The organism is Kribbella sp. NPDC043289, assembly GCF_056436705.1.
This window is the reverse complement of record NZ_JBWKCB010000003.1, coordinates 285,964-398,078: the sequence shown is the minus strand read 5'-3', so window position 1 is coordinate 398,078 and position 112,115 is coordinate 285,964. Positions and strand designations below refer to the sequence as shown.

The window sequence follows — 112,115 nt, the reverse complement described above, 5'->3', positions numbered from 1 at the left end:
GCCAGCGGATGGTCGCGCAGTACGTCGTGGCCGGTGCCCGCGGCGGTCTGGTCGTCGGCACGGACCACGCGGCGGAGGCGGTGATGGGCTTCTTCACGAAGTACGGCGACGGCGCCTGCGACCTCACGCCGCTGTCCGGGCTGTCCAAGCGCCGCGTCCGCGCGGTGGGCGAGCGGCTCGGTGCGTCGCCGGACATCACCGGCAAGGTCCCGACCGCCGACCTGGAGTCGAACAACCCGGGCGTCCCGGACGAGGACGTGCTGGGCGTGACGTACGACGAGATCGACGACTTCCTCGAGGGCAACGACGTGGACGAGAAGGCGGCGAGCCGGATCATCGCGACGCACCGCCGTACCGCTCACAAGCGGGCCGTCCCGCTCGCGTTCAGCTGAGGTAGTCGGTCACCAGCCGGGTGAAGAGGTCCGGCTGCTCGGCGTGCACGAAGTGACCGGCGCCGGTCGCGTAGTAATAGGTGCCGTTCGGTACGTCGGAGCGGAACAGCGCGATCTCCTCCGGGCTGGTGACCGGGTCGTACTCGCCTTTGATCAGTAGGGCGGGGTGGGACAGCTTGGCGAGCGACGGCAGCAGCGGCTCGCCGAAGCTGGCCGATGTGGTGATCTGCTCGGAGAAGTGACCGGACCGCTCGTGGTACTCGTCGGAGATCTCGGTGTCCGCGGGCATCTGGAGGTCGCGGGAGTCCGGGCCGAGGTAGATCTCCATGCGCCGGTCGCCGAGCTGGGCGAGCAGATCGGTGCGTTCGTCCCAAATGGCCTTCGTCGCTGGGCCGGTGTGCGGTGGGACCTCAGCGCCGGGGAGCAGTGGCAGCGCGGCCCGGACGAGGGTGTCGGTAGCGAGCACCATGTCCCAGCCGGGGTTCTCGAAGACGACTTTGGTGATCGAGTCCGGGTGCGCGACGGTGTACCGGAGTGCGATGCGGCCGCCGTACGAGTGGCCGAGGACCGCCCAGCGTTCGATGCCGAGCTGCTCGCGCAGGGCCTCGTAGTCGGCGACCAGGTCCTGTTCCGTGACCGGTCCGGTGAGTGGGTCGGACTGCTGCACTCCGCGCTGGTCCACGGCGATCAGCCGGAAGCTCTCGCCGAGGTGGTCGCCCTGGAAGGCCAGGAAGTCGTATGAGCCCGCGCCGGGGCCGCCGTGGACGAACAGCAGCGGCGGCGCGTCCTCGGGCCCGCGCTGGTCGACGTACAGCCTGGTGTCACGGACCTTCGTCAGCATGGCGTGAGCGTAGTTCGCGCACGTGTCAGGCGGTATGGGCCAGTTGCACTTGCCGGACGCGGTTGGCGAGGCGGGCCAGCCGGATGGTCGCGATGTTCCGGTACGCCGGGCGCAGGACGGTCGCGAGCGGGCCGGACTGCTCGAACGTGTGGGTGACCCGGCTGTCCGCTCCGATGGTCCACGTCCCGACCTCACGGAAGCCCGGGACGTGCCACACGATCTCGACACGGTCCGCCTCGACGACCGTGTACTGCAGCTCGCCGGAGAAGCCCGGCCGGACCCGGAGTGAGTAGCGGGTCCCCGGGTTGGTCTCGCGGGGGCCGTCGATGGCGAGGAACGCCTCGTTCCACTCCGGCAGTCCCAGGGCGTCGAGCAGGACCTGACGGATCGCTGCCTGGCCGGCGTGGATGGTCTCGGTGGCCTGTTCCATGACTAGTTCTCCTGGTGGGCGAGGGCGGGACCCCGTCGGCGGGCCAGCGCGGCCCCGGCGGGAAAGGCGTCGGCGAGGGTGCGGAGCGTGGTGATGGTCTCGTCGAGCGCCTGGCCGGCGACAAGGTCGTGCATCGTGCGGTGCAGCCGGTTCTCCGCGGTGATGATGCGGCGGTGCAGGGCGCGGCCCTGCGGGGTCAGGCTGAGCGTGAGATAGCGCTTGTCGACCTGGTCGATCCCGCGTTTCACCAGGCCCTGCGCGACCAGCCGGTCCACAAGCCGGCTCGGACTGTTGCCGGTCTCGCAGACGAGTAGTGCCCCCAGTGCGTTGAGCGTCATCGGACCGTGGTCGCGAAGGACGCGCAGAACCTCAGCCTGGGAAGGCGTGATGCCCAGCGGGCGCAACTCGGCCGCGAGCAGCCGGTTGCCCTCGCGCTGAATCGCCAGCACGAGATAGCGAAGCTCCTCGACAACCTTCATGCCAGACATATTACACGACACGTATGTCGTGTCATATACCAACCGAACGTGTTCTTCGGTGATCGGTCGATTGCTGTTGCCGCAGGCGCCGGTTCCGGAAGAGTGCCGGAGAAAGTCCGGTTGAGGTCATGGTCAAGGTGACATCGCGACTGGCACAGTGTGTGCATGAAGGGTCTGATGCAGAACTACCAGCTGTCACTGGACACGATCTTCCGTCGTGCGGAGCAGTTCTACCCGGACAAGACGGTGCACACCGGCGGGCCGGCGCCGGTCACCCTGACGTACGGCGAGTGGGCCGACCGCACCAGACGTCTGGGTGGCGTCCTGGACGCGCTCGGGATCAGCCCCGACGGCCGCGTCGCCACCTTCGCGTGGAACTCGGGCCGCCACCTGGAGCTGTACTTCGCCGCGCCCTGCACCGGTCGGGTGCTGCACACGCTCAACATCAGACTCTTCCCGGACCAGGTCGTCTACATCGCGAATCACGCCGAGGACGAGGTCGTCTTCGTCGACCGGTCGCTGCTTGGGCTGTTCCTGCCCCTGCTCGACCGGCTGACCCAGCTGCGGCACATCGTCGTGATGGACGACCTGCCACCGGGTGCGCCGGGCGCCGAGATCCCGGACGATCCGCGATTCCACGACTACGAGGAGCTGCTCGCCGCTGCGGACCCGGTCGAGTTCCACGTCGACGACGAGAACCAGGCCGCCGCGATGTGCTACACGAGCGGTACGACGGGGAATCCGAAGGGTGTCGTCTACTCGCATCGGTCCACCTGGCTGCACTCGATCGGTGTCCTCACCAACTCCGGCATCGGGCTGACCGAGACCGACAAGGTGATGCCGGTCGTGCCGATGTTCCACGCGAACGCCTGGGGTCTCGCGCACGCGGCGCCGATGGCGGGTGCGTCGCTGGTGTTCCCAGGGCCGGACATGAGCCCGAAGGGGATTCTCAAGCTGCTGCAGGAGCAGGAGGTGACGCTGTCCGCGGGCGTGCCGACGATCTGGCAGGGGCTGTTACCGCTGCTCGACGGGGTCGAACTCCCCAAGTTGCGGCGGATCCCGTGCGGCGGGTCCGCCGTACCCGAGGCGTTGTCGGAGGCGTTCCGGGAGAAGCTCGGCCGGCCGATCCTGCAGGCGTGGGGGATGACGGAGACGAGCCCGGTGGCGACCGCTTCCCATGTCCCGGCGCGGAACACGGATCTCCCGCAGGAGGAGCAGGCGCATCTGCGGGCTCGGGCCGGTCTCCCGCTGCCTGGCATCGAGGTGCGAATCGTCGAACCCGGCTCGATCACGCCGCTGCCCTGGGACGACGAGGTGACCGGTGAGCTGCAGGTCCGCGGCCCGTGGATCGCCGCGGAGTACTACCGGCCCGACGACGGTGCGCAGTTGAACACCGAGGACGGCTGGATGAAGACGGGCGACGTCGCCGCGATCGACCAGTACGGCTCGGTGCGGATCGTCGACCGGACCAAGGACCTGGTGAAGTCCGGTGGCGAGTGGATCAGCTCGGTCGAGCTGGAGAACCTTTTGATGGCCCATCCCGCGGTCAAGGAGGCCGCGGTGATCGGCGTACCGCACCCGAAGTGGGACGAGCGGCCGCTCGCGTGCGTCGTCCGTGTCGAGGGTTCGAATGTGACTGGCGAGGAGATCCTCGAGTACCTGCAGCCGCTGGTGGCTAAGTGGTGGCTGCCGGATGCGGTCGAGTTCATCGACGAGGTGCCGAAGACGTCGGTGGGCAAGTTCTCCAAGAAGGATCTGCGGACCCGGTTCGCGAACTATCACATGAAGTGAGTCCCCGGCAGACGTAGGTTGGTTGCTGTGGGCATCTGTGCCTGCGGCAACCAATCCGAGGAGGCCCCGTGGATTCCAGCTCGAGCGGCGCGATCGGCGACCCGGACGACACCAACGACAACCCCGTCGGCGACGCGGTCGTGGACGGCGTCCGCAAGGCCCTCAACAAACTCGGCCCCGCCGGCCAGAAAGCCGCCAGCCACCTCCCGGAGAAGCCGGCCCCGGAGGAACCTCAAGGGGAGTGATGCGGGGAGCGTACGGCGGTGGGTTAGGTGAAGTTGAGGTGGAAGTGGTTGTGGAGGTGTTGGAGGGTTGCGTCGACGAACTCGGTGGGCCACGGGTTGTCGGTGAGTTTGGCCAGGGCGGTGCCGCGGGTGATGAACTGGCGGCAGATGTACTGGTTCGCGGCGATCACGTCGGCCGGGTCGGTGCCGACCGCTGGGATGGCTTCGAGGGCGTCGCGTTGTTCGTCGGAGAGTAGGGCGTTGAGGCGCTTGGCTCCGCTGGTCCGGCGTACGCCGCGTTCGGCGAGCATCAGGGCGACGAGCTGGTCGCGGACGACGCCGACGCCCTGGTTCGCGACGATCCGTTCGTCACGACCGAGGACTGTGACCAGGTTGCCCAGGAAGTAGAAGAAGAGGTTGACGGTGCCGGCCGGCCAGTACGGTTCACCAGGCCGGCCACCCTGCGGTGCGATGTCGCCGTCCGGGAACAGCGTCCCGTCCCGGTCGAACAGCACCTTGACGCCGTCGTACTGAAACCGGTCGAAGGACGCCAGCGGGTGGATGATCAGGTCCACGTGCAGCCAGTCCGGCGTGATCCCCAACCCGCCGATCAGCCCGGGAATCCGGTCCGCGTGGACGGTCGGCCCGGTGAGTTCCCGCAGTACGTCGTCCCAGTGCTCCTCGAACCACGCCGTACTGTCGTCAGCCACCACCAGATGGACATCGACATCGCTGAACCGGTCGGCCGCCCCCGTCGCGAAGCTCCCGATCAGGTACACCGCGAGAACCCGCGAGTCCGCGACAAACGCCTCCCGCGCCCGCTGAATCACGCCCTGCTGCCGCTCGTCCCCAGTCCACATCCCGCCCACCCTAGGCGGCCGCCGTATCACCGACCCGATCCGTGCCACGCGCCGGTGCTACGTGGAGTGGGCGGGGAAATGTCCGGGGGCGGCGCTAGGGTTGCCGCGTGGAAGCGCCTCTTGCTCTGTATCGCCGGTACCGCCCGGAGACGTTTGCGGAGGTGATCGGGCAGGACCATGTCACCGCGCCGCTGCGGAACGCGTTGAGTAACAACCGGGTGAATCACGCCTACTTGTTCTCCGGTCCGCGTGGGTGTGGGAAGACCACCAGCGCGCGGATCCTCGCCCGGGCGATCAACTGCGAGAAAGGCCCGATCGCCGAGCCGTGCGGGGTGTGCAAGTCGTGCACCGACCTGGCGCGCGGCGGGCCTGGCAGCATCGACGTGATCGAGATCGACGCGGCGTCGCACGGTGGTGTGGACGACGCCCGCGACCTGCGCGAGCGGGCGTTCTTCGCGCCGGTCGAGAGTCGCTACAAGATCTACGTCATCGACGAGGCGCACATGGTGACCACGCAGGGCTTCAACGCCCTGCTGAAGCTGGTCGAGGAACCGCCGCCGCACCTCAAGTTCATCTTCGCGACCACCGAGCCCGACAAGGTGATCGGGACGATCCGCTCCCGGACCCACCACTACCCGTTCCGGCTGGTGCCGCCGAAGGTCCTCGCCGAGTACATGGCTCGCCTGTGCGAGGCGGAGGGCGTCGCGATCGAGTCCCAGGCACTGCCGCTGGTCGTGCGGGCCGGCGCCGGTTCGGTGCGTGACTCGCTGAGTGTGCTCGACCAGTTGATCGGTGGCGCGGGGCCCGAAGGGGTGACGTACGAGCTGGCGGTCGCGCTGCTCGGGTTCACGCCGGATTCGCTGCTCGACGCGTGCGTTGACGGGTTCGCGGCGCACGACAGCGCGGCGGTGTTCGAGACGATCGACAAGGTCATTGAGACCGGTCAGGACCCGAAGCGGTTCGCCGAGGACCTCTTGCGTCGGCTGCGGGATCTCGTGGTGCTGTCCGCCGTACCGTCTGCCATTACCTCCGGCTTGATCGAGGCCGCCGAGGACCAGGGCGAGCGGCTGCAGACCCAGGCCGCCGGCATCGGCCCGGCTGAGCTGACGCGGGCGGCTGACATCGTCGCGGCGGGTCTGCTGGAGATGCGTGGGGCGACTGCGCCCCGGCTCCAGCTGGAACTGATCTGCGCCAAGGTGCTCCTGCCCGGCGCCGACGACTCCACCAACGGCATTCAGGCCCGCCTCGACCGCATGGAACGCCGCCTGGCGATCGGAGTCCCCGGAGGTACGCCGGACTTCGCGCCGGGTGCCGCCGGCTCGGTCGGTGGTGGCGCCTCGGGAGCTCCCGGTGCCGCCGGGATGGGCGCGGCCGGTGGAGCGGGCTCCCATGGTGACGCGGGTTCTGGCGCACCGGCGGACGCGTCCGCGAGCCGAGCCGCCGCCCGAGCAGCTGCAGCCGGCAGCCGCGCTGACACCACACACACCCCCTCCGCGGGCGATGCAAGTGGCCCGGGCGGTGCCGGAGGTACCGGTGCTCCAGGCAGCGCCGATCGCGCAGGTAGTGCGGCTGACGCGAGCGGCCCAGGCGGCGCGAGCGGGCCCGGCGGTGGGTCCGGTGATGGTGCGGTTAGTGGTGGTCAGTCCGGCAACGCTGGCGCTGCGGTGGCTCACGGTGTGGGCGGGGCGGCGGCTGGTGCTGCCGCTGGAGCCGCGTCGGATGACGCGGGGGCGGGTGGCACAGCGTCTGTTGGCGCGGCGCCGCGTGGAGCTGGGTCCGGTGGCACTGGGTCTGGTGCTGCGGCGTCTGGGGGTGGAGCGCGTACGGGGTCTTGGGGGGACGAGCCGTCGGTGTCGGCTGCTCCGGGCGCGCAGTCCGCGCCCGCACAGTCCGCAGCGCCCGCGCAGTCGGCGCCCGCACAGTCCGCGCCTGCGCAGGCTGCGGCGGGTGGGGCTGTTGGGTTGGTGGACATTCGGCGGTTGTGGCCTGAGGTGCTGGATGCGGTGAAGGCGAAGCGTCGGTTCGCGTGGATCATGTTGAGCCAGAACGCTCAGGTGATTGCGATCGACGATCAGACCCTGACGCTCGGTTTGGTGAACGCCGGTGCGCGAGAGAGCTTCGCGCGTTCTGGCAGCGATGAGATTCTTCGGCAGGCGATGATCGACACCATCGGTGTCAACCGCCGGATCGAAGCGGTTGTTGACCCGTCGACGGATCCGGGTGCTGGCGGTGCGAGCCGGTCGGGTCCGCAACCCGGCGGTGCTGGGCCGCAGTCCGGTGCCTCCGGTCCGCAGTCCGGTGGCGGCGGTTCGCAGACCGGCGGCCCCGGAGCACAATCCGGTGGTCCCGGCACGGGTGGCGCTGCAGTTGGTGCGGGTGCTGCAGGCGGAGCCGGCGAGCCAGGAGCCGGGTTCGGTGCGAGCGGGTCTGGCGCAGGTGGGTCGGGTGCGAGCGCGGGTGGACCGGGTGCTGGTGGACCAGGCGTCGGCGGGCCCGGTGCCGGTGGAGTTGGGAACGTGGCTGCGGGAGCTGGCTCGGCAGGCTCAGGTAGTTCGGATGGTGCTCGTGGCACGACCGGGGCCGGAAGTCTCGGCGGAGGTGCGGCAGCTTCCGATGGTGCCGGCGTCGCGGGTGGCGCAGCGGTCGTCGAAGGTCTGAGCGGGGCTGCAGGCGCCGAGGCTGCAGGTGGCGGAGCTGGTGGTGCAGGAAGTGCCGGGTCTGCTGCAGGCGGTGCTGCTGGTGGTGCCGCAAGTGGCGCGGTCGTAGGTCGCGGCGGCGCTGCTGGTGGTGCGCCAGGTGCTGGGGCTGCTGGTGGCGCGGGCGCGGGGGCTAGGCGGGGTAATAGCGCTGGTGGTCGGAGTGGGGCTTGGGGTGAGGAGGCTGGGACGGCGGTTGCGTTGCGGGAGCCGCCGGATGAGTACGACGTACCTCCGGAGTCTGATCCGTGGGAGGACGGGCCTGGGGCGCGTCCGGCGCGGCAACAGCAGGCGGCGCAGACTCAGAAGGCCCCGCAGGCTCAGCAGCCGGTGGGGGATCGGCGGGAGCAGGCGGCTAGTAAGCGGCGGGCTGCGGAGGCGGCGGTTGCTGCTGAGCAGGCGCGGAAGGCTGCAGCTCCGGTTGCACCTGAGGTGAAGCTGACGCCGGAGGAGGAAGCGGACTCGATCGGCGAGGACGACCTGGTGCTCGAGGAGGACTCGCGGTCGCACACGGACCTGCTGCGGGACACGCTCGGCGCCGAGATCATCACCGAAGAGCCCAACTGAGTTCACGCCGGCGCCACCCGCTGGTAACAGGCCCGTCCACAGGCTGCGGGCCCGAGTCACGCTCGGTATCCACATAATCCACAGGGCTGTGGATAAAGATGTCCACAAGATTGTGGATAACCATGGGGAGACTGGTCGGTTTCTGGGTCGCGCTGGGCTTGTCCGAGGGACCGGCTAGTGTTGAGGCTCCGGTGGGAGACAGGCCCGGAAACGGTGTGTCGAGGCCGGGACGGTAAGTACGGGGCTCGGGAGAGCGGTTCGGACGAGGAGATCGCAGTGTTCGACGGTGGCGGTGCTGGGGGCTTCGACATGTCCAACCTGCTCGCGCAGGCGCAGGCGATGCAGAACCAGTTGATGGAAGCGCAGGCCGACCTGGAAGGTCAGGAGATCGAGGGTTCGGCCGGTGGCGGTCTGGTGACCGCCCTGGTGTCCGGCACGGGCGAGCTGCTCAGCCTGAACATCAAGAAAGAAGCCGTCGACCCCGACGACACCGAGACGCTGGCCGACCTGATCGTCGCCGCGGTCCGGGACGCCTCGGAGAACGCGAAGCAGGCCGCGGCCGCCGCGATGGGTCCGCTGGCCGGTGGGCTCGGCGGTGCGTTCGGTGGCGAGGGCGGCATCCCCGGCTTCGGCGGCAGCCCGTCGGGGCAGTCCGGCCAGCCCGGGCCGGCAGGTTTCACCCTGCCCGGTGCGGCGCAGCCCGCGGTCGAGTCCGGCGACGACGAGCCGAAGCCGGGCAACGCGCCGAAGCCCGGCAGCGAGAGCGACCAGAACGGCGGTGTCGGGTTCACGAACCCGGGGAGCGCGACCGGCGAGCCCGGTCAGAACCCGGGCTGACGTGTACGAGGGGGCCGTTCAGGATCTCATCGACGAGCTGGGGCGCCTGCCCGGAGTGGGTCCGAAGTCCGCGCAGCGGATCGCGTTCCACCTGCTCGCCGCGGACGAGACCGACGTACGGCGGCTTGCGCACGTGCTCGTGCAGGTCAAGGAGAAGGTCAAGTTCTGCGAGATCTGCGGCAACGTCGCGGAGGACCCGCAGTGCCGGATCTGCCGTGACCCGCGCCGGGACCTGAGTCTGATCTGTGTGGTCGAAGAGGCCAAGGACGTGGTGGCGATCGAGCGCACCCGCGAGTTCCGTGGCCGGTACCACGTGCTCGGCGGTGCGATCTCGCCGATCGAAGGCATCGGGCCGGACGAGCTGCGGATCAAGGAGCTCATGCAGCGGCTGGCCAGCGGAGAGGTGACCGAGATCATTCTGGCCACCGATCCGAACCTGGAGGGCGAGGCGACGGCGACGTACCTGAGCCGCTTGCTGCGACCCATGGGGTTGCGCGTGACCCGATTGGCTAGTGGACTTCCAGTAGGCGGTGACCTCGAGTATGCGGATGAGGTCACCCTCGGACGGGCGTTTGAAGGGCGACGATCGATCGATGACTGAACCAACCGATATTGCGGAACGCGCTTTGGGGACGGACAGCGAGGACCTGACCGAGTTCGCGGAACAGATCGCCGACCAGGTCCGGAGCTTCCTGATCTCGGTGCGTGACATCGCCGCGCAGCCGGACGAGGACGGGGTCGACGAGGGCCTCGCCTCCCTGCCGTACCTGCTGCTCGAGGTCAGCCAGCTGCTGCTCGCCGGCGGCCGGCTCGGCGCCTTCGAGGACTTCGTCCCGGAGGAGCGCTTCGAGAGCGACGCCGGACCGGATCCGGACCTGGACGCGATGCGCGACCGGCTCGCGGTGCTGTTCGAGGGCCTCGACGAGTACGCCGAGGTTTTCGACCCGTACGCCGCTCCGCCGGAGATCACCGTGAACCGGCTCTCCGACGACCTGACCGCGATCGCGACCGACCTGGTGCACGGCCTCGCGCACTACGAGGACGGCCGGGTCGTCGAGGCGCTGTGGTGGTGGCAGTTCTCCTACGTTTCCACGTGGGGTGCCGCGGCGAGCGCCGTACTGCGGGCCATCCAGTCGCTGATCGCGCATGACCGGCTGGAGCCGGCGCACGACGCGGAGACCGAGGCGACCGACCGTGAACTGGTCGAGGTCGCCGAGGAAGCCGTCCAGCGCCGGTAGTTATCCACAGGTTGCTCCTGACCGGCCCACGCGGGGGTCCTCAGCCCATACGGTGAGGACTCGATCCCGGTCAGGAGGCCCGTGTGGAGCAGCAGGTGAAGGAACTCAGCGCGACGTTCCGTACGTCGCGCGTGCGGGCGATGATCTGGGCGCCGATCGCGACCTTCTTCGTCGTCGGCTTCTTTCCCCGCAATCTGGACTACGAGAATCCAGTCTCGGACGTGTTCTTCAATCTCGTCTGCCTGCTGTTTGTCGTCCTCGCGGTCCGCGCGTGGATCGCCGTACTGCGTCCGCGGGCCGAGCTCCGGCTCGCCTCGGAAGCGCTCACGATCAAACGCGGTCGTCGCGAACTGATCGCGCCGTGGCAAGCCGTCGGGCAGATTCGCGTCGTCTGGCACTCGAAGCGCCCATGGGTGGTCGTCTGGCTCGACGCGACCCTCACTCCCGACGAGGTGCCGGTGTCACGCCGTGAGGATGGAAGCTACTGGGTGCTCCCGGTCGGGCTCGGCCGGTCGACGCGCAAGCGCACGCAGCAACTCGAGAAATTCCGCACCGACATCATGGGGTACGGCGGCCGTTACCTCGACCCGTTCTGAGCCGTGCACCGCGGACTCGGTTGAATGGCGCTGTGTCAGTTCTCGAAGTGGTGCGGCAGATGCCGGAAATCAGCGTCGTACGGCGGGTCAGCCGGGCGTTGGCGGTGCTCGATCTCGTGTTGAACGAGGACGACAGCACGCGGTACTACGAGTTCGACGCGCGCTGGTCCGGGACCGAGGAAGCGGCGTTGATGCGCGACGGGTCGGGAAACGAGTACTCGATCGTGTTCTCACCCGACGGTGCGTTCGCGTACGGGTTCGATCACGAGTCGCCGATGTCGCCGTACGGGAACGACATGGAGTGGTGGCCGGGGCTGCTGGACGGCGTACCGGAGGTGTTCCGCGAGGCGCGGGACGACAAGGCGTTCTGGGACCCGGCCGGTGCGCCGCGGGCGACGGTGTGTTTCTGGCGGACGACCGACGACTCGTCCTGGCGATGCGGTCCGGTCGAGAACGTCGACGCCGACGGGGCGGACCGGCTCTTCGATCTGGTGGCCGACGGGCGGCCGGAGGCGTACCTGACGTTCGCCGAGGAGTACTACGAGGTGGCGCTCGACCTGGAAGCGATCCGGCACGTGTACGCGCTGATGCCGTTGACGGAGTACGTCGTGACGTCGCTCAACCGGCAGCGGCGGTTGGACGACCTCGCGGAGGGGATCGCCGAGATCGGGTACCCGCGATCCTGAAGCGCGTTAGCGTGACGCCCGATGACTACGCATCCACAGGATCCGGCCGTGGTCGGGTCGTTCGCGATCCAGGGCCGGCTCGGCCGTGGAGCGATGGGTGCGGTCTATCTCGCGCGGTCGCCGGGCGGCCAGCTGGTCGCGGTGAAGGTGGTGCGCGACGAGCTCGCCGGTGACTCGGGGTTCCGGGCGCGGTTCGCGCGCGAGGTCGCCGCGGTACGGAAGGTCAGCGGAGCGTTCACGGCGGCGGTGATCGACGCCGATCCGGACGCGGACCGGCCGTGGCTGGCGACCGAGTACCTGCCAGGATCCACGCTGCAGAAGGCGATCGAGACCTCCGGGCCGTTGTCGCCGGACAGTGTCTGGTCGCTCGCGGCCGGGCTGGCCGAGGCGTTGATGGCGATCCACGCGAGCGGCCTGGTGCACCGCGATCTCAAGCCGTCGAACATCGTGCTCACCGACAACGGCCCGCGGGTGATCGACTTCGGGATCGCGCGGGCGCTGGAGGAGACGAGCCTGACGGCGACGGGCGTCGTGATCGGTACGCCGGGATACCTGTCGCCGGAGCAGATCACGGGGAACGCGATCGGGCCTGCGAGTGATGTGTTCGCGTTGGGTGCGGTGCTCGTGTTCGCGGCGTCCGGGCGGGGACCGTTCGCGACCGGGAACCCGGCGTCGTTGCTGCACCGAATCGTCAACGAGCAGCCGCACATCCCGCCGCTACCGGGCCCGCTGTACGACGTCGTACGCCGGTGCCTCGCCCGCGACCCCGCCACCCGCCCGACGCCGGCCGAGATCCTGCAAACCCTCGGCCCGCCGGCCCCAACCGCCCTCCTCCATCCCCCCACGCTCATCCTCCCAACCCCAACCAAGCACCTCCCACCACCACAGAGCCGACCGCAGCCGAGCGCACCGCAACTGAACCCACCGCATCTGAGTCCACCGCAGCCTCCCCAGCTACCGCGACCGCACCAGCCCCAACTGCAGCTTCCGCAGTTGCCCCAACCGCAGGTCGTCGGCGCGACCTTCACCACGAGCCGCGCGCGACCAGCCGTCTTCGCCGCCATCACCACCTTCCTGGGCCTGGCGTTCATCCCCAGCAACCCGCAGCTCCAAGCGCAGCACCCGGTCCTCTCCACCCTCTCCGCCCTGGTCTCCCTCACCTTCGGGTACTTCGCCGTCCGCCACTGGATCCTCGTCCTCAGACCCAAGGTCGTCCTGCGCCTGTCCCCCGAGGGATTGACCGTCACCCGCGCCTACCGCGAGGCCACCGTCCCTTGGAACGGCGTACCGCGGATCCGCGTCGGTGGTGACGTCAAACGTCCGTGGCTGATCGCCTGGCTCGAACCGCCGTACCAGAACCAACTCCCCGTCTCGCACCGCCGCCACCACGGCGCCCTGCGCCTCTACCCGATCGCCCACGGCGCCACCCACCCGCGCCGCGTCACCCAGGTCAACGAACTCCGAGCCGCCCTCAACTGGTACGCCGGCCCCCGCCACGACAACACGTACTAGCACCGTTTGAGGGGCCGGCCCCTCAAACGAGGGGGTGCGCACCCAGAAATCGAGGGGCCCGGCCGCACTTTCAGGGGCCGGCCCCTCAAACGCGCGGCGGGTGCCGGGGGCGGACGTGCGGTGGGTGCCGGGCTGTCGGTTGGGCGGCGGGTGCTCCGGCGTCGGGCGCGCAGCGGGTGGTTTTGGGCGGGCGTGAACGCGAGCCGCGCCGCTAGTCCGGGAGCATGGGCATTTCGAGGGCTGGTCGCTTGCCCAGGAGGATGCCTCGGGTGATGGCGTTGGTGCCGAATTTGTCCTTGACCTGGTCCAGGGCCGAGTCGAGTTCGTTGTTGGCGGCCTTGTCGAAGGGGAGGGCGAGTTGGAGGGCGGCCTCGTTCTCGAGGTTGCCGACCGAGATGCCGATCATGGTCAGACCCTGCGTCGTGATCAGCGGCTGCGCCGCGCGGAGCAGGGCGCGGGCGGTGAGCAGGATCGCGCGCGTCTGATCCGTTGCTTGGGGCAACGTATGAGAGCGCGTCGCGCGGGTGAAGTCGTCGAAGCGCAGGCGGAGGGTGACAGTGCGCCCGGAGCGACCGGCCGAACGCATCCGCCGGGTGACCCGGTCGACCAGCCCGGCCAGCACCGCATCGAGGGTCGCCGGTGATTTGGGTGAGCGGCCGAGAGCGCGTTGCGAGCCGATCGAGCGTCGCCGGCGCCCGACCTCGATCGGGCGCGGGTCGCGGTTGTGGGCGAGGGCGTGCAGATGGCGGCCGGACGCCCGCCCGAGCATCGCGACCAGCGCCGCCTCCGGCAGCATCGCGACGTCGCCGACCTTCGTCAGCCCGCGAGTGCGCAGCTTCTCCGCGGTCACCTCGCCGACGCCCCACAACCGCGAAACGTCCAACGGGTGCAGGAATTCGAACTCCCGATCCGGCGCGACCTCCAGCAGCCCGTTCGGCTTCGCGACCCCGCTCGCGACTTTCGCGAGGAACTTCGTCCGCGCCACCCCGACGGTGATCGGCAGCCCGACCTTCGACAGCACCTCGGCCCGCAGGCGTTGCGCGATCTCCAACGGAGTACCGCGGATCTTCCGGAGGCCGCCGACGTCCAGGAACGCTTCGTCGATCGACAGGCCCTCGACGAGTGGCGTGGTGTCCTCGAAGACCTGGAACACCGCCTTGCTGGCCTCGGAGTACGCCGACATGCGCGGCTCGACGATGATCGCGCCGGGGCACCGCCGCAACGCCTGCCCACCGTTCATCGCCGTCCGGACGCCGAACGCCTTGGCCTCGTAGCTGCAGGCCAGCACCACCCCGGCGCCGACGATGACCGGCCGGCCGCGCAGGCGTGGGTCGTCGCGCTGCTCGACCGACGCGTAGAACGCGTCCAGATCGGCATGCAGGATGGTTGCCCCGCCGGAGACCGACACGAACACATGTTCGCATAAGCTCCCGACAAATCAGAGGCCAGCAACTGAGATAGGGAGAATTCCGGAGGCGGTGTCTGTCGTTGTCAGGAGAGAATGCAGCCCATGGACCTGACGGCGTACCGCGACCTGTGGAAGACCCACGGCGTGATCTCCCTGCTCGCCTCGGCCTTGGTGGCGCGGATGCCGGTGCTGGCGACGATGGTCCCGTTGTCCTTCCTTGCCAAGGACGCCGGCGGCAGCTTCGGCTGGGCCGGCGTGGTCGCCGGCGCCTACTCGGTCGGTACGGCGGTCGCCAGCGTGGTCTGGTCACGGATGGCCGATCGCAGAGGCGCGCGCAAGGTTGTCATCGCGACGGGCATGGCCTGGGGCCTGTGGATGGCGGTCCTCGCCGTCCTGCCGTACAGCTGGTTTCGTGTGCTGCCGATCGCGGCCGCACTGGCCGGTGTCTTCGTAGCGCCCGTCACCTCGGCACTCCGCGCCAACTGGCCCCGCATCGTGCACGGCTCCCGACTGCGGGCCGTCTACTCACTGGACGCCACCGCGCAGGAGCTCCTGTTCGTCTTCGGTCCCATGCTCGGCGCCCTGATGGTCAGCTTCGCCAGCCCGCGGGCAGGCCTGCTGGCGTGTGCGGTGACAGCGGCCGCGGCGATCTGGTGGTTCGGTCTGAACCAGCAGGCCGGCGTACCGCACGACGACAGCTCAGGCCCGCGCCCGACCGCCTGGCAGCTCGTCTTCCATCCGCACCGTACGGCGATCCTCGTCGCGTGGGCCTGCCTGGTGATGGGCTTCGCGTCGATGTCGCTCGGCATGGTCGCCGTCGCCGACGAGCACGGGAACCGTCTGATCGCCGGCGTACTGGAAACCGTGGCCGCGGTCGGCAGTGTGACCGGCGGTGTGATCGGTGGTGCGTTGCCGGGCAATCACACCTCGGCCGTGTGGCGTCGGATGCTGGTGTTCGCCGGACTGGTCACGGCCTGCATCTTCGCCGCGTCCTCGGTGGTCGCGCTGGCGATCGGGATGTTCGCTGCCGGATGCATGATCGCCCCGACCGTCGCCGCGCTCTACGAACGCATCGGCGCACTCACCCCGACCTCCGCCCACACCGAGATCTTCGGCTGGACGCAGAGCGGCGGGATGGTCGGTTCAGCGGTGGGCTCGGCAGTCGCCGGTGCGGCGGTGGAGGCCGGTGGCGTGCGTTACGCGTGGGTCCTGACCGCAGGCCTCGCCGTACTCGCGACCCTGTCCCTGCTGCGGGTCCCGCCCCACCGGCCGCTCGAGACAAGTGCCGTCGAGGGTACGGCGGTCGCGGCGTAGCGGACGCTGTAGTTCGCCTCCAGGACGCCGCCGTCGCGGGCGCACATCGAGATCAGTCGCAGCGGCCGGCGATCGAGCAGCATGCCGCGCCCGGCGGCGATCGGGTGGATGAGCAGCGAGAACTCGTCGATCAGGCGCCAGCGCAGCAGCGAGCGAACGAGCGTCAGGCTGCCGAAGACGTGCAGGTCCTCACCGGGCACCGACTTCCACGCGGTGAGCACCCGGCGGGTGTCGCCCTGCAGGAGTTCGGTGCCGGGTCGGGCAACCACGGGACGGGAGCTGATCACGATGTTCCGGGTGTGCTCGAGTCCGGCGAGCGAACCGGCGTACCGCTCGAAGGTCCGGCGGCCGAAGAGCACGGTCCGGGTTCCGGCTGTCAGCAGGCCGAGCGCCGGGCGCGCGTCGGTCAGCCACTGCTCGGGCCGCTCGACGATCCCGTCCTCGGACATGCACAGCTTGGCGACGATGTTCCGCATACCAAGCCAGATGCAGTGTGCGGGCGGAAGGTTTCAGGACTTTCGGCGGCCGCGGTGCAGCTCGGTCTCGAGCGCGTCGAGGCGGTTGATCCAGAACTTCCGGTACCGGTCCAGCCAGGTGTCGATCTCGCGCAGCGGGCCCGGGTCGACGGCGTACAGCCGCCGGGTGCCGTCGATGGTCACGGTCGCGAACCCGTTGTCGCGCAGGACCCGCAGATGCTGGGACACCGCCGGCTGGCTGATGCCGAACTCGGCGCCGATCGTGCCGGCGATGCTGCCGGCCGGCAGCTCGCCGTCGGCGAGCAGCTCCAGGATCCGGCGCCGGACCGGATCGCCGAGAATGTCGAACGCGTGCACCTGGCGATTGTTTCAGTGATGACTTATATGAACAAGTGGCCGAACGGTTTCCGGTCGCCCGGCGCTCCGGCCCAGGACCTTCCGGCGGTGGTGACGATCCACAGGACGGTCGGCCCGGGTGCTGGTCAGCCGGTAGGCAACGGTCAGGTCACGGCTAGAATGCTCGATGAGACTACGCCTGGTGCAACGCCGCACGGCGTACCGCAACCAGTGGTTTGAGGAGAAACACTGTGGGACGCGTCGTACACAAGTACGGCGGTTCTTCGGTCGCCGACGCCGATTGCATCAAGCGCGTGGCCCAACGGATCGTCGCGACGAAGAAGGCCGGGAACGACGTGGTGGTGGTCATCTCCGCCATGGGTGACACCACCGACGAACTGATGGACCTGGCCCAGCAGGTCTCACCGCTGCCCCCACCGCGGGAGCTCGACATGCTGCTCACCTCGGGTGAGCGGATCTCGGCCGCGCTGCTGGCGATGGCGATCGCGAACCTGGGTTACGAGGCACGCAGCTTCACCGGCTCGCAGGCCGGCGTGATCACCACGTCCGCGCACGGCAACGCGCGGATCATCGACATCACGCCGGGCCGGATCGAGGAAGCGCTCGGTGAGGGCCACGTCGCGATCGTGGCCGGTTTCCAGGGCGTCGCCCAGGACACCAAGGACGTCACCACGATGGGCCGGGGCGCCTCGGACACCACCGCGGTGGCGCTGGCCGCCGCGCTCGAGGCGGACTACTGCGAGATCTACACCGACGTGGACGGCATCTTCACCGCGGACCCGCGGATCGTGCCGGCCGCGAAGCACATCCCGAAGATCTCCTACGAGGAGATGCTCGAGATGGCCGCCTGCGGCGCCAAGGTGCTGCACCTGCGCTGCGTGGAGTACGCGCGGCGCTACAACGTCCCCGTCCATGTGCGCTCGTCCTTCTCGCAGAAGGAAGGCACCTGGGTCGTCGATGCGGAGGAACTGAATCAGATGGAACAGGCGATCATCTCCGGAGTGGTCCAGGACCGCAACGAGGCCAAGATCACCGTCGTCGGTGTGCCGGACAAGCCGGGTGAGGCGGCCCGGATCTTCGAGACCGTCGCCGGCGCGGAGACCAACATCGACATGATCGTGCAGAACGTCTCGGCGGTCGCCACCAACCGCACCGACATCTCGTTCACGCTGCCCCGCGTCGACGGCGCCCGGGCGATGTCCGCCCTGGCCCGGATGAAGGACGAGGTCGGCTACGAGCAGTTGCTGTACGACGACCAGATCGGCAAGGTCTCGGTGGTCGGAGTCGGAATGCGCTCGCACCCGGGCGTTTCCGCGAAGTTCTTCTCGGCGCTGGCCGACGCCGGCGTGAACATCGAGATGATCTCCACGTCGGAGATCCGGATCTCGGTGGTCGTGGACGAGAACCTGGTGGATGCTGCCGTGACCGCGGCGCACACCGCATTCGATCTGGACGACGAGCACACCCAGGCTGTCGTGTACGGAGGAACTGGACGGTGACCCTTGTGAGCGCTGTGGAGAACACGATCGACGATCGGGCGGGTCTGCCCTCGCTGGCGGTGGTCGGGGCAACCGGCGCCGTCGGCTCGGTGATGCTGACCCTGCTCTCGACCAGGCAGAACGTCTGGGGAGAGATCCGGTTGATCGCCTCCGAGCGCTCCGCGGGTAAACAGTTGTCGGTCCGCGGCGAGGACGTCGAGGTCGTCGCGATCAGCGAGGACGCCTTCGACGGCATCGACGTGGCGATGTTCGACGTACCGGACGAGGTGTCCGCGCACTGGGCGCCGATCGCGGCCGCCAAGGGTGCCGTCGTGGTGGACAACTCCGGCGCGTTCCGGATGGACCCGGACGTCCCGCTGGTGGTCCCGGAGGTGAACGCCGAGGCGGCCCGGAACCGGCCGAAGGGCATCATCTCCAACCCGAACTGCACGACGCTGTCGATGATCGTCGCGATGGGTGCGCTGCACCACCGCTACGAGCTCGAGCAGCTGGTGGTGGCGTCGTACCAGGCCGCGTCGGGTGCCGGTCAGTCCGGGATCGACGCGCTGTACGACCAGCTCACCAAGGTGGCCGGCAATCGCGAGCTGGGCAGCTCGCCGGGTGATGTCCGCCGGGTGGTGGGTAACGACCTCGGCCCGTTCCCGGCTCCGCTGGCGCTGAACGTCGTACCGTGGGCCGGCTCGTTGAAGGACGACGGTTGGTCGTCCGAGGAGCTGAAGGTCCGCAACGAGTCCCGCAAGATCCTCGGGCTGCCGGATCTCAAGGTGTCCGCGACCTGCGTGCGAGTTCCGGTCGTGACCACTCACTCTCTGTCGGTGCACGCGCGGTTCGTCCAGGAGGTCGACGCCGACGGTGCCCGTGAGGTACTGCGGGATGCGCCCGGCGTACTGCTGTTCGACAACCCCGCCGAGGGGGAGTTCCCGACGCCGGCCGACGTGGTCGGCACCGACCCGACCTGGGTCGGCCGGATCCGGAAGTCGCTCGACGACCCGAACTCGCTGGAGCTGTTCGTGTGCGGCGACAACCTGCGCAAGGGCGCGGCGCTGAACACGGCGCAGATCGCGGAGGTCGTCGCCAAGGAGTTCACACCGGCCGTTTCCTGATAAGAACGTCGAGGGGCCCGCACATCAACGTGTGCGGGCCCATCAGTGCGTTCTAGAGCCAGTTCTCCCGTGCCGCGTGCAGGGCCAGTTGGAAGCGGGTGCTGGCGCCTGTGCGGTTCATCAGGCGCTCCAGGTAGCGGAAGAACGTCCGGCGGCTGATGCCGAGCGTACGGGCGATGGTGTCGTCCGCGGCGCCGGTCGCCAGCAGGGCCAGCAGGCGGCGCTCGATCGGCTCCAGCCGGTCGTCCTCGGTCCCCACCGAGGCGTGCAGCGGCAGCGCGTTGCGCCAGCAGAGCTCGAACATCCCGATCAGCGCGGACAGCAGGCTGCTCGGCCGGATGATCAGCAGCGACCGGTTCACGTCGGTGTCGCGCGCCGACATCGAGACGAACGCGATCGAGCCGTCGATGATCGTCAGCTTCGCCGGTACGTCGGGCAGCACCCGCGCCTGCTCACCCGCCTCCACGCAGGGCAGGATGTTCTCGGTCAGGTACCCCGGCACCTCGACCGACTCCGGTGAGTACACGATCCGGTAGGAGACGCCACGCTTCAGGTGGTCGATCTCCTCCTGGTTCGGGCCCCCGATGTAGTACGGCGGGGAGTCGATCGCCAGGATCTCGCGCTGCACGCCGCCCTTGATCTGGTGGATCCGCTCGACGATCGCGCTGCCGGTGACCACCTCGATCAGGTGCGCGGTCGACTCGTTGTGCACGGTCCGGCGGAACTCGTCGTACGCGTTCAGGACCTCGATCCGGGCCTGTTTCAGCTCGGACTCGCGACGTAGCGTCATCGCCTCCAGGCCGGCGTCCGGCGGGACCGGGAGAAAACGCGAGTGGTCCGATCCCGACCGCCGGGCCAGACCGGCCTGCACCAGTCCGCCGAGCGCGGCGTCGATCGGATGCTCCCGGTCGGGGACCGCCTCGTCCAGTTCGGTGATCGACGACGGGCCGGTCCGCAGCAGATGCTGGTAGATCCTGACCTCGTCGTCGTTGAGTCCGAGCACCTTCAAATGATCGGCACGCTCCGTGTCCGTTCCGCTCACGACTCCCCGTCCCTTCCGAGTGCTGTCACCGTCCGCTACCGCCCTTCCAAGGTTAAAGGGGCCGATCCAGTGGGGTCGGCACCGTCCGTGTCGGCGCATATGCGTGCAGCGATATTTGTTGTCCTGTCAGCATTCTTGTGCCGTGTCACCATCTGGCCACCCATTTTTCGCGCTCCTGCGCGAGAATTGAGGTCCAGCAGCCCGGCGACGGACCACCTGAGCGCCGCCGGGCTGCTGTTCCAATTCTGGCGTGTGTTCACTGTCCCGTCAGCGGACCCTGTTTCGGTTGGGTCTCGATCCCGGCGCATCGGTGCCCTCGCACTTCCGTGCCATCACCGGCTGTGCCGAAGGGTGTACAAACTGTGGCATCTCTCCAATCGTGAGGCCGATGAGGAGGACGCCCGATGCGACCGGTTCCGCCGTGTGCCGCCACCGTTCGCGCGGGTGCCGTCCCCAGTGCCAGGGTGTCCTTGCAGGGAGCCCGTGACGCACTGTCCTCCACCGGTCTCCGGTCCGCCCCCACACCTGCTGCGCGCACCTGCCGGCGTCCGCAGCATCTCTGGGGACGGACGAGGGGGCTTGGCGCCCGCCAGGTCCCAGGCGCGATGACCGCCGCCCTGGTCATCGTGCCCGTTGATCCGGCACGGAGCGTGTTCGGCACCGCCCAGCGCGGACACGCCGCCGGATCGCAGGTGGAACCCCGGGAGATGCCGAGCGGTGTTCCATGGATGGTGAGGCTGTCCATGGGAAGCGTGGATGTGATGTTGCGTGTCACGTCCACCGCCCGGCTCACACCGGCCAGGAAGCACCTCCTGGGGTCCCGCCGGTAACAGCGGTCACCCGTGACCACATCTGTCACGGCCCCGGTGTGGCACGTCACGCCAACCGCGGGGCGGCGCGTAGCGTCGTACCCATGAATTGACAGCGATTTGACCTTGCTCACTGTTGTTCACTGCCGGGCGCGGCGAGCATGGAACAGGCGCCGTTTGCGTGCGCTGGAAGGCGTTTTGGCCGTCGTCGGCTGTCAAATGTATATTCCGGATAACGATCGGCGAAGGACGACTCGGGTGTTGTGGACGCAGTGGCGTACGACGTTTGGTAGCCGTCCGTACGTCGTTGCTCACTAAGGAGGACCGCTGTGTCGTCGGCGTGCGGATCGATCCGCTACTCTGCTTCCCGGTCTGCGTGGCGTGCCGCCGTACCCCTGGCGGCAACAGCCGAAACCCAGGTGATCGGCCATCGTGGATCCAACTTCCGGCAGAGAGAGGCGTCGCCTGAATGAACGCGACTAGCGTCGACGAGGAGTTCAACCCGTCGGTGCACGTGTACGAACCCCACAAGGTCGGACTGCCGGCACTGCGCCCGTACTTCAAGGCGCTGTGGCAGCGACGGGAGTTCGCGGCGGAGATGTCCCGGACGAACATCCGGGGCGCCCACACGAACACCTTCTTCGGCCAGGTGTGGCTGGTGCTGAACCCGCTGCTGCTCGCCCTGGTCTACTACCTGCTGACCGACATCATCGCCGGTGGTGGTGCCAAGGTCGATGCAGGGCTGCGGTTCGCTCACATGTGCGGCGGCTTGTTCGCCTTCTACTACTTCTCCGGTGCGATGACGGCCGGTGCGGCCAGCGTCGTCGGCGGCGGCAAGCTGCTGCTGAACCAGTCGTTCCCGCGGATGTTGCTGCCGTTGTCGGCGGTCCGGACCGCGTTCTTCCGGTTCCTGCCGACCCTGGTGGTGTACTTCATCATCCACCTGCTGATGAAGCAGAAGCTGCACTGGCAGATGCTGCTGGCGCCGGCCTTCCTGATCATGCTGACGGTCTTCGCCGCCGGTATGGGGATGATCTTCGCGGCCCTGCAGGTCTACTTCCGCGACACCGCGAGCTTCCTGCCGTACTTCGTGCGCATCTGGCTCTACATGTCCCCGGTGCTGTGGTTCGCCGAGCAGGCGCCGCCGAAGTTCAAGGGCTTCATCCAGTACAACCCGTTGTACTCGCTGCTCGGCGGCTGGACCGACCTGCTGGTCAAGGGCCACATCCCGAACATGAAGCTGTGGATCGGTGGCGGGTTCTGGGCGCTGCTGGCGTTCGGGGTCGGCGCGTTGTTCTTCATGTCGAGGGAGCGTGATTTCGTTGTCCGTCTCTGAGACCGAGAAGAAGCCGATGCAGAAGACGCAGTCCAATGTTCCGGCGGTCAAGGTGCAGGACGTGTCGATCACGTACCGCACGACGTTCGAGCGGGTGCCGACCTTCAAGAGCGCGATCGTCCGGCTCGGCCGCGGCGAGCGTGCGGTCCGCGAGGTCAAGGCCGTCCAGAACGTCTCCTTCGACGTCAACCACGGCACCACGATCGGCATCATCGGCGCGAACGGTGCGGGCAAGTCGACGCTGATGCGTTCGATCGCCGGCATCCTGCCGCCGACGTCCGGCCGGATCGAGGTACACGGCCGGGTCTCCACGCTGCTGTCGCTGGGCGTCGGTTTCAACGCGGCTTTGTCCGGCAAGGAGAACGTCGTCCTCGGTGGTCTGGCGGCCGGTCTGAGCCGCAAGGAGATCGAGGCGCGGTACGAGGAGATCGCCGAGTTCGCCGAGCTCGGTGACTTCATGGAGATGCCGATGCGGACGTACTCGTCCGGCATGTTCAGCCGGCTCGCGTTCTCGGTCGCGGTGCACATGGACCCGGACATCCTGATGATCGACGAGGCGCTGTCCGCCGGTGACGCGTCGTTCAAGACGAAGGCCGCGGCGAAGATGTCCGAGCTGGTCACGAACAGCCGCACGATGTTCCTGGTCAGCCACGCGATGAGCAGCGTCCGCGAGATGTGCAACGACTGCATCTGGCTGCACAAGGGCAAGCTGATGATGCGTGGCGAGCCCAACGAGGTCATCCAGGCCTACACCAAGTTCCTGCAGGTCGGGGAAGAAGAAGCCGTCTCACTCGAGGATCTCTGACCGATGTCTCGCAGCACGGCGCCGGACGTGGGGATCATCACGACCGGTCACGACGTGGCCGATGCGCGCCTGCACAAGATCACCGCGGCCCTGCAGCACCGCGACCTCCGGGTCGAGCTGTGGGGCCTCGGTGATGCCGACGGCGGTCCGGCCGGCGCCACCGTGCACGCGGGCCCCCGCGGCAACCTGGTGCAGCGGCTGGCCCGTACTGCCGTCCTGCCGTGGCGGACCAAGGCCAAGGTCGTGATGACGGTCGACCCGGACATGATCCCGGTCACCCGCCTGGTCACGGCGATCCGGCGGCGCAAGCTCGTCGTCGACGTCCACGAGGACTACGAGCGGCTGCTCGCCGACCGTGCCTGGGCGCAGGGACCGGCCGGGTTGCCGGCCCGGCTGATCGTGCGCGCCGGGTCGAAGCTGGCCGCGGGCGCCGACCTGACCGTGGTCGCCGACTCGCACCTCGCACCGCACCAGGCCAAGCACCGCATCGTGGTGCAGAACCTTCCCGACCACGGCTTCCTGGCCCCGTCCCCGCCGACCGGCGCCCCGCGCGCCGTGTACGTCGGGGACCTGCGCACCAGCCGTGGTCTGTTCGACATGGTCGAGACCGTCGCCGCGGCACCGGACTGGTCACTCGACCTGGTCGGCCCGGTCGCGCAAGCGGACCGGGACCGGCTCGAGGCCCGGATCGTGGAGTCCGACCTGGACGGCCGGGTCCGGCTGCACGGGCGCCAGCCACCCGCCGACGCCTGGCGGATCGCGCACGGCGCCTGGGCGAGCCTCGCCATGCTTCAGCCCACCCCGGCGTTCGTGGAAGCGATGCCGTCCAAGATCTACGAGTACCTCGCCAGCGGCCTTCCCGTGCTGTCCACCCGGCTGCCCCGGCAGACCCGGGTGATCGAGGAGTCCGGTGGCGGAGTCCTGGTGGACTCGGTGGCGGAGGCGTCCGAGACCCTGCGGCGCTGGTCCGCGGATCCCGGGGAGCTGGAGAAACTGCGTGACCACGCGTTGCAGTGGGCGAGAGAGCACCTGTCCACCACAACGCCGTACGACGAACTGGCCGACGCGATTCTCAACCTGCTAAGAGGACCTGCATGACGACCGACCGCCCACATCTGTTGTACGTCGCCTGGGGCTTCCCGCCCTGCCGGGGCGGCGGTGTCTACCGGGCACTGGCCACGGCCAACCGGTTCGCCGCGCTCGGCTGGAAGGTGACCGTGCTGACGGCCGACCGCGACACGTTCTTCCGGTTCACCGGTGCGGACCTGACCCTCGAGGAACGGGTCGACCCCTCCGTCGAGGTCGTCCGGGTCCCGTTCGAGTGGCCGATCCTCGAGGCCGACCTGCGGCGCTGGTCCAAGCGCCGGGCGGCGAACCCGAAGCTCTGGGCCAAGTGGCGCACCAAGCAGGACCAGATCCCGTTCCCGGAGAGCGGGTACGGACCGTGGCGCTCGGTGATCGAGAAGGCCGCGGAGCGGATCCACAAGCAGCACAAGGTCGACCTGACGGTCGCCACCGCGAACCCGCACGTCGCGTTCACCGCGGCGTACCACCTGCACAAGAAGTTCCAGGTGCCCTACGTCATGGACTACCGCGACGCGTGGCTGCTGGACGTCTTCACCGGTGACCGGCTGCACGAGCCGAACAGCCGCGCGGCCCGCTGGGAGAAGAAGCTGGTCGAGTCCGCTCGCGAGGTCTGGTTCGTCAACGACCCGATCAAGGAGTGGCACGAGAAGCTCTACCCGGCGCAGGCGAACCGGATGCACACCGTCGCCAACGGCTTCGACCCCGACCTGGTGCCGGACACCCAGGACCGTGGCGCGGTCACCGACCGCCCGCTGGTCTTCGGGTACGTCGGAACCGTGTCGCCGAAGGTGCCGCTCAAGGAGTTCGTCGAGGGCTGGCAGCTCGCGAAGGAACAGTCGCCGGAGCTCGAGGGCGCGAAGGCCAAGATCCACGGCTACCTCGGGTACTACGCGCAGCCGCGGGCGGACATGCTCGCGACGATCAACGCCGCCGCCGACGCCGGGGTCAGCTACGAGGGCCCGGTCGGCAAGGCCGAGATCGCCAAGGCGTACGACGAGTTCGACGCGCAGCTCCTGATGCTCGGCAAGGGGCGGTACGTGACCAGCGGCAAGGTGTTCGAGTACCTCGCGACCGGGTTGCCGGTGGTGTCGGTGCACGACCCCGAGAACGCGGCGTCCGACGTACTGCGTGGGCATCCGTTGTGGTTCCCGGTCGCGGACGTGACGCCGGAGGCGATCGCGGCGGCGCTGATCGAGGCGGCGCACTCGGCGCGGACCGCGGACGAGGGGATCCGGGCGAAGGCGCGGGAGTTCGGTGCGTCGTACCGGCGGGACCTGCAGCTCGACCCGCGGATCGAGTCGCTGGCCGCTAGCGTGAAGAAGGTGGCCGCATGAGCAACGTCGTACTGCTGTCGACGCGGCGGTTGCCGCCGACGTACTTCGACCAGGTCCGTGAGGATCTTGGCAATCAGGCCATCACGATCGACGTCGTCGGTTGGGTCGCTCCTTCCGCGTGGGTGGCCGACAAGGTCAACACGTTCACGTTGATCGGTCCCGGGCGGATGCCGGCACAGCCGGTCGTCGAGCCCGAGCCGGTCGATCCCACGGACGAGGCACCCGACGCAGTCATCGCCCCGGAGGCGGTCGCCGAACCGGAAGCCGTTGTTGAAGAGACCAAGGTCGCTCCGGCTGCTGCTGAGGTTCCCTCCACACCGCCGGTAGCTCCTGCAGCGCCTGCCGCCAAGCCTCGGCCGACTGGGGCCAAGCGGGTTGTCAAGGCGGTGGAGTGGCGGGCTCGGCGGGCTCGGAAGGTTGCGGGGCGGATGTTGCCGCCGGCAATCAAGAAGTCGGCGCCGGTGAAGTTCCTGCGGGGACAGCGGGCGACGAGTGATCTCGGGAAGACGTACTGGGCGCGGGTGCTGACCCGCCGGGACGTGCTCGCGACCATCGACCAGGCCGACGTGGTCGTGGCCCTGGACGCGGGCGCGATCTGGGCCGGCTGGAACCTCGGCCAGCGGAAGACCAGCACCCCGGTGGTGCTCGGTCTCCCGGCGGCCCGCCGCGAACTGGACATGCTGAAGGTCCCGGCAGGTAATGGGTGACACAGTGACGGTGACGCGATCGATGCGCGAGCACCTGCCGGCGCCGTTGGCCCGGACCGCGGGAGCGGTCCGGAGGCGCCTGCGCGGCTTGCGGTACTCGTTCGCACAACTGCCGGCGTTCCCGCCGGCAGCGACGACGCCCGTGCGGATGCTGGTCGGACCGACCAACTCCGCCGGGCAGGGGCACGCCTGGGCACAGGCCGCGAAGACCCTGCCCGACGTCGACGCCGTCTCGTTCTCGCTGCACCGCAAGGGCCAGTTCCAGTTCGCCGACGACTACGGCGTACCGCTGGCGTGGTTCGGTCAGCCCCGCTGGCAGCGCGCCCAGCAGCAGCATGTCCTCGGCAACTACACGCATGTGATGGTCGAGTCGCTGCGCCCGCTCTTCGGCGCCCGCGGCTACTCCGACGCGGCCGCGGACATCGAGGAGATGCTCGCCAAGGGCATCGACGTCTCGCTGCTCTTCCACGGTTCCGACATCCGCCTGCCCAGCCGGCACGCGAAGCGCGAGCGCTGGTCGCCGTTCACCCCAGGTGACGAGCTGACCGACCGTCTCGAGCCGCAGGCCCGCCGGCACGCGGAGTTGGTGGAGTCGCTCGGCCTGCCCGTGTTCGTCTCCACGGTCGACCTGCTGGACGACGTACCGAACGCCCAGTGGTTGCCGGTGGCGATCGATCCGACACGGTGGCAGCAGTCCGCGCGGCCGCTGTTCGCCGGCCCGAAGCCGGTCGTCGCGCACGTCCCGTCGAACGCGAAACTCAAAGGCACGCAGGAGATCGACGAGGTCCTCACCGATCTCCAGGACCGTGGCCTGGTCGAGTACCGCCGGATCACCGGCGTGCAGCACCAGGACATGCCCGCCGTCATCGGCGACGCCGACATCGTTGTCGACCAACTGCACATCGGTCTGTACGGCGTGGCGGCCGCGGAAGCCCTGGCCGCCGGGCGGATCGTGGTTTCGTACGTCGGTGACGCGGTGCGCCAGCGGGTGCGTACTCTGACTGGGCGAGAGGTGCCGATCGAGGAGGCGGATCCCGACACCCTGGGTGATGTCCTCTCCGGTCTGATCGCCGATCGTGACGCCGCCGCCGAGCGGGCTTCCGCCGGCCCCGGCTTCGTGGCCGAACTGCACGACGGACGCCGTTCGGCCGCAGTACTGAGAAGTTGGCTCATTTCGAAGGAGACCCTGTGACGTCCCGCATCGCGCCATCCGCCGACGTCGACGACAGCGCTCAGATCGGCGACGGCTCGTCGGTCTGGCATCTGGCCCAGATCCGCGAGAACGCGGTCCTCGGCGAGAACTGCATCGTCGGCCGCGGAGCCTACGTCGGGACCGGGGTCCGGATGGGCGACAACTGCAAGATCCAGAACTACGCGCTGGTGTACGAGCCCGCGTCCCTCGAGGACGGTGTGTTCATCGGCCCGGCGGTGGTCCTCACCAACGACTACTTCCCGCGCGCGGTGAACCCGGACGGTTCGCCGAAGAGCGGCCACGACTGGGAACCGGTCGGGGTGACGATGAAACAAGGCTGCTCGCTCGGTGCGCGCAGCGTGTGCGTGGCCCCCGTCACCATCGGTCGCTGGGCGACCGTCGCCGCGGGTGCGGTGGTGACCAAGGACGTGCCAGACTTCGCGCTGGTCGCCGGGGTCCCGGCGCGCCGGCTCAAGTGGGTCGGCAAGGCCGGGGTTCCGCTGCTCGACGTCGGTAACGGCGAGTGGAAGTGCCCGAACACGGGCGAGATGTACATCGAAACCGACGGACGGCTGCGGCCGGCCGACGAAACACAGGAGGAGAACTGATGGTGCAGCCGATTCCGGCCGCGAAGCCGATCATCGGGAAGGAGGAGCGCGAGGCCGTCGACCGGGTGATGCAGTCCGGCATGCTGGCCCAGGGCCCCGAGGTGGCGGCGTTCGAGCAGGAGTTCGGCGCAGCGCTGGTCTCCGGCCGGGCGTGCGTCGCGACCAACTCCGGAACCTCCGGTCTGCACCTCGGCCTGCTGGCCGCTGGCGTCGGCCCGGGTGACGAGGTCATCGTCCCGTCCTTCACCTTCGCCGCGACCGCGAACAGCGTCGCGCTGACCGGCGCCACGCCGGTGTTCGTCGACATCGAGCCGACGTACTTCTGCCTGGACCCGGTGGCGGTCGAGGCCGCGATCACCGAGAAGACCAAGGCCGTCATGCCGGTGCACCTGTTCGGGCACCCGGCGAACATGACCGCGCTGCAGGCCATTGCTGATAAACACAGTGCCGACAAGCCCGCCGAGCGCCGCATCCAAATTTTCGAGGACGCCGCGCAGGCGCACGGCGCGACCTGGAACGGCGCGCCGGTCGGTACCTTCGGCGCGTTCGCGATGTTCAGCCTGTACCCGACCAAGAACATGACGTCCGGTGAGGGCGGCATGAACTCGGTCGCGAACGAGGACCTCGAGCGCCGGATGCGGCTGTTCCGCAACCAGGGCATGCTCAAGCAGTACGAGAACGAGGTCGTCGGCCTGAACAACCGGATGACCGACCTGCACGCCGCCATCGGCCGGGTGCAGCTGACCAAGGTCGGCGGCTGGACGAAGCAGCGGCAGGAGAACGCGGCCTTCCTGGACGCGAACCTCGCCGGTGTCGGCGTCCCGGCGGTCGCCGCCGAGGCGAGCCACGTGTACCACCAGTACACGATCCGCGTGACCGAGGACCGCGACGGCTTCGCGAACGCCCTGCGGACCGAGTACGGCGTCGGCTGCGGCGTGTACTACCCGATCCCGAACCACCGGCTCCCGTCGTTCCAGCGTGAGCTGGACCTGCCGGAGACCGAGAAGGCCGCGGCCGAGGTGCTCTCGCTGCCGGTCCACCCCTCGCTGTCCGAGGACGACCTGAACCGGATCGTGGCCGCGGTGAACACCGTGGCGAAGGCGGGTGCGTGAGCCATGGCGAACACTGCGAACCTGCGTGCGGGCCTGATCGGCCTGGGCATGATGGGGCGGCACCACGCGCGTGTGCTGGCCTCCCTCGAGGGTGTCGACCTGGTCGCGGTCGCCGACCCGGGTGGTGACAAGTTCGGTGTCGCCGGCGGTCGTCCGGTGTACGAGAACATCGAGCAGCTGATCGCCGAGAAGATCGACTACTGCATGGTCGCGGTGCCGACCCAGTACCACGCCGAGATCGCGAAGGCGCTGGCCGAGGCCGGCGTACACGCGATGATCGAGAAGCCGCTGGCCGGTTCCTCGGCCGAGGCGACCGAGATCGCGAAGGCGTTCGAGGCGGCCGGCCTGGTCGGCGCGGTGGGTCACATCGAGCGGTACAACCCGGCGCTGCAGGCGCTGCGGGTGCGGCTGGAGGCCGGTGAGCTGGGCGACATCTACCAGATCACCACCCGCCGCCAGGGCCCGTTCCCGGCCCGGATCGCCGACGTCGGCGTGGTGCTCGACCTGGCCACCCACGACATCGACCTGACCGCGTGGGTGACGCAGTCGCCGTTCGTCACGGTGGCCGCGCAGAGCGCCCACAAGTCGGGCCGGCAGTACGAGGACCTGATCGCGGTGACCGGCAAGCTGGCCGACGGGACCGTCACCAGCCACCTGGTCAACTGGCTGTCCCCGATGAAGGAGCGGCTCACCGTCGTCACCGGTGAGAAGGGCGCCTTCATCGCCGACACGCTGCTGGCCGACCTCACCTTCCACTCCAACGGCACCGTGCAGACCGCCTGGGACGACGTCGCGCACTTCCGCGGTGTCAGCGAGGGCGACATGATCCGCTACGCGATCAGCAAGCCGGAGCCGCTGAAGACCGAGCACGAGGCCTTCCGGGACGCCGTGCTGGGCAAGGATGCCGACATCGTCACGCTGCAGCAGGGTCTGACCACCGTCGCGGTGGCCGAGGCCGTGATCCAGTCGGCCGCCGAGGACCGCACCATCGCGGTCGCCGGGGAGAACCGGTAGTCATGAAGGTCCTGAGCGTTGTCGGTGCGCGCCCGCAGTTCGTGAAGCTGGCGCCGGTCGCGGAAGCATTCGCCGCAACCGAGCACCAGCACGTCATCGTGCACACCGGGCAGCACTACGACAAGAACATGTCCGACGTGTTCTTCGCCGACCTGCGGATCCCGGACCCGGACGTCCACCTGGGTGTCGGGTCCGGCAGCCACGGTGTCCAGACCGGCGCGATGCTGGCCGCGATGGACGCCGTACTGGACGAGCACAAGCCGGACTGGGTGCTCGTCTACGGCGACACCAACTCGACGCTGGCCGGTGCGTTGTCGGCGGTCAAGATGCACCTGCCGGTCGCGCACCTCGAGGCCGGGCTGCGCTCCTTCAACCGGCTGATGCCGGAGGAGCACAACCGGGTGCTCACCGACCACGCGGCGGACCTGCTGCTGGCCCCGACCCAGGTGGCGATGGACCACCTGGCCAACGAGGGTCTGGCGGGCAAGTCCCGGCTGGTCGGCGACGTGATGACCGACGTGTGCTTCCGGGTCCGCGACGCGGTGCAGGACAAGCCGCTGGACCTGCCCTTCAAGCAGGGCGAGTACGTCGTGTCGACGATCCACCGCGCCGAGAACACCGACGACCCGGCGCGACTGGCCGCGATCGTCGACGGTCTGGCCGCAGCTGGTGCGCCGGTGCTGCTGCTCGCCCACCCGCGGTTGGTCGCGAAGTGCGCGGAGCACGGCATCAAGCTGGAGCATCCGGACGGTTCGCTGCATGTCCGGGAGCCGCTGGCGTACCCGGAGATGGTCGCGGCCGTCCTCGGTTCGGCCGGTGTCGTGACCGACTCCGGTGGTCTCCAGAAGGAGGCCTTCCTGCTCGGCCGGGTGTGCACGACGCTGCGCACCGAGACCGAGTGGGTGGAGACGTTGGAGGGCGGATGGAACGTGCTGACATCCGACGTGAGTAAGCTGCCTGCGCTGGCTGCCCGGCCGGCGCCCACGGGGGACCGCCCGATGCCGTACGGCGACGGCCACGCTGCGGAGCGTGTCGTCTCTACTCTCGCGGAGTAACTACATGACGAAGGCCGCCGAAGAGAACCAGTCGCCGACCCAGGATCTCCCTGGGTCGGCCGATGTGGGGACCCCGCCTCCAGGCGCGCCGGCGAGTACGGCCACCTCGAGCGGTCCGGCGGCCCGCCCCGGACGGTTACCTCGGGTCGAGTCGCTCACCGGCCTGCGCTGGTGGGCGGCCTTCTTCGTCTTCTGCCACCACATGACGAACCTGGCGCCGCTGCCGATCTTCGACTTCTTGAAGTACGGCACCTCCGGCGTCACGTTCTTCTTCGTGCTGTCGGGTTTCGTGCTCACCTGGTCCGCGCAGAAGGGCACGAAGGTCCGGACGTTCTACCGGCGCCGGTTCGCGCGGATCTTCCCGCTGTACTTCCTCACCCTGGTGGCGGCGTTCTTCGTCTTCTACCGGGTCGACCCGCCGGCCGGGATGTCGTGGATCAAGCCGGTCTCGATCACCGTGCTGGTGCTGTCGACGTTCCTGCTGCACGGCTGGTCGAACAACCCGACCGTCCTGTACGGCGGGAACCCGGCCGGCTGGACGCTCTCGGTGGAGGCGTTCTTCTACGCGTACTTCCCGTTCGTCTGGCGGGCCACGCAGAAGCTGAAGACGGCCGGCGGCCTGATCCTGTGCGTCGCGGTGATCGTGCTCGGCGGCGGCTACCGGCTGGCGTTGTTCCACTACAAGGACGTCGTACCGATCCTGCCGCAGCCGGTCCTGCACTCGGTGGCGTTCCTGTTCGGCATCGGCCTGGCGATCGCGCTGCGGTCGGGCTGGAAGCCGCGGATCCCGGTGTGGTTCGCGTTCCTGGTCACCGGCGGCGGTCTGTACGTGCTCTGGTACTCCGGTAAGCACGCGGCCACCTTCCCCGGCGCGATCACGATGGGCCTGTGCCAGAAGGAATTTCTCACGTTCCTGTACGGGTTCCTGATCCTGGCGGTCGCGGCCCGCGACATGCGCGGCGGCCGGTCGCTGCTGCGCAGCAAGCCGCTGGTCGCGCTCGGCCAGTGGTCGTACGCGTTCTACCTGATCCACGCGACCATCCTGTACGCGATCAAGGAGTACCACGGCGTCGCCGGCCCGATCGGCTGGTCGAACCTGACCTGGTACGCCGGTGTACTCGCCCTCTCGATCTTCGCCTCGTGGCTGCTCTACAAGTTCGTCGAGCACCCGCTGGAACGGAAGCTCCGAGGCCCCCGATGAAGAATCACTACCTAGTGGAGAACCAGTGCGTGTCAGTGTTGTTGCCTTAGGCAAGATCGGACTGCCGTTGGCGGTCCAGTTCGCCGCCAAGGGCCATCAGGTCGTCGGCGTCGACATCAACGAGAAGTTCGTCGAGCTGGTCAACGCCGGCCAGGAACCGTTCCCGGGTGAGGCCCACCTGCAGGAGCTGCTCTCCGAGACCGTGGCCGACGGCCGCCTGCGGGCGACCACGGACTACGCGGACGCGATCCCGAACAGCGACGCGGTCGTCGTGGTCGTGCCGCTGTTCGTGGACGAGCAGACCGGGCAGCCGGAGTTCGGCTGGATGGAGAACGCGACCCGTTCGCTGGCCGAGCACCTCACTCCCGGCACGCTGGTCAGCTACGAGACCACGCTCCCGGTCGGTACCACCCGGAACCGGTGGAAGCCGATGCTCGAGGAGATCTCGGGTCTGACCGAGGGCACCGACTTCCACCTGGTGTTCTCGCCGGAGCGGGTGCTCACCGGCCGCGTGTTCGCGGACCTGCGCAAGTACCCGAAGCTGGTCGGCGGCCTGTCCGAGGAAGGCGCCAAGCGCGCGATCGCGTTCTACGAGGCCGTGCTGGACTTCGACGAGCGCCCCGACCTGGACCGCGCGAACGGCGTCTGGGACCTGGGTTCGGCCGAGGCGGCCGAGCTGGCGAAGCTGGCCGAGACCACCTACCGCGACGTGAACATCGGCCTGGCGAACCAGTTCGCCCGGTTCGCCGGCCAGAACGGCATCGACGTGCACGCCGTCATCGAGGCGTCGAACTCACAGCCGTACAGCCACATCCACCGGCCGGGTATCGCGGTCGGCGGGCACTGCATCCCGGTGTACCCGCGGCTGTACCTGTACACCGACCCGGACGCCACCGTCGTCCGCGCCGCGCGCGAGGCGAACGCCGGCATGCCGGACTACACGATCGGCCTGCTCGAGGGCGCGTTCGGCGAGCTCAAGGGAGCCAAGGTCGTCGTGCTCGGCGCGTCGTACCGTGGTGGGGTCAAGGAGACGGCGTTCTCCGGGGTGTTCCCGGCCGTGGAGGCGCTCAAGGCACGCGGCGCGGAGGTGTCCGTGCACGACCCGATGTACACCGACGACGAGCTCCAGGCGTTCGGCTTCACGCCGTACACGCTGGGGACGCCGGTGGACGCGGCCGTGCTGCAGGCGGACCACGCGGAGTACGCGCAGCTGAGCCCGGCCGATCTGCCGGGCGTGAAGGTACTCGTCGACGGTCGTGACCGCACCGACCCGGCCAAGTGGGCCGGCGTGCGGCGGATTGTGATCGGAAGGTCGGTCAGCCAGTGACAACTGCCGACCTGCGGGTCGTGATGATGGTCGCCAACGACGTCACCAACGACAGTAGGGTCCGCAAAGAGGCCGCAGCACTGGCCGAGACCGGAGCAGAGGTAACTGTGCTCGGGGTCTCGGCCAGCGGCCTTCCGTCGAGGGAGATGCTCGACGGTGCGCTGATCGTCCGGGTGGCGGTGCCCTTCGCACTGCGTGAGGAACGGAAACGAAGCCGTACGGCGCGCCGGAACTGGCGGCCGCCGCTCGTGGGATACCGGTACCGCACGACCTATGTGGCGCGCAGCCAGCGGATCGCGGCCGAGCTCAAGGAGCTGAAGGCCGACTCCGGGCACGCGATCGCGCGCGCCAAGTCGGGCCAGGGAAACCCGGTCCAGTTCAAGGCCGGCGTCGCCACCCGGCTGCTCAGGCGTGCTCGCTGGAAGGCGGCCGAGCGGGCCGCCTGGGTGCGCAAGGGAGTCGGCAACAAGGCCGACGCCCCGTTCAAGTTCAGCTGGCGGGCGTACGACGGAGTGCTGCACCGGCTGCCCTGGCCGGCGCCGTGGCGCAAGCTGCACCCCGAGGCGCTCGACCTGGAGATCGCGTTCGGCGACCTGATCGACCGCCTCGAGCCGGACGTGGTGCACGCGCACGACATGCACGTGATCGGCGTCGCCACCCGCGCCGCCGGCCGCGCGAAGCTCCGCGGCCGCACCCTGAAGGTCGTGTACGACGCGCACGAGTACGTCGCCGGACTCTCGCAGTACGGCGCGCGCACCCGCCGCTCGATCGCGGCGTGGGCCAACCACGAGCGTGAGTACATCGGCCAGGCGGACAAGGTGATCACCGTCAGCCCGGCGATCGCGACCCGGCTGCGCAGCGAGCACGGTCTCGACCACGAGCCGACCGTGGTGATGAACACGCCGAACCCTGCTGATGTGTCGGTCGAGGTGTCCGACATTCGCAGCGAGATCGGCCTGGCGCCCGACGTACCACTGCTGGTCTACAGCGGTGGCGTCACCCGGGCGCGCGGTATCCACAGCGCCGTCCAGGCGCTGGTGGACCTGCCGGACGTGCACCTTGCGGTCGTCTGCGTGCCTGGTGTGGCGACGGATGCCGTGCGGGCGCTGCAGGCAGAGGCCGTGCAGCTCGAGGTCCAGGACCGGCTGCACTGCCTGGACCCGGTCAAGCCGGACGAGGTGGTCGCGTTCCTGCGCACCGCCGACGTCGGCCTGATCCCGATCCTGCGCTACCCGAGCCACGAGATGGCGCTGCCGAACAAGCTGTTCGAGTACGCCTTCGCCGGTCTGCCGGTGGTGGTCAGCGACATGCCGAGCATGAAGGAGTTCGTCGATCGCACCCGGATCGGCGAGGTCTTCCCCGCGGCGGACGCGCACGGCCTGGCCTCGAAGGTCCGGACGGTGCTCGGCGACCTGGACTCCTACCGTGAGCGGGTCGCCGATCCGGCATACCAGCAGGAGGTTTCCTGGGCGGGTCAGGCGACCAAGCTGCGGGCGCTGTACGGCGAGCTGACCGGGCGGCAGCTCGAGATCACCCGGCCGGGCGGCAAGATCGTCAAGACCGGGCGGCACCTGCTGCTCGGTCCGGTCAACAGCGCCGGTCAGGCGTGGCTGTGGGCGACCGCGCTGGAGCGTGAGGTTCCGGACATCAAGGCCGAGTCGCTGACCACGGGCAGCGGGGCGTTCGACTTCCGCGTGCACCGCACGGGCACGTACCGGCAGTACCGGTCCGACCTGCGCTGGCAGCTGGAGCTGACGGCGTACGCGTTGCGCGAGGTCACCCACGTGCTGTTCGAGGCGGGCCGGCCGATGTTCGGTCAGCAGCGCGGGCAGATGTGGACGACCGACGTACCGATGCTGGACCAGGCCGGGATCAAGCACGGTCTGGTGTTCCACGGGTCCGAGATCCGGGACCCGGCGCAGCACCGCGAGCAGTACCAGTACTCGCCGTTCCGCGACCCGGACGACGAGCTGACCCAGCGGCTGCAGGCCGCGAACAACCTGATGCGCCGGCACCTGGACGGCTACAAGGGCCCGGTCTTCGTCACCACCCCGGACTTGATGGAGTTCGTCGAGAACAGCATCTGGCTGCCGCTGGCGGTCGATGTCGAGGGGTTCGCATCCACCCAGCCGGTGCTCGAGCGCGAGGTCCCGGTGGTGCTGCACGCACCGTCGGCCAGCGCGTTGAAGGGTTCGGCGTACGTCGACCCGGTGCTGACCGACCTGGATGCCCGGGGCCTGATCAAGTACAACCGGGTCCAGGGCGTGCCGCACGCGGAGCTCGCCGAAATGGTGAAGAGCGCCGACATCGTGGTCGACCAGTTGCTGCTCGGCTCGTACGGCGTGTTCGCGTGCGAGGCGATGGCGGCCGGCCGGGTCACCGTTGGGCACATCGCGGACCCGGTCCGGGACCTGCTGCCGACCGACCTGCCGATCGCCGAGGCGAATCCGGACGACCTGTCGGAGGTGATCGAGCGGCTGGTCGCCGAGCGCGACACCGCCCGCAAGATCGCCGACTCGGGTCCGGCGTTCGTGCGCGACCTGCACGACGGGCGGAAGTCGGTGGAGATGTTGCTGCCGTTCTTGAACAACGAGCTGCCGGTCGAGGACGAGAGCGAGTAAGTGCGGATTCTGATGATCGCGCAGTCCCCGATCGCCGGGGACTCGCGCATCCTCCGGGAGGCCACGGCGCTGGCCGCGGCCGGTCACACGCTGCACGTGATCGGCCGCGACGTCCCGGAAGCCTGGCTTGCCAACGTGCACAGTGAGGTCGGGCCGGGGATCACCGTGGAGTCGGTGTCCCGGTCCTCCGGTCTGCGGGCCGGGAACGGCGGTCTGACCGTCGGACACGGGCATTCGGGCCCGAAGGTGCTGGTCAAGCGGTTCGGCCGGTGGCTGCTGCTGCCCGAGCACCGGTCGCGCACCGAGAAGCAGTGGCGGGTCGCCGCGACGCCTCGGGTGGCCGCGGCCGGTCCGGTCGACGTGGTGCATGCGCATGACTTCAACACGTTGGAGCTCGCCGCGGAGTACGCCGAGAAGTGGTCGGCGGCTCTCGTGTACGACACCCACGAGCTGTGGTTCGACCGCGCGCTTCCGGGGCGGCCGACGCCGTTGTGGCGCGCGCGGGGCCGCAAGTTCGAGGTCTCGCTGGCGTCGAAGGCGCGGGTCGTGTTCACGGTGTCGGACGGGATCGCCGAGCGGCTGCGGTCGCGTGGACTGTCCGACGTGCGCGTCGTACGGAACACGTTCCCGCGCGCGGACGACGTACCGCCGGCGCCGGATCAGCCCGAGGGCCTGCTGTACGCCGGACGCGTCGGTGCCGGGCGGGACCTGCCGACCGTGGTGTCGGCCGCTCGTCAGCTGGCGCCGTTCCGGACTGTGTTGATGGGGTCGGTGGATCCCAACTATCGCTTGGATCTGGGGCCGGTCGAGACGGTCGCGGAGCGGTCCATCGACGAGGTCGACGACACGCTGCGCGCGTACGGCATCTCGCTGGTCACCCTTACCAACACCTGTGAAAACCACCGCCTCGCGCTGCCGAACAAGCTCTTCCACGCCGTCCGGGCAGGCGTCCCGGTCGTCGCCGCCGACCTGCCCGAGCTGCGGGCGGTCGTCACGCAGTACAAGCTCGGCGGCCTGTACGAGCCGGGCAACCCCCAGTCGCTGGCCACCGCGGTCCGCTCGGTGATCGACAACTACAGCACCTACACCGACGGCGTCCGCTCCGCCGCAACAGAACTCAACTGGGAACACGACGCCACAACCCTGGTCGCTGCTTATTCAGAGTTGTGATTTTGGTGGTCTCGGCTCTCACCGAGACCACCAACTCTCAACTACCTAGACGCTTCGACCATCTGCTTCATGAGCTCTACCGGGTTCTTCTCCGGCTCCGGCTGGGCCAACCGGTTCGCCGCGATCCGCGACTGTGGTGCCTCAGCGGTTTGTAGTGCTGCTGTGTAGCCCGTCAGCGGAAGTGTTAGTGACGAGCGGGTTGGGTCGAGGGTGATCGTCGCGCCCGTGAACGGGACCGACGGGTTGTCGGGCTCGACCGTGAGGACGAGGCCCAGGCGGTGGCCGGCGGCGAACACCACGTCGTCCGCGTTCAGCTCGAACGATAGGTCGTACCAACGATCCGATCGCAGCGATTCCTTGGTGTACAGGGATTTGTAGTGCCCGACATCCGCCAGTGTCCGTACGGCGACGGACGTGTCGGAGACCGCGGTGTTGATCTGGGTCTTCGCGTAGCACCCGGTGTCGAGCGCGTTCCCGTCACCCCAGCACACCCGCGTGTCCGGCACGTTGGTGACGTTCACGTACCGGTTCGCCGTACCGTAGTCGACCAGCCGGGCTTTGATGCCTGCGGCAATCTTGTCGACCTTGACCCGGACCGACACCTTCCCGGTACCGCTCACCCGGACCGCCTTCGACAACGCATCACTCAGGAACACGGCCCGATCGGATCGCGGTGTCGTCGGGTCGAGTACGACGGTGTCCTCGGACTCCTTCGACGTACCGGTGAAGCTGATCGGGTCGCTCGACGCGGCCGCGATCGACAACCCACCGGCCTTCGCGCCGGACGCCTTGCTCAGCTTCAGCGTCGTCTGCCGAGCACCCGCGGCCGGCCAGCGCGCCTCGTCCACGAACGACCCGTCCTCCCGCTGGATCGTTGCCTGCGGCGTCTTCATCACGTCGTTGTCCAGACCCTGCAGCCAGTAGTCGAACCACGGGTGCAGCTTGTTCACCCACTCGTCGCGGAAGCTGAACCCGTCCAGGTGCACGCCCTGGTGCAGGAAGATCTTCCGCGGCACGTCTCGTTTCGCGAGCTCGTCCCACCACTCGCCGAACTGCCGGGTCTTGACGTTCTCGTCGCCCAGACCGTGCACGACGTACACACTCGCCCGGACCTTCGAGGCGTCGAGGCGGTAGTTCCGGGGATTCCACCAACTGCTGTACGAACCGGTCGGGGTGTCCGAGGCCTTCTCGATCTCGTCGGTCAGCGCGACGCAGCGCGGTGACGCGTCGTTGCTGACGTAGTCGTGCAGGAAGCCCATGTACTCGTCGTAGAACGGCACGCCGAAGCCGCGGGTGTAGTCGTACCAGCTGGAGATCGCGGCGATCGGCACGATCGTCTCCAGCCCGCGGACGCCCGTACTGGCGACCGAGTTCGCGATCGTCCCGTTCCAGGACACGCCGATCATGCCGGTCTTGCCGGTGGACCAGTCGGCCTTCGCCGGGCTGCCGTCCGGCGTGTGTCCGGCGGTTCGGTTGTTCAGCCAGTCGACGACCGCCTTCGTGCCGAGCACCTCGAGGTTTGCGCCGACGTCGCTGCACCCGGTGGAGCGGAAGGTCCCGGGCATGTCCACGAACGCGACGGCGTACCCGCGTGGGACGAAGTAGTTGTCCAGCCAGCTCCCGTACACCTGTCGGACCCCGGCCCCGTCGAAGGAGCTCGCCGGATCGCTCGCGTAGTACGGCGAGGCCTGGATGATCACCGGGACGTCGATGCCGGCCTGGGCTGCCTCACCCGGCCGGATGATGTCGACCGTGACCTGGTCGGTGACACCGTTCGCGTCCCCGTCCAGCTTCGGTACGTCGACCTGCACCTTCTCGTGGATCGCGTTGTCATAGTCGTACGCCGGCACTGTGGTGGTGCCCTGGACGAACGGTTTCTGAGGCGGGCCGGCGGTCGGGCCCGCGGTGGCTGTCAGGGTGGCGGCCGGCGCCAGGACGGCGGCGGCCAGGAGCGTGAGCCCGGCCCGTAACCGAGTTGTGCGCATACGTGTCTCCCCTAGGGCGGTAGGTGAACGACTATTTTGTACACAGAACTCACTCGCCCGCTCACTTTCGTGAAGTGCACGGGTAATACTTCACTCGCAACTTTCCGTGTCCGCCCCGTATCAAGAGTTCTGAAAGGGGGCCGACATGAACCTACGACTCACCGCCCTTGCCGGAAGCGCCGTCCTCGCACTGACCGCGCTGCTGCCTGCGGCCGCGCACGCCCAGGGGGCGGCCAAGCCCGACCCGACCAAGCCGGGGGCCACGGTGCCCGGGACCAGCAAGAAGATCACGGCCGCGCAGGCCGCCGCCTGCTTCGTGTGGAACGGCGGGGTCACCGCCGCGGGAGCGCATCGCTTCGCGGACCCGACCGCCACCACGCCGCCGACGGTGCCGGACGACTGGAGCACCGCCGGCGTGTACAAGCCCGGCCAGGTCCGGTTGAGCGCCCGGCAGACCACCGAGCCGGACATCTCCGGCACCGACCGCTCCGGGTACGTCGTGATCGGCGACGCGCTGTACTACAGCTACTACCAGGGCTACGAGGACGGCACCATCGACAACCGGAGTCTGAGCCGGGTCGGCGGCGGCTGGGGCAGCTTCACCTACCTCGAGACCTCGGACTACGAGAGCCCGGACAACGGCAAGCCCAAGGTCTACCGCTCGGCGGCGTACGCGCTGCGCAACGACGGGGTGCTGTTCCGCTGGAACACCGGCAGTAAGGGCTGGAAGGCATCCGGTTCGTACCCCGGCTTCTCGGCCGTCAAGACGATGACGCTGATCGCGAAGACGCCGACGTACGACACCTTCCTGGCGAACACCAAGGGCGGTGCGCTCTACACGATCCGGATCCCGGCCGCGGCGTCGGCGAAGCCGGTCGTGAAGCAGGTCCGGACCCGCACCTGGCAGGGCTTCGAGACGCTGTCCGCGATGGGCTGCGGCCAATACGGCACGCTGCTGTTCGCGATCGACAAGGACACCAAGAAGGGCTACCTGTACGCCATCGGGCACGCCAACGGCCTGTCCACGGTGATCCAGTCGCGCGGTGAGGTGCCGGGCACGTACGGGGACCCGGTCGACTTCCGCTGGGTGCCGATCCCGGTGTACGACACAGCCAACGGGGAATGAGGTTCTCGATGTTCCGTCAGGCCATCGGTCTGGCCGCTGCCGCCGGACTCACCCTCGCGGTGGGTCCGGCGCCGCAGCCGGCCGCCGCAGCACCCACAGCAGTCAACTCGCCCACGGCCGTCGCCGCGGCATGTGCGCTCGGGCTCGGTTCGTTCTCCGACAGCTGGGGTGTCAACAGTCGCGTCCTGTCGGCGACGTCACCACCGACCACGAGTCCGGTGCTCAACACGCCGAACGTCTACCAGTCGCCGTACGCCGTCAGTAATCCGACGGCGTTTACGGCGGTGTCGGCCGGTAACGGGCGGACGACGCGGACCGGCAAGGTGGTGTGGGGTTCGGGTTACCTGATGGAGAGCTCGTACACCATCGGGCCGGACGGCAAGGTCGTCGGTACGCCGGTGTTCCGGCGGATCGGCAACGGGTGGGGCGGCCGGTTCCTGATCCAGTCGCAGTACAAGGCGTCCGCGAGCAGCAAGCCGACCCGGACGACGCTGTACTCGCAGGACATGTACGGGAAGTTCGGGCGCTGGACCGATGTCGGGAAGGGATTCCGGAACACCGGGTACGTGACCGGGATGAGCACGATGAAGTCGTTCGCGCTGATCGCCACGACCCCGACGTACGACATGTTCCTGGCGAACAACCGCGCCGGTGGGCTGTACACGGTGAAGATCCCGGCGAGTGTGCCGCTGAAGCCGATCATCACGCCGGTGCGGACGTCCAGCTGGCAGATCTTCGAGCAACTGGTCGCGGCGCCATGCGGCCGGACCGGGTCGCTCCTGCTCGGCATCGACAGGGACACCCACAACGGCTACCTGTACGCCGTCGGCCACGCGAACGGTGGCGCCACCGTGATCAAGTCCCTCGGCAAGGCGCCCACCACCTTCACCAACTGGGACTACTTCCGCTTCGCTCCCGCGTACGACCCGCTCAACGGCGGCTGACGTCCGACTGCCGCTGTCAGCGTCGGCCGGTGATCCTGGCGTAGTAGGCGCGGGCGTCCTGGGTGCGGCCGGCACCCAGGACGCGTAGCGCCTCGGCCAGCTCGGGGTAGTCGGCGTCCAGGAGTTCGGATGCTCCTTGGAGATCGCTTGCGGAGGCGATGTCGCGCAGCAGGGACTGAATGGCTGCGACGGGGTCCGGGGCGACCGCTGGTGCAGCCGCGGGCCCTGTGCCGTGGTCGACGGTGAGGGTCGATCGTTGAGCGCCACGAATCTCGTCGAGTCTGCGGGCCTGCTCGGCGGGCGGCAGGCGACTCCAGCCGGGATCGTTCACCGTCGCTTCCAGTTGGAGCAGGCGGGACAGGACGGCCGGGTTGCTGATCTTGGCGCGCTGTCCGGACATCAACTGCGACAGCATCGGCGCGGACAGGCCCAGCAAGCCGGCGAACTGGGCCTGGGAGAGGTTGAGAAGATCGAGTAACCGGCGGAACCGCTCACCGAGGGGCTCGCCGTACCACTCGAGCTGCAGCTTCAGGTTCCGGTCGTACAGGTCGTTCACAGAATCACCTCGATTTCTGTTTGCAAATTGCAAATGCAAACGGTAGGTTTCTCCATGTTCGCCCCCTGAAACCTCTGGAGACGCCATGATACGACGCCTCGCCGCCCTGGCAGCGTTGCCCGTCCTGACGCTGACGTTCGCGTTCGGAAACGCCTCGACGGCCGCCGCCGAGGGCGAGTTGTCGCCGGTCATGGTCGTGCTCGACTCGTCCGGCTCGATGACCGCGAAGGATGTCGGCGGGACCAGTTCCCGGATGGACGCCGCCAAGCGCGCTGTCGGGTCGATGATCGACGGACTGCCGGCCCAGGCGCCGGTCGGTCTCGCGATCTACGGCGCGGGGACCGGATCGAGCGGCGCCGAGAAGGCCGCGGGCTGTCGCGACGTGAAGGTCGTCCACCCGGTGAAGGCGGTCGACAAGGTCGCCCTCAAGAGCGCGGTGAGCGCGGCGAAGGCCAGCGGCTACACGCCCATCGGCCAGGCGCTGCGCGTCGCGGCCGCCCAGTTGCCGAAGGAGGGGCAGCGCTCGATCGTGCTGGTCTCCGACGGCGAGGACACCTGCGCGCCGCCGCAGCCGTGCGCGGTGGCCAAGGAGCTCCACAAGCAGGGCGTCGACCTGCACGTGCACGCGATCGGCTTCCGGGTCGACGCGAAGGCGCGCGCTCAACTCGCCTGCATCGCGCAGAACACGGGTGGGACGTACCACGACGCGGCCGATGCGGACTCACTGCTCGGCGTGCTGGGCCGGGTGACCGACCGGGCGCTGCGACACTACGAGCCGACCGGGCAGCCGATCACCGGCACCGCCGATCCGTTCACCGCGCCGACGGTGGTGCCCGGGCAGTACCTGGACACACTGAATCCGGTCGAGGAGCGCTTCTACGCGGCCGATCTGAAGGCCGGTGACACGGCGTACTTCGCCGCGACGGCAGTGTTCCCGCGCGGCAACCCGCGCGACGTCGAGGCCCTCGACATCAAGATCACCGGACCGGGCGGGGCGGACTGCTTCTTCCGCGATCGCCAGTTGCACACCCGGGCGAAGAGCGACGGCGGTGCGCTGACGTCGGTGCTCACCTGGGACGGCACGGTGTCCGGTTCGACGAAGCCCAAGGGGTGCAGCGTTCCCGGCAAGTACGTCTTCCGGGTCACCCGGGACGCCAAGGACGGTGTGGACCGCGTGCCGCTGGAGCTTCAGCTGCGGATCGAGCCGCCGGTGACGGGAAACCGCGGTGAGCCCACCACGGCCGCTCTCGTCCAGTTCGCGAAGGAGCCGGCCGGCGCGGTTCGGCCGGTGCACGGCGGCGGTTCCTTCAACGAGGCAACGACCTTGGCGGGGTCCGGCCGGTACGGCGAGACGATCTACAACGGCGAAGAGCTGTTCTATCGCGTGAAGCTCGAATGGGGGCAGGGGCTGGCCTACCGGGTCACCTTCGGCGGTGCGCCGGACGCGGAAACCACCAACATCAGGACCGGTCTGTTCAATCCGGTGCGGTCGGAGCTCAAGTTCGACACGACGGCGTACACCGGCGTGACGAAGATCCTGCCGCTCAGCGGCACCGCGATCGGGACACCGCGGGCGGCGTACCTGAATCGCACCGCGAGCGACCCGCTGGTCCGCAAGGCGAGTATCGACGGCTGGTACTACGTGGTGGTCAAGCTGGGCGCCCCGTTCGGCGGGCAGCAGACGGGCGGCGTACCGATGCGAATCGACCTGGCTGTCGCGGGAGACAAGGTCGCCGGTCCGGAGTACGGCGCTTCGGTCGAGGAGACCCCGAGCACGCCGTCGGCCACTCCGTCCGCCAGCGAGCCGACGCCGTCCGAGTCGGCCACCCCGGCTGCTCAGGGATCGGGCGATGACGACGCCAAGCCGGCGGCCGCGGAGACCACCGTGCCGATGCCCTGGATCATCGGCGGTGCGGTCGCGGTACTCGCGGTGGCGATCGTGGTCGCGGCGCTGATCCTCCGCCGCCGGAAGCCCGCGGTTCCGCCGACGTACCCGAACGGGCCTGGCTGGACTAACCGGCCTTGATCCACCGATAGGACGATCCTTGCTGACGGCACACGCTCCGGGTGCCGTCAGCAGCCGTTTCCAGATTGCCCGCTTCCTGCCAACCGCAGACTGCGCCCAGTTTCACGGCGGTGTTCGTGGGTGGCGTGACGGTCGCGCTGCCGACAGTCTCCGGTCCGGGCGACAGTGTCGTCGGCCGGCGGTTCTCGTCGGCCGGCTGCCCGTTGAAAGTCAGCGCGGTGACCACAGCGGCCGTCGCCGCCAGTGCGACACCGGACGCGGCCATCACGGCGGTACGGCGCCTGCGCGGCGTCCGGGTGCCCTCGGGCGGCGCGGACGACTCGGGCGGCACTAGTGGCGCGGGTGGCTCGGGTGACTCGGATGGCTCGGGTGACTTGGGTGACTTGGGTGACTCGGGCGGCGCTGGTGGCGCGGATGACTCGGGTGGCTTGGGGGACTCGGGGGATTCGGGCGACTCGGGGCTTGGGGTCGTGGGGGTGGCGAGGGCGGCGTACGGGGTGGGGAGGGGCGGGAGGTGGTCGAAGACCTCGATCGTCTCGCCGTCCGGTGTGAAGGCGGGGAGCTCCAGTGGTTCCGCCAGGAGCGGCGCCAGCGCTGCGAGGGCGGCCTTTGCCGACGGAGTTCTCTCGGCAGCCTCGGGCTGGACGAGGTCTCCGACAACGCGCCAGAGGATGCCGTGCCCGCCAACGCCTGAAGGGCTGCTGAGGTCGAGGCCGGTGGTCGGGGGCTCTTCGCCGGTGAGGAGTTGCCAGCCGGTGACGCCGGCGGCGTACAGGTCCTGGCCGATGGACGGTGGCTCGCCGGCGAGCGCCTCGGGAGCGACGTAGCCCGGCGTACCGACCACCGCCCCGTCCTGGGTGAGACGTGGTTCACCCAGCGACAAGGCGATGCCGAAGTCGCTCAAACGCAGTACTGGCTCTTCGGTACCGGTGACCTCCAGCAGGAGGTTCGCCGGCTTGACGTCGCGGTGGACCAGACCGGCCGCGTGGACATGGTCGAGCGCGGCCAGCAACTGCGCCAGCAGCCCGGCGGCATAGCGATGCGGCAACGGACCGAAGTCGGCGACCAGGTTGCTCACCGAACCGCCGCCGACCAGATCCATCGCCAGTAACGCCTGATCGTCCTCGGCGGCCCAGCTGTAAGGACTCAGCACTTGCGGGTGATCCAGTCGAACCCGCTGCTCACGAACGAACCGCAGCAGAGCTCCGGCATGGCGCTGCCGAAGCACCTTCGCGGCGCAGAACCGTTCGAGCCGTCGGTCCCAGGCCCGCCACACCATGCTGTTGCCGCCGGAACCCACCGGGTCGATGAGCTCGAACCGTCCCGCGAAGACATCGACCACAACGACCCCCTCTCGCCTGACCCGGAGCCCCCGACGATAGCCGGAGTAGCGTCAACCCCTGGCAGCAGAGGCTCGCCACAACCGGTGTCCTGGGACAGGAAATGGTGTGTGAACACCTGAAATACCGGGTCTCAACTCACCACAACCTGTGCTGACCCCCAGTCGTCGAGGGAGATCTAACGTTTGTTCACGAAGGCTTCGTAGTCTCGCGGGCATGATCACGACGCGACGTACGCTGTTGAAGGCCGGGGCTCTGGGGATCGGGCTCGCCGCGACGCCGGGATTGTCCGTGGCGGCGCGGCCGCGGCGGACTCGGGTGCTGTTGGCAACCAACGAGCCGTGGGGGACGTACCACGCGCAGCCGTTGCTGGCTGAGGCGCAGCGGCGCGGGTGGGAGCTGGTGCAGGTCGTTCCGGACCTGACGCAGATCAAGCCCGGCGACCCGGTGCCGGTCGCGACGTTGAACGACGTGCCGCGGGCCGATCTGCTGGTGGTGAACGGTGCCGAGGCGTGGCCGGCCGATGTGGCGGCAGCGCTGAAGCGGTTGCCGATGGCGGCGAGCTCGTTGGCCTACCTGAAGCCGGTGGAGGCACCACGGGCCAAGGAGTTCCGGTCGCGGTTGGAGCTCGTCACGGCCGCGTCGCCGGCCGAGTCCGACGTGTTCGCGACGTACCTCGGGTGGAAGCGGCACGTGCGGATGGTGGGTTCGGCGCAGACAGACAACCTGCCGAAGTACGCGCCGCAGAAGGATCGGGTGCTCGTGCTGACCAGCGTGACGCACCCGGACCAGACCGGGAACGCGGCGCCGGGTACGCAACTGCTGCTCGACGCGGCAGCGAAGCTGGAGGCGGCGGGCAAGCACATCGTGGTCGGTCTGCACCCGCGGGAGGACCGCACGTTGTGGGACCGGTACGAGATCAGCGCGCTCGGTTCGGTGCCGGAGTCGGCGACGGTCGAGTGTGCGATCGGAATCCCGGGCACGGTGTTCCCGATCGTCGCGGCGGTCGGCGTACCGCTGGTCGGGTGCGTGGACCCGAAGCTGCAGGTGCCGGACTACATCCTCAGTGTCTGCTCCTCGACGATCGACACCCCGGAGCAGGCCGTCGCCGCGATCGAGAAGGCGAAGCCGGCCAGCCGCGGCGCGGTGTTCGACGCGGTCGGCCCGATCGGAGGCTCGGCCCGGCGGCTGTACTCCGCCTGGCACGCGACGATTCAGACCACCAAGCGCAACGTCACCGCGGCGACGCCGATCTCGACCCGCTGACCCCAGCCGATGCTCAGGGTGTCGGACTCCATCCCGTCGCCGAAGACCACCAGGTCGGACTCGGCGGTGATCGTCAGTGAATCCGGCGCCTTGAGCAGCCCTTCGGTGTTGTCGGTCCCGGTCGCCGGTGACGGCCACGCCTCGCGGACGAACCAGCACAACACCGGATCGGTCGGTCCGGGCAGGGCGAGCTGACTCCGCCGTTCCTGCCAGGCGGAGCGACACCAGCCGGTCGATCCGGTGCCGGTGCCGACCAGGATCCCGGACGACGACTGCCGCTCGGGCAGTCCGTCGGGGGAGCTCAGCCGGTAGCGCGCGGACTGGTGGCTGTGGTGACCGACGTACACCTCGTTCAGCGCGATCAGCTGCTGACCGTCATCGGTGCTCGCGGCAACCATCGTGCGCTCGGCGACGTCCCGCGTGGCCAACAGGCCGGCGATCGCGGACGGTTCGTGCGGCACCAGTACGCCGGGATTGCGCGACGGCTCGGGATTGATCCCGATCACCGGCTGTCCGTCGAGGTACTTCGCGACGTTCGCGACCAGCCCGTCCTGGCCGACCGCGATCACCACGTCCTCCGGGCCGAACCCGAACCGGTCGAGATCGTTGCGCTCAGCAACCGTACGCCGCCAGTCCAGCGGGATCGCGGCGGAGACCGTGGCGAGCGCGTCCTGCTGGGCCTGGTGCCGCGCGTCGAGCTCGGCCAGGTCGCGGCCCCGCCCGGCGAGGAAGAAGCCGGCCTGCTGCCGGGTCCCGTGCCGGGCGACGAGCTCGGTCAGCTCGGTCGCCCGGTGCACGATCACCGCCCGCGGCGGGAGGCTCACGACGGGGTCCCGGAGGTGAGCTTGGCCAGCAGTGGGGTGAGCAGGTCGGGCGTCACGTTCAGTGTGCCGATCTCCGGCAGCGCGCCCTGCTTGATCGCTAGCGCGAGGATCGTCGACTGGTCCAGCTCGGCGTACGCGTCCAGCAGCGCGTGCTCGGCCGCAGCCTCCGCCGCGCCGATCACCCGCTTCGAGTCCGCCTCCGCCTCGGCCAGTGCGCGCTGCCGTCCAGCGGCGGCTTGCGTCTCGATCTGACCCGCGGCAGCAGCCTCGGTCGCCCGCATCCGCTCGTTCTGACCGCGCTGGTTCACCAGCTGCTCCTCGCGGCGCGCGAGCTCGATCTGGTTCTGCAGCTCGTTCTCCGCAATCGACCGCTCCCGCTCGACCGCCAGCGCCCGCCGCTCGTACGTCGCCTTGTCGGCCGCCTGCTGCACCATCTCCCGCGTCGGCGTCTGCAGCGCCTTCTCGACGTCTCGCTCGGCCCGTACTGCGACCACCCGGACGTCCTCGACGCCGATCCCGAGCCCGGTCAGCCGCTGATCCTCCCGCAGTCCGGTGCCGACCGCCTGGCGGAGCGCGGGCATGCCCTCGGACAGCGCTTCGGTGAGCGTCATCCGGGCGAGCAGGTCCAGCGCGGTCTGCTGGGCCAGCTCGGTCAGCAGCCCGCCGAGTTGCTCCAGTGGAGTCGACCGCCACAGCCCGGTGTTCGGGTCGATCCCGAAGTCCAGCCGGCTGGCGGCCAGCGCGGGATCGGTCACGCGGTACGTCACGGTCGCCTGGACCGCCACGTCCTGGAAGTCCTGCGTCCGGCCGTGGAACAGCAGCGGCTGCTCGCGGTCGTCGATCGGGATCTCGCTCAGCGACGAGTTCAGGGCCCGGAACCAGAACGCCTGGCCGGCGCCGTCGTGCGCGACCCGGCCGTTGCGCAGGTGCAGCACGTGGGTGGTCGGGTTGGCCCGCAGGTGGCTGATGAAGGGGAACCGGCTGATGTCTGCCATCTCTTCGATCTCCTTGTCGTCACTATGACGATAAGACCCGGGATGACTTCTCGTCAAGGTGACGATTAGAGTGGTGGCATGGACTTCGAGCCGCTCGGCCTGGCCACCGACCTGGTCATCCTGACCGTCCGCGACGGTCGCCTCCAGGTGCTGCTGATCCGCCGCGGCATCCCGCCGTACGAGGGCCGCTGGGCGCTGCCAGGTGGGTTCGTGCGCGGCGGCGAGGATCTGGAGACCACCGCGCGGCGCGAGCTGGCCGAGGAGACGGGCCTGTCGTCCGACCGCCTGCACCTCGAACAGGTCGCGACGTACGGCGCTCCCGATCGCGACCCGCGCGGCCGGGTGGTCAGCGTGGCGTACCTCGCCCTGGTCCCGGACCTGCCCGCGCCGGTCGCAGGCTCCGATGCCGCGTCCGCGAGCTGGGTCGACGCCGCCGAGGTACTGCGGGACTCGGTCCGGCTGGCGTTCGACCATCATCGGATCCTGTCCGACGGCGTCGAGCGGGCTCGCTCGAAGCTCGAGTACTCACCGCTCGCGACCGCGTTCTGCCCGCCGGAGTTCACGATCTCCGAGCTCCGCGGCGTCTATGAAGCGGTCTGGGGTACGCCGCTCGACCCGCGGAACTTCCATCGCAAGGTCACCAAGACCCCGGACTTCGTCGCCCCGGTCGGTACGACGACCACTCGCGACGGCGGCCGTCCCGCCCAGCTCTTCCACCGCGGCACCGCCACCACCCTGCACCCACCGATGGCCCGCGCTTGACCTCCAGGCGACTTGAGGTGCTTGCCTGTCGCCCATGACCTTCGCTGGACGGAACGTCCTCGTCACCGGCGCCGGCCGTGACACCGGCCGCCGCCTCGCCCTCGCGTTCGCCTCACGCGGTGCCCACGTGCTCGCGACCGCGCGCCAGCGGTCCGCCGCCGAGGAAACCGTCGAACTGATCCGAGCCGCGGGTCGCCGCGCGACTGCCGCCGTACTCGACCTGGCCGACCCGGCGTCGATCGAGCGGTTGCCGGTCGAGCGTCTCGACGTTCTGGTGAACAGCGGGGCGCAGTACCTGGGTGACTCGCCGAGGGCTGCCGACATCACGGATGCGATCGCCGGCGCCGCGACCGGGACCGTGCTGCTCACCGAGCGGCTCCTGCCGCTGCTCAGGGCGTCCGAGCGCGCGGACATCGTCAACCTGATCTCGGCGGCCGGTGAGGTCGGCCAGCACCGCTCAGAGGCACACGGGGCGTTCTACGCCGCCAAACACGCGCAGGCCGGGTACGCCGAGATTCTGTCCGAGCGCCTGCGCCCGGAGGGGATCCGGGTGATCTCGCTGTTCCCGCCCGATTTCGTCCAGGACGGCCCGCGGGAAACGGGCGCCGAGCTGACCGCGGACTCGGTCGTCGACTGCGTGCTGTTCGCCGTCGGTCAGCCGCGGGACTGCTTCATCCGAGCTTTCTACTTCGAACAGCGAGTTCCTCGGCCGTGATCAGGTTCGTGTGGGTACCGGGGGAGCCGCACGCCCAGGACGCGGCGACGGTGCCGGCCAGGGCCGAGTCCTGCCACGGGGCGCCATCGAGGTAGCGGGCCAGGAACGCGGCGACGTACGCGTCACCGGCGCCGTTGGTGTCGACGACCGGGCGGTCCGGGAAGTCGATCGCCGGGAAGTGCCGGACGTCCTGGCCGCGGACATGCAGGTAGCTGCCGTCGGCGCCGGCCATCGCGACCACGGCCTCGGCCCGGCCGTTGGCGAGGATCCAGTCGACCGCATCGGGCGGCAGCGCGCTGGTCGACACGAAGACGATGTCCGACGCGGTCGCGAAGTCCTTGTGGTGGTCGTTCTTCCCGTCCCAGTCGTGCAGGTCGGTGGAGATCGAGCGGTCCGCGGCGATCGCGTCGCCGAGTGCGTCGCGGGCGAAGTCCATGATCGAGACGTGCACGTGCTGGGCGCGCCGCAGCGCGGGCCGCCACAGGCCCGGGTCGACGCGCAGACCGGCCGGGTGCCGCCCGTCGTACATCGACAGCCGTCGCCCGTCGGGACTCACCAGGTTCACCGAGCGTCTGGTCCCGCTCGGGTGCAGCACCACCCGCAGCGGGATCCCCAACTCCTGGTACTCCCGCTGAATCCGGATCCCCTCGGGGTCGCGACCGATCACGTCCACCAGCCCGGCGTTCAGCCCGAGCAGGTGGCAACCCAGCGCGACACCGTGCCCGGTGTGCGCCAAGTACGTCTCGATCGGTTCGACCGGGACCGTATCGACATCCGCCAACGGCAGGCTCGGCACCCGCACGATCGTGTCGATCCCCACTCCACCGATCACCAGCACATCCAACTCCACGGGTCCCGTCATACCCGACTTTCGCCAGGGAACACAGGTGTCTTTCGGAAGCTGAACGCACTGTTAGTAACCGGGCACAGTCGACCCATGCTCACCCGACGCCTTCTGATCGCCTCCGCAGGCGCGACGCTGCTCGCGCCTTTCACGCAAACCGCTTGGGCGACTACACGGAGTACGCAGATTCCGATTCGCATTCCCCGGCCGACCGGTCCGTTGCCGATCGGCACGACCGAGCTGCATCTCGTCGACCACGGCCGTGACGACCCGTACGTGCCCGGTCGTGCGCGGGAGTTGATGATCAGCATCTGGTACCCGGCGAGCCGGCCCACCGAGCCCGCGCCGTACCTGCAGCCGCTGACCGCCCAGGTGTACGGCGAGGGGGCCGCTGTCGCGCTCGAGCAGCCGCTGGGGACCATCGACTGGGCGGGCGCCAAGAGCCACGCCGGCCTGCTCGCGCCGGTCCTCCCAGGCCGCCGTCCGGTGGTGCTCTTCTCGCCGGGTTTCGGCGTACCGCGGGGGCTGGCCTCGATCACCGTCTCGGAGCTCGCCAGTCGCGGGTACGTCGTCGTCACGGTCGACCACACGTACGAGGTCGCCGGTGTCGAGTTTCCCGGGGGTCGGCTCGAGGTACAGACGCTGCCACCGGCGCCGTACGCGCTCCTCGCCCGCAACACGCGGTACGCCGATCTGCGCTTCGTCCTGGACAGCCTCGCGGTGCTGGCGCGCGGCGAGAACCCGGATGCTGAGCAGCGCCGCCTGCCGGCCGGCCTCGGCAAGCTGCTCGACCTCGACCGGATCGGCTCGTACGGTCACTCGGCCGGCGGTCTGACCTCGATCGACCTGCTGGTCGCCGATCCGCGGGTCCGCGCCGCGATCGACATCGACGCCGAGCTCGGCTATGGGTACGACGACCCGGCGGACGCACCGACTGTCGCCCGGGGGACTGACCGCCCGTTCCTGCTGATGGGCTCCGGTACCACCGGCCCGGGTCCGCACAATCATCACGTCGAACCGTCCTGGGACCTGTTCTGGGAGCACTCGTCAGGCTGGAAACGCGACCTCAACCTGCCGAACGGCCGGCACTACAGCTTCGTCGACTACCAAGCCCTGATCCCGTGGTTCCAGCGGTTCTTCACCGTCCCGCCGGAGCTGATCGCGAACACCATCGGTACGGCGGACGCGGGCCGGGTGCTGCGCGCGATGGGTACGTACATCCCGGCGTTCTTCGACCAGCATCTCCTGCAGCGCCCGCGCCCGGCCCTCTGGCGGCACGCCCTGCCGGAGACGGTGTTCGTTCCCTGAGCAGCTCAGGACGTACTCCATGCTCTCCGCGTACGGCCCGTCGGTGAGCACCGGCGGCGAGCAGTTGCCGGCCGCCGGTGCGATGCGCAGTGCGTAGCCGATGTAGTCCGCCATGCTGTGCGGCCTCCTCGAACTCGATGGGAGTTCGAGCGTCGCCGCAGAGCATGGTCCGGCACGTCCCCAGAACTGATGACGTACGACCCGGACGACGGGTGATTACTGCTTGATCGGGGCCCCGGTCTTCTCCTGGAGCTCGTCGAAGGTGACGCCCTCGGCGAGCTCGACCAGGCGCAGCCCGTCGTCGGTGACGTCCAGGACGGCGAGGTCGGTGATGATCCGGTTCACCACGCCGCGGCCGGTGTAGGGCAGGTCGCACTCCTCGAGGATCTTGTGCGAGCCGTCCTTGGCGACGTGCTCCATCAGCACGATCACCTTCTTCGCGCCGTGCACCAGGTCCATCGCGCCGCCCATCCCCTTGACCATCTTGCCGGGGATCATCCAGTTCGACAGGTCGCCCTTGGCCGAGACCTGCATGGCGCCCAGGATCGCCGCGTCGATCGCGCCGCCGCGGATCATCCCGAAGGACAGCGCCGAGTCGAAGAACGAGGCGCCCGGCAACGTCGTGACGGTCTCCTTGCCGGCGTTGATCAGGTCCGGGTCCTCGGCGCCTTCGACCGGGTACGGCCCGACGCCGAGGATGCCGTTCTCGGACTGCAGGACGACCGTGACGCCGTCCGGGATGTAGTTCGGCACCAGGGTCGGCAGGCCGATCCCGAGGTTCACGTACTGCCCGTCCTCGAGCTCCGCCGCGGCCCGGGCCGCCATCTGCTCACGCGTCAACGGCATCTCAGGCGTCCTTCCGGGGCTGAACGGTGCGCTTCTCGATCCGCTTCTCGATGTCCTTGCCAACAGCAACGACACGCTGGACGTAGACGCCCGGCAGGTGGATCTCGTCCGGGTCCAGCTCACCAGGCTGGACCAGCTCCTCCACCGAGGCGATCGTCACCCGGCCGGCCATCGCGGCCAGCGGGTTGAAGTTCCGCGCGCTGCGGTCGAAGACCAGGTTCCCGTGGGTGTCGCCCTTGAGCGCGTGCACCAGCCCGAAGTCGGTGGTGATCGAGTCCTCCAGCACGTACGTCGTGCCGTTGATCTCCCGGGTTTCCTTGGGCTCCGAGGCCTTCGCGACCGAGCCGTCCTCGTGGTACTTCTGCGGCAGCCCGCCGTCCGCGACCTGGGTGCCGACCCCGGCCAGCGTGTAGAACGCGGCAATCCCGCAGCCGCCGGCCCGGAGCTTCTCGGCCAGCGTGCCCTGTGGGGTCAGCTCGACCTCGAGCTCGCCGGAGAGGAACTGCCGGGCGAACTCCTTGTTCTCCCCGACGTACGACGAGGTCATCTTGGCGATCCGCTTGTCGGCGAGCAGGATGCCGAGGCCCCAGTCGTCGACGCCGCAGTTGTTCGACACGACGCTGAGCCCGCTGACCCCCTTGTCGTGCAGCGCGCTGATCAGCTGCATCGGGTTGCCGCACAACCCGAAGCCGCCGACGGCGAGACTGGCGCCGTCCCCGATGTCCGCCACCGCTTCCTGCGGCGACCCGTACGTCTTGTCCATCAGCTGCTCCGTTGCAGGTTCTGTGCTGGCTCCGGCCTGGTTGTTCCCGACTCTAACCAGCCGCACAGCCCGCCGCGATGTGGCTGACCCCACAGTTCGCCGGGGGATATCCCCCGGCCACACCCTGGGGTGTGCCCGCGTCCCACTGACTCAGGCGGAGGCTTCGGAGGCGTTCAGCGCCGCAAGCTCGTGATGAGCCTCGAAGTGTGCGTCCTCGAGCCCGTTCATCGTGAGCACGACCGACAGGTGCGACCGGGCCGCCGGGAGGTTGCCCGAGTGCCGAGCGGTCCGTGCGAGACCGATTCGAGCCGCGGCGACGGTCTCCAGCAGCTCGGCATGCTCGCCGATGGACAGCGCCTGGGCGTAGTCCGCCTGGGCGTCCTCCAGCTTGCCCGCGCGCCGGTAGAACTCGGCCCGCTCGCACAGCAGGAGTGCGGTCTCCTCCACGAGGCACAGGTGCTCCGCGAGCCGCAGCGCCTCCGTGGTGATGTCCAGCGGTTCGTCGACGACGTGCCGGAGCGCGCTCAGCGCGAGGAACATGCCCCACCGGTCCTCGAGCATCCGGAACCGGCCCAGCGCCGTCCGCAGCGCCTGCACCGTGTCAGCGGGGGCGGCGTTCGTCAGGCCCGGGTACCCGCGGATCAGCTCGACGGCGGCGCGGGTCCAGGCGTCACCGCTCTCATTCCGCTCCAGGACGTCCTCGACCACCTCGGCCGACTCGAACGGGCCGAACACGAACGACCACAGCAGCACCGTCACGGAGTACCGGAACGGGCCGGTCGTGGTCAGCACGATCTGCTGGGCCAGCTCGATCTGCTCCTGCTCGGCTGACGCGGCACCGTCGATCACGGCGAGCAGGTACTCCTCGTCGAGCCCGACCGGGACGGTGCGACCGAGCATGCTCAACACCCGCTCGGCCGCCGCCGCGGCCTCGTCCTGGAGCCCGCGGGACCACCAGTACGCGGAGTACCGCGCAACGAGCCGGAGGGCGGTCCGCAGGTCGCTCTCACACGCGCGTTCGATCGCGCTGACGACCTGGTCCGCCTCCAGACCGTGTGGATCGCCGGAGCCCCCCAAGTTCACGTGCCTTATTGTCTCGCGGCCGTGTTAACGCCAGGTCACAGGGGTCACTCGCCGTCAGAACCGTAGTACGCCCCAGTGGGCCGGCAGGTGCATGTCCTCGACACCCTGCGGCGACCAGACCCAGAACTCGATCTGCTCACCCTTCACGTACGCGCCGTCCACCACCTCGTGCGGCCACTCGCACCGCATCAGGTTCATCCGCCACTCGTCACCCGCGTTCGGCGGCGTGGCGCGCCCCTGGTTGTACGCCGCCAGATCGGCCCACGGTACGGCGAGTTCGACCGACCACCCGGTGTCGGTGTCGGACGGGTCGTTGACCGTGCCGTCGACGTGGATCGCGGTCCGCAGCCCGGGCAGGTTCGTCGGGTCGATCGGGACGCCGCCGTCGACGTACGGCTTCGGCAGCGTCAGCTCCCAGATCGTGCCGAGCGGGTTGATCTCGAACTCGTAGTAGTTCAGCCCGTCGCCGTCCGGGTCCAGGAACAGCTCGAAGTTGTTCTCGTGGAAGAGCTTGCTGTTGTGCTCGGTCATCGTCGACCAGACGTGCGGCTCCTCGAGCTGACCGCCGACGTACAGGTACTCGTCGTCGTACATCAGCTTCGCCCGGGTCCGGAACCGTGGCGCCGGGCCGGCGGCGATCGGGACGAAGCCGGTCGTCCAGGGCGCGACCTCCCAGGCGGGGTCGGTCAGGGTGCCGTCGAGACTCGGCGCGGTGGCGGTCCGCGGGCACTCGTAGACGGGCAGGTCAGGCATCGGCACGCTCCAGCAGTCGGGCGACGAGATTGGCGAGCAGGAAGGTGATGGCGGTCAGCGCCGGGACGACGGCGAGGATCCAGGGCGAGTCCAGGTGGCCGGTCAGGAACGCGATCACCAGCGCCACCATGAAGGCGACGCCGAGGAACGGGATCAGCCGCGGGTGCGGCATCGCCAGCCGGCCGAGCGCGAGCCCGCCGAGCACCATCGTCACGACCACGATGACCACCAGCAGCGGGAGCCCGAGGGCGCCGCAGTTCGTGGTGTCCCGGAACCGCTCGCAGCTGCGCTCACTCAGCCACACCAGCGCGATGGTCGCGAACCCGCAGAGCAGACCGACGACGACCAGGATCAGCGCCGGCGGCAACGGCGGACCGTCGTACCGGTGCCGGCCTGCTTCCTCCTCCGCCTCCTCGGCGGCCTCCAGAACGGCTTCCAGATCCGCAGGCATCTGCTCGTCGTCGTCCTCCTGGCTCATTGCGGCAGGCTATCGGGCTCCCAGGCTGCGCGCGACGGCGTCGCGTACGTCGGTGTCGGTGGGCGTGGCCCGCCCCTGCTCGGCGGCCAGCTCGGCCAGCGAGACCATCGTCACGTCGTGCAGCCCGCAACTGGTGAAGGTGTGGAAAACGGTCATGTCCGGGTCGACGTTCACCGAGAACCCGTGGCTGGTCACGCCGCGCCGGATCCGCATCCCGATCGAGCACAGCTTCCGCCCGTCCTCGGTCCAGACCCCGACCAGGCTGCTCGCGCCCTTCGGCGTGTCCCGTCGTACCAGCGGGAACCCGAGCGTGCCGAGCGCATCGATCAGGCCGTTCTCCACCCAGCGCACGATGTCGACCGGTCCGCGCTGGTGCAGGTCGACGACCAGGTAACCGACCAGCTGCCCCGGCCCGTGGTACGTCGCGAAGCCGCCACGATCCACCGCGACCGCGGGAGTGCCGGCCGGCAGATCCTCCGGCGAGGTCCGCGGTCCGTAGGTGATCACCGGTGGATGACTGAGCAGAAAGAGTCGATCCTCCGCCGTACCCTCGATCCGCTCCTCGACCCAGCCGCGCATCTCCTTCGCGGCGACCTCGTACTCGACCTCGCCCAGATCCATCCGCTGCATGCGGTCCAGCTTAGGTTCAGCCCTGAGCGAGGGGTGCGTCGTAGAGGACGCCGTACAGGAGGCGGCGGTCGACGATGTTGCCTTCCGGCTGCAGCCAGGCGGTGATCTCGGCCACCGCGGCCTGCGGCGACAGGCAGGCGACGGCTGCATCGGGCGCCGAGACCGTGGTGATGCCCGACTGGCCGTCGGACACCGGTAGTACGACGAGGAAGCCGCGGACCTGGGTGCCTTTCAGAAACCGTTCCCACGCGCTCATCCCGTCGGTCAAGGCGGGCGCGCCGCCGAACGGCTGACCGTTGCGGAGAACCGAACCGTAGGCGTCGACTGAGTACGCGCCTGGCGGTCCGACGACCGACGCCACGACGGCGACCCTGGACCCCGCCAGCAGCAGGTGGTCGACGGTCAGGCCGCCGATCCGGGGCGCGTGGATCAGCTTCGCGGACGGCACCGTCAGCACGCGTTCGAGCAGGAGTGCCGTCCGTCGCGTGCGGAGGACCTCGGACGGCGGCAGCGGGGTCGAGTACCCGTCGTCGACCAGCGGCTCGCCCGGTCGGCCCCAGATGTTGGCCTCGTAGGCGGCGTACTTGTCGACCGCCCGGTCGAGGTCGAGCGCGATCGACCGGCGCCAGCCGACCAGGCGGACCAGCAGGAAGCCACCGAGCAGGGCGAAGAGCAAGACCCGCGTGGTGGTGTCCAGGTGCGAGTAGGCGATCACGAGCGTCGCGAGGAATGCGACCGCGACGAGGATGCCGAACCTGTTCATGAGGCGGCCGAAGGGGATCCGGAAGCGCCACTGGCGTGGCAGGCCTGCCACACCCAGACAGAGCAGTGGGAGGGTGTAGAGGAGGTACTCCGGGCTTGTTACGGCCGCGATCACCAGCGGGCCGGTCACGACGATCAGCCAGGCGAGCAGCAGGACGATCGCAACCACGCGCCAGCGTCCGAAACGCGGTACCGCACTAAGCAGACCCACCGGCTCGAACGGCACCTCGGGCGCGGTTGTGTCTTCCTGAGGCTCAGCGCGCGGCGGCTCGTATGACGGCGGGTCGTGCCGCGGTGGCTCGTAGCGCGGCGGTTCGTACGGCGGTGGTTCGGAGGCGGCGCCGCTCTTCCCGGCGAGCTCGCGGTCGTACGCCGCGCGCCGGTGGTCGTCGCCGAGCGTGGTCCAAGCCTCCTGCACGACGCGGAACAGCGCCGCGCTCCCGCCCTGGTCCGGGTGCACCTGGCGGACCAGCTTGCGATACGCGCTCTTGATCTCGGCGGTCGTCGCGGTGCGTTCGACGTTCAGCACCTCGTAGTGGTCGGAACCGCTCACACCCCAGCACCTCCACGACGGAGCTTCTCACCACGACGGAGCCTCTAACGCAGTCAGGGCCAGTCACGATGTGACTGGCCCTGACTGTTGGTCGGGCTGACAGGATTTGAACCTGCGACCTCTTCGTCCCGAACGAAGCGCGCTACCAAGCTGCGCCACAGCCCGAATTCGCGAGTAGCTTACATGGGCTCAGCGTCCGGACGAAATCGGGTTAATTCGCGGGACGAGAGTGAGCAGTGTCGCCTCCGGCCGGCAGGCGAATCGGACCGGTGCGTACGGCGACGTACCGAGGCCTGCCGAGACGTGCAGCGCGGCCTGACGGCCCTCGTAACCCCAGGTGGAGAGCCCCTTCACGCGGGACGTGTCGAGGTCGCAGTTGGTCACCAGGGCGCCGTACAGCGGGACCGCGAGCTGACCACCGTGCGTGTGCCCGGCGAGGACCAGCGGATACCCGTCGCCGACGAACCCGTTCAGCACCCGCTGGTACGGCGCGTGCGTGACCCCGATCGACAGGTCGGCCGTCGGGTCGATGTCGCCGGCGACCTCGGCGTACCGGTCGCGCTTGATGTGTGGGTCGTCGGTGCCGGCGAAGTCCAGGCGCAGGCCGCTGACCTTGAGCGTGGCCTTGGCGTTGTTCAGGTCGGTCCAGCCGGCGCCGGTGAAGGCGCGGCGCATCTCCTCGTACGGCAGGTCGGGGCCGTGCGGCTTGTGCCGCTGCTTGTGGGCGGGCAGCAGGTACTTGCCCGGGTTCTTGAAGTGCGGCTTCCAGTAGTCGTTGGAGCCGAACACGAACACGCCGGGCAGATCCAGCAGATCGCCGTACGCGCGGAGCAGTGGGCGGACCGACTGCGCGCTGGAGATGTTGTCGCCGGTGTTGACGATCAGGTCCGGCTCGAGCGCGGCCAGGTCGTTCACCCAGCGGATCTTCCGCTCCTGGGTGGGCATCAGGTGCAGGTCGGACAGGTGCAGCACCTTCAGCGGCGCGGAACCCTCCGGCAGCACCGGCACCGTCACTCTGCGCAGGGTGAACCAGCGCACCTCGATCCCGGCCGCGTACGCGACACAGGCGGCGCCCACAGCGCCGACCACAGCCGTGGTCTTGAGGGTGGTGGAGGCGATGCCGCGCAAACTCATTTCTCCAGCCTGCCACAATCTCTGCTATGTCCAACTCCGGAATGAAGCAGCGCCTGCACGACGACATGACCGCCGCACTGAAGGCGCGCGACGAGATCCGCAAGTCGACCCTGCGGATGGCGCTGACCGCGATCACCAAGGCGGAGGTGTCCGGCAAGGAGGCGCGGGAGCTCAGCGACTCCGAGATCGTCGACGTGCTCAGCTCCGAGGCGAAGAAGCGCCGCGAGTCGGTCGTTGCCTACCGCGACGCCGGCCGCGCCGAGCTCGCGGACAAGGAGCAGGCCGAGGCGGACATCCTCGCCGAGTACCTCCCCGAGCAACTGACCGAGGACGAGATCAAGGCCCTGGTCACCGAAACCATCGCCGCCACCGGCGCCGCCGAACTCGGCCCCCGCGGCATCGGCAAGGTCATGGGAGCCCTCCAACCCAAAGTCAAAGGCAAAGCAGACGGCGGGGTCGTCTCCGCCGAGGTAAAGCGCCAACTCGGCGCCTGACAAACGGTGACGTGGGGATCTGGCGGGCGCTCTTGCCCCCCCGCCTGTTACCTGAAGCGGTTGTTCTTTGAGCGTCTGATGTGAAAGGGCCTCGTCCGTTGTGGACGAGGCCCTTTCAATTAGCCGTCGTTTAGCCGCCGTGGCCGCGGCCGCCGCAGTTGGGGTACTTCGGGTTCCACGGGGGGCAGTTCGGGTTGATGGTGGTTGTTGGTTTGCCCGGGGGTTTGGTGGTTTGGGTCGGGGGCTTCGGCTGGTTCTTCTGGCTGCCGTTGGAGATGTACATCGTGACGACCGAGCCTTCGGGGGCGCCGTCGCGTTGCCTCGGGTCCGTGTAGGCGACGGTGCCCGCGGTTTCCTCGGAGTTGACGGTGCCGGAGGCGGTCGCGACCTCGAAGCCTGCCTGGCGCAGCTTGTTCGCGGCGTCGGTGGGGTTCATGCCGTTCACGAACGGCAAGCTCTTCACGTCGCCGCGCTGGATCTTGCTCGACGGCGCGACGAAGTGCGTGGTCGGGTACCCCTGCAGCGCGGCCTTCATCGCGGCTTCCCAGATCGGCCCGGCGGTGCCCGAACCTGTCGGGTCGTCGATGTTCTTGCCGTTCAGGGTCTGGCCCCGCAGCGGGTCGTACGGCAGCGACGCGTCGGCCACCGTGGCGGCGGCGGCGAGCTTCGACGAGTACCCGGCGTACCAGACGGCCTTCGCCTTCTGGATGGTTCCGGTCTTGCCGGCCAGGTCGCTGGGACCGAACTTCAGCTTGCCGCCGGTGCCGTTGGGCTCCATCACCTGGTGCAGGACCGCGTTGACGCCGTCAGCTACCTCTGGGGCCAGCGCCTGCTTGCAGTTCGCGCCGGGAGTGTTGACCGGCTTGCCGGCCGAGTCCTTGACCGAGGTGACGACCCACGGTGCGCAGTACATGCCACGAGCGGCGAACGCGGCGTACGCGCCGGACAGCTGCAGCGGGGTGATGTAGCCGACGCCCAGCGTCATCGACGCGACCTGGTCGAGCGCGCCGAGGCTCTGCGCGTCGTACATGCCCAGTGAGGCCGCGATCTTGGCGATCGGGCAGAGGCCGGTCCGCAGCGAGAGCTGCAGGAAGTAGGTGTTCGTCGACTTCTGTGCCGCCTGGATCATGTTCGGGTCCGCGACGTTCGTCGTCGAGTTCTGCGGCGCGTATCCCTTGGGAATCTCCCGGGTGCCGTCGCAGGTGCTGTACTTCATACCGCCCATGTTCAGCGGGCTGGGCGAGTTGATCTTGTAGGTGAGCGGGATGCCCTTCTGGATCGCGGCGGCGATGGTGAAGGCCTTCATCGTCGAACCGTTCTGGAACCCGCCGTACCCGCCCGGGTAGGTCTTCGGGGCGTTGAAGTTGTACGCCGTCTGGCCCCGTTTGTTGCCGTACTTACGACTCTGTGCCATCGCCTTCACCAGGCCGGTGCCCGGCTCCACCATGGTGATCGCAGCGATCGCGTCGTCGGTCGGCTTGGAGTGCGTGTCGATCGAGCGCTGCGCGTCTGCCTGGATCTTCGGGTCCAGCGAGGTGGTGATCTTCAGGCCCGCGGTCTTCAGGTAGTTGGCTCGGTCGGTTTTGGTTTTGCCGAAGGCTGGGTTGTTCTCCAGTTCGGAGACGACGTACTCGCAGTAGAAGGGGTACGGGCCGTTGCCACAGCCGAGTTTGTTCGGGCGGACCTTGGCCGGGTCGATGACCGGGGTCTTCAGGGCCGAGTTGGCCTGGGCGACCGAGATGACCTTCAGCTCGAGCATTCGCCGGATCACCACGTCGCGGCGGTCCTTGGCGCGCTTGGCGTTGTTGGTCGGGTCGTAGCCGGTCGGGTTCTTCACGAGGCCGGCCAGCATCGCGGCCTGCGGGAGCGTCAGCTGGTTCGCGTTCACCGAGAAGTAGTGCTGCGCGGCGGCCTGGATGCCCCAGGCGCCGTCGCCGAAGTTCGCGAGATTGAGGTACTTCTCGAGGATCTCGTTCTTCGAGTACTGCTTCTCGACCGCGATCGCGTACCGCAGCTCGGCGACCTTGCGTTGGTAGGAGTCGGCGGTCGCGGCCGCGACCTCCTCGGGCGTCTTCGCCTTCTCGACCAGGCTGATCTTGACGTACTGCTGGGTGATGCTCGAACCACCCTGCTGCACCGAACCGGCGGACTGGTTCTGCAGCAGCGCGCGGAGCGTGCCCTTCATGTCCAGCGCGCCGTGCTCGTAGAACCGGTCGTCCTCGATCGCGACGATCGCCTTCTGCATGATCGGTGCGACCTGGGCGAGCTTCACCGGCACCCGGTTCTGCTCGGCCAGCGTCGCGATCAGCGTGCCGTCGGCCGCGAAGATCTGGCTCTTCTGCTTCAGCGGCACCTCGTCGAACTGCTGTGGCAGGTCCTGCAACGTGTCCGAGGTTTTCTGGGTGGTGAAGCCGGCGAGGCCGGCGAACGGGATGGCGAGACCGGCGGCCAAGGCCCCCGACAACACGCTCACCCCAAGGAACAGAACCACAGATTGGGCGACTCCCCGGTCGCCCTTCTCCCTCGCGCGCATGGTTATAGAGACTACGGGATCGGCTGTTTGGGTTACCGCCTGGAATATGAGTTCAGTCACACCCTGTGGACAAAGTTCATCCAAAAGGACGAGGGCCCCGGGACAGTTGCCCGAGGCCCTCCAGCGGTACGTCGATCAGGCGGCGTACTGGTGCGCGGCCACCTCGGCCGGCTCCAGTGCCAGATCCAGTACCTCGCGGACGTCGCTCACCGGGAGCACGGTCAGCTCCGCGAGCACGGACGCCGGTACGTCCTCCAGGTCCGGCTCGTTCCGCTTCGGGATCAGGATCGTGGTGAGCCCGGCCCGGTGCGCGGCGAGCAGCTTCTGCTTCACGCCACCGATCGGGAGCACCCGTCCGGTCAGTGACACCTCACCGGTCATCGCGACCTCCGAACGGACCGGCCGTCCGGACAGCAGCGACGCCAGCGCCGTTGTCATCGTCACACCTGCCGACGGTCCATCCTTCGGGACGGCACCGGCCGGTACGTGGATGTGGGCGTTCCGCTCGGCCAGGTCGCCGACCGGCAGCCCCAGCTCCGCGCCGTGCGACCGCAGGTACGACAGGGCGATCTGCGCCGACTCCTTCATCACGTCACCGAGCTGTCCGGTCAGCGTGACTCCGGTCGGGCCGGTCTCCTTGTCGGCCAGCGACGCCTCCACGAAGAGCACGTCACCACCCGCGCCGGTGACCGCCAGTCCGGTCGCCACCCCCGGAAGCGCCGTACGCTCGGCCGACTCCGGAGTGAACTTCGGCGACCCCAGGTACTCCTTCAGGTCTCCACCGCCGATGGTCAGTGCACCGAGCTCGTCGCCCAGGGCCAACCGAGCCGTCACCTTCCGCAGGACACGGGAGATCGACCGCTCGAGCTGCCGTACGCCGGCCTCGCGGGTGTACTCACCCGCGAGCACCCGCAGCGCCGAGTCCTCGATAGCCACCTCGTCCGTCGTCAGACCCGCCCGCTCCAGCTGACGCGGGAGCAGGTGGTCACGGGCGATCGTGACTTTCTCGTCCTCGGTGTACCCGTCCAGCTGCACCAGTTCCATCCGGTCCAGCAACGGCGCCGGGATGGAGTCCAGCACGTTCGCCGTGGCCAGGAAGACCACGTCGGACAGGTCCAGCTCGACCTCCAGGTAGTGGTCCCGGAAGGTGTGGTTCTGCGCCGGGTCCAAGACCTCCAGCAGGGCAGCCGTCGGGTCGCCCCGGTAGTCCGCGCCCACCTTGTCGATCTCGTCCAGCAGTACGACGGGGTTCATCGAACCCGCCTCGGTGATGGCCCGGACGACCCGGCCCGGCAGCGCACCGACGTACGTCCGCCGGTGACCGCGGATCTCGGCCTCGTCCCGGACGCCACCCAGGGCGACCCGGACGAACTTCCGGCCCATGGCCCGCGCCACGGACTCACCCAGCGAGGTCTTACCCACACCAGGCGGCCCGACCAGCGCCAGTACGGCGCCACTGCGGCGACCGCCGACCACACCGAGACCACGGTCCGCGCGGCGACGCCGTACGGCCAGGTACTCCGTGATGCGCTGCTTCACGTCATCCAGACCGGCGTGGTCCGCGTCCAGCACGGCCCGCGCCTCGCGGATGTCGTAGCTGTCCTCGGTCCGCTCGTTCCACGGCAGCTCGAGCACGGTGTCCAGCCAGGTGCGGATCCAGCCGACCTCGGGGGACTGCTCGGCGGTCCGCTCCAGCTTGTCGACCTCGGCGAGCGCGGCCTTGCGGACGTGCTCCGGCAGGTCGGCCGCTTCGACGCGGGCCCGGTAGTCCTCTTCCTCGGACTCGGCCTTGCCGTCCAGCTCGGCCAGCTCCTTGCGGATCGCGGCCATCTGCTGGCGCAGCAGGAACTCGCGCTGCTGCTTCTCCATGCCCTCCTGGACGTCCTTCTGGATCGTCTCGGAGACCTCGAGCTCGGCGAGGTGGTCCTTCACCCAGCCGATCAGCTTCTCCAGCCGCTCGGAGACGTTGGCGTTCTCCAGCAGCTCGGACTTCTGCTCGTCGCTCAGGTACGACGCGTAGCCGGCCAGGTCGGACAGCTCCGCGGGGTCGTTCACCTGCTTCACGGAGTCGATGACCTGCCACGCACCGCGCCGCTCGAGCACCGAGGTGGTCAGGGACTTGTACTCGCGGCCCAGCTCGGCCGACCGCTCATCGGTGATCTCGTGGAGCACCGTGGCGGTCACCCAGAGCGCGGCACCCGGACCGGTGGTCCCGGAGCCGATCAGAACCCGCTGGGTCCCACGGATCACGGCCGCCGGGGCACCGCCCGGCAGCCGGCCGATCTGCTCGATCTCACCGAGCGTCCCGGCCTTGGCATATTTTCCGTCCAGCCGCGGCACGAGGAGGACCTTGTCCTCGCCCGATGCCTGCGCGGCATCGATCGCCGCCCGGGCCTCGCTGTCGGCGAGCCGGACCGGCACGACCATCCCGGGCAGGACCACGACGTCGTCCAGCGGCAGGACAGGAAGATTCAACGTATCGGTCACGCTGTCACACCCTTTTCAAGATTGAGTCTGACAGGCTCAACCATGGGTGTAAGCAAGTAATTCCCGGGCCCCTGACCGTTCGCTCACGGTGAAATCAGGCCGTGAAATCAGGCAGTGAGTAGGTCGCCGATCTGGCGGAGGCCGCTGAGGTCGTGGACGTCGTCCGGCAGCGCCGGGACCTCGACGGTGCGGATCGAGCGGTGACCGCGGCGGAACCGTTCGGCCCGCTTGTGGTCGCCTACTACCTGTTGCATCTTGTCCGCGTGCAACCGCAGTACGGCGGCCGTCAGCAGCGACTTGTCCGCCTCCTCGAGCTTCTCGGCTGCGGCGAGTGACCGCTCGGCCGAGAGCTCCGGGGCCTGCGTGTTCGTCACCCGGTTCAGCACGACGCCGGCCAGCGGCATTCCCTCGGCACGCAGCCGCTCGGCGAAGAACGACGCCTCGCGCAGCGCATCGTTCTGCGGCGCGGCCACCACGAGGAACGCGGTATGCGGCTCCCGCAGCAACGCGACCGTCTGCTCGGCACGCTGCCGGAATCCGCCGAAGAGCGTGTCGAACGCCGCGACGAACGTCTGTACGTCGGTCAGCACCTGCGCGCCGAGCACCTTGTTCAGCACCGACATCGCCATGTTCACGCCCGCCGACATCAGCTTGAACGGCCCGCGCGCCGGCGCCAGCAGCAACCGGAGGAACCGTCCTTCCAGCAGCGAGGCCAACCGCTCCGGCGCGTCCAGGAAGTCCAGGGCGGACCGTGACGGCGGGGTGTCGACGACGATCAGGTCCCAGTCGCCGGTCCGCTCGGCCTGGTGGTGCAGCTGCCCGAGCTTCTCCATCGCCATGTACTCCTGCGTCCCCGCGAACGACGACGACAGCGCTTGGTAGAACGGGTTCGCGAGGATCTGCTCGGCCTTCTCCGGCGTCGCGTGCTGCAGCACGACGTCGTCGAACGTCCGCTTCATGTCCAGCATCATCGCGTCCAGCCGGCCGCCGTTCTTCGGGTTCACGTCGGCGACCGCGCGCGGGGTGTTGTCCAGTTCGGTCAGCCCGAGCGACTGCGCCAGCCGCCGGGCCGGGTCGATCGTCAGTACGACGACCTTCCGGCCACGCTCCGCGGCGCGCAGGCCGAGCGCGGCGGCGGTCGTGGTCTTGCCCACGCCGCCGGATCCACAGGTGACGACGATCCGGGTCCCGGCGTCATCGATCAACGCGTCGAGGTCGAGCTGGGTCATGCGCGGAACTCCTCGGCCAGGTCGAGCAGGGTGCCTTGGTCGATGCCGTCCGGCTGCAGCGTCAGCTCGGTCACCTGCTTGCCCAGGGCATCGATACGGTCCCGGTTCTCGCGTTCCAGACCGACCCGGATGGCGTGGTCGCGGGCCTCCGTCGCGAGCGTCCCGACCAGGTCGCCGCCGATCGTGATGCCGGCTGCCTTCAACCCCCTGGTCAGCTCGGCGGCGGGCAGTTTCTCCTTCACCGCAAGGGCGAGCGCGTCGTCGTCGAGCGGGCTGTTGCGCACCATGTTCACCACGATCGACCCGATCCGCAGGTCCAGCTTCTGCAGCTGGTCGACCGCGTCCAGGGTCTCCTGGACCGGCATCTCCTCGAGCAGCGTGACCAGGTGGACCCGCGTCACGTCCGAGCGCAGCATGCCCATGATCGCGTCGGCCTGGTTCCGGATCGGTCCGACCTTGGCGAGCCCGGCGACCTCGGTGTTCACGTTCAGGAACGGTGCGATCCGGCCCGTCGGCGGGGCGTCCAGCACCACGGCGTCGTACGCGAGCTTCCCGTTCACCTTCCGCCGGGTCGCCTCGTAGACCTTGCCGGTGAGCAGTACGTCGCGGAGCCCGGGGGCGATCGTGGTGACGAAGTCGATCGCGCCGACCTTCTCCAGCGCCTTCCCGGCGCGACCGAGGTGGTAGTACATGTCGAGGTACTCGAGCAGCGCGGCCTCGGCGTCGACGGCGAGCGCGAACACCTCACCCCCACCGGGACCGTGCGCGATCCGGCGCTCGACGTACGGGAGCGGGGGTACGTCGAAGAGCTGGGCGAGCCCCTGACGGCCTTCGACCTCGCAGAGCAGCACCCGCTTTCCCTCGGTCGCCAGCGCGAGAGCCATGGCGGCCGCGACGGTTGTCTTCCCGGTGCCCCCCTTACCGGTGACCACGTGCAGTCGCGCCATAGTCCCCAGGGTAGGGCGTGCCCCAGGACACACCGTTAGAGTCCCCTTCATGAAGAAGTTCGAGTACTTCACCGCGCCGCTGCTGGTCCACTCGACCAAGGAGATCCTGGACAACTTCGGCCAGGACGGCTGGGAGCTGGTCCAGGTCGTCCCGGGGATGAACCCGGAGAACCTGGTCGCGTACTTCAAGCGGGAGATCGAGGACAAATGAGCCACCCCGAGGAGAAGCTGGCCGAGCTCGGCCTGAAGCTGCCCGAGGTCGCCAAGCCGGTCGCCGCGTACGTCCCGGCCGTCCGGACCGGTGACCTGGTCTACACGTCCGGCCAGCTGCCGCTGCGCCAGGGCACGCTGATCGCCGCCGGCAAGGTCGGGGACGCCGTCACGCCCGAGGTCGCCAGCGAGTGCGCGCAGCAGTGCGCGCTGAACGCGCTGGCCGCGGTCAAGGCCGAGATCGGTGACCTGGCGAACGTGAAGCGGATCGTCAAGGCGGTCGCGTTCATCGCGTCCACGCCGGACTTCACCGGTCAGCCGCAGGTCGCGAACGGCGCGTCCGAGCTGTTCGGCCAGGTCTTCGGCGACGCCGGGCAGCACGCCCGCAGCGCCGTCGGCGTCCCGGTCCTGCCGCTGGACGCCCCGGTCGAGGTCGAACTGATCGTCGAGGTCGGCTGATCTGCTCGGTAGTGCTGGACGGCCGCAGCCAACCCCGCGACGGGGCGGCGAACGCGGGGGTCCCGGCGGCGCCGTCCCCGAGGACACGTCGGCCGCTCGGCCCCCGGCGCCGGCCACGCGCCGGCCGGAGGCCGGGCCGGTGATGCGCGACCTCCGGTCCGAGCTCATGACCGGCCGGATGGCCGAGGTCGCGCTCGAGTACACCCGCGGCTCCCGCACCCCGGCCACCCCCCGCCCCGCCGCCACCGTCATCCTCCTCCGCGACACCACCAGCGGCGCCGCCAACCCCACACCACCGCCGACCCCGGGCAACGCAACAGCGGGCACGGCCGGTGGGCCTGAGGTCTATTTGTTGCGGCGGCAGCGGACGATGGCGTTTGCCGCGGGGATGACGGTGTTCCCGGGCGGGCGGGTCGACGCGACCGATTCCACGGTGGCCGACTCCTGGTCCGGTCCGGCGCCTGGCTGGTTCGCCGAGCGGCTGGGGTGTTCGCCCGAGACGGCGGCCGCGTACGTCGCTGCCGCCGTACGGGAGACGTTCGAGGAGTCCGGCGTACTGCTTGCCGGCCCGTCCGCGGACACGGTCGTCGATGACACCACGGGTGCCGACTGGGAGGCCGATCGGGTGGCGTTGGAGAGCCGCGAGCTGGGGTTCTCCGAGTTCCTGCACCGGCGCGGGCTCGTGCTGCGCGCCGACCTGCTCGGGCCGTGGGCGCACTGGATCACCCCGGAGTTCGAGCCCAAGCGGTACGACACCGCGTTCTTCGTCGCCGCGCTGCCGCCCGGGCAGGTGACCCGGGACGTCACGAGCGAGTCCGACCAGGTCACCTGGATCCGCCCGGACGACGCGGTCGCGGCAGTCGATGCGGGCGAGGTGCTGATGCTGCCCCCGACGTACGTGTGCTGCCGCGAGCTCTCGCAGTACGGCGAGGTGACGGCGATCCTGGACGCGGCCGGCGAGCGGGAGATCCGGGCGATCATGCCCACCGTCCGCGTCGACGGCGACCGGGCCTATCTGGAGACCACATGAGAGTCACGGAGTACGCAACCCTGGTCCGGGCGGACAACCCCGGCCCGATGACGCTGGAGGGGACCAACACCTGGATCCTCCGCGCGCCGGACGCCGAACAGTCGGTGGTCGTCGACCCGGGCCCGATGCTGGAGGACCACCTGCGCGCGGTCCTCGCCGAGGCCGGCCAGGTCGCGGTCGTCCTGCTGACCCACAAGCACCCCGACCATTCCGAGGGCGCGGCGTGGTTCGCGAACCAGGCCGGCTGCGGCGTCCGCGCGGTGGACCCGGCGTTCCGCATCCCCACCGACCACGCGCACGGCCTGTCCGAAGGAGACGTGGTCACCGCGGACGGCCTCCGAATCGAGGTCCTGCCGACCCCCGGCCACACCCTCGACTCGGTCTGCTTCTGGGTCCCGCAGGACGGCTCGCTGCTCACCGGCGACACCGTCCTCGGCCGCGGTACGTCGGTGGTCGCCCACCCGGACGGCGCCCTCGGCCCCTACCTCAACTCCCTCGAACACCTGAGAGCCTTCGCCAACTCCCCAGCCGGCGTCACCCGCCTGCTCCCCGGCCACGGCCCCGTCATCGACGACCCCGCCGGCGTCCTCACGTACTACCTCAAGCACCGCCAGGAACGCCTCGACCAGGTCCGAGCCGCCCTCGCGGAAGGCCACACCACACCCGAAGCCATCGTCGAACACGTCTACGCCGACGTGGACAAATCCCTCTGGCCCGCCGCCGAACGCTCGGTACGGGCCCAGCTGGACTACTTGAACAGCTAGCGGGCGCGGCGCTGGAGGCGGTCTACGTCGAGGAGTACGACGGAGCGGGGTTCGAGGCGGACCCAGCCTCGGGAGGCGAAGTCGGCGAGGGCCTTGTTGACGGTTTCGCGGGAGGCGCCGACCAGTTGGGCGAGCTCCTCCTGGGTGAGGTCGTGGTGGACGTGGACGCCGTCGTCGGCGGTGCGGCCGAAGCGGCTCGCCAGGTCCAGCAGCGCCTTGGCGACACGGCCCGGTACGTCGGAGAACACCAGGTCGGCCACGACGTCGGAGACCTTGCGCAGCCGGGACGCCAGCTGCAGGAGCAGGCCGCGGGCGACGGCCGGACGGCCCTCGAGCCAGCGGAGCAGCTCGTCGTGGGTCAGCGACATCATCGAGGCGTCGGTGACGGCGGTGACGGTCGCGGAGCGCGGTCCGGGGTCGAACAGAGACAGCTCACCGAACATCTGGCCGGGGCCGAGGACCGCGATCAGGTTCTCCCGGCCGTCGGCCGACGTACGGCCGAGCTTGACCTTGCCCTCGGTGACGATGAACAGCCGGTCGCCCGAGTCGCCCTCGTGGAACAGCACCTGGCCGCGGCGCAGCCGGCTCTCGGTCATCGACGCGGCCAGCGCGTCGGCCGCCTCGTCGTCGAGCTGACTGAACAGCGGTGCCTGTCGGAGCACTGCGGCATCCACTTTGGGCCTCCTAGGACCTTTGACCACGACTCCGGACGTGGGATCGGCCACGCCCGTCGACCGATATGTGTACACCCGGTCGCCACAAAACCGTAGCCCCTCGGGTGTCGGGACCGCCACGTAGGCTGGCCTGCATGCCATCCCCGCGTGTCGCGGAACCGCTCTCACAGGTCCCGCTGAAGCTTCCCCGTAAGGCTCCGGTCTTTGTTGACGAGACCCACACCCAGCTGGTCCGCCGGGCCCGCAAGATGCACAAGGTGCTGACCGAGACGTACCCGGACGCGCACTGCGAGCTGGATTTCAGCACCCCGCTCGAGTTGCTGGTGGCCACCATCCTGTCCGCCCAGACCACCGACGTCACGGTGAACAAGGTGACCCCCACCCTGTTCGCCAAGTACCCGACGGCGCAGGCGTACGCCGAGGCGGACCGTGACGAGATGGAGGCGATCCTCAAGCCGACCGGGTTCTTCCGCGCGAAGACGAACAGCGTGATGAAGCTCGGCCAGGCCCTCGTCGACGACTACGACGGCATCGTGCCGAACAAGCTCGACGAGCTGGTGAAGCTCCCGGGCACCGGCCGGAAGACCGCGAACGTGGTGCTCGGCAACGCGTTCGGCGTCCCGGGGATCACGGTCGACACGCACTTCGGCCGCCTGGTCCGGCGCTTCGGGTGGACCGCCGAGGAGGACCCGGTCAAGGTCGAGCACATCATCGGCGACCTGTTCCCGAAGAAGGACTGGACGATGCTGTCGCACCGGCTGATCTTCCACGGCCGCCGCCGCTGCCACGCGAAGAAGCCCGCCTGCGGTGCCTGCCCGATCGCCCAGTGGTGCCCGTCGTACGGGACCGGGCCGACCGATCCCGAGGCCGCCGCGAAGCTGGTGAAGGTCCCCGCGTGAACCGTCGTACGACGCTGTGCGTGATCGGCTGGCTGGTCGCCGGACTGGTCCTGGCGTCGTGCGGTACCGACAAACCCGGAGCGGCCCCGTCCGACGCCCGCAGCGTGGTCGCAGGCGCCGACAAGCTGGCGGCCTGCCCGTCGACCCCGTCGAAGCCGCCGGCCACCAAGGGCCTGCCCGACGTCAGCCTCCCGTGCCTCGGTAGCGGGCCGGACATCCGGCTCGCCGACCTGCGCGGACCGCTGGTGGTCAACGTCTGGGCCCAATGGTGTACGCCGTGCCGCGCCGAAGCGCCGTACCTCGCGAAGCTCGCGAAGTCTGACTCGGTGAAGATGCTCGGGATCGACTACGACGACCCGCGGCCGGAGCTCGCGGTGAAGTTCGCGGCCGCGGAGGGCCTGGCGTACCCGCATCTCGTCGACACCGAGAAGGCGATCAAGCAGGCGCTCCGCGTCGGCGGCCCGCCACTGACCGCCTTCATCGACGCGGACGGCACGGTTGCCTACGTGCACCGCGGGGTACTCACCTCGCAACAACAACTCGACCAGTTGGTCAAGGACAAACTCGGAGTGACGCCATGACTCTGTCCTTGGCCGGGCCTCCGGCGCCGGCGTGGTCATGGGGCTGTAACTCCCGGCCTTCCCTCGTCGCTCCAGTCGCTGCGCTCCCTGCGCTCCTCAGTCCAGGCCGGGAGGCCCCATGACCTTCGAAGGCGTGGAGATCCCCGAGTGGCTGCAGACCTTGGCGAAGGCGTCGGATGACGTCGATCCGAGCCAGTTGTCGCGGTTCCTGCCGCCGGACGATCCGGCGGTGCGGAAGTCCGCGGTCCTGATCTTGCTTGCTGATGGCAACGACGGCCCCGAGGTGCTGCTCACCGAGCGGGCCTGGACGTTGCGCACGCACGCCGGGCAGATGGCGTTCCCGGGTGGTGGCGCGGATCCCGAGGACGGCGCCGGTGACACCGGTCTGGTCCGGACGGCGCTGCGTGAGGCCGAGGAGGAGACCGGGCTCGACCCGACCGGCGTCGTACCGTTCGCGGTCTGGCCGGCGCTCTGGGTCCCGGTCAGCAACTTCGGCGTGTCGCCGGTGCTGGCCTGGTGGCGGGAGCCGTCGCCGGTCGCGGTGATCGATCCGGCCGAGGTCGCGTCGGTGCACCGGGTGCCGCTCGCCGCGCTGACCGACCCCGCGAACCGGATCAGCTGCCTGCACCCGAGCGGCTTCACCGGCCCGGCGTTCACTGTTGGCGACCTCTACATCTGGGGGTTCACGGCCGGCCTGCTGGACAAATTGCTCCTGCTCGGTGGGTGGTACCGCGACTGGGACCCCTCGAACGTCGTACCGTTGCCCGACCGACTGGTCGAGGCGGCCTGGCGGAGCGACGGGCGACGGCCGGAGGACGTGCGGCGGATGACCGCCATCGAGCATGATCTAGGTCAGGCGCGCGGTGACAAGCCGGAAGGCGTGGAATGAGCTGGCTCGACTGGGCGGTGCTGGGTACGGCGGCACTCGTGGCGATCTCGGGGTACGTCGAGGGGTTCGTGCTCGGCGCGTGCGCCACGCTCGGCCTGCTCGGCGGCGCGGCCGTCGGCGTCTGGGGCGTGCCGCGGATCCTGGATCATTTCTCACCGAGCGTGACGGTGTCGTTCGCCGCGCTGGTGCTGGTGGTCGGACTGGCCGCGCTCGGCCGGATGCTCGGGGCGCTGATCGGCACCAGAGTGCGGAACAGGTTGTCCTGGAAGCCGATCCGATTCCTCGACGCGCTCGGCGGTGCCGCGCTGGCGGCCGCGTCGGTGCTGATCGTCGCCTGGGTGCTCGGTGTCGCGGTGAGCGGTGCGCGGATCCCGAGCGTGACGTCGGCGGTGCGAGGTTCGGAGGTGCTGGCGAAGGTCGACCAGTTCCTGCCGGAGAGTGCCGACCGGGCGTTGCAGTCGTTCAACGACGTCGTCAACACCGACCTGTTCCCCCGGTTCCTGGACCCGTTCGTCCCGGAGCGGATCCGCGAGACGCAGCCGCCGGACAGCGCGATCGCGCGGCAGCCGAACGTGCGCTCGGCGTACACGCGGATCGCGAAGGTGACCGGGGTGGCGAGTTGCTCGCGCGGTCTCGAGGGCAGCGGGTTCGTGTACGCGCCGCAGCGGGTGATGACGAACGCGCACGTCGTCGCCGGGGTCAGCGAACCGAAGATCGAGGTGAACGGGAAGAAGTACGACGCCCGGGTCGTGGTGTTCGACCCGGAGACCGACATCGCGGTGCTGTACGTGCCGAAGCTGACCGAGCAGCCACTGTCCTTCGACTTCACCGGTAAGGCCGACGACCCGGCGGTCGTGCTCGGCTACCCGGAGAACGGCCCGTTCGACTCCGAGCCGGCCCGGATCCGGTCCGAGGAACGGCTCCGCGGCCCGGACATCTACGGCGACAGGACCGTCACCCGCGAGGCGTTCTCGATCTGGGCGTCGGTCCGCCCGGGCAACTCCGGCGGCCCCCTGCTGTCCTCCAAGGGCACGGTGTACGGCGTGGTCTTCGCGGCCTCCGTCGAGGACAACCGCACCGGCTACGTCCTGACCGCCCAGCAGGTCTCGGACGACGCCCGCGACGGCACCACCGCGACCCAAGAGGTCTCCACCCAGTCCTGCACCTGATGCAGCAGGCCCGCAGCATCGTCGCGTTGAAAGGGCATGACGGTGACGACGAGCGGGGTGAGACCGGCGCTCCTGTACGACGACGTGGTGCGGGCGAACGAGCGCCGGCTGCTGCGGCTCGGGCTGATGCTGACCGGAAACGTGCACACCGCCGAGGACCTCGTCCAGACGGTGCTGGAACGGGCGCATCGCAAGTGGGCGCGGATCGGCGAACTGGAGCGCCCTGAGGCGTACCTGCGGACCATGGTGCTCAATGAGTTCCTGAGCTGGCGGCGGCTGCTCAAGAACCGCGAAGTACCGCTCGCCGAGCCGATCGAGCAGCCTGCCGACGACGACGTCAGCACTCGCCATGCGCTGCGCGACGCCGCGTGGCGGCTGCTCGCTCAGCTGCCCCGCAAGCAACGCGCCGTCCTGGTCCTGCGGTACTACGAAGATCTCGCCGACGCCGAGATCGCCGAACTGCTCGGGGTCGCGCCCGCTACCGTCCGCTCGAACGCCGCCCGCGCGCTGGCCACTCTGCGCGACTGCCTGTCCGCCGAGGAGGCGATCTGACATGCCCAACCTGACCGACGACGAGCTCGGCACTCTGCTCCGGGAGACGTTCGCCGACCGCGAGCAACTGGCCGACAAGTTGCCCGAGACAACCGAACCGGTGAGACGCCGCACCGCGGTCCCGATCCTGCTTGCGGCCGCCGCCGTCCTCGCGGTCCTCGCGGGAGTCCTGTACGGCGTCAGCCGGGTCGGAGCCGCGGCACCGCCCGAGCCCGCCGCGTCCACGCCGGCACCGGCCCGCACGTCCACGGACGATGCCCGGATCTGGGCCGCCGGTCTCAGCACGATGCTTCGGACCGTGCGGCCGATCGACGGCTGGCGATCGGTGGTCGTGCTGGACCTGTCCGACGTCGGGAAGAACCATGTCCGGAAGGGCCCGCCGATCTCTCCGGAACAGCGCGCGCTGCTCCGCCGGCTGGTCCGCGAGACCGCTCCGATCCAGTACCACGCAGAGATGTCGCCCGCTCCGGCGACCTGCGGCGACAACCGCATCGGCGTGGTTCAGCTCAGCGATGTGGTCGACAAGGGCGACCACGCCGAGGTCGATGTGAGCCTGTTCTACAACTGCGGGCGTTGGATGACTGCGAAGTATCGCGTGGAGCGGCGGGGGGCCGGCTGGGTCGTTACTGCGACTCTGGAGCAGCGCCGGGATGGCTGACGGTGGCCAGCCAGTTCAGCAAAAGCTTGTTGAACACGTCCGGTGCTTCCTCATGCGGGAAGTGACCGGCGCCGGTGATGAGTTCGTGCCGCAGTGGCGCCGCGACCAGATCCGGAGGAGTGGTCGCGGTGGGGCTCACCGCTGAGTCCTGAGCGCCCTGCAGTTGCAGAACGGGTACGGCGACCGGCGTGCGCATCGTCGCGGAGTACTTGCGGCCGTCCGGACGGAAACGCGACCGGGCGAACCACCGGTGGTACTCGAGCGCGCAGTGCGGCGCCGGCCAGACCTGCAGCGCGGCGCGGTACCGGCGTGACGCCTCGGCGTCCGGGAACGTGCCGCCCGGCGCGGCCCACGCGCGGAGCAAACGTTCGATGTGGAGCCCGTCCTGCGCCAGCAGCCGCCGCTCGGGCAGGATCGGCAGCTGGAACCACGCGCTCCGCGTCATCGCCTTCGTCTGCCCGGACCGCGTCAGCAGCAGCGGATGCGGGGCCGACACCGCTGCGAGTCCACGGACCTGCCGCGGCGTCAGTACGGCGGCCGACCACCCGATGAACCCGCCCCACCCGTGTCCGACCACGACCGCGTCGGTCGCGCCGAGCGATCGGATCACGCCGGAGACGTCGGCGGCCGCGGTGTACGGGTCATAACCACGCGGGGTCTTGTCGCTGGCGCCGTACCCGCGCAGGTCCATCGCGACGGCGCGGTACCCGGCGGCCGCGACCACCGGCAGCTGGTGCCGCCACGCCCACCAGAACTCCGGGAAGCCGTGCAGGAACAGGACGAGTGGATCGTCCGCTGCACCACATTCGGCGACATGGAACCGGGCCCCGTTGGCCGCGACCAGTGAGTGCGACCAGGGGCCGTCGACCAGGAGGTCGACGACACCCGCCGGGCTCAGCGCCGGACGCCCGGCTCGGGCAGGGCCACGCGCTCGTCGGTGCCCTTGCCGATCGCCTTCAGCACCTCGACCGACTCCTTCGAGGACTCGATGGTCCGCTGCGGACCCTTTGCGCTCTTCAGCGCCCGCCTCCCGATGAACACCAGGATCGCGCCGACCACCAGGTACACGCCCGCGACGATCAGGAACGCGATCGCTGGGTCCAGACCCGCCGCGACCAGCCCGTACGCCGCGGCGATCGACAGCAGGACGATCGCGAGCAGCGCCAGGAACGCGGCGCCGGCGAACATGCCCGCTCCGGTGCCGGCCGCGACCGCGGTCTTCTTCAGCTCGGTCTTCGCGAGTTCGACCTCGCCGCGGACCAGGCTGGACAGGTCCTTGCTGACGTTCGCGACCAACTGGCCGACTGTGGGCTCGTCCCCGTTCTGCCCCATCGACATCGCAACTCCTTCCGACAGGTCCGTGCCCCGACACTACCGTCCGCAGCCGAGTCAATCGGCGTACGCGCGGTTTCGGCGAGCCAGGAATGCCGAGGCGATCAGTGCGGCCAGCACCGAGGCGATCAGGACGGCGGCCTTGGCGCGCTCGACCTGGGCCTCGTCGGAGCCGAACGCCAGCTGGGCGATCAGCAGCGCGACGGTGAATCCGATACCGGCGAGGACTGACACCGCGCCGACGTCCCGCCAGGCCAGGTCGGAGTTCAGCTCGGCTCGCGTGAACCGCGCGGTCAGCCACGATCCGCCGAACACCCCGATCGCCTTCCCGAACAGCAGGCCGGCCGCCACACCGATCGCGACCGGGTCGGTCAGCATCTGCCGTACGGCGCCCCCGCTCAGCGTCACCCCGGCGGCGAACAAGGCGAAGAACGGTACGGCGACGCCTGCCGACCACGGCCGCAGCCGGTGCTCGATCCGCTCGGCCGGCGCGTGCTCCTCACCCGGATCCGCGACCACGCGGGTGACGAGCCCGAGCGCGACGCCGGCGATCGTGGCGTGGATCCCGGACTCGTGCATGAACCACCAGGCCGCCACCGCGATCGGCACGTAGAGGAACGGGGTCCGGACGCGGCGCCGCTGCAGGACGTACCAGAGTGCGATCAGCGCGAGCGCGGCGAGCAACGAGAGCAGGTGGAAACCGTGCGAGAAGAAGACCGCGATCACCAGGATGGCGCCGAAGTCGTCGACGACAGCGAGCGTGAGCAGGAACGCCCGCAGCGCGCTCGGCAGGGAGGACCCGACGATCGCCAGCACCGCGAGGGCGAACGCGATGTCGGTCGCGGTCGGCACCGCCCACCCGTGCGGATTGCCGTTCCGGGCCACCACGTTCACGATCAGGTAGATGATTGCCGGAAGCACCATTCCGGAGATCGCCGCGATCACCGGGACGACCGCCTCGCTGAGCTTCGACAGCGTGCCGACCACCAGCTCGCGCTTCAGCTCGACGCCGGCCAGGTAGAAGAACAGCGTCAGCGCGCCGTCGGACGCCCAGCCCTCGACGGTCAGCGGACCGACCTGGGTGTCGCTCAGGTGGTGGTACGCGTCCTGCCAGGGCGAGTTCGCCCAGACCAACGCGATGATTGAGGCCGCGAGCAACAACAGCCCGCCGGTGGTCTCTGCACGCAACGTGTCGGCGAGGAACGCGCGTTCGCGCCCGAGGATGCGGGGGAACGCGCGCTTCTTCCGGCGGATCCGAGGGTGCTGGCTCATGAACGGCCCTTCGTTCGGGGTCGGTCGGACGACGCCGACCAGACTTCCCGGCACACCCTGCGAAGCAGTTTACCCGCTGATCGCGCTCGCCAGGCCCTCGAAGTCTCCTACGACGAGATCCGGGGCGAGGAACGCGCGCGGGTACGGCGTACTCCGCCGGTCGATGTAGAACCCCTGCATCCCGGCGCGGCGGGCGCCGTCGATGTCCCAGGGGTGGACCGCGGCGAGGCCCATCCGGTCGACCGGTACGCCACAGACCTCGGCGGCGTACCGGTAGGCGTCCGGGTGCGGTTTCCAGCGCTGGGGCACCGAGACGTCGAGCCGGTGCTCGAGCAGCGGCATGATCCCGCCGTCGGTGAACACGCCCGTCGACATCGCCGCCGATCCGTTGGTCAGTGTGACGATCCGCACACCGGCCTCGTGGACCCTCCGCAGTCCCGGAGCGACGTCGGCGTGCAACGGCAGCCTGGTGAACCCGGACAGCACGCCGTCGACCCGCTCGGTGGTCGGCTCGATCCCGGCCGCGACGAGCTGTGCCTCCAGGAGTTCGGCGGCCAGTTCGCGGAAGTTCGCGTACGCGCCGGCCGCGGTCAGCGCCAGGCCGTCCCGCAGCGTTGCCGCGAACCACGCGTCGAGCTCGTGCCGCGGCAACCCCGCCGCCTCGAACCCGTCCCGCAGCGGCTCCATATCGGTCAGCGTCTCGTTGACGTCCAGCACCAGTACGTCGATCATCACGGCTCCTCGAATCTTGGATCGGTCGTTCCAAGATATGATGCTGGGTATGCCGGATGTCAAACACTTCGACGAGGCCGCGGCGCTGGCCGTCGTCGAGCAGCTGTTCTGGCGGCGCGGAAGCGCGGCGACCGGGATCCAGGACGTGGTCGCGGCGACCGGGCTCAGCCGGTCGAGCCTCTACAACGCGTTCGGCGGCAAGGACGCCCTGTACGCGGCGGCCGCCCGCCGGTACCTCGAGCACCGGTCCCGGCCGATGTTCGACGAGCTCGCCGCCGACCGCCGGGGGCTGGTGGCGGTGCGCGCGTTCTTCGACGAGCTGCTGCGGCTACGGCTCTCCGGCGAGTACGCCGGCTGGGGCTGCATGATGTCGAACGCGAACGCCGAGAACCCGCCGGACGCCGTACGGGCGGTGCTGACCGAGCATCACGACGTACTGCGGGATTCGCTGGCCGCCGCGCTGAAGGTTGCTCAGAGCAACGGGGAGTTGCGCTCCGGGGTCGAGGTCGAGGGAGCGGCGGAGATGCTGACCCTGCTCGCGTATGCCGTGAACCTGCGCTCGCGGTCCGGGGCGACGCGAGCGCAACTGCGGTCGGCCGTGACTGCCGCGCTGACCGCTCTGGCTAACTGAGCCAGACCGACGGGTCCGGGCCCTTCGGGACGATGCCCGTCGGGTTGATGGTGTCGTGGGTGACGTAGTAGTGCCGCTTGATCTGGTCGAAGTCGACGGTCTCGCCGAAGCCGGGGAGCTGGTAGAGCCGGCGCGCGTACGCCCAGAGGTTCGGGAACTCGGTCACCTTCTGCCGGTTGCACTTGAAATGCCCGTGGTACACCGCGTCGAAGCGGACCAGCGTCGTGAACAAACGGACGTCCACCTCGCGCAGGGTGTCGCCGAGCAGGTACTCCCGGTCCGCGAGCCGCTCCTCCAGTACGTCGAGCCGCGCGAACAGAGCGTCGTACGCCGCCTCGTACGCCTCCTGACCCGTGGCGAACCCGCAGCGGTAGACGCCGTTGTTCACGTCCCGGTAGATCTCTTCGATCAGCTGATCCATCTCAGCCCTCGCGGCGTCGTCCGCCGGGATGAGTTGCGGCGCGTCCGGGCGGTGGAAGTCGGTCCACTCCGTGGAGAGATCGAGAGTGATCTGCGGGTAGTCGTTCGTGACCACTTCGCCGGTCAAGGTGTCGATGATCGCGGGCACGGTCACGCGGCCGTCGTACGCCGGGTCGGTGCGGTGGTAGGCGTCGGAGAGGAACTCGATCCCGAGCACCGGGTCGCGGCCGGCCGGGTCCAGCGTGAAGCGCCAGCCGCGCTCGTCGCGGATCGGGTCGACCACCCCGAGGCTGATCGCGTCCTCCAGGCCGAGCAGCCGGCGGACGATCACCGACCGGTGCGCCCACGGGCAGGCGAGGCTCACGATCAGCCGGTACCGCCCCGACTCGACCGGCCAGCGGCCCTGGTCGTCCGGTCCCGCGCCGGGAGCCGCGGTGGACTCCCGGCTGATCCGGCCGGTGAATCTGTTGCCCTGCCGTTTCCACTCGCCGGTCGTCGACGTCTCCTGTGCGAACTGTGCCGGGGTCATAGCGTTAAAACTACCCGCGCTGTGAATTGGCTGGGCCTGTGGATCGTCACTGGCCGTGAGACGGCCGTGGACGTTACAGTCGGCTGAGAAGGTCGTTCGCGACGTTGTGGTCGCGAGCGGCTTGCGCGGTACGACACACCGCGGCCCGCGTCCCCCGGCAACCGGTTTGCCGGGCAAATTCCCAGGGATACTGACCTCATGGCCCGCCCACGGAACAACCCAGGCGATCTCGCCGAGCTCCCCACCGAGCTGCGGACCGATCGCCCGAAGGGTGACCAGATTCGCGAGATTCTGGAGAACCTCACCCGCTCGCTGGCCGTCGGCACCGTGCTGCCGTCCGAACGGGTCCTGGCCGAGCGCTTCGGTGTCGCTCGGATGACGGTCCGCCAGGAGGTGGACCGGGTGGTCGCCGAGGGCCTGGCCAATCGCCGCCCCGGTGGCGGCACGTTCGTCGCCGAGCCGCGCCCGTCCCGGATGCTTGCCTCTTCGTTCAGCCAGGACATGGCGAACCGTGGCATTCAGCCCGGCGCCAAGGTCCTCGAGCACCGCGTCGGCGCGGCCGACGAAGACCTCGCCCGCGAGCTCGAGGAGCCGATCGGTACCCCCGTCCTGCACCTCGTCCGCCTCCGCACCGCGGACGGTGAGCCGATGGCGGTCGAGCGCACGGCCCTGTCCCTGCAGCGCTACCCGGGTCTCGACGAGATCGACTTCGCCGAGAAGAGCCTCTACACCGAGCTCTCCACGCGGTACGGCGTGAGCCTCGGCATGGTCTCCGCCTCCATCGTCGCCGCCCCGCCGGAGCCGGGCGACGCTGAGCTCCTCGAGATCGACCGCACCACCCCGTGCCTGATCATCACCTCGGCGCCGCGCACCGCGAGCGACCAGGTGATCGAGTTCGGCCGGTCGGTCTACCGCTCCGACCGCTACGACATCACCGTCGCCTACCGCGCCACCTGATCGCTACACGCTCAGGCTGCATCGCTACACGTTCAGGCTGCGGAGGATGTTCGGGGTCTGACCGCGTTCGGTCAGGCGAGTGACGATCTCCACGGTGAGGGCCTGCAGGAGCAGGGCGCCGATCATCGTGGAGGTGGCGCCGGTGGGTTCGCCTGCGCCGGGGACCTCGATCAGGGCGTCGCCGGGGACGCCGCAGTTGTCGATGACCACGTCGGCGGTCTCGAAGAGGCGCTGACCGCCGGGCGCGCGGGACGTGGTCGCATTGGAGTGGGCCAGCGAGGTCAGCGCGATGATCTGGGCGCCGCGTTCGCGAGCGCCGAGGGCGAACTCGACGGGTACGGCGTTGCGTCCGGAGTTCGACGCGATCAGGACGACGTCGCCGGCCTCGAGGTCGTTGATCTCGAGCAGGACCGCGGCGAGACCCGGCAGGCGTTCGAGCAGCGAGCTCTTCTGCAGGCCCTCGTGCAGCATCAGTCCGGGTTCGAGGATCGCCCGTACGTCGGCCAGCCCGCCGGCTCGTCCGTAGACCTCCTCGGCCAGCGCGTGGCTGTGCCCGGTGCCGAACACCCAGAACCGTTTCCCGCCGGCGAGCGCGTCGGCGACCAGGCCCGCCGCGACCCGGATCGCTCCCAGTTGCGTCTCGGCCGCGTGCTGCGCGATCGCCAACGCCTTGCCCAAGTACTCCTCCGCCCCAGCCATACGCCGAACCTATCGTCCGCCCGCCGGCCGCCGCGAGCATCCCGACTAGACCACTACCCCGATCGCCGTCCGATGGTGGGCCGGGTGGTCCACCTCGTCGACGAGCGCGACCGCGAGGTCGGCGTACGAGATCAGGTCGCCGGCGTTCGCCGGGGCGACCCGGTAGCCGCCCTTGAGGGACGGATCGGCGTGGTCGAAGTCGCCGGTCGGTGCGATCGAGACCCAGTCGAGGGACGAGGCCGCGAAGACGTCGAGGGCCGCCTGGTGGGCGAGGAAGAACGATCGGTACTCGCCCGGGTAGTCCGCTGCGTCCATCAGCAGCGTGCCGTCGGCGGTTGGGAGGATCGAGGCGAGACCGACCCAGACGAGCCGTCGTACCCCGGCCTTCTCCAGCCCGTCGACGAGCGCTCGCGCCGCCGCCGGGAAGAACACGGCCGGGTCGCTGCCGCCGTCGTAGACCGCCGCGATCACCGCGTCCCGGCCCGCCGCCAACTCCGCGATCCGCCCCGCGTCTGTCACGTCCCCGACGGCGACGCCCGCCTCCCGCGCATCCGCCGTACGGGCGACACCGACCACCTCGTGGCCTCGTCCGCGGGCCTCCTCGACCGCCGCCCGGCCGGTTCGTCCGCGGGCGCCGATCACCAGAACCTTGCTCACCGCAACCTCCTTGGAATGGGTACGGCGACGGTAGGCGGGAGGGTGGTTTCCGATTGGATACCTTGGCTACCGTGGTGGGTATGGAGGCGCTCCGAGCGGACATGTTCGAGGAGATCTGCCCGTCGACGCTGCTGCCGTTCCGGGTCGGCGGCGACAAGTGGGCGGCGCTGGTGCTGCGCTGTCTGGAGGACGGCCCGCGGCGGTACTCCGAGCTGCGGATCCCGCTGGCCCGGGTCAGCCCGAAGATGCTGACCCGGTCGTTGCGGTCGCTGGAGCGGGACGGATTCGTCCGCCGGACCGAGTACGCCGAGCCGGTCCGGCGGGTCACGTACGAGCTCACGGACCTCGGTCGGAGCCTGCTCGAGCCGCTCCGGGCGTTCTGTGGGTGGGCCGAGGAACACTGGGACGAGCTCCTGGACGCGCGCGAATCGTAGGTGGCGCCAACGCTGGGATCGCGGGGAAGGAACCCCTCAGCCCCTAGACTGCGCGGGTGGACGAGCAGACCCCGAACGCCCTGGCCCAGTTGCCGAGCTGGTTGCTGACCCAGAGTGCGGCCCAGGCACACCGGATCGTCACCGAGTCGTTCGCCTCAGGAGGTGCGCGGGCGTACCACTATCGGCTGCTCGCGACCCTGGTGGAGTTCGGTCCGGCCAGTCAGGCCACGCTCGGGCGGCGCAGTTTCATCGACCGCAGCGATGTGGTTGCCGCCCTCAACGAGCTGGAGGAGGAGGGCTACGTCGAGCGCAGCCCCGACCCGGCCGACGGTCGCCGCAACATCATCACGATCACCACGGCCGGCAAGCGCCAGTACCGGCGGCTGACGAACCTGATCGGCAAGGCGCAGGAGGAGATCTTCGCCCCGCTGTCCGCCACCGACCGGACCCGGCTGCGATCGATCCTCGGCAAACTCCTCGCCTATCACCAGGAGTAGCCGCACCCCGGTCGAGAGCTAGCCGGCCGGGAGTTACCAGGTCGAGAACTACCAGGTCGGCAGCTGGGCGCGGGCGTCCTTCTGGGTCCGCCGGACCCGCAGCTCGCGCGCGTGCACCCGGCGCCGGGCGGCCCGCGAGATCTTCCGGCCCTCGTCGGTCACGGCGGTCCGCATCGGCGTCGGCTGCGTCGGGTTCATACCACCTCCGATGCACACCGCACCCGTTTGGTTCCGCCGTCCGCCGGATTGCCTGAGATCCGGATTGCCTGAGAACCAGCCGCCGCTCGGCCCGGAATTGGTCCTGTTCGGCGCAGATTCGAAACGGCTCGTCGAGACACCGGTTCCGTGGCAAGGTCTGCGTTGGTAGAAAGGTAGCCGGGCGCTCCAGCGCGCCGAAGCCAGCGAGGAGGAGTCGTCGACGTGACGAATGCAGAGTCACCCCAGCCCGGTGCGCCGTCCGGGGCCCCGTCCGAGGCACTGTCGAACCTGATGCACGAGGAGCGCCGGTTCGAGCCGCCCGCCGAGCTCGCCGCGAACGCCAACCTGAAGGCCGACGCGTACGAGAAGGCCGCGGCCGACCTCGAGGGGTTCTGGGCCGAGCAGGCCAAGCGGCTGACGTGGGCCACCGAGCCGACCGAGACGCTGGACTGGAGCAACCCGCCGTTCGCCAAGTGGTACGCCGACGGCAAGCTCAACGCGGCGTACAACTGTGTCGACCGGCACGTCGAGAACGGCCTCGGTGACAAGGTCGCGTACTACTTCGAGGGTGAGCCCGGTGACACCCGCGAGATCACCTACGCGCAGCTCAAGGACGAGGTCAGCCAGGCCGCGAACGCGCTGCTCGAGCTGAACGTCAAGGCCGGCGACATCGTCGCCATCTACATGCCGATGATCCCCGAGACCGTGGTCGCGATGCTCGCCTGCGCCCGGATCGGCGCCCCGCACACGGTGATCTTCGGCGGCTTCTCGTCCGAGGCGCTGAAGGACCGGATCCTGGACTGCGACGCGCGCGTCGTGATCACCTCCGACGGCGGCTACCGCCGGGGCGCGGCGGCGGCGCTGAAGCCGGCCGTGGACGCCGCGCTGGTGGACTGCCCGGACGTCCGCAACGTGGTCGTCGTGAAGCGCACGGGCCAGGACACCGCCATGACCGAGGGCCGCGACCTCTGGTGGCAGGACTTCGTCGGCAAGCAGTCCACCGAGCACGCGCCGGAGGCGTTCGACGCCGAGCACCCGCTGTATGTGATGTACACCTCGGGCAGCACCGGCAAGCCGAAGGGCATCCTGCACACGACCGGCGGGTACCTGGTCGGCACGTCGTACACGCAGTGGGGTGTGTTCGACCTCAAGCCGGACACCGACGTCTACTGGACCGCCGCCGACATCGGGTGGGTCACCGGGCACAGCTACATCGTGTACGGCGCCCTCGCGAACGCGACCACCTCGGTGCTGTACGAAGGTACGCCGGACACGCCGCACCAGGGCCGCTGGTGGGAGATCGTGCAGAAGTACAAGGTGTCGATCCTGTACTGCGCGCCGACCGCGATCCGGACGTTCATGAAGTGGGGCGCCGAGGTCCCGGCGAAGTTCGACCTGTCGTCGCTGCGGGTGATCGGGTCCGTCGGTGAGCCGATCAACCCCGAGGCGTACGTCTGGTACCGCGAGCACATCGGCGGCAACAACGCGCCGGTCGTCGACACCTGGTGGCAGACCGAGACCGGCATGCACATGATCTCGCCGCTGCCCGGCGTGACGGCCGGCAAGCCGGGGGCCGCGATGCGGGCGATCCCGGGCGTGAATGTCGACGTCGTCGACGACGCGGGTCAGCCGGTGCCGGACGGCTCCGGCGGGTACCTCGTGATCACCAAGCCGTGGCCGGCGATGCTGCGGACCCTGTGGGGCGACGACCAGCGGTTCGTGGACACGTACTGGTCGCGGTTCCCGGGGATGTACTTCGCCGGTGACGGCGCCAAGAAGGATGAGGACGGCGACATCTGGCTGCTCGGCCGGGTCGACGACGTGATGAACGTGTCGGGGCACCGGCTGTCGACGACCGAGATCGAGTCGGCCCTGGTGTCGCACCCGAAGGTCGCCGAGGCGGCCGTCGTCGGCGCCTCCGACCCGACCACCGGGCAGGCGATCGCGGCGTTCGTGATCCTCCGCTCCGAGGCCGGCGACGGCGGACCGGACGTGGTCCAGGAACTCCGCAACCACGTCGCGAAGGAGATCGGCCCGATCGCGAAGCCGCGGCAGATCATGGTCGTGTCGGAACTCCCGAAGACCCGCTCCGGCAAGATCATGCGCCGCCTGCTCCGCGACGTCGCCGAGAACCGCGAGGTCGGCGACGTCACCACCCTCGCCGACTCCACCGTCATGGACCTGATCAAAACCAACCTCGAAGCCGGCAAGTCCGACGAGGACTGACCCCGCAGCACTCCAACAGGCCCCCGGTTCTTCCGGGGGCCTGTTCGTTTCTAGTCGCTGACCTTCTCGAAGAAGGACGGGAGCTGCTCGAGGGTCGTCACCTCAGGGGGTGGGAACTCGGCGGAGGGGCCGTGGGGGCCTTCTTCGGGGCCGCGGAGGTAGCGGTGGATGAACTGCTGGGTTGTGGTGAGGACCTTCGCGCACTGGGCCGGGGTGAGCTTGCCGGCGGTGAGTGCGTCGGCGAGTTCTTCGAGGTCGAGGATCTGGTAGCGGTTCTGCGCTGGCGGGATCAGGAAGTCGACGTACATGTCGTGGACCACCAGGCCCTGATCGGTGCGTTCGAGCTCGATCAGGTCGACGTACCACCAGCCCTCCATCGGGCCCGCGAACACGGCCGGCTTGGTGAGTTGGACGCCTTCGCCGAGGAGCAGGTAGCAGCGCTCGACGGTGGGACGCCCGGCGACTTGGTACTGCGGGAGGATGTGGACGTCGTACGCGACGACCTGACCGAGCTGACGGCCGGGACACCATTGGCCGGTGCGATGCAGAACCTGGACCTCGTTCACGCGGGCCGGGCCTGGAAGATGATGATGCCGACGTACTGCGACAACCACGCCTGCTTGTGCGGATAGCGCCGCTTGTTCTCCTCGGACAGCTGCGGCTCGAGCACCTGATCGACGCGAAAACCGTTGCCGGTCAGGGAATTGTGGATCGACGAGAACGTGTCGGTCGTATGCGTGATGGTGACGTCGGGGTTCCACAGCGACGGATACGAGTACGGCCCGACCGCGTGATACGCGTCGCCGATCCCCACCCCGTCCCGCTCCGACCGCTCCACGGCGTACCTGATCGGATGGGCCATCGACACCACGAGTACGCCGTCATCCGCGATCAGCGACCGCACCGCGCGCAGGGTTCGCGCGCGATCCCGGGCGTAGGCCAGCGACTGCAGGAACACGACCACGTCGAACCGCCGACCCGCCAGCGCGTCGATCTCGTCGAGCGCCGACAGGTCCCCCGTGAGGAGTGTGACGTCCAGATCGGCCGGCGGTCTGAGGAACTGCGCGCCGATGTCGACCCCGACCACGGCAGCGGCGCCGTGGTCCCGGACGAACTCGATCGCCTTCCCGCCGTTGCCGCAGCCGACGTCCAGGATCGTCTTTCCCTCGACCGAGCCGATCAGCGAGCGCTGCGCCTCCCACTCCATCAACTGGTCCAGGGAGTCCTCCCTGGCTCGGCGTTGTTCGTAGTCGGTCGTCAACGTCTGCCAGGGGTCCATCCCGCGAGGCTACCGGCTGGTGCACCCGCGATGGACCTACTGTCGTGCCGTGACCATCGAGGCCAAACGGATCGAGAAGACCAACCAGCCGCTCACCTGGGCGGTCCTGTTCCCGTCGCAGGCGTTCGCGCGGCCGGTGCAGCGATGACCGCCCTCGTCGCGATCATCCACGCCGGCCTCGCGGCGGCCTGGGTGGGTGGGATGGCGTACTCGCTGTTCGTCGTCCAGCCGAAGCTGAAGAAGTACTTCGGGAAGGACCAGGACGGCCGCGAGTCACTCACCACTGTGATTGCTTCAGGCAACCGGTGGAAGGTGGTCGGACTGATCGCGGCGATCGCGCTCAGCGGCGCCGTACTGCTGCTGCTGAATCACGATCACTGGCAGATCCACGCGGTCAAAGGCCTCCTGCTGCTGATCGCAACCGGCATCTTCTGGTACGTCTCCTGGCGCCACTGGCCGCAACGCGTCTTCGCGACGTCCGCCGAGCTCCCGGTCCTCCAGCGCCGTCTCATCGGCTTGGCAACGACCATGCTCGGTCTCGCCGGCCTCGCCTTCGCACTCGGCATCCTCTCGGTCCACCTCTGACAGGGAGGGCCGCTTATCGCCGGAGTCCGCAGAGCCCGGCTGCGACGCGGAACAGGTGAACGCGGTCCGATGGCAGATCTTCTTGCTGGTGGTAGATCTGCTGAAGCATGCAGTCGGCGGCGTCGGTCGATCCGAGCATCAGCTGGCAGAACAGCCGCAGTTGCGCATGCAGCGCAGCGTCGTACTCGGTGATGTCTCCCTGGTCGGGCATGCCGTCGCCCGTCAGAGTCCGAACAGCGGAAACAGTCCGGAGCCGTGGAAGGCGACGATCCGGCTGACGCCTCGGGGGCTGAGCGTCAGTACGTGCAGTGCGTGCGGATGATACGCGCCGTCGTGACCGCGGGCGTACACCGCGAAGGCAGGCTGTCCATTGGCGGAGGTCGCGACCAGTTCGGCCGGTCCGATCGTCGGCATCATTCTGGCCAGGAAGGCGACGACGGTGTCGCGGCCTTCGAACCAGGTCGCGATCGGCGGCATCTCCCAGCGTGCGTCCTCGGTCAGCACCGCGACGAGTTGATCGACGTCCGCGGTTTCGAAGGCCTTGGTGTACCGGTCGAGCAGAGCCCGCTGCTGTCGCTCGACAGGTTCGGTGAGGTCGTCTTCGCTGAGCGGAACCTGCGCCCGGGCTCGTTGTAAGGCGCTGTTGACGGCTGCGGTCGACAGGTCCAGCAGTTCCGCAACCTCGGCGGTTCGCCATTGCAGTACGTCGCGCAGGATCAGCACTGCTCGCTGTCGGGGCGGTAGCTGTTGGAGCGCTCCGACCAGGGCGAGCCGCATCGTTTGTCTTTCCACCACGACTGCTTCCGGATCGACCGGCGCGGCGGTGAACAGGAAATCGGGCATCGGCTGGAGCCACGGCACCTCTGGGGTTCGCTCGACCAGCCTGGCCTGCGGGTCTGCCTCGGGGGCACCGAGATCGGCGGGCAGTGGCCTGCGCCGGCTCTTTTCGAGCGCCTTGAAACAGGCCCGGGCCGCGATCCGATACAGCCAGGTCCGCAGTGACGACCTTCCCTCGAAGCCCTCGTAGGCTCGCCAAGCATCGAGAAGGACGTCCTGCACCACTTCTTCGGCCTCGTGGACCGAGCCGAGCATGCGGTAGCAGTAGGCCAGCAACTCTCGCCGGAACGGTTCGCTCACCGTTCCGAAATCCTCGCTGCCGGCTGTGGGTCCAACCATGGTGCGCATGATTCTCCCTGGTGTGGAGGGACAGCGGGATCAGCGGACGGTGATGTCGCCCAGGTCGATGGCGACCAGAACGACCTGGTCGTCGCCCATGGTGGCGTAGGCCCGGCGAGTGGTTGGGATGACGATGCCGTCGACGGTGCGGTAATCGGCGGCGTACAGCTGTGACTCGGTGCCGGGGTCGACGATGTCGATGGCGAAGTCGTGGCGGCGCAGCAGCCCGTCCGGCCCGAAGCAGAAGACCTGTTTGCGGGTGTGGGTCTTGATGTGGTCGGGGAACGTCACGCCGAGCCGCCGCCAGGTTTCACCGTCGACCTCGATGGGCGCGATCTCCTCGCAGACGAACCCCGGTGAGGTGAGCAGGAACGGTGTGTTCAGGTACGTCCACAGAGCTTCGCCGGTGAAGTACGCCAGATGCAGATCGTCCCACGGCGTCTGGAACTGATGGCCGTCGAACGATCGTTCCGGGTCGTCCCGCGCGTCGACCACGGTGCCGTCGAGCTGCTGCAGCTCGACCCTGTCGGGCTGGAAGAGCGTCCGGCGGTCTTGACCGACGAAGTCCATGGTCACCTGTTCTCGGGTCGTGTCCACCTCGAAGCGGATGGCCTTCAGCGCATCGCTCTTTCCTTTGATCTGCCAGAAGGCACCGGTGATGGCGGCGTCGACGCGGAGCGCCCGGATCCGATTCCATCGGTCCATACCACCGTGTGCGGCGACCGCGCTCGCCAGGAGATCGTTCATTGTTCACACCTCTCATAAGGGGTGCTCCGGCCCCCGCCGTGGTGCGGTGGCCGGAGCGTCGGGTGGTCAGTCGACGACGAGTCCGCCGGTCAGGTTGGCGACGGTTCCGGTCATCGCGGACGCTTGGTCGGAGGCGAGGAACACCGCGACCGCTGTGAGTTCGGCCAGCGTCGTGGGCCGCTTGCGATGGGTCATCGCGCCGGCGGCGGCGGTGAACTGGTCCTGGGGGATACCCAACGCGTCCGCGTGCAGTCCGTACACGATGTCGATGACCGGTGTCTCGACCATTCCGGTGGTCCGCAGGCAGACCGAGCGGACGCCGTATTGCGCCCATTCGGCGGACAGCGCACGGTTCAGGGCCTCCATCGCCGCCCAGCCGACACTCATGCCGCCGACCAACGGCAGGGGGACGCGGGCGGGTTCTGGGGTGTGCATCATGATCACTCCGGCCCCGCGAGGGATCATGTGCCGTGCGGCGGACCTCGCGGTCACGAAGTGGGCCCGGGCGTAGGTCGTGACCGGCCGCAGGAAGTCGTCGACCGGTAGGTCGGTGAAGGGGATTCCCTGCAGTCCTCGCGGTGAGATTCCGATCGCGTTGAACGACACGTCGATGCTGCCCGCGTCGGCGACGACGGCGTCGAGGTGTTCGGTGACGGACTTCTCGTCCAGGGCGTCGACCACCGCGGTTTCGACGGCCCCGCCCGCGGCGGAGATCTCCTTTGCGACGGTGTTGACGTTGTCGGGATTCCGCCCGGTCAGGAACACCCTGGCGCCTGCGTGGGCGAACCCGCGAGCGACCGCGCTGCCGACCGCCCCACCGGCTCCGTAGACGACCACATTTTTGTTTTCCAGCCCGTTGGTCATGGGGACCACCTCCTACTCATACAGAGGCGATCGCGACGCGAAAGTCATCGGCGTACGTCGAGACGCCGGCTGGGCAGCGCGGGGGAAGCGACGGCTCGGCGCGCCGCCTGGTGGAACGGGCGCTCTCGCACGCCACCAGGAGCGGCCTCTGTCGGCCGGAGATCAAGCTGCGGAGATGGGAGAAATTTGGACCGCTGTGCCAGGATGGCGCTTCCCGACGGAGGTGGACGCGATGGCGCAGGAAGCACTGCAGCTGCTGGTCAGCATGCACCGGATCGTCAGGCACCTGCGCCGGAGCAGGACCACCACGCTCCTGCACCCGACGCAGTTCCTGGCCCTGATGCTGATCGCCGACGAGCAACCGATCCGGATCGGCGAGATCGCCGCTCGGGTACCGTGCTCACAACCCACCGCGACCACCACGGTCGCGGCGCTCGAGCAGTCCGGCCTGGTGCGCCGCGAGCCCGACCCCGTCGACGGCCGCGCCACCGCGGTCGTCCTCACCGACACCGGCGCCGCCACCGTCGAAGCCTCCGGCCGTCAAGCCGCCGACGAACTCGCCAAGCTCCTCAGCCGCCTCGACGAGCCCGACCGAGCCCTGGTCCTCAAAGCCGGCGAAGCCCTCTCCCGCATCACCGACGACCTCTAACGCAGCCTGGGTACGACGGTCACGGTGTACGGCGGCGTTCCGGGAGCACCGTCGAGCTGGCTGTTGACCCACAGCAGCCGGCCGCGGTCGCGAGCAATCGTCGTCGGGGTCGCTGTACTGGGGGCTGAATCCGCGAGCAGCGTTGCCTCGGTGAGGTCGTGGTTCAGGAGCGCGAGCCTGGTGACGTACTTGCCGCCGCCGGCGTTGTAGACGGCGTACAGGCGGTGTCCCTCGAGGAGGTAACCGTCGCCGGACAGGATGCCGTTCGGGACGTCGAGGACCGTGACCTGCTTCGTGCGGAGGTCGATCCGGTACGTGACGTCCTGACCCTGCTCGCCGACCAGGAGCACGCGGCCGTCGGTGACGATGCCGTTGAGGAAGTACGGCGTGGGCTGCATCCTGTCGCGCGTGAGCCACGGTTCGAGCTCGCCTAGTCCGTCGCGCGTGAGCGGTGCACGCCAGATCTGATTGTGTGCCGAATCGGTCACGTACACGGCGTCACCGGCGATCGTGAAGTCGTTCAGGAACGAGCCGTCGGCGGCCCGGCGTACGGCGAGCAGGCGGCCGCGGGCGTCGTACAGGAACAGCTTCGAGGTGCCCGCGCCGGCGATCAGGACGCGGCCCCAGCGGTCGACGTGGACACCGGTCGCGGACGTCCGGCCGTCACTGCCGGCGGCGAGGAACTGGGTCAGTTTGGGGGAGCGGGTGGTACCGCGGTACACGGCGCCGGTGCCGACGCTGGTGACGTACATCGTGCCATCGGGCATCACCGCGATCCCTTCAGGCGTGTCGCCGGGAGTGGTCGAGACGACGTACTCCGATGGTCGGTGGGTGGACGCGGCGCTCGCGGTCGCCGGTGGGGTGATCACGGTCAGAACCAGGACGGTGAGAACTGCCAGACGCTTCATCCGACCAGCGTCCGAGAGCAGGACTGTCCCTCGCGACCGGTTTCGGCCTGAACCGAAGAAGTCTGCCCGAAGGAATCTGCCCACGGCTGCGTTCTGCGGTCACAATCGGGGGATGATCCGGGTCCACTTCACCGCGGCGGACCTCGGGCGGGTCACCTTCCCGGCCGAACCGCATCCCCTTCGGGAGGCCGCGCTCGCCGCCCGCGCGCTGGGCCAACCATCGCTCTCGCCCGCGGTCTGCCGGTGGCGCCGCTCGGCAGGACCCCGAGTCCGGGGCTCGATGCGCCCACTCTTCAAGCTGATCTCGCCCGGCGGCCTGTTCCCGGGCTTCCTGGTCCCCGACGTCACCGGCGGGTTGGAGCCCGCCGTCGAGGCGCTGATGGACACGCCGGCAGACGTGATCCGCGAGCAGCTAGGTCCGTGGTTACCGCCCCAGATCGACCTATACATGCAGGGCCTGCTTGCAGGTCGGTCCGGTTCCCGTCGAGCCCTGGGCGCGGCCGTGCGCGATTTCCACCAGCACGTCCTGGCCCCGTCGGAACTACACCATCACTACAGTGCCGACCTGGGGCGACGTACCCGAACGATCCTCCACGAAGGCGTCGACGCACTCCTGTCTTCTCTGCACCCGGATGTCGACTGGTCCGCTCCGGTCCTCACCACCTACAGCCCCGACGACACCGACCACCAAGCCGCCGACATCCACCTGAACGGCCGCGGCCTGGAGCTCTACCCGTCGCCGCTCGCGGCCACCTGCTCAGTCATGCACGTCCCGGACCGCCGTCCCGTCCTCATCTACCCGTGCGCGGAACTCCCCGCCACCGAACTCGCCACCGCTGACTCGTTGGCCGATCTCCTAGGCCGCACCAGATCCGCCGTACTCCGAGCCCTCGTCCACCCCGCCAGCACAACCCAGCTCTCCCGCCGGCTACGCATCTCACCGGCCTCCGTCTCGGACCACACCAGAGTCCTCCGTGCCGCCGGTCTGATCACCACCGAAAGAACCCAAGGCGCAGCCCTGCACGCCCTGACCTCCACTGCCCACGCGTTACTCGTTGGCGGACCTGATAGTTGCTCATGGCAATATCCACAGGGTGTTTAGGTTGTGGATGACGAGTTCCCTTGAAATAAAGGGGTTCTGGCTTTGAAAACTGTCGGAGGGGGTGTCTAGGCTTTGGGGTATGGAACTCCTGGGTGAGCGGCCTCCTGAGGTGATGAGCGAGCGCGAGCTCGTGCGCGCTCTCGACCAGAGCCATGCCGACCTCGCCCGACTGGAGGCCCACCGCCTGCGACTCCTAGCGGCCTTGGACCGGAGCGGCCACGCGGAGGCTGTCGGTGCCTGCGACACAATCCAGTTCATCGAGTACCGCTACCGCCTCGATCACTACCGTGCCCGTCGCGATGTGCAGCTCGCCCGCGCGCTACCGAAATACCAGGCGGTCACCGCTGCCCTGGCTGATGACCCGGAGACCGGCGTACTGATGCGGTCGGCCCAGGCGGAGGCCATCGTGCTCGAGCTGGAAAAGACACCGTCGACCGTGCCAGTCGACGACCTCGACTGCGCCGAACGTGAACTCGTCCGCCTCGCCCGCCACCTACCCCCGGCCGAGCTGCGCAAAGCCGCCGTCCAGGCCCGCGACATCCTCGACACCGACGGCCCCGAACCCGAAGAACAGAAAGCCGCCGCCCGCGAGACCCTCACCCTGACTTCGGCCGACCGCGGCGTGAAGTTCAAGGGCTACCTGGCCAACGAGAACGCCGAACTCCTCCGCACCCTGATCATCACCGCCGCCCGCCCCCACAACACAATCGACGGCGCCCCCGACCCCCGCCCCCGCGAAAAGCGCCAAGCCGACGCCCTAACCACCACCCTCACTCTCGCCGCCACAGCCCTAGACGCCGGCACCCCAACCCCCACCATCCGCCGACCCTCCACAACCACCCCGCCATCGGTCGCGACCCCTGCGGAGTCCGCGGACTCCGAGGAGTGCACCTCACCAACAGTCACGAGCCCGTCGGGGTCTGCGGACTCCCCACGGCGCACATCACCAGCGGCCGCGAGCCTCTCGAGGTCTGGGGACGCTGCAGTGCGCACCCCGCCAGAAACTGAGAGCGCCGCGGACTCCGCAGGACGCACCCAACCAGCAGTCGCGAGCGCCACAGGCTCTGCGGACTCTGCTGGGCGCGGAGGTTCAAGTGGTGATGTGGTGCCCGGCTTCGGTGCCAAGGCGAACATCACCGTGACGATCGACCTTCAAGACCTGAAAGCGGCAACGGCGGACGCGATCGGCCAGACCGTGTACAGCAACGGATTGTCCGCCGCCACCATCCGACGGCTGGCGTGCGACGCGAAGATCATCCCGGTAGTCCTCGGCTCGAAATCAGAACCACTGGACGTCGGTCGAAGCGAACGCCTCGTCACCAGAGCAATGCGACGCGCCCTGAACACCCGCGACCGCGGCTGTGTCGTGTGCGGCGCCCCACCCGTCATGTGCGACGCCCACCACCTGATCCCGTGGGTCGACGGCGGCGTCACCGCAGTGTCAAACCTCGTGCTCCTCTGCCGTCGGCACCACACCGACCTCCACGCCGGCCACTGGCACATCACCATTACCAACGACACAGTCCACGTCACCCGCCCCACCTGGGCAGACCCACCAAGCCCTCACCATCACAAACCGCCGCGCACCACCACCCAGTCCCCAAATCCACCCACACCCGAGCCGCGCGCGCCGATGCCACCCACAACCGAGCGGCATGCACCCGAGTCACGCGCATCCGCGCCACGCACACCCGAGTCACGTGCGCCGGAGTCACGTGCGCCGGAGTCACGTGCGCCGGGGTCGCGTGCGCCCGAGCCGCGCGCATCCGCGCCACGCACACCCGAGTCACGTGCGCCGGAGTCACGTGCGCCCGAGCCGCGCGCATCCGCGCCACGCACACCCGAGTCAAAGGCGCCCGAACCGCGCGCATCCGAGCTGGTGGATTCGACACCTGTCCTTCCGTCCTCGCGCGATCCCGAGCCATGGAGCAGGACAGTCCTGCCCGCACCCGCCACCGTTGGAACGCGGACAAGCCGCTGGAAGTCCACCGACGCCACTCTTGCGAACGCAGCACAGTTCGCGATGTATGGCGCCGCCCCGACAACCGATTCCGACCCCGGCCCACCATCCTTCGCAACAACCTGAGCCGTCCGCCGCCAGACCAACACCAAGCCACGTGGCTCTCCGGTGCCCCAGCCCGTACTCCGCAGCCTGAGTTCGACAGAGCAAGCGCGCGGTGGGCGCAGGTGGTGGGAACACGCGGCGGAAACGCACGGTGTGGAGCGTCCGCGATCGCCGAGGTACCGGGCGAGGAGGCGCCCGGCGCGGTACTCCGGCTTGGGTGGCGGGGCGCCCGCGCGCACGGGATGCGGGAACTGCGGGTAGACGGCGGGCTCCGCGGAGCGAGAAGCCTGGTCGGGCAGTACGCGCGACGCGAGAGCGTGGAGCGGTGCGCCGGGTCTGGTGATGCGGCTTGGAGTGCGTGTTGTGGGGCGGGTCGCCGGCCGTGGGCGTGTGGGCAGGCAGGCTTGGCGGAGGGCGTGTTGGGGGCTGCATCGCGAGGCACGCGGGTGTGTCGGGGGGATGAAGCGCGGGGCGCGTGGCGGGGCCGCTGGGGGTGGCTGAGCGGGCGGCAGGTGGGCGGCGGCGAGCTTGATGGAGCGCGTGGGGTGTGGAGCGCGTGTTGTGGGGGTGCGTGGTGGAGTGCGCGCGGCATGGCGACGCGTGGCGGGGTGCGCAGGATGTGAGTGGGGCAGGCGGGGCGGAGGGCTCGGTGGAGTCCGTGCAGTGTGGAGTGAGCGGGGTACTGGGGATCCGCCGAGCGGGAGAGCGGGAGAGCGGGGTGCAGATGGGTGGGGTGCGGGGTTGGGAGTGTTGCACCTAGCGCGGGTGAGTGGGGCGCTGGAGGTGTGGAGCACACATGTCGCGGAGGTTGTGTGCGGATCGCGAGTGGCGGTGCGAGAGGCGCGGGGAGACGTTTCGGGTTTGCCAGGTCCCGGGGGCGGGGGACTCCGTCGTGCCATGCCTGGCCGGGATGTGCCTGGTGACGTGGTGGCGTGGTGACGTGAGCGAGGCGGAGTGAGTGGCGGAGTGAGCATTGCGGGGCGCGTAGTGGAGTGAGCGTTGTGGCGTGAGTGGTGCGCGGTGTCGTGGTGGTTCGGTTCGGTGCGGTGCGGTGGGTGGATTTGCTGGGTTCTGTGGCTTGCGGTGCCTGGGACGCGGGTCGGCCTTGGTGGGAATGGGGCCGGGGAGTGGGTGTGGGCTGAGGCGCACTCCCGCGGGGAATCGGGTTGTGGGTGGGGGCCGGGGAGTGCGGGCCTTGGGGGGCCGCGCACTCCCCGGGGTGGGGGTTAGTTGCGGGTGAGGGTGAAAGTGGTGGTGGTGTTTTGGATGTTGGTGGTGTTGTTGGTGAGGGTTAGGTTGGTGAAGGTGGCGGTGCCTGTGGCTGGGCCTTGGCCGGGTTCGGGGAGTTCGTTGGCCCAGATGGCGAAGCCGGATTTGCTGTCGAAGGCGTCGCCGGATTTGTGGGCGCCGGAGATCGTGGTGTTGGTGAAGACCGTGTCCGCGACCGGGAACTGGGGCTGTCCGCCCACGTAGTTGGTTTGGAACATGATTCCGCTGTACGTCGGATCGACCACGTCGAGGTCAGTGACGCGGATGCCCTGGAAGATCTTCGAGGCCGAGAAGATCCACACGGCGGGGAACGCCTGGTTGCCCCAGAAATGGCCGCCGGAGCGGACCACTGTCGCGTTCTGGAACTGGGTCGGCGGTGTTGCCCCGAAGCCGTTCATCGGGATGCCGAAGTCCAGGGAGCTGATGGTGATCCCGGGGTAGGTGAGCATGTCCGCGGCGTAGAGGTTGCGGAAGATGTTGTTCGTGCCGCCGTAGACCGCGAACCCGGCGGCCCGCCAGGTCAGCGATGCGGACAGGTTCTCGAAGATGTTGTCGCGGACCTCGCCACCGCCGTTGTCGGTGGCGTTGAAGAGCGCGAAGCTGTCGTCGCCGGTCGAGCGGGCGTCGTTGTTGCTGACGGTGTTGCCGGCTGACCCGTTCGTCATGTTGATGCCGTCGGCGAAGGTGTCGCGGATCCGCGAGTTCTTGATCGTCGACGTGTCGGTGTTCGAACCCCAGTACAGGCAGACCATGTGTTCGACCCAGATGTTGTCGATGGTCATGTTCGCCGTACCCGAGAAGTCGAAGACCTTGCCGGGGCCGTCGATGCGCGAGGTGTAGTTGCCGAAGTACGCGAAACCGCTGAACGTCGACCCGTTCGCCGATGCCTCGGAGCGGAAGCCGATGTCGGTGTTGTCCTGCGTCGACGGCGCGTGGAAGCGGGTGAACCACGGCCCGGCCCCGATCACCTTGACGGCCTTGCCGTACACCTGGAACTTCGACGACGTCTCGTAGTCACCGGCCGGCAGGTACACGCCCTGCAGCGTCGAGTCCTGCCGCACCTTGTCCAGCGCGTTCTGCACGTCCTGTTGCGTGAACCCGCCTGGTGTCACGAAACCGGCGCCGGGGTTCGCGATGGCGGTCGCGGACTCGGTGTCCACGAAGTCGATCGAGTACGTCGTACTGTTCGCCGGATCCTTCTGCAGCCGGATCTTCGTGCCGGCCGGATAGGTCTGGTCGAGCAGCAGGTTCGCCTCGTCGTAGATGTGCCGCGCCGGGCCCGAACCGGGTGAGTTGTTCGGCGACGCCTCAGCGCCGTACAGCCACGCGTACTTCGAGGTCAGCGTCAGCGTCTTCGCGAAGGAGCCGTTCACGTAGACGCTGAGCGTCGACGACTGCCCGCCGCCGCCCGCCGAGTCCGGGATCGAGAACCGCGTGACCAGTGTGTTCGTGGATGCCCGGGTGGTGAACTCGACGTACGCGCCGTTCGTGTTCAGCGTGACCGCGCGCCGGCCGGATGCCTCGCCGGCCAGGTCGCCGATCGTTCGGTTCGGACCGATGACGTTCGCGCCGCCGCCGACCGCGGCGTCTTCTGCCTCGAGATGGTCGTACGGCATGTTCGCGCCGCGCCCGACGAACAGCGGGCGCTCGCTGGTGTTGTTGGTTCGCTTCACCGGCAGTTCGTTCGCGTCGTCCGCCAGTACGACGCGCACGGTGTAGCGACCGTTCGCGGCGGTCCAGTTGCCAACGGCAACAGCCGGAGTGGTCGCGCCGGCGGCGATCGAACCGTTGTAGGAGCCGGTGAGCGTTGTCACCACGGTCGAGCCGTTCAGAACCGTGAGCGTGATCCCGTGCGCACCAGACGCCGTGGCGACACTGCCCTGGTTCTTCAACGCGACCGAGAACGAGACGGAGTTCCCGGCCGACGGGTTGCCCGGCGTCCAGTTCACCGCGGCCGCGACGAGGTCCGAGCTCGCCACCGGTGTCACCACCAACGGGCCCGAGGCGTTCGCGGTGTTGTTGCCGTCGTTCTGCTCGATCACCGAATTCGCCTCGTCGACCTTGGCGCTCAGTGCGTAGCTGCCGGCGTCGCGAGTCCCGATCGACGCGCTCACCGTCGCTGATGCACCGGCCGCTAGCGCGCCGACGGCCGCCGTACCGACCTTGGTGGTGCCGAGGTAGAAGTTCACGTCGGTAGCCGCGGATCCCGCCGTACCGCTGTTGTTGACCGTCGCGCGGACCGTGATCGTGTCGGTCTCGACCGGCGAGGTGGGTGTCCAGGAGACGTTGGAGAGCGTGAGATCCGGGTTCGGAGCCGGTACGCCGAGCACCTGCAACTCCGCGACCTGACCAGCCGGCGCACCGGTGTTCCCGGTGAAGTTCAGCCGTACGTCGGCCACGCGCGCACTGACCGGGATCGTCACCGAGTTCCCACCCGCCGGGTCGAACGAATACGTCGCGGAGGCAACGATCGTGGCGAAGTTCGTGGAGCTCTGCTCGCGCCCGAGGATCGAGAACGTCTGCGTCCGCGGGCCCCACGCCGCGTCGGGGTTGAGGCGCACCACGACCGAGCTGAGGTCCGCGTTCGAGCCGAGCTGTGTGGTCAGCGTGGCCGGGTTGGCGTTGCCTTCCCAGTACGTCGTCACGTCGTCGTCGTTCGCGTTCGCCGGCACGTAGGTGAACGTGGACCCGGACGCGGTGATCGGCTTGTGCGCCGCCAGGTTGCTGCCCGGACCACCACTGCCGTTCCGAGTGACGGTACTGCTGTTCGCCGACTGGTTGCCAGCGGCATCCTTCGCATGGACGAAGTACGCGACCGAGGTGTTGGCGGGCTGGTTGTCCGTGTAGGTGAGAACGTTGCCGGCCACGCTGGTCCGCAGTTGGCCGTTCGCGTAGACGTCGTACCCGGTCACGCCGACGTTGTCGGTCGATGCGCTCCAGGTGAGTTTGATCTGGCCGGCGCCGGGCTCGGTGAAGGCCAGGTTGCCCGGGGCGGTGGGAGCCTGGGTGTCACCGGTCGCCGGTCCGTAGACCTCGAGCTCGGACAGCTGACCGGCGGGCCAGCCGGTGTTCGCGGTGATCCGGACCCGGACGTACCGCGCGGTCGCCGTTCCGTAGTTGACGGTCACGGTGTTGTTCGGCGGGTTGAAGGTGCGCGCGGCGGACGCGGACAGGTCGGTGAAGTTCTGTCCGTCGGTGCTGCCCTGGACGGCGAGGGTCTCGTCGCGGGCACCCCAGTTCGCGGTCGGCAGTTTGAGAACGACCTGGTTGGTCGCGACCGACGAGCCGAGGTCGACCTGGACCCACTGCGGGAACGCGTTGTTCGCGCTCTCCCAGTACGTCGCCTGGTTGCCATCGGTCACGTTCGACGCGGCGTAGTTCTGCGTACTGCTACTGGCCGAGGCGGCCTTGCCGGCTGCGAGGTTGGGCCCGGCAAGACTGGGTCCGGCGAGTATGGCGGCCTGCGCGGCAGGGACCGACCGGACGAGGGGCGCGGCCGCGAGACTCGCGGCCAGCAGGGCGGTCAGCAACCGCCATCGGGGAATTCGCATGAGGCCTCTCCTGGTGGGCGGGACAGGGAAGAGCCACCGCGCGAGAGTCCAAAACTTACGTAGGATTGCTCAATTCTTGCGCGGCGATGGCTCATTGTTACGGCACCGCTACGCGGCCGTCAACGGTTCGGGAACGACGAAAGGGCCGGCTCGCGCAGTGCGAGCCGGCCCTTCCGGGGAGACGTCAGTGCTTGGCGGGACCTTCCGCGCCGGCACCGGTGAGCGAGCGGACCGAGAGCTCGTTGTACCGCGCCTCGCCGGCTCGGTCGCGACCGAGGTAGGTGCCGAGGACGCCGAACAGGAAGCCCAGCGGGATCGACACGATGCCCGGGTTCGACAGCGGGAACCAGGCGAAGTCGGCGCTCGTGATCATCGACGTCGGCTTGCCGGACACCACCGGCGAGAAGATCACCAGGACCACGGCGGAGATCAGGCCGCCGTAGATGCTCCAGGCCGCGCCCGACGTGTTGAACCGCCGCCAGAACAGGTTGAACAGCAGGGCCGGCAGGTTCGCCGACGCCGCGACCGCGAACGCCAGCGCGACCAGGAACGCGATGTTCAGCTTCTGCGCCGGGATCGCCAGCGCGATCGACACCGCGCCGATCCCGATCGCCGCGAACCGGGCGACGCGCAGCTCCTGCTTCTCGCTCGGCTTCTCCTTGGAGATCACGTTGGCGTACAGGTCATGGGCGAACGACGACGCGGACGTCAGCGTCAGGCCGGCGACCACCGCGAGGATGGTGGCGAACGCGACCGCCGCGATCAGCGCCAGCAGGATCGACCCGCCGAGCGAACCGGCGCCACCGCCGACGGACTCGGCCAGCAGCGGCGAGGCGACGTTGCCCTTCGACTCCGCCACGGCCGAGCCCTTGCCGGTGTCCAGCAGGGCCGCCGCGCCGAAGCCGAGGGCCAGCGTCATCAGGTAGAAGACGCCGATCAGGCCGATCGCCCACTGCACCGACCGGCGCGCGGCGCGGGAGTCCGGCACGGTGTAGAAGCGGATCAGGATGTGCGGGAGTCCCGCCGTACCCAGGACCAGGGCGAGGCCGAGGGACAGGAAGTCGATCTGGCCGGTGAGGTCCTTGCCGTAGAGCAGGCCGGGCTGCAGGAAGGCCTCGCCCTTGCCGGACTTCTCGGCCGCCGAACCGAGCAGGTCGGAGATGTTGAAGTGGAACTTCACCAGCACCAGGAAGGTGATCAGCACCGTGCCGGCCATCAGCAGCACGGCCTTCACGATCTGCACCCACGTGGTGCCCTTCATGCCGCCGATAGTCACGTAGACGATCATCAGCGCGCCGACCAGCACGATGACGGCGGCCTTCACGCCCTCGCTCTTGACGCCGAGCAGCAGGCCGACGAGCGATCCGGCGCCGACCATCTGGGCGAGCAGGTAGAAGATCGACACCACGATCGTCGAGGTCGCGGCCGCCGTCCGGACCGGGCGCTGCTTCATCCGGAAGGCGAGCTGATCCGCCATCGTGAAGCGGCCCGAGTTCCGCAGCAGTTCGGCGACCAGCAGCAGGGCGACCAGCCAGGCCACCAGGAACCCGATCGAGTACAGGAAGCCGTCGTACCCGTAGAGCGCGATCTGGCCGGAGATGCCGAGGAACGAGGCCGCGGACATGTAGTCACCGGCGACGGCGAGGCCGTTCTGCGAGCCGCTGAACGAGCGGCCGCCGGCGTAGTAGTCGGCCGCGGTCTTGTTCTGCCGGGACGCCCACCAGGTGATGTACAGCGTCACGGCGACCACTGCGGTGAACAGGGAGATCGTCAGCGCGCGGTTCCCCGGCTCGGTCGCCAGTGGGACGAGGAGTGTGGTCACCGGCGGCGCTCCCTCTTGTACTTGGCGTTCAGGCCGTGGGCCAGCGGGTCGAGCCTGCGGTTCGCGAACCGGCCGTACAGGCCCGCGATCAGGAACGTCGAGGCGAATTGCAGCAGCCCGAAGATCAGCGCCACATTGATGTGGGTGTCGCCGATCCGGTGATTCATGAAGCCCCGGGCCCAGTTGCAGCAGGCGACGTACGCCAGGTACCACGCCATGAAGGCGATGGTCCACGGTACGACGAAGTTCTTGTACCGGCGTTTCAGCTCGGTGAAGTCGGCCGCCTCGTGCACCGCCTCGTACGCGCGGGCATCCCGCTCGCGCACCGCTTGGTCGTCCATGAGCTCCCCTTCGGTGGACCCGAACAGGTGCACGTTAGCCGCAAGTCGCCCGTTTGTGACCTACCGCAACCAAAACGTTTCTCCAGGTGCGGCGGTCAACCTCTACAGATGCGGCGCGACGGGGCCGTCGAGGGTGCGGCGGTAGTTGGCGAACTCGCTCGGGCGGGCGCGGTAGCAGCCGGTGAGGTACGGCATCCGGAGCGGCTCCGGTGGGCGGGCGCTGTGCTCGTAGATCAGGTCGACCTGCTCCAGCAGCTGCTCGCGCCGGGTGTCCTTGAGGATCGCGACCGCCGAGTGCGAGCGGGCCAGCTGGCGCAGGCCTTCGCGGTTCATGTCGTGCCAGTGCCGGAACCGGGCCTGCTCGATCAGCGTGAACAGGTTCGACTGCTCGAGGACCGGGATCGGCTCGAACCCGTCACTCCCCCCGAAGCTGTCGCCCTGGATCACCTGGAACATGCGGCGGACCCACGGCACCACGGTGTCGGCGTTGTTCCAGAGCAGTCCGAGGACGCCGTTCGGGCGCAGTACGCGGGCCATCTCCGGCAGCGCCCGGGCGTGGTCGAACCAGTGAAACGCCTGTCCGACGAGCACCGCGTCGACCGAGGCGTGCGCGAGCGGGATCGACTCCGCGGCACCGACCATCGTGTCGATCCCGGGCCGCCGACGGCAGACCTCGAGCATCTCCGGCGACGGATCGACCGCGATCACGTGGTGCCCGAGCTCGGCGGCGACCGCGGCCAGCTTTCCGGTGCCGGCACCCAGGTCGAGCACCTGGAGACCGCGGCCGGGCCCCAGGATCCAGGTCAGCGCCTCGACCGGGAACGTCGGCCGGCCGGCCTCGTACGCGGCCGCGACGGCGCCGAACGAGGTCGCCCGCGCCGTGCGCGCGCCATGGGCAGCGGCAGCAGCGGCAGCGTCCCCGGCCGGGTCGTTGGTGGTCATCAGCTAAATCATGCCGTAGTGACGGCCACGAACGCTGTTACTCGCCGAGTTTCTTCTGCTCGATGTGCGCGTTCAGCGCGGCCAGCTCCGGGTGCTCGTCGAGGATCGCGACCAGTTCGGCGCAACTCAGCTTGGTCGCGTCGAAGTCCTCGATGAGGGCGTCGAGCAACTTCCAGTCGTCCGCGGTGTCCAGCGTCAGCCGGTACTGCGCTCCGCCGCCGCTCCACGGCAGGTTCAGCAGCCGCATCTCGCCGGACCGGTTCTGGTGCAGGTACGACGTGACGTGCTCGCGGTCCGCCTTCAGCATCGCCTTCGCCTCGGCGTCGTACAGCCGGGCGGCGGAGAAGATCTCGAAGTCCATGCCGCGCGGGTAGGTGCGCTCCAGGCAGTTCGAGACGTACAGGTCGAGGTCCTGCTCGGACCGCCAGCGGTCGACGCCCGCGGCAACGATCTCCGGGTCGATCAGCGGGCAGTCCGAGGTGACCCGGACGATCCCGTCGAGGTCGTTCTCCCGGGCGGCGCCGGCGAACCGGCTGAGGACGTCGTCCTCGCTGCCGCGGAAGATCGGGATGCCGTCCTCCTGGCACAGCTGCGCGATCACGTCGTCGTTGTGGTTCGTGGTGGTCGCGACGATCACCGGCAGCCCGGTGCGGTGCAGACGGTCCAGGTGGTGCTCCAGGTAGGAGCGGCCGCCGGCGGTCAGCAGCACCTTGGCCGGCAACCGTGTGCTGGTCACCCGGACCTGCGTGATGATGCCAATTGTCAGCTGTTCCATCGGAACATCTCCCGGATCTCTGCCGGACCGGCGACGTGGTCGACGCCGAGTTCGGTGTCGGTGAAGGCACGGGCGACCGCGGCTGGGACGTACGGCTGGTCCATCTCCGGCCAGAGCCGTTTGATCCGCGCCTGACCGCCGAACGACGGGTGCTCGTTCTCCAGCACCATGGGATCACCGTAGACCCCGGGCCGCAGCCCGAGCGAGGCGCCGTACAGAACGGCGGAGCTGAGGCGGTTGGAGGCGACCCGCTCGTGCTTGCGCAGTTCCCGCAGCTGGTTGACCAGGAACTTGGCGTTGGTGCGCCGCCAGTGCAGGCCGCGGTAGCCGTGTGTGATGACCCGAAAACCGGCGTCCTTGTAGACGTTGCGGATCGCGGGCTTCTCGTATTCGTTCCAGTACAGGCAGACGGTCACCGGGCCGGTCTCGTGCTCGTTGATCGAGGCAACGATCCGCCCGTGGTCACCGAGCACGTGCTGACCTTCCCAGCCGTGGAACGGGTAGAAGATGGTGCCTTTGGCCCGTTTCGACGGCGTGGCGAGCTCGGGGTGCACCTTGAGCAGGTACAGCCAGACCGAGCCGATCACCGAGTAGTTGCGCAGGCCGAGCGCGTGGCCGCGGCGGCGGACGCTGTCGGACCAGACGAACTTCGGCATCCCCGGCGCGAAGTTGGTGCCGTACGCGAAGCCGTCGAGGATGTTCCAGCCGTGCTGCAGGTAGCCCCAGATCCGCGGCGGTTTCGCGAGTCCGGCGTACGACGCCATGATGTTGGCGTGCCCGTAGAAGTGGTTGGCGTGGTGCATCAGCGCCGTACCTTCTTGAGGACCCGCTTGAGGCGGCGGCGGATCACCCGGGCTGGGTTCATCACCGCGTGACCGATGCGGTACGGCCGGGACCGGCGGATACCGCTGACGGTTCCTTCGAACAGGATCGCGCGGGCGCTTGCGTGCGCGAGCTCGTCGGCGAGCCGGGCGACCGTCGTCAGCTGCTCCGCGCTGCCCCGCGGCCGGACAACCTCGTCCGGCGTGAACTCCTGCTCGGGAACGGTGATCCCCGCCATCGAGGCGAGCCGCGCCGTCAGGGCATGCGGGTCGGCGGCCGCGGGCCATGGTTGCCGCGAGCCACTGTCCAGCGCGCGCCGCGCGAACCGGGCCAGGTGCTCCACCACGTCGAGCCCCTGCGCCTCCCCGAACAGCCGGTACGACGAGCCGTCGCGGATCACGTTGTCCGGCGACCCCGCACCACGCGCGCCGAGCCACGCCACGTACTCCGGGATCACGCGGCGAAGCTCCGCCTGGTCATCACAGCGCAGGGCTGCCAGCAGGTGCTCCTCGAGCAGGACGCCGTCGCCGGTCGGGACACTGCCTTCTGGCAGGACAGCAGGGGTTTCGGTTCCGATGACGAAGTACCAGGCGGGGGCCAGTTCCACCGCGAGGCCGGCCTCGGCCGCGTCGAGGACCACGCGGTACGGGTCCATCAAGGTGGGTCCTTCGTTGCGTGCGGCAACAGTTCGCGCGGCGATCACGCCGGCGAACCCGTCCACGGTGGTGAACGCGACGTCGGCCTGTACGAGGGACGGGAAGACGGCGTACGTCTGCGCGACGTCGACTCCCGCCGCGTGTAGTGCGGCCTGCAACGGTTTGAGACCAGCGGGAGCTCGGTCGGCGACGTCGCGCGCCCAGTCCTCGTCGCGGGGGAGCGCGGCGGTGATGTCGGGCTGGATCAGTCGCTCGAACCCGAACGAATTCTCGGCGGCGAGCAACAGCCGCCCACCCGGTCGCAACCGCCCGAGCAGCCGGGCGAGCCCGTCCGCCCAGGTGAAGATCGCCGTGTCCGGCCCGACGAGTCGATCGAGCCCGTCCAGCGCGACGATCACGTCGTACCTGTCGCCGCCTGCGCCGGTCCGCTCGTCGAGGGCGAAGCGGTCGAGGGCGCCGCAGAAGACCTCACCCTTGGTGGTTTCGAACTGCTCGGCGAGTTCCTCGGCGTCCGGGGCGGAGCGGACCAGGAGATCGACGGACGTGACCGCGTCGGCGGCAGCGGTGATCAGGTCGGCGGCGTGCGGGCCGGCGATCAGGACGGCGTCGTCGGGCTGGAGGGTCGCGGTCAGGAGGGCCGTGGCAGCCGGGCCGGTGCACGCGGGGCGGGCGTCGGCGGGGTGCAGATCCGACCAGTTCAGCAGCTCTCCGCCGACCAGGTTCGATCGGGTCACATCGGTCACGTTAGCCAACCAGGGTCGAAAGGGTCTCGATCACCCGGTCCACGTCACTGTCGGTGAGGTCCGGGTAGAGGGGGAGGGACAGTTCGTCGGCGTAGAACTGCTCGGCGTTCGGGCACTGGCCGCGCCGGTAGCCCTGCCGCGCGAAGACCGGGTGCCAGTACACCGGAATGTAGTTCACCTGGACGCCGATGCCCGCCGCGCGCATCCGCTCGAAGATCTCCCGGCGTCGCCCACCGAGGACGCGGATCGGGTACAGGTGCCACATCGGGTCGACTCCGGCCCGCTGCACCGGCGTCCGCAACCCGTCGACGCCTGCGAAAGCCGCGTTGTACCGCGCGGTGATCTCGGCCCGCCGCCGCTTGAACTCGGCCAGCCGCGCGAGCTGCGACAGCCCGAGCGCCGCGCCGAGATCGGTGAGCCGGTAGTTCACGCCGTACTCGTGGACTTCCTGGTGCCAGGGGCCCTCGTCGGCGATCTCGAACCGTGCGGCGTCCCGGACCAAGCCGATGAAGTGGAACTCGTGCGCGCGCTGCGCGACGTCCGGGTCCTTGCAGACCACGGCGCCGCCTTCGCCGGTAGTGAGGTTCTTGGTGGGGAAGAACGACATCGTGGTGACGTCGGCGAGGTCCCCGACCGGTCGGCCGTCCGCCGCGCCGCCGACCGAGTGCGCAGCGTCGGCGAGGGTACGGGCGCCGACTCGGTCAGCCAGCAGCTGCAGTGCCGCGTAGTCCGCGGACTGGCCGGCGTAGTCGACCGCTGCGATGACGCGGGTCCGATCGGTCAGCGCGGCTTCCACAGCCTGCGGATCGAGCAGTGCGGTGGCTTCGTCCACGTCGGCGAAGACGACCTTGGCGCCGAGCATCGCGGCGCAGGACGCGGTCGCCACGAAGGTCATCGGAGTCGTGATCACCTCGTCGCCGGGGCCGACCCCGAGGGCGGCGTACGCGATGTGCAGGGCGGCGGTGCCCGACGTGCAGCTGACCGCCCGGTGCCCGCCCGCCAGCTCGGAGATCGCGTTCTCGAACGCAGTGACCGCAGGCCCGGTGGTCAGCCAGTCGCCCCGAAGTACGGCGGTGACCGCCGCGATGTCCTCCTCCGAGATCGACTGGCGTCCGTACGGAAGCACGTCAGGCGTCGCTCTCGAGGATCTTGCGGATCTCCTCGATCGAGTACCACTGGTCGTTGGTGTCGGACGCGTACTGGAAACCCTCCGGCACCGGCACACCCGCGGCCGGCGGCTGGTAGCCCCAGCTGGCCAGGTCGGGCTGCAGGACGAAGCGATTGCCGAGGACGAGCGCGCGACGGCCTTCTTCCGGGCTGATCATCTCTTCGTGCAGCTTCTCGCCGGGGCGCAGGCCGATGTCGTGCATGGTCGCGCCGGGCGCGATCGCCTCGGCCAGGTCGGTGACCTTCATCGACGGGATCCGCGGCACGTACAGCTCGCCGCCGGTCATCAGGTCGAAGGAGTCGACGACGAACTCGACCGCCTCCGGCAGCGTGATCAGGAACCGGGTGCAGCGCAGGTCGGTGATCGGCAGCGACTGCCCGGCCGCGTGCAACGCCCGGAACTTCGGGATGATCGAGCCCCGGCTGCCCATCACGTTGCCGTAGCGCACGACGCTGAAGCGGGTGTCGTACGCCGCCGCGTAGTGGTTGCCGTTGATGAACAGCTTGTCCGCGGTGAGCTTCGTCGCGCCGTACAGGTTGATCGGGCTGGACGCCTTGTCGGTGGACAGCGCGACGACGCGCTTCACGCCGCTGTCGATCGCCGCCTCGATGACGTTCTGCGAGCCGACCACGTTGGTCTGGACGAACTCCCACGGGTTGTACTCACCGCTGTCGACCTGCTTCAGCGCGGCCGCGTGCACGACGTAGTCGACGCGGTGCATGGCGCGCAGCAGCCGGGCGCGGTCCCGGACGTCGCCGAGGAAGAACCGCAGCCGCGGGTCGTCGCCGAACGACTGGCGGACCTCCCACTGCTTCAGCTCGTCGCGGCTGAAGACGATCACCCGCCGCGGCTTGAGGTTCGTCAGCACGTGTCGAACGAACGTCCGCCCGAACGACCCGGTGCCTCCGGTCACGAGAATGTCTGAGCCGGTGAGGATTGACACGCGAGCAGGACCCTTCTGACGGACAGTTCCGAACTGCGCACACGCGGTGCGGACCTCGGAAACAATAGCTGCCCGGTGAGCTGTCCCTTCAACCCGCGTCTCAGTGCGGCGTCATCAAACGTACGCTGCGCAGGTACGGTCTGGGGCGTGAAACGCGTCGGTGTGCGATGTGATGTAGGCCCCGCCCGGGGCGTCGGGCACGTGATGCGCTGCCTGGCGCTGGCCGAGGAGGTACGCCGTCGCGGCGCCGAACTCGTCTTCGTCTGCGACGCCCACACCGTCCCGTGGGCCGCCGAACAGATCGCCGCTCGCGGGATCTCGGTGACCCCGGCCGTGTGGACCCCGGAGGAGCATGTCGCGCTGTTCGGCGCGCTCGGTCTCGACGCGGTCGTCTTCGACTCCTACGACCTGGATGCCGCGGTCTACCCGGCTGTCCGGGCCACCGGCCTGCCCACGCTGGCGATCGTCGACGGTGACCTCCGCGGCGCCGAGGCGGACGTGCTGGTCGACCAGAACCTCGCCGCCGAGCTGGATCTCCCGGTCCTTCCGCGTGACTCGGTCCGGCTCGCCGGTCTGCCGTACGTGATGATCCGCGACGAGATCCTCGCGCATCGCCCGAGTGAGCCGCCTGCTGCGCGACAGAACGGCGTACCCAAGGTTTTTGCGTTCTTTGGTGGGACGGATGCGTTCGGTGCTGGTCCGCATGTGGCGCGGGCGCTGGTGGCGACCGGTCTGCCCTTTGAGGCAACGTTGGTTGCCCCCGGGCCGGCGCTGGCCGCTCAGATCGCTGCTGTGGAGCTGCAGCCGCATCAGCAGCTTCAGGTCATCGGTCCGACCGATCAGCTCGCAGCGCAGGTCCGTGAGGCCGACCTGACGATCAGTGCGTCCGGTACGTCGACCTGGGAGCTGCTGTGCCTCGGTGCGACGGCCGGACTGGTGTGTGTCGTCGACAACCAGGTGATGGGCTACGAGCGCGCGATCGACACCGGTGCGGCGGCTGGGCTCGGTCTACTTAGCGCACTGGAGGCGGACACCTCGTTGGCCGTCCCGGTGCTCAAGAGGCTGCTCACCGACTCGGCCGAGCGTGGTCGGCTGGCGAGAGCCGGTTGGGAGCTGGTGGACGGCCGAGGGCGGGAGCGAGTCGCCGATGCGCTCCTGCGACTTATTTGAGCTCGTAGATCGTCGCGTCGAGGGTGGCGTGGCGGAGGCGGACGAAGTTGCGGAGTGCTGGTGACACCTCGCCGGCCCGGTGGTCGGCGTACAGCCAGCGCACGCCGGCCTGGCGGAGCCGCTCGATCGCAGCCGGCGTGGGGGACTTGAAAACGATGTCGTTGGCGACGAGCTGCGCGCTGTCCCAGTACGGGATGAGGCTCGGGTTGCCGTCGTTGGTGAGGGCGATCCGGTTCGCCTGGTTGGAGTAGGACCAGCCTCCGATCAGAACCGGCCGCTCGGACAGTGCAGCGAGCCAGAAGTGCCGGCTGTCGCAGACGCCCTCGCGCTGGATGATGCAGTGCGCGTTGGTCGCGATCAGGTCGCCCGGCGCGCTGTTCCGCCGCAGCCACCGCGCAGCGCCTGCTTCCGCTGCTGTCGCACCGCCGCGGAACGGATGGGCGAAGACCAGGTTGGACGCCTTGTCCGACACGACCGCCTGCAACGGCACCAGCGTCGCGCCGACCATGCAGGCGGCGACCACACCGCCGAGCAACGCCACGAAGAAGTTCCCCGGCCGCCGCGCTGCCTTCCAGCCCACCGCTACGACCAAACCCGCCACTACTACCGCCACGGCCGTCCACAGCCAGGGCTCCTTGATGCCAGGCAGGTCGGCCGACTGCCACCGTGCGATCGCCAGCGTCACCAGACCGAGCAGACCCGCCACTCCGACCAGCACCACGGCACGCCGGTCCGCCAGTCGCCCGACCAGGTTCGCCAGCCCGACCGTTGCGAGTACGGCGATGACCGGGAACGCGGTCCGCACGAAGTACAGCTGGCTGACGCCAGACTGGGTTGTCAGCAGCGTCCCGAGCAGTCCGGCGACCGCGACGCCGGCCAGGAACGCCACCCCGGTGTCCCGCCACTTCCGGCCCAGGAAGAACAACCCCGACGCGGCCAACGCCCAGCTCAGCAGCGTCGTCAGCCCAGACAACAGCTGCGCGTGCGGGTTCGACACCAGCATCGGGTACGGCGCCAGTTGCACGAAGGTCTCGAACGGCTTGATCTCCGTCCCCCACGTGCTGCCGCCGAAGATCGTGATCAGCGCGGCCACGAACACCGCCAGCGACAGCAGCCCGCCGAGGAACGCCGGCCGCGTGGGTCGCCGTACCAGCCCCAGTTGCAGGAACGCGCAGGCGAAACCGACGCCGACCAGCGGCAGGATCGTCGACTTCGCACCGGCCGCGACCAGCGCGAGCAGGACCAGCAGCACCCACCGGCTGCGCGGTCTACCGTCGGCTCGCAGCAGGTCGACCGCCACCACGCAGAGCGCCAGCGCGATCAGGACGCCGAGGTTCTGCGTCGGACTCAGGTACGCCGCGACCGCGGTCGAGATCCCGCCCAGTCCGACGCCCGCCAGCGGCTGCACCGCCCCACCGAGACCGGCGACGAACACCGCCAGCGGCCCCGCCCAGGTGGCACCGGACTCGGCCGTCGGCGTCAGCCGCGTGGTCAGTGCGAACACCAACCCGCATCCCGCCAGGAACAGCGGCAGCCAGCTCAGCGAGTGGATCAGATCGGTCAGGTCGATCCGCGTTCCCCACTGCGTCGCGGCCGTCGCCTGGTGGAAGAACGTGTGGTACTTCATCGGCTCGCCACCGAGCCACAACGTCGAGATCGGTACGTCGTACTTCGCGCTCGCCGCCAGCGCCTGCTGGAACGCCAGGTCCGGGTAGGCCTTCAGCGGATCGGTGTACGCCGGCAGGAACTGCGCCGGACCGCGCCGGTACACGATCAGCAGCACGACCGCGGTCGACGCCGCGAGCAACCAGGCCTGCAGCGGCCGCAACGGCCGCTCGACCCGCCGCCAGACCCGCGCCCGGGCGTCGCTGTCCGCGAACGCGATCACCAGCACGATCGGCGCCCACACCCACGACCAGGCCTGCAACCCGATCGACGCGCTCGCCAGGTAAACCAGAACCTGCCCGGCGGTGCCGACGGCGAATCCGGCGGACAGGTCCTCCACCAGGTTCCGCCGGTACCCGCCGATCAGCCGCCAGAGCGCGAACCCCGGCAGCGTGACGACGACGCCGGTGAACAGCACGAAACGGACCAGCTCGAAGGGCGTCGAATGCAGCGCGAGCAGAACGAGCGCCAGCAGCGCAACGGCGACGCCGGCGGCCAGCCCGGAAAGGGACGGCCCCGCGGTCCGCGGCCCCCGCCGCCTCGCTTTCGCGCGCATGTCGTAACACTAATGTGAAATCCGTTGCGCCACGAATGTGGAGTGTCACTGCGCGTGAGGTGCCGGAGCGTACGTTCCGGCACACAAGTGGTAACCCCGATGCCTTAAGCTCAGCGCTCTATGAGTTGGTACGACGCGCTCGAGGCCGGTGAGCTCACCGTGCGGCCGTCGGTGGACGCGGCGAAGCGCTTCGGGGTGTCCATCGACCGGATGTGCGTGTCCGCATCATCCGGCACGCCACTCGCCGAAGTGCTGGCCGCGGTCGAGAAGTCGACGGCCGACGTCATTGTGCTCCGGTATCCGGCCCGCGAAACCACCTGGTTCGCCGCGCTCGCGAACGGACCGCGGCAGGCGCTGCTCGCGGACACGGTCGTCTGCTGGTCGCTCCCGGTCGGAAAGGGCCGGCGGCCCGCGCCACTGGCCGGGTTCACCGCGCAGCTCGAACCACAGGCCGCCGACGACGTGGTGGACGACCTGGTCGCGGACGTCTTCGGTGATTCCGGCAACCACTACTGCTCCGACCCGGTCTTCGACCGGTCCAGGGCACTGGCCGGCCGGCAGGAGTGGGCCCGGCGGCGGATCGCCGACGCGGGAGCCGTCGTACTGCGCGGACCGGACCGGCGGGTGCTCGCACTGGCCGCTATCGACCAGCAGCGGTCGTGGACCGAGGTCCAGCTGGCCGGCGTCGTCCCGGCCGAGCAGGGCCGTGGCCGCTACGGACACCTGCTGGCCGCGGTCGA

General features: G+C 69.2%; 108 protein-coding genes and 1 tRNA gene (2 of these 109 only partly in view). 56 read left to right on the top strand and 53 right to left on the bottom strand.

The genetic code is table 11. From position 1 onward, the window contains the following. Positions 1-392 carry the end of an ammonia-dependent NAD(+) synthetase gene (gene nadE / locus AC0662_RS20180; protein ID WP_452197807.1) on the top strand. The gene continues 427 nt to the left of window position 1, outside the view, so the window shows 392 of its 819 coding nt (coding positions 428-819); the start codon falls outside the window, past its left edge; it ends in the stop codon at positions 390-392. On the opposite strand, the gene AC0662_RS20175 is transcribed toward nadE, so the two are convergent. From AC0662_RS20175 to AC0662_RS20165, 3 genes are read right to left on the bottom strand one after another with little or no spacing between them, the layout of a single operon-like run. Continuing rightward, on the bottom strand, positions 385-1,233 hold the full coding sequence (locus tag AC0662_RS20175) for an alpha/beta fold hydrolase (protein ID WP_478302365.1): 849 nt from the start codon (positions 1,231-1,233) through the stop codon (positions 385-387). The two genes, nadE and AC0662_RS20175, sit on opposite strands and share 8 nt — an antisense overlap. A 25-nt stretch (positions 1,234-1,258) precedes the next feature. Continuing rightward, complete coding sequence (locus tag AC0662_RS20170; RefSeq protein ID WP_452197810.1) at positions 1,259-1,663, bottom strand: SRPBCC family protein; 405 nt, start codon at positions 1,661-1,663, stop codon at positions 1,259-1,261. A 2-nt stretch (positions 1,664-1,665) separates the two neighbouring features. Next, positions 1,666-2,142 carry a MarR family winged helix-turn-helix transcriptional regulator gene (locus AC0662_RS20165; protein WP_452197812.1) on the bottom strand — a complete coding sequence of 159 codons (477 nt, stop codon included), beginning with the start codon at positions 2,140-2,142 and terminating at the stop codon, positions 1,666-1,668. Between the two features lie 165 nt (positions 2,143-2,307). Between AC0662_RS20165 and AC0662_RS20160 the strand changes: the two genes are divergently transcribed. Next, positions 2,308-3,933 carry a long-chain fatty acid--CoA ligase gene (locus AC0662_RS20160; RefSeq protein WP_478302362.1) on the top strand — a complete coding sequence of 542 codons (1,626 nt, stop codon included), beginning with the start codon at positions 2,308-2,310 and terminating at the stop codon, positions 3,931-3,933. Between the two features lie 68 nt (positions 3,934-4,001). Next, the gene (locus AC0662_RS20155; protein WP_478302360.1) at positions 4,002-4,178 is read left to right on the top strand and encodes a hypothetical protein; all 177 of its coding nucleotides are present in this window, start codon (positions 4,002-4,004) and stop codon (positions 4,176-4,178) included. Between the two features lie 23 nt (positions 4,179-4,201). Here AC0662_RS20155 and AC0662_RS20150 read toward each other — a convergent pair whose 3' ends face one another. Then, complete coding sequence (locus tag AC0662_RS20150; RefSeq protein WP_478302358.1) at positions 4,202-5,017, bottom strand: nucleotidyltransferase domain-containing protein; 816 nt, start codon at positions 5,015-5,017, stop codon at positions 4,202-4,204. 107 nt (positions 5,018-5,124) lie between these two features. On the opposite strand from AC0662_RS20150, the gene AC0662_RS20145 reads away from it, so the two are divergent. The 7 genes from AC0662_RS20145 (at position 5,125) to AC0662_RS20115 (ending at position 13,149) form a co-directional block, all read left to right on the top strand. After that, on the top strand, positions 5,125-8,280 hold the full coding sequence (locus AC0662_RS20145) for a DNA polymerase III subunit gamma and tau (RefSeq protein ID WP_478302356.1): 3,156 nt from the start codon (positions 5,125-5,127) through the stop codon (positions 8,278-8,280). Between the two features lie 276 nt (positions 8,281-8,556). Next, entirely contained in the window at positions 8,557-9,117 is a 561-nt protein-coding gene (locus tag AC0662_RS20140; protein ID WP_452197821.1) for a YbaB/EbfC family nucleoid-associated protein, read from the top strand. Between the two features lies 1 nt (position 9,118). Then, positions 9,119-9,718 carry a recombination mediator RecR gene (gene recR, locus AC0662_RS20135; RefSeq protein ID WP_452197823.1) on the top strand — a complete coding sequence of 200 codons (600 nt, stop codon included), beginning with the start codon at positions 9,119-9,121 and terminating at the stop codon, positions 9,716-9,718. Continuing rightward, positions 9,711-10,355: a DUF5063 domain-containing protein gene (locus AC0662_RS20130; protein ID WP_452197825.1), complete on the top strand. Its 645-nt coding sequence runs from the start codon at positions 9,711-9,713 to the stop codon at positions 10,353-10,355. Before recR ends, AC0662_RS20130 begins: the two co-directional genes overlap by 8 nt. Before the next feature lie 83 nt (positions 10,356-10,438). Continuing rightward, positions 10,439-10,951 carry a hypothetical protein gene (locus AC0662_RS20125; protein ID WP_478302352.1) on the top strand — a complete coding sequence of 171 codons (513 nt, stop codon included), beginning with the start codon at positions 10,439-10,441 and terminating at the stop codon, positions 10,949-10,951. Positions 10,952-10,983: 32 nt separating this feature from the next. Next, positions 10,984-11,637: a hypothetical protein gene (locus tag AC0662_RS20120; protein ID WP_452197829.1), complete on the top strand. Its 654-nt coding sequence runs from the start codon at positions 10,984-10,986 to the stop codon at positions 11,635-11,637. A gap of 21 nt (positions 11,638-11,658) precedes the next feature. Continuing rightward, positions 11,659-13,149, top strand: a complete 1,491-nt coding sequence (locus AC0662_RS20115) for a serine/threonine-protein kinase (protein WP_478302350.1) — start codon at positions 11,659-11,661, stop codon at positions 13,147-13,149. A 211-nt stretch (positions 13,150-13,360) separates the two neighbouring features. Here AC0662_RS20115 and dinB read toward each other — a convergent pair whose 3' ends face one another. Next, on the bottom strand, positions 13,361-14,557 hold the full coding sequence (dinB, locus tag AC0662_RS20110) for a DNA polymerase IV (RefSeq protein WP_478302348.1): 1,197 nt from the start codon (positions 14,555-14,557) through the stop codon (positions 13,361-13,363). 102 nt (positions 14,558-14,659) lie between these two features. On the opposite strand from dinB, the gene AC0662_RS20105 reads away from it, so the two are divergent. After that, on the top strand, positions 14,660-15,871 hold the full coding sequence (locus tag AC0662_RS20105; protein ID WP_452204025.1) for an MFS transporter: 1,212 nt from the start codon (positions 14,660-14,662) through the stop codon (positions 15,869-15,871). On the opposite strand, the gene AC0662_RS20100 is transcribed toward AC0662_RS20105, so the two are convergent. Both AC0662_RS20100 and AC0662_RS20095 read right to left on the bottom strand, forming a co-directional pair. Then, on the bottom strand, positions 15,754-16,347 hold the full coding sequence (locus tag AC0662_RS20100) for a dihydrofolate reductase family protein (protein ID WP_478302345.1): 594 nt from the start codon (positions 16,345-16,347) through the stop codon (positions 15,754-15,756). The two genes, AC0662_RS20105 and AC0662_RS20100, sit on opposite strands and share 118 nt — an antisense overlap. Positions 16,348-16,380: 33 nt before the next feature. Continuing rightward, on the bottom strand, positions 16,381-16,704 hold the full coding sequence (locus AC0662_RS20095; protein WP_452204027.1) for an ArsR/SmtB family transcription factor: 324 nt from the start codon (positions 16,702-16,704) through the stop codon (positions 16,381-16,383). Positions 16,705-16,934: 230 nt separating this feature from the next. Between AC0662_RS20095 and AC0662_RS20090 the strand changes: the two genes are divergently transcribed. Both AC0662_RS20090 and AC0662_RS20085 read left to right on the top strand, forming a co-directional pair. After that, positions 16,935-18,203: an aspartate kinase gene (locus tag AC0662_RS20090; RefSeq protein ID WP_452204028.1), complete on the top strand. Its 1,269-nt coding sequence runs from the start codon at positions 16,935-16,937 to the stop codon at positions 18,201-18,203. A gap of 5 nt (positions 18,204-18,208) precedes the next feature. Then, positions 18,209-19,306, top strand: a complete 1,098-nt coding sequence (locus AC0662_RS20085; RefSeq protein ID WP_452204029.1) for an aspartate-semialdehyde dehydrogenase — start codon at positions 18,209-18,211, stop codon at positions 19,304-19,306. A 52-nt stretch (positions 19,307-19,358) separates the two neighbouring features. On the opposite strand, the gene AC0662_RS20080 is transcribed toward AC0662_RS20085, so the two are convergent. After that, positions 19,359-20,348, bottom strand: coding sequence for a TrmB family transcriptional regulator (locus AC0662_RS20080; RefSeq protein ID WP_452204030.1), 990 nt, complete (start codon positions 20,346-20,348; stop codon positions 19,359-19,361). Positions 20,349-21,626: 1,278 nt separating this feature from the next. Here AC0662_RS20080 and AC0662_RS20075 point away from each other — a divergent pair. The 14 genes from AC0662_RS20075 to AC0662_RS20010 are packed head-to-tail and all read left to right on the top strand — an operon-like array spanning position 21,627 to position 37,725. Next, positions 21,627-22,493 carry an ABC transporter permease gene (locus AC0662_RS20075; RefSeq protein WP_452204031.1) on the top strand — a complete coding sequence of 289 codons (867 nt, stop codon included), beginning with the start codon at positions 21,627-21,629 and terminating at the stop codon, positions 22,491-22,493. Next, the gene (locus tag AC0662_RS20070) at positions 22,480-23,298 is read left to right on the top strand and encodes an ABC transporter ATP-binding protein (RefSeq protein ID WP_387767180.1); all 819 of its coding nucleotides are present in this window, start codon (positions 22,480-22,482) and stop codon (positions 23,296-23,298) included. The genes AC0662_RS20075 and AC0662_RS20070 overlap by 14 nt, the downstream gene beginning before the upstream one ends. 3 nt (positions 23,299-23,301) lie before the next feature. Next, positions 23,302-24,396, top strand: a complete 1,095-nt coding sequence (locus AC0662_RS20065) for a glycosyltransferase (protein WP_478302341.1) — start codon at positions 23,302-23,304, stop codon at positions 24,394-24,396. Then, positions 24,393-25,718, top strand: a complete 1,326-nt coding sequence (locus AC0662_RS20060) for a glycosyltransferase (protein WP_478302338.1) — start codon at positions 24,393-24,395, stop codon at positions 25,716-25,718. Before AC0662_RS20065 ends, AC0662_RS20060 begins: the two co-directional genes overlap by 4 nt. Next, positions 25,715-26,425, top strand: coding sequence for a hypothetical protein (locus tag AC0662_RS20055; protein ID WP_478302337.1), 711 nt, complete (start codon positions 25,715-25,717; stop codon positions 26,423-26,425). The genes AC0662_RS20060 and AC0662_RS20055 overlap by 4 nt, the downstream gene beginning before the upstream one ends. After that, complete coding sequence (locus tag AC0662_RS20050; RefSeq protein WP_478302335.1) at positions 26,418-27,617, top strand: hypothetical protein; 1,200 nt, start codon at positions 26,418-26,420, stop codon at positions 27,615-27,617. Before AC0662_RS20055 ends, AC0662_RS20050 begins: the two co-directional genes overlap by 8 nt. Further along, the gene (locus AC0662_RS20045) at positions 27,614-28,225 is read left to right on the top strand and encodes an acyltransferase (RefSeq protein ID WP_452204036.1); all 612 of its coding nucleotides are present in this window, start codon (positions 27,614-27,616) and stop codon (positions 28,223-28,225) included. The genes AC0662_RS20050 and AC0662_RS20045 overlap by 4 nt, the downstream gene beginning before the upstream one ends. Beyond that, positions 28,222-29,337: a DegT/DnrJ/EryC1/StrS family aminotransferase gene (locus tag AC0662_RS20040; protein WP_452204088.1), complete on the top strand. Its 1,116-nt coding sequence runs from the start codon at positions 28,222-28,224 to the stop codon at positions 29,335-29,337. Before AC0662_RS20045 ends, AC0662_RS20040 begins: the two co-directional genes overlap by 4 nt. A gap of 3 nt (positions 29,338-29,340) precedes the next feature. Next, entirely contained in the window at positions 29,341-30,351 is a 1,011-nt protein-coding gene (locus tag AC0662_RS20035; protein WP_452204037.1) for a Gfo/Idh/MocA family protein, read from the top strand. Between the two features lie 2 nt (positions 30,352-30,353). Continuing rightward, positions 30,354-31,406, top strand: a complete 1,053-nt coding sequence (gene wecB, locus AC0662_RS20030; protein ID WP_478302332.1) for a non-hydrolyzing UDP-N-acetylglucosamine 2-epimerase — start codon at positions 30,354-30,356, stop codon at positions 31,404-31,406. Between the two features lie 4 nt (positions 31,407-31,410). Continuing rightward, a complete protein-coding gene (locus AC0662_RS20025; protein WP_452204039.1) occupies positions 31,411-32,607 on the top strand; it encodes an acyltransferase family protein in 1,197 nt (398 codons plus the stop codon). Positions 32,608-32,632: 25 nt separating this feature from the next. After that, positions 32,633-33,934, top strand: a complete 1,302-nt coding sequence (locus tag AC0662_RS20020) for a nucleotide sugar dehydrogenase (RefSeq protein ID WP_478302330.1) — start codon at positions 32,633-32,635, stop codon at positions 33,932-33,934. Next, on the top strand, positions 33,931-36,555 hold the full coding sequence (locus AC0662_RS20015) for a glycosyltransferase family 4 protein (RefSeq protein ID WP_452204041.1): 2,625 nt from the start codon (positions 33,931-33,933) through the stop codon (positions 36,553-36,555). Before AC0662_RS20020 ends, AC0662_RS20015 begins: the two co-directional genes overlap by 4 nt. After that, positions 36,556-37,725, top strand: a complete 1,170-nt coding sequence (locus AC0662_RS20010) for a glycosyltransferase (RefSeq protein WP_478302327.1) — start codon at positions 36,556-36,558, stop codon at positions 37,723-37,725. 41 nt (positions 37,726-37,766) lie between these two features. Here the strand turns inward: AC0662_RS20010 and AC0662_RS20005 are convergent, their stop codons facing one another. Further along, entirely contained in the window at positions 37,767-39,710 is a 1,944-nt protein-coding gene (locus tag AC0662_RS20005; protein WP_478302325.1) for a CocE/NonD family hydrolase, read from the bottom strand. Between the two features lie 145 nt (positions 39,711-39,855). On the opposite strand from AC0662_RS20005, the gene AC0662_RS20000 reads away from it, so the two are divergent. Both AC0662_RS20000 and AC0662_RS19995 read left to right on the top strand, forming a co-directional pair. Then, positions 39,856-40,836: a hypothetical protein gene (locus AC0662_RS20000; RefSeq protein WP_452204044.1), complete on the top strand. Its 981-nt coding sequence runs from the start codon at positions 39,856-39,858 to the stop codon at positions 40,834-40,836. A gap of 8 nt (positions 40,837-40,844) precedes the next feature. After that, positions 40,845-41,780, top strand: coding sequence for a hypothetical protein (locus tag AC0662_RS19995; RefSeq protein WP_478302322.1), 936 nt, complete (start codon positions 40,845-40,847; stop codon positions 41,778-41,780). 16 nt (positions 41,781-41,796) lie between these two features. Here the strand turns inward: AC0662_RS19995 and AC0662_RS19990 are convergent, their stop codons facing one another. After that, the gene (locus AC0662_RS19990) at positions 41,797-42,336 is read right to left on the bottom strand and encodes a helix-turn-helix domain-containing protein (protein WP_452204046.1); all 540 of its coding nucleotides are present in this window, start codon (positions 42,334-42,336) and stop codon (positions 41,797-41,799) included. 85 nt (positions 42,337-42,421) lie between these two features. Between AC0662_RS19990 and AC0662_RS19985 the strand changes: the two genes are divergently transcribed. Further along, on the top strand, positions 42,422-44,362 hold the full coding sequence (locus tag AC0662_RS19985) for a vWA domain-containing protein (RefSeq protein ID WP_478302320.1): 1,941 nt from the start codon (positions 42,422-42,424) through the stop codon (positions 44,360-44,362). Here the strand turns inward: AC0662_RS19985 and AC0662_RS19980 are convergent. Continuing rightward, positions 44,349-45,704 (bottom strand): serine/threonine-protein kinase, encoded by a 1,356-nt coding sequence (locus tag AC0662_RS19980; RefSeq protein ID WP_478302318.1) that lies wholly within the window; start codon positions 45,702-45,704, stop codon positions 44,349-44,351. The genes AC0662_RS19985 and AC0662_RS19980 overlap by 14 nt on opposite strands. Before the next feature lie 214 nt (positions 45,705-45,918). Between AC0662_RS19980 and AC0662_RS19975 the strand changes: the two genes are divergently transcribed. Then, positions 45,919-46,968: a hypothetical protein gene (locus tag AC0662_RS19975; RefSeq protein ID WP_452204049.1), complete on the top strand. Its 1,050-nt coding sequence runs from the start codon at positions 45,919-45,921 to the stop codon at positions 46,966-46,968. Here AC0662_RS19975 and AC0662_RS19970 read toward each other — a convergent pair. Together AC0662_RS19970 and AC0662_RS19965 are read right to left on the bottom strand one after the other, a co-directional pair. Continuing rightward, positions 46,917-47,792: a hypothetical protein gene (locus AC0662_RS19970; protein ID WP_452204050.1), complete on the bottom strand. Its 876-nt coding sequence runs from the start codon at positions 47,790-47,792 to the stop codon at positions 46,917-46,919. The genes AC0662_RS19975 and AC0662_RS19970 overlap by 52 nt on opposite strands. After that, positions 47,789-48,787 carry an SPFH domain-containing protein gene (locus AC0662_RS19965; protein ID WP_478302315.1) on the bottom strand — a complete coding sequence of 333 codons (999 nt, stop codon included), beginning with the start codon at positions 48,785-48,787 and terminating at the stop codon, positions 47,789-47,791. Before AC0662_RS19965 ends, AC0662_RS19970 begins: the two co-directional genes overlap by 4 nt. A gap of 78 nt (positions 48,788-48,865) precedes the next feature. On the opposite strand from AC0662_RS19965, the gene AC0662_RS19960 reads away from it, so the two are divergent. Continuing rightward, positions 48,866-49,549: an NUDIX hydrolase gene (locus AC0662_RS19960; protein WP_478302313.1), complete on the top strand. Its 684-nt coding sequence runs from the start codon at positions 48,866-48,868 to the stop codon at positions 49,547-49,549. Positions 49,550-49,583: 34 nt separating this feature from the next. Continuing rightward, positions 49,584-50,264, top strand: a complete 681-nt coding sequence (locus tag AC0662_RS19955) for an SDR family NAD(P)-dependent oxidoreductase (RefSeq protein ID WP_478302311.1) — start codon at positions 49,584-49,586, stop codon at positions 50,262-50,264. Here the strand turns inward: AC0662_RS19955 and AC0662_RS19950 are convergent. After that, complete coding sequence (locus AC0662_RS19950) at positions 50,221-51,126, bottom strand: carbohydrate kinase family protein (protein WP_478302309.1); 906 nt, start codon at positions 51,124-51,126, stop codon at positions 50,221-50,223. The genes AC0662_RS19955 and AC0662_RS19950 overlap by 44 nt on opposite strands. A gap of 75 nt (positions 51,127-51,201) precedes the next feature. On the opposite strand from AC0662_RS19950, the gene AC0662_RS19945 reads away from it, so the two are divergent. Continuing rightward, positions 51,202-52,416 (top strand): alpha/beta hydrolase family protein, encoded by a 1,215-nt coding sequence (locus AC0662_RS19945; protein ID WP_478302307.1) that lies wholly within the window; start codon positions 51,202-51,204, stop codon positions 52,414-52,416. A gap of 216 nt (positions 52,417-52,632) precedes the next feature. On the opposite strand, the gene AC0662_RS19940 is transcribed toward AC0662_RS19945, so the two are convergent. The 9 genes from AC0662_RS19940 to AC0662_RS19900 all read right to left on the bottom strand — a co-directional run bounded on the left by AC0662_RS19940 (position 52,633) and on the right by AC0662_RS19900 (position 59,412). After that, positions 52,633-53,262 (bottom strand): CoA transferase subunit B, encoded by a 630-nt coding sequence (locus AC0662_RS19940; RefSeq protein ID WP_452204056.1) that lies wholly within the window; start codon positions 53,260-53,262, stop codon positions 52,633-52,635. A gap of 1 nt (position 53,263) precedes the next feature. Next, the gene (locus tag AC0662_RS19935; protein ID WP_478302304.1) at positions 53,264-54,025 is read right to left on the bottom strand and encodes a CoA transferase subunit A; all 762 of its coding nucleotides are present in this window, start codon (positions 54,023-54,025) and stop codon (positions 53,264-53,266) included. 150 nt (positions 54,026-54,175) lie between these two features. Further along, a complete protein-coding gene (locus tag AC0662_RS19930) occupies positions 54,176-55,108 on the bottom strand; it encodes a tetratricopeptide repeat protein (RefSeq protein WP_452204058.1) in 933 nt (310 codons plus the stop codon). A 54-nt stretch (positions 55,109-55,162) separates the two neighbouring features. Further along, positions 55,163-55,861, bottom strand: a complete 699-nt coding sequence (locus AC0662_RS19925; protein WP_478302302.1) for a carbohydrate-binding family 9-like protein — start codon at positions 55,859-55,861, stop codon at positions 55,163-55,165. Next, positions 55,854-56,339: a hypothetical protein gene (locus AC0662_RS19920; RefSeq protein ID WP_478302300.1), complete on the bottom strand. Its 486-nt coding sequence runs from the start codon at positions 56,337-56,339 to the stop codon at positions 55,854-55,856. The genes AC0662_RS19925 and AC0662_RS19920 overlap by 8 nt, the downstream gene beginning before the upstream one ends. Positions 56,340-56,348: 9 nt before the next feature. Then, positions 56,349-56,969 carry a lipoyl(octanoyl) transferase LipB gene (gene lipB, locus AC0662_RS19915; protein WP_452204061.1) on the bottom strand — a complete coding sequence of 207 codons (621 nt, stop codon included), beginning with the start codon at positions 56,967-56,969 and terminating at the stop codon, positions 56,349-56,351. 16 nt (positions 56,970-56,985) lie between these two features. Then, positions 56,986-58,284: a J domain-containing protein gene (locus tag AC0662_RS19910; protein ID WP_478302297.1), complete on the bottom strand. Its 1,299-nt coding sequence runs from the start codon at positions 58,282-58,284 to the stop codon at positions 56,986-56,988. A gap of 88 nt (positions 58,285-58,372) precedes the next feature. Then, a tRNA-Pro gene (locus tag AC0662_RS19905) sits at positions 58,373-58,449 on the bottom strand. A gap of 24 nt (positions 58,450-58,473) precedes the next feature. Further along, positions 58,474-59,412 carry a metallophosphoesterase gene (locus AC0662_RS19900; RefSeq protein ID WP_478303420.1) on the bottom strand — a complete coding sequence of 313 codons (939 nt, stop codon included), beginning with the start codon at positions 59,410-59,412 and terminating at the stop codon, positions 58,474-58,476. A gap of 32 nt (positions 59,413-59,444) precedes the next feature. Here AC0662_RS19900 and AC0662_RS19895 point away from each other — a divergent pair, with 32 nt between their 5' ends. Then, positions 59,445-59,912, top strand: coding sequence for a GatB/YqeY domain-containing protein (locus AC0662_RS19895; RefSeq protein WP_452204063.1), 468 nt, complete (start codon positions 59,445-59,447; stop codon positions 59,910-59,912). Between the two features lie 130 nt (positions 59,913-60,042). On the opposite strand, the gene AC0662_RS19890 is transcribed toward AC0662_RS19895, so the two are convergent. From AC0662_RS19890 to bagA, 4 genes are all read right to left on the bottom strand, one after another. Next, positions 60,043-62,403: a penicillin-binding protein gene (locus AC0662_RS19890; protein ID WP_478302295.1), complete on the bottom strand. Its 2,361-nt coding sequence runs from the start codon at positions 62,401-62,403 to the stop codon at positions 60,043-60,045. Between the two features lie 177 nt (positions 62,404-62,580). Then, positions 62,581-64,932, bottom strand: a complete 2,352-nt coding sequence (gene lon, locus AC0662_RS19885; protein ID WP_478302293.1) for an endopeptidase La — start codon at positions 64,930-64,932, stop codon at positions 62,581-62,583. Positions 64,933-65,039: 107 nt separating this feature from the next. Further along, positions 65,040-66,161, bottom strand: a complete 1,122-nt coding sequence (gene bagB, locus AC0662_RS19880; protein ID WP_452204066.1) for an ArsA family ATPase — start codon at positions 66,159-66,161, stop codon at positions 65,040-65,042. After that, on the bottom strand, positions 66,158-67,108 hold the full coding sequence (gene bagA / locus AC0662_RS19875; RefSeq protein WP_452204067.1) for an ATPase BagA: 951 nt from the start codon (positions 67,106-67,108) through the stop codon (positions 66,158-66,160). Before bagA ends, bagB begins: the two co-directional genes overlap by 4 nt. Before the next feature lie 49 nt (positions 67,109-67,157). Between bagA and AC0662_RS19870 the strand changes: the two genes are divergently transcribed. The 4 genes from AC0662_RS19870 (at position 67,158) to AC0662_RS19855 (ending at position 69,571) form a co-directional block, all read left to right on the top strand. Further along, complete coding sequence (locus AC0662_RS19870) at positions 67,158-67,319, top strand: Sp36 family protein (RefSeq protein ID WP_130386959.1); 162 nt, start codon at positions 67,158-67,160, stop codon at positions 67,317-67,319. After that, positions 67,316-67,777: a RidA family protein gene (locus tag AC0662_RS19865; RefSeq protein WP_452204068.1), complete on the top strand. Its 462-nt coding sequence runs from the start codon at positions 67,316-67,318 to the stop codon at positions 67,775-67,777. The genes AC0662_RS19870 and AC0662_RS19865 overlap by 4 nt, the downstream gene beginning before the upstream one ends. A 142-nt stretch (positions 67,778-67,919) precedes the next feature. Further along, positions 67,920-68,807: an NUDIX hydrolase gene (locus AC0662_RS19860; protein ID WP_478303418.1), complete on the top strand. Its 888-nt coding sequence runs from the start codon at positions 67,920-67,922 to the stop codon at positions 68,805-68,807. Continuing rightward, on the top strand, positions 68,804-69,571 hold the full coding sequence (locus tag AC0662_RS19855; protein WP_452204069.1) for an MBL fold metallo-hydrolase: 768 nt from the start codon (positions 68,804-68,806) through the stop codon (positions 69,569-69,571). Before AC0662_RS19860 ends, AC0662_RS19855 begins: the two co-directional genes overlap by 4 nt. On the opposite strand, the gene AC0662_RS19850 is transcribed toward AC0662_RS19855, so the two are convergent. After that, positions 69,568-70,245, bottom strand: coding sequence for a Crp/Fnr family transcriptional regulator (locus AC0662_RS19850; RefSeq protein WP_184837908.1), 678 nt, complete (start codon positions 70,243-70,245; stop codon positions 69,568-69,570). The genes AC0662_RS19855 and AC0662_RS19850 overlap by 4 nt on opposite strands. 134 nt (positions 70,246-70,379) lie before the next feature. Between AC0662_RS19850 and nth the strand changes: the two genes are divergently transcribed. From nth to AC0662_RS19820, 6 genes are all read left to right on the top strand, one after another. After that, complete coding sequence (gene nth, locus AC0662_RS19845) at positions 70,380-71,144, top strand: endonuclease III (RefSeq protein WP_452204070.1); 765 nt, start codon at positions 70,380-70,382, stop codon at positions 71,142-71,144. Beyond that, a complete protein-coding gene (locus AC0662_RS19840; RefSeq protein WP_452204071.1) occupies positions 71,141-71,725 on the top strand; it encodes a TlpA family protein disulfide reductase in 585 nt (194 codons plus the stop codon). Before nth ends, AC0662_RS19840 begins: the two co-directional genes overlap by 4 nt. 118 nt (positions 71,726-71,843) lie before the next feature. Further along, positions 71,844-72,614: an NUDIX hydrolase gene (locus AC0662_RS19835; RefSeq protein ID WP_452204072.1), complete on the top strand. Its 771-nt coding sequence runs from the start codon at positions 71,844-71,846 to the stop codon at positions 72,612-72,614. Continuing rightward, positions 72,611-73,783 (top strand): MarP family serine protease, encoded by a 1,173-nt coding sequence (locus AC0662_RS19830; RefSeq protein ID WP_452204073.1) that lies wholly within the window; start codon positions 72,611-72,613, stop codon positions 73,781-73,783. Before AC0662_RS19835 ends, AC0662_RS19830 begins: the two co-directional genes overlap by 4 nt. A 36-nt stretch (positions 73,784-73,819) precedes the next feature. Continuing rightward, positions 73,820-74,335: a SigE family RNA polymerase sigma factor gene (locus AC0662_RS19825; protein WP_478302287.1), complete on the top strand. Its 516-nt coding sequence runs from the start codon at positions 73,820-73,822 to the stop codon at positions 74,333-74,335. A gap of 1 nt (position 74,336) precedes the next feature. Beyond that, a complete protein-coding gene (locus tag AC0662_RS19820) occupies positions 74,337-74,993 on the top strand; it encodes a hypothetical protein (RefSeq protein WP_452204075.1) in 657 nt (218 codons plus the stop codon). Here the strand turns inward: AC0662_RS19820 and AC0662_RS19815 are convergent. The 4 genes from AC0662_RS19815 to AC0662_RS19800 form a co-directional block, all read right to left on the bottom strand. Further along, complete coding sequence (locus tag AC0662_RS19815; protein ID WP_478303416.1) at positions 74,959-75,837, bottom strand: alpha/beta fold hydrolase; 879 nt, start codon at positions 75,835-75,837, stop codon at positions 74,959-74,961. The two genes, AC0662_RS19820 and AC0662_RS19815, sit on opposite strands and share 35 nt — an antisense overlap. A gap of 50 nt (positions 75,838-75,887) precedes the next feature. Beyond that, positions 75,888-76,331: a phage holin family protein gene (locus AC0662_RS19810; RefSeq protein ID WP_452204076.1), complete on the bottom strand. Its 444-nt coding sequence runs from the start codon at positions 76,329-76,331 to the stop codon at positions 75,888-75,890. A gap of 51 nt (positions 76,332-76,382) precedes the next feature. Then, positions 76,383-77,597: a Na+/H+ antiporter NhaA gene (nhaA, locus tag AC0662_RS19805; RefSeq protein ID WP_452204077.1), complete on the bottom strand. Its 1,215-nt coding sequence runs from the start codon at positions 77,595-77,597 to the stop codon at positions 76,383-76,385. Between the two features lie 69 nt (positions 77,598-77,666). Continuing rightward, positions 77,667-78,329 (bottom strand): haloacid dehalogenase type II, encoded by a 663-nt coding sequence (locus AC0662_RS19800; RefSeq protein WP_478302284.1) that lies wholly within the window; start codon positions 78,327-78,329, stop codon positions 77,667-77,669. 49 nt (positions 78,330-78,378) lie between these two features. Between AC0662_RS19800 and AC0662_RS19795 the strand changes: the two genes are divergently transcribed. Continuing rightward, positions 78,379-78,960, top strand: coding sequence for a TetR/AcrR family transcriptional regulator (locus tag AC0662_RS19795; protein WP_452204079.1), 582 nt, complete (start codon positions 78,379-78,381; stop codon positions 78,958-78,960). Here AC0662_RS19795 and AC0662_RS19790 read toward each other — a convergent pair. Beyond that, entirely contained in the window at positions 78,953-79,909 is a 957-nt protein-coding gene (locus AC0662_RS19790) for a glutathione S-transferase family protein (RefSeq protein WP_478302282.1), read from the bottom strand. The genes AC0662_RS19795 and AC0662_RS19790 overlap by 8 nt on opposite strands. A gap of 198 nt (positions 79,910-80,107) precedes the next feature. On the opposite strand from AC0662_RS19790, the gene AC0662_RS19785 reads away from it, so the two are divergent. After that, positions 80,108-80,866 (top strand): GntR family transcriptional regulator, encoded by a 759-nt coding sequence (locus tag AC0662_RS19785; protein ID WP_452204081.1) that lies wholly within the window; start codon positions 80,108-80,110, stop codon positions 80,864-80,866. A gap of 24 nt (positions 80,867-80,890) precedes the next feature. On the opposite strand, the gene AC0662_RS19780 is transcribed toward AC0662_RS19785, so the two are convergent. Together AC0662_RS19780 and AC0662_RS19775 are read right to left on the bottom strand one after the other, a co-directional pair. After that, positions 80,891-81,565, bottom strand: coding sequence for a sugar isomerase domain-containing protein (locus tag AC0662_RS19780; protein ID WP_452204082.1), 675 nt, complete (start codon positions 81,563-81,565; stop codon positions 80,891-80,893). A gap of 45 nt (positions 81,566-81,610) precedes the next feature. Then, positions 81,611-82,222, bottom strand: a complete 612-nt coding sequence (locus AC0662_RS19775; protein WP_478302280.1) for an NAD(P)-dependent oxidoreductase — start codon at positions 82,220-82,222, stop codon at positions 81,611-81,613. A gap of 80 nt (positions 82,223-82,302) precedes the next feature. On the opposite strand from AC0662_RS19775, the gene AC0662_RS19770 reads away from it, so the two are divergent. Both AC0662_RS19770 and AC0662_RS19765 read left to right on the top strand, forming a co-directional pair. Continuing rightward, a complete protein-coding gene (locus AC0662_RS19770) occupies positions 82,303-82,656 on the top strand; it encodes a winged helix-turn-helix transcriptional regulator (RefSeq protein WP_478302278.1) in 354 nt (117 codons plus the stop codon). Between the two features lie 56 nt (positions 82,657-82,712). Next, a complete protein-coding gene (locus AC0662_RS19765; RefSeq protein ID WP_452204085.1) occupies positions 82,713-83,153 on the top strand; it encodes a MarR family winged helix-turn-helix transcriptional regulator in 441 nt (146 codons plus the stop codon). A 48-nt stretch (positions 83,154-83,201) separates the two neighbouring features. Here the strand turns inward: AC0662_RS19765 and AC0662_RS19760 are convergent, their stop codons facing one another. Next, positions 83,202-83,351: a hypothetical protein gene (locus AC0662_RS19760; protein WP_452204086.1), complete on the bottom strand. Its 150-nt coding sequence runs from the start codon at positions 83,349-83,351 to the stop codon at positions 83,202-83,204. 222 nt (positions 83,352-83,573) lie between these two features. Here AC0662_RS19760 and acs point away from each other — a divergent pair, with 222 nt between their 5' ends. After that, a complete protein-coding gene (acs, locus tag AC0662_RS19755; RefSeq protein WP_452204087.1) occupies positions 83,574-85,577 on the top strand; it encodes an acetate--CoA ligase in 2,004 nt (667 codons plus the stop codon). Positions 85,578-85,627: 50 nt separating this feature from the next. Here acs and AC0662_RS19750 read toward each other — a convergent pair whose 3' ends face one another. Then, positions 85,628-86,143 carry a DUF402 domain-containing protein gene (locus tag AC0662_RS19750; protein ID WP_452204923.1) on the bottom strand — a complete coding sequence of 172 codons (516 nt, stop codon included), beginning with the start codon at positions 86,141-86,143 and terminating at the stop codon, positions 85,628-85,630. Beyond that, entirely contained in the window at positions 86,140-86,856 is a 717-nt protein-coding gene (locus AC0662_RS19745; protein ID WP_478302275.1) for a class I SAM-dependent methyltransferase, read from the bottom strand. The genes AC0662_RS19750 and AC0662_RS19745 overlap by 4 nt, the downstream gene beginning before the upstream one ends. Positions 86,857-87,000: 144 nt before the next feature. Here AC0662_RS19745 and AC0662_RS19740 point away from each other — a divergent pair, with 144 nt between their 5' ends. Next, entirely contained in the window at positions 87,001-87,441 is a 441-nt protein-coding gene (locus AC0662_RS19740) for a hypothetical protein (protein WP_452204919.1), read from the top strand. A 13-nt stretch (positions 87,442-87,454) separates the two neighbouring features. On the opposite strand, the gene AC0662_RS19735 is transcribed toward AC0662_RS19740, so the two are convergent. From AC0662_RS19735 to AC0662_RS19720, 4 genes are all read right to left on the bottom strand, one after another. Next, positions 87,455-87,652, bottom strand: coding sequence for a hypothetical protein (locus AC0662_RS19735; protein ID WP_478302273.1), 198 nt, complete (start codon positions 87,650-87,652; stop codon positions 87,455-87,457). An 11-nt stretch (positions 87,653-87,663) separates the two neighbouring features. Further along, on the bottom strand, positions 87,664-88,617 hold the full coding sequence (locus AC0662_RS19730) for a sigma-70 family RNA polymerase sigma factor (protein ID WP_452204915.1): 954 nt from the start codon (positions 88,615-88,617) through the stop codon (positions 87,664-87,666). 39 nt (positions 88,618-88,656) lie between these two features. Continuing rightward, positions 88,657-89,364: a hypothetical protein gene (locus AC0662_RS19725; protein ID WP_478302271.1), complete on the bottom strand. Its 708-nt coding sequence runs from the start codon at positions 89,362-89,364 to the stop codon at positions 88,657-88,659. Positions 89,365-89,430: 66 nt separating this feature from the next. Beyond that, positions 89,431-90,228 carry an SDR family NAD(P)-dependent oxidoreductase gene (locus AC0662_RS19720; protein ID WP_452204911.1) on the bottom strand — a complete coding sequence of 266 codons (798 nt, stop codon included), beginning with the start codon at positions 90,226-90,228 and terminating at the stop codon, positions 89,431-89,433. 232 nt (positions 90,229-90,460) lie between these two features. Here AC0662_RS19720 and AC0662_RS19715 point away from each other — a divergent pair, with 232 nt between their 5' ends. Next, positions 90,461-90,877 (top strand): MarR family winged helix-turn-helix transcriptional regulator, encoded by a 417-nt coding sequence (locus AC0662_RS19715; protein WP_452204909.1) that lies wholly within the window; start codon positions 90,461-90,463, stop codon positions 90,875-90,877. On the opposite strand, the gene AC0662_RS19710 is transcribed toward AC0662_RS19715, so the two are convergent. Beyond that, positions 90,874-91,785 (bottom strand): SMP-30/gluconolactonase/LRE family protein, encoded by a 912-nt coding sequence (locus tag AC0662_RS19710; protein ID WP_478302269.1) that lies wholly within the window; start codon positions 91,783-91,785, stop codon positions 90,874-90,876. The genes AC0662_RS19715 and AC0662_RS19710 overlap by 4 nt on opposite strands. Before the next feature lie 112 nt (positions 91,786-91,897). Between AC0662_RS19710 and AC0662_RS19705 the strand changes: the two genes are divergently transcribed. Then, positions 91,898-92,887 carry a winged helix-turn-helix domain-containing protein gene (locus AC0662_RS19705; protein ID WP_452204905.1) on the top strand — a complete coding sequence of 330 codons (990 nt, stop codon included), beginning with the start codon at positions 91,898-91,900 and terminating at the stop codon, positions 92,885-92,887. A gap of 79 nt (positions 92,888-92,966) precedes the next feature. Next, the gene (locus AC0662_RS19700; RefSeq protein WP_478302267.1) at positions 92,967-94,973 is read left to right on the top strand and encodes an HNH endonuclease signature motif containing protein; all 2,007 of its coding nucleotides are present in this window, start codon (positions 92,967-92,969) and stop codon (positions 94,971-94,973) included. A 1,205-nt stretch (positions 94,974-96,178) separates the two neighbouring features. On the opposite strand, the gene AC0662_RS19695 is transcribed toward AC0662_RS19700, so the two are convergent. The 9 genes from AC0662_RS19695 to pseB all read right to left on the bottom strand — a co-directional run bounded on the left by AC0662_RS19695 (position 96,179) and on the right by pseB (position 107,984). Next, a complete protein-coding gene (locus AC0662_RS19695) occupies positions 96,179-99,772 on the bottom strand; it encodes a discoidin domain-containing protein (protein ID WP_452204742.1) in 3,594 nt (1,197 codons plus the stop codon). Positions 99,773-99,956: 184 nt separating this feature from the next. Continuing rightward, positions 99,957-101,594 (bottom strand): solute symporter family protein, encoded by a 1,638-nt coding sequence (locus AC0662_RS19690; RefSeq protein ID WP_452204743.1) that lies wholly within the window; start codon positions 101,592-101,594, stop codon positions 99,957-99,959. Then, complete coding sequence (locus AC0662_RS19685) at positions 101,591-101,935, bottom strand: DUF485 domain-containing protein (protein WP_478302264.1); 345 nt, start codon at positions 101,933-101,935, stop codon at positions 101,591-101,593. The genes AC0662_RS19690 and AC0662_RS19685 overlap by 4 nt, the downstream gene beginning before the upstream one ends. A gap of 102 nt (positions 101,936-102,037) precedes the next feature. Continuing rightward, positions 102,038-102,877, bottom strand: coding sequence for a class I SAM-dependent methyltransferase (locus AC0662_RS19680; RefSeq protein ID WP_478302262.1), 840 nt, complete (start codon positions 102,875-102,877; stop codon positions 102,038-102,040). A 37-nt stretch (positions 102,878-102,914) separates the two neighbouring features. Continuing rightward, the gene (locus AC0662_RS19675; RefSeq protein WP_452204746.1) at positions 102,915-103,652 is read right to left on the bottom strand and encodes a cytidylyltransferase domain-containing protein; all 738 of its coding nucleotides are present in this window, start codon (positions 103,650-103,652) and stop codon (positions 102,915-102,917) included. Then, positions 103,640-104,455, bottom strand: coding sequence for a hypothetical protein (locus AC0662_RS19670; protein WP_452204747.1), 816 nt, complete (start codon positions 104,453-104,455; stop codon positions 103,640-103,642). Before AC0662_RS19670 ends, AC0662_RS19675 begins: the two co-directional genes overlap by 13 nt. After that, entirely contained in the window at positions 104,455-105,864 is a 1,410-nt protein-coding gene (locus AC0662_RS19665; RefSeq protein ID WP_478302260.1) for a class I SAM-dependent methyltransferase, read from the bottom strand. Before AC0662_RS19665 ends, AC0662_RS19670 begins: the two co-directional genes overlap by 1 nt. Positions 105,865-105,874: 10 nt before the next feature. Then, positions 105,875-106,999, bottom strand: a complete 1,125-nt coding sequence (gene pseC / locus AC0662_RS19660; RefSeq protein ID WP_478302258.1) for a UDP-4-amino-4,6-dideoxy-N-acetyl-beta-L-altrosamine transaminase — start codon at positions 106,997-106,999, stop codon at positions 105,875-105,877. Between the two features lies 1 nt (position 107,000). Then, positions 107,001-107,984, bottom strand: coding sequence for a UDP-N-acetylglucosamine 4,6-dehydratase (inverting) (gene pseB / locus AC0662_RS19655; RefSeq protein ID WP_452204750.1), 984 nt, complete (start codon positions 107,982-107,984; stop codon positions 107,001-107,003). A gap of 147 nt (positions 107,985-108,131) precedes the next feature. Here pseB and AC0662_RS19650 point away from each other — a divergent pair, with 147 nt between their 5' ends. Continuing rightward, positions 108,132-109,154, top strand: a complete 1,023-nt coding sequence (locus AC0662_RS19650; RefSeq protein WP_478302256.1) for a PseG/SpsG family protein — start codon at positions 108,132-108,134, stop codon at positions 109,152-109,154. Here AC0662_RS19650 and AC0662_RS19645 read toward each other — a convergent pair. After that, the gene (locus AC0662_RS19645) at positions 109,147-111,375 is read right to left on the bottom strand and encodes a hypothetical protein (RefSeq protein WP_478302254.1); all 2,229 of its coding nucleotides are present in this window, start codon (positions 111,373-111,375) and stop codon (positions 109,147-109,149) included. The genes AC0662_RS19650 and AC0662_RS19645 overlap by 8 nt on opposite strands. A gap of 120 nt (positions 111,376-111,495) precedes the next feature. Between AC0662_RS19645 and AC0662_RS19640 the strand changes: the two genes are divergently transcribed. Next, positions 111,496-112,115: the 5' portion of an N-acetyltransferase gene (locus AC0662_RS19640; RefSeq protein ID WP_478302252.1), read on the top strand. Its footprint extends 130 nt past the window's final position; the window shows 620 of its 750 coding nt (coding positions 1-620); the start codon lies at positions 111,496-111,498; its stop codon lies beyond the right edge, outside the window.

What these genes read in the sequence shown, in the direction of transcription:
- AC0662_RS20160 (WP_478302362.1), top strand. Translation starts at nt 2,308, where the DNA reads ATGAAGGGTCTGATGCAGAACTACCAGCTGTCACTGGACACGATCTTC.
- AC0662_RS19730 (WP_452204915.1), bottom strand. Translation starts at nt 88,617, where the DNA reads ATGGTTGGACCCACAGCCGGCAGCGAGGATTTCGGAACGGTGAGCGAA.
- AC0662_RS19770 (WP_478302278.1), top strand. Translation starts at nt 82,303, where the DNA reads ATGGAGGCGCTCCGAGCGGACATGTTCGAGGAGATCTGCCCGTCGACG.
- AC0662_RS19995 (WP_478302322.1), top strand. Translation starts at nt 40,845, where the DNA reads ATGTTCCGTCAGGCCATCGGTCTGGCCGCTGCCGCCGGACTCACCCTC.
- AC0662_RS19820 (WP_452204075.1), top strand. Translation starts at nt 74,337, where the DNA reads ATGCCCAACCTGACCGACGACGAGCTCGGCACTCTGCTCCGGGAGACG.
- AC0662_RS19790 (WP_478302282.1), bottom strand. Translation starts at nt 79,909, where the DNA reads ATGACCCCGGCACAGTTCGCACAGGAGACGTCGACGACCGGCGAGTGG.
- AC0662_RS20065 (WP_478302341.1), top strand. Translation starts at nt 23,302, where the DNA reads ATGTCTCGCAGCACGGCGCCGGACGTGGGGATCATCACGACCGGTCAC.
- bagA (WP_452204067.1), bottom strand. Translation starts at nt 67,108, where the DNA reads ATGGCGCGACTGCACGTGGTCACCGGTAAGGGGGGCACCGGGAAGACA.
- AC0662_RS19710 (WP_478302269.1), bottom strand. Translation starts at nt 91,785, where the DNA reads ATGAAGCGTCTGGCAGTTCTCACCGTCCTGGTTCTGACCGTGATCACC.
- AC0662_RS20050 (WP_478302335.1), top strand. Translation starts at nt 26,418, where the DNA reads ATGGGTGACACAGTGACGGTGACGCGATCGATGCGCGAGCACCTGCCG.
- AC0662_RS19670 (WP_452204747.1), bottom strand. Translation starts at nt 104,455, where the DNA reads ATGCACCACGCCAACCACTTCTACGGGCACGCCAACATCATGGCGTCG.
- AC0662_RS20035 (WP_452204037.1), top strand. Translation starts at nt 29,341, where the DNA reads ATGGCGAACACTGCGAACCTGCGTGCGGGCCTGATCGGCCTGGGCATG.
- AC0662_RS19795 (WP_452204079.1), top strand. Translation starts at nt 78,379, where the DNA reads ATGCCGGATGTCAAACACTTCGACGAGGCCGCGGCGCTGGCCGTCGTC.
- AC0662_RS19780 (WP_452204082.1), bottom strand. Translation starts at nt 81,565, where the DNA reads ATGGCTGGGGCGGAGGAGTACTTGGGCAAGGCGTTGGCGATCGCGCAG.
- AC0662_RS19975 (WP_452204049.1), top strand. Translation starts at nt 45,919, where the DNA reads ATGATCACGACGCGACGTACGCTGTTGAAGGCCGGGGCTCTGGGGATC.
- AC0662_RS20025 (WP_452204039.1), top strand. Translation starts at nt 31,411, where the DNA reads ATGACGAAGGCCGCCGAAGAGAACCAGTCGCCGACCCAGGATCTCCCT.
- AC0662_RS19715 (WP_452204909.1), top strand. Translation starts at nt 90,461, where the DNA reads ATGGCGCAGGAAGCACTGCAGCTGCTGGTCAGCATGCACCGGATCGTC.
- AC0662_RS20000 (WP_452204044.1), top strand. Translation starts at nt 39,856, where the DNA reads ATGAACCTACGACTCACCGCCCTTGCCGGAAGCGCCGTCCTCGCACTG.
- AC0662_RS19720 (WP_452204911.1), bottom strand. Translation starts at nt 90,228, where the DNA reads ATGACCAACGGGCTGGAAAACAAAAATGTGGTCGTCTACGGAGCCGGT.
- AC0662_RS20100 (WP_478302345.1), bottom strand. Translation starts at nt 16,347, where the DNA reads ATGCGGAACATCGTCGCCAAGCTGTGCATGTCCGAGGACGGGATCGTC.
- AC0662_RS19705 (WP_452204905.1), top strand. Translation starts at nt 91,898, where the DNA reads ATGATCCGGGTCCACTTCACCGCGGCGGACCTCGGGCGGGTCACCTTC.
- lipB (WP_452204061.1), bottom strand. Translation starts at nt 56,969, where the DNA reads ATGCAGCGGATGGATCTGGGCGAGGTCGAGTACGAGGTCGCCGCGAAG.
- AC0662_RS20075 (WP_452204031.1), top strand. Translation starts at nt 21,627, where the DNA reads ATGAACGCGACTAGCGTCGACGAGGAGTTCAACCCGTCGGTGCACGTG.
- AC0662_RS20055 (WP_478302337.1), top strand. Translation starts at nt 25,715, where the DNA reads ATGAGCAACGTCGTACTGCTGTCGACGCGGCGGTTGCCGCCGACGTAC.
- AC0662_RS20115 (WP_478302350.1), top strand. Translation starts at nt 11,659, where the DNA reads ATGACTACGCATCCACAGGATCCGGCCGTGGTCGGGTCGTTCGCGATC.
- AC0662_RS19830 (WP_452204073.1), top strand. Translation starts at nt 72,611, where the DNA reads ATGAGCTGGCTCGACTGGGCGGTGCTGGGTACGGCGGCACTCGTGGCG.
- AC0662_RS19985 (WP_478302320.1), top strand. Translation starts at nt 42,422, where the DNA reads ATGATACGACGCCTCGCCGCCCTGGCAGCGTTGCCCGTCCTGACGCTG.
- AC0662_RS19960 (WP_478302313.1), top strand. Translation starts at nt 48,866, where the DNA reads ATGGACTTCGAGCCGCTCGGCCTGGCCACCGACCTGGTCATCCTGACC.
- AC0662_RS19935 (WP_478302304.1), bottom strand. Translation starts at nt 54,025, where the DNA reads ATGGACAAGACGTACGGGTCGCCGCAGGAAGCGGTGGCGGACATCGGG.
- AC0662_RS19870 (WP_130386959.1), top strand. Translation starts at nt 67,158, where the DNA reads ATGAAGAAGTTCGAGTACTTCACCGCGCCGCTGCTGGTCCACTCGACC.
- AC0662_RS19965 (WP_478302315.1), bottom strand. Translation starts at nt 48,787, where the DNA reads ATGGCAGACATCAGCCGGTTCCCCTTCATCAGCCACCTGCGGGCCAAC.
- nhaA (WP_452204077.1), bottom strand. Translation starts at nt 77,597, where the DNA reads ATGAGCCAGCACCCTCGGATCCGCCGGAAGAAGCGCGCGTTCCCCCGC.
- AC0662_RS19675 (WP_452204746.1), bottom strand. Translation starts at nt 103,652, where the DNA reads ATGGAACAGCTGACAATTGGCATCATCACGCAGGTCCGGGTGACCAGC.
- AC0662_RS19835 (WP_452204072.1), top strand. Translation starts at nt 71,844, where the DNA reads ATGACCTTCGAAGGCGTGGAGATCCCCGAGTGGCTGCAGACCTTGGCG.
- AC0662_RS19920 (WP_478302300.1), bottom strand. Translation starts at nt 56,339, where the DNA reads ATGAGCCAGGAGGACGACGACGAGCAGATGCCTGCGGATCTGGAAGCC.
- nth (WP_452204070.1), top strand. Translation starts at nt 70,380, where the DNA reads ATGCCATCCCCGCGTGTCGCGGAACCGCTCTCACAGGTCCCGCTGAAG.
- bagB (WP_452204066.1), bottom strand. Translation starts at nt 66,161, where the DNA reads ATGACCCAGCTCGACCTCGACGCGTTGATCGATGACGCCGGGACCCGG.
- AC0662_RS19825 (WP_478302287.1), top strand. Translation starts at nt 73,820, where the DNA reads ATGACGGTGACGACGAGCGGGGTGAGACCGGCGCTCCTGTACGACGAC.
- AC0662_RS19945 (WP_478302307.1), top strand. Translation starts at nt 51,202, where the DNA reads ATGCTCACCCGACGCCTTCTGATCGCCTCCGCAGGCGCGACGCTGCTC.
- AC0662_RS19925 (WP_478302302.1), bottom strand. Translation starts at nt 55,861, where the DNA reads ATGCCTGACCTGCCCGTCTACGAGTGCCCGCGGACCGCCACCGCGCCG.
- AC0662_RS19940 (WP_452204056.1), bottom strand. Translation starts at nt 53,262, where the DNA reads ATGCCGTTGACGCGTGAGCAGATGGCGGCCCGGGCCGCGGCGGAGCTC.
- AC0662_RS20060 (WP_478302338.1), top strand. Translation starts at nt 24,393, where the DNA reads ATGACGACCGACCGCCCACATCTGTTGTACGTCGCCTGGGGCTTCCCG.
- AC0662_RS19680 (WP_478302262.1), bottom strand. Translation starts at nt 102,877, where the DNA reads ATGACCACCAACGACCCGGCCGGGGACGCTGCCGCTGCTGCCGCTGCC.
- AC0662_RS19800 (WP_478302284.1), bottom strand. Translation starts at nt 78,329, where the DNA reads ATGATCGACGTACTGGTGCTGGACGTCAACGAGACGCTGACCGATATG.
- AC0662_RS20130 (WP_452197825.1), top strand. Translation starts at nt 9,711, where the DNA reads ATGACTGAACCAACCGATATTGCGGAACGCGCTTTGGGGACGGACAGC.
- AC0662_RS19855 (WP_452204069.1), top strand. Translation starts at nt 68,804, where the DNA reads ATGAGAGTCACGGAGTACGCAACCCTGGTCCGGGCGGACAACCCCGGC.
- AC0662_RS19865 (WP_452204068.1), top strand. Translation starts at nt 67,316, where the DNA reads ATGAGCCACCCCGAGGAGAAGCTGGCCGAGCTCGGCCTGAAGCTGCCC.
- AC0662_RS19740 (WP_452204919.1), top strand. Translation starts at nt 87,001, where the DNA reads ATGACCGCCCTCGTCGCGATCATCCACGCCGGCCTCGCGGCGGCCTGG.
- AC0662_RS19645 (WP_478302254.1), bottom strand. Translation starts at nt 111,375, where the DNA reads ATGCGCGCGAAAGCGAGGCGGCGGGGGCCGCGGACCGCGGGGCCGTCC.
- AC0662_RS19695 (WP_452204742.1), bottom strand. Translation starts at nt 99,772, where the DNA reads ATGCGAATTCCCCGATGGCGGTTGCTGACCGCCCTGCTGGCCGCGAGT.
- AC0662_RS19760 (WP_452204086.1), bottom strand. Translation starts at nt 83,351, where the DNA reads ATGAACCCGACGCAGCCGACGCCGATGCGGACCGCCGTGACCGACGAG.
- AC0662_RS20150 (WP_478302358.1), bottom strand. Translation starts at nt 5,017, where the DNA reads ATGTGGACTGGGGACGAGCGGCAGCAGGGCGTGATTCAGCGGGCGCGG.
- AC0662_RS19785 (WP_452204081.1), top strand. Translation starts at nt 80,108, where the DNA reads ATGGCCCGCCCACGGAACAACCCAGGCGATCTCGCCGAGCTCCCCACC.
- AC0662_RS19955 (WP_478302311.1), top strand. Translation starts at nt 49,584, where the DNA reads ATGACCTTCGCTGGACGGAACGTCCTCGTCACCGGCGCCGGCCGTGAC.
- AC0662_RS20170 (WP_452197810.1), bottom strand. Translation starts at nt 1,663, where the DNA reads ATGGAACAGGCCACCGAGACCATCCACGCCGGCCAGGCAGCGATCCGT.
- AC0662_RS19860 (WP_478303418.1), top strand. Translation starts at nt 67,920, where the DNA reads ATGCGCGACCTCCGGTCCGAGCTCATGACCGGCCGGATGGCCGAGGTC.
- wecB (WP_478302332.1), top strand. Translation starts at nt 30,354, where the DNA reads ATGAAGGTCCTGAGCGTTGTCGGTGCGCGCCCGCAGTTCGTGAAGCTG.
- AC0662_RS20005 (WP_478302325.1), bottom strand. Translation starts at nt 39,710, where the DNA reads ATGCGCACAACTCGGTTACGGGCCGGGCTCACGCTCCTGGCCGCCGCC.
- AC0662_RS19725 (WP_478302271.1), bottom strand. Translation starts at nt 89,364, where the DNA reads ATGAACGATCTCCTGGCGAGCGCGGTCGCCGCACACGGTGGTATGGAC.
- AC0662_RS19745 (WP_478302275.1), bottom strand. Translation starts at nt 86,856, where the DNA reads ATGGACCCCTGGCAGACGTTGACGACCGACTACGAACAACGCCGAGCC.
- AC0662_RS19950 (WP_478302309.1), bottom strand. Translation starts at nt 51,126, where the DNA reads ATGACGGGACCCGTGGAGTTGGATGTGCTGGTGATCGGTGGAGTGGGG.
- AC0662_RS20165 (WP_452197812.1), bottom strand. Translation starts at nt 2,142, where the DNA reads ATGAAGGTTGTCGAGGAGCTTCGCTATCTCGTGCTGGCGATTCAGCGC.
- AC0662_RS19810 (WP_452204076.1), bottom strand. Translation starts at nt 76,331, where the DNA reads ATGTCGATGGGGCAGAACGGGGACGAGCCCACAGTCGGCCAGTTGGTC.
- AC0662_RS20175 (WP_478302365.1), bottom strand. Translation starts at nt 1,233, where the DNA reads ATGCTGACGAAGGTCCGTGACACCAGGCTGTACGTCGACCAGCGCGGG.
- AC0662_RS20105 (WP_452204025.1), top strand. Translation starts at nt 14,660, where the DNA reads ATGGACCTGACGGCGTACCGCGACCTGTGGAAGACCCACGGCGTGATC.
- AC0662_RS19685 (WP_478302264.1), bottom strand. Translation starts at nt 101,935, where the DNA reads ATGGACGACCAAGCGGTGCGCGAGCGGGATGCCCGCGCGTACGAGGCG.
- AC0662_RS19895 (WP_452204063.1), top strand. Translation starts at nt 59,445, where the DNA reads ATGTCCAACTCCGGAATGAAGCAGCGCCTGCACGACGACATGACCGCC.
- AC0662_RS19700 (WP_478302267.1), top strand. Translation starts at nt 92,967, where the DNA reads ATGGAACTCCTGGGTGAGCGGCCTCCTGAGGTGATGAGCGAGCGCGAG.
- AC0662_RS19735 (WP_478302273.1), bottom strand. Translation starts at nt 87,652, where the DNA reads ATGCCCGACCAGGGAGACATCACCGAGTACGACGCTGCGCTGCATGCG.